The 115,343-nt window shown below is 66.2% G+C and carries 92 protein-coding genes and 1 pseudogene (1 of these 93 only partly in view); 65 read left to right on the top strand and 28 right to left on the bottom strand.

The genetic code is table 11. From position 1 onward, the window contains the following. Nucleotides 1-71: 71 nt before the first annotated feature. Nucleotides 72-1,178: a glycoside hydrolase family 5 protein gene (locus BW991_RS00740; RefSeq protein ID WP_076600186.1), complete on the top strand. Its 1,107-nt coding sequence runs from the start codon at nucleotides 72-74 to the stop codon at nucleotides 1,176-1,178. On the opposite strand, the gene BW991_RS00735 is transcribed toward BW991_RS00740, so the two are convergent. Continuing rightward, nucleotides 1,158-2,984, bottom strand: coding sequence for an ABC transporter ATP-binding protein/permease (locus BW991_RS00735; RefSeq protein WP_076600185.1), 1,827 nt, complete (start codon nucleotides 2,982-2,984; stop codon nucleotides 1,158-1,160). The two genes, BW991_RS00740 and BW991_RS00735, sit on opposite strands and share 21 nt — an antisense overlap. A 272-nt stretch (nucleotides 2,985-3,256) precedes the next feature. Between BW991_RS00735 and BW991_RS00730 the strand changes: the two genes are divergently transcribed. Then, on the top strand, nucleotides 3,257-4,057 hold the full coding sequence (locus BW991_RS00730; RefSeq protein WP_076600184.1) for an endonuclease/exonuclease/phosphatase family protein: 801 nt from the start codon (nucleotides 3,257-3,259) through the stop codon (nucleotides 4,055-4,057). Here BW991_RS00730 and BW991_RS00725 read toward each other — a convergent pair. Then, nucleotides 4,044-4,718 carry a carbonic anhydrase family protein gene (locus tag BW991_RS00725; protein ID WP_076600183.1) on the bottom strand — a complete coding sequence of 225 codons (675 nt, stop codon included), beginning with the start codon at nucleotides 4,716-4,718 and terminating at the stop codon, nucleotides 4,044-4,046. The two genes, BW991_RS00730 and BW991_RS00725, sit on opposite strands and share 14 nt — an antisense overlap. A 107-nt stretch (nucleotides 4,719-4,825) precedes the next feature. Between BW991_RS00725 and BW991_RS00720 the strand changes: the two genes are divergently transcribed. The 4 genes from BW991_RS00720 to BW991_RS00705 all read left to right on the top strand — a co-directional run bounded on the left by BW991_RS00720 (nucleotide 4,826) and on the right by BW991_RS00705 (nucleotide 8,440). Next, on the top strand, nucleotides 4,826-5,749 hold the full coding sequence (locus BW991_RS00720; RefSeq protein ID WP_076600182.1) for a LysR family transcriptional regulator: 924 nt from the start codon (nucleotides 4,826-4,828) through the stop codon (nucleotides 5,747-5,749). Between the two features lie 371 nt (nucleotides 5,750-6,120). Beyond that, entirely contained in the window at nucleotides 6,121-6,369 is a 249-nt protein-coding gene (locus BW991_RS00715; protein ID WP_076600181.1) for a type II toxin-antitoxin system Phd/YefM family antitoxin, read from the top strand. 349 nt (nucleotides 6,370-6,718) lie between these two features. Next, entirely contained in the window at nucleotides 6,719-7,336 is a 618-nt protein-coding gene (locus BW991_RS00710) for a hypothetical protein (RefSeq protein ID WP_076600180.1), read from the top strand. Between the two features lie 408 nt (nucleotides 7,337-7,744). Beyond that, nucleotides 7,745-8,440 carry a hypothetical protein gene (locus BW991_RS00705; protein WP_212566842.1) on the top strand — a complete coding sequence of 232 codons (696 nt, stop codon included), beginning with the start codon at nucleotides 7,745-7,747 and terminating at the stop codon, nucleotides 8,438-8,440. 189 nt (nucleotides 8,441-8,629) lie between these two features. On the opposite strand, the gene BW991_RS00700 is transcribed toward BW991_RS00705, so the two are convergent. From BW991_RS00700 to BW991_RS00680, 6 genes and pseudogenes are all read right to left on the bottom strand, one after another. After that, the gene (locus BW991_RS00700) at nucleotides 8,630-9,646 is read right to left on the bottom strand and encodes a transposase (RefSeq protein WP_076600179.1); all 1,017 of its coding nucleotides are present in this window, start codon (nucleotides 9,644-9,646) and stop codon (nucleotides 8,630-8,632) included. Between the two features lie 60 nt (nucleotides 9,647-9,706). Then, on the bottom strand, nucleotides 9,707-9,967 hold the full coding sequence (locus BW991_RS24050; protein WP_244551569.1) for a hypothetical protein: 261 nt from the start codon (nucleotides 9,965-9,967) through the stop codon (nucleotides 9,707-9,709). A 117-nt stretch (nucleotides 9,968-10,084) separates the two neighbouring features. Beyond that, nucleotides 10,085-10,516: pseudogene (locus BW991_RS24435) on the bottom strand (TniQ family protein); the annotation flags it as partial. A 2-nt stretch (nucleotides 10,517-10,518) separates the two neighbouring features. Continuing rightward, entirely contained in the window at nucleotides 10,519-12,123 is a 1,605-nt protein-coding gene (locus tag BW991_RS00690) for an ATP-binding protein (RefSeq protein ID WP_076600177.1), read from the bottom strand. Continuing rightward, nucleotides 12,113-14,281 (bottom strand): Mu transposase C-terminal domain-containing protein, encoded by a 2,169-nt coding sequence (locus BW991_RS00685; protein ID WP_076600176.1) that lies wholly within the window; start codon nucleotides 14,279-14,281, stop codon nucleotides 12,113-12,115. Before BW991_RS00685 ends, BW991_RS00690 begins: the two co-directional genes overlap by 11 nt. A 3-nt stretch (nucleotides 14,282-14,284) precedes the next feature. After that, complete coding sequence (locus BW991_RS00680; protein WP_170879028.1) at nucleotides 14,285-15,175, bottom strand: TnsA endonuclease N-terminal domain-containing protein; 891 nt, start codon at nucleotides 15,173-15,175, stop codon at nucleotides 14,285-14,287. A 127-nt stretch (nucleotides 15,176-15,302) separates the two neighbouring features. On the opposite strand from BW991_RS00680, the gene BW991_RS23455 reads away from it, so the two are divergent. The 8 genes from BW991_RS23455 to BW991_RS00640 all read left to right on the top strand — a co-directional run bounded on the left by BW991_RS23455 (nucleotide 15,303) and on the right by BW991_RS00640 (nucleotide 23,626). After that, entirely contained in the window at nucleotides 15,303-15,629 is a 327-nt protein-coding gene (locus tag BW991_RS23455; RefSeq protein ID WP_212566841.1) for a DUF6471 domain-containing protein, read from the top strand. Nucleotides 15,630-16,710: 1,081 nt separating this feature from the next. Continuing rightward, entirely contained in the window at nucleotides 16,711-17,295 is a 585-nt protein-coding gene (locus tag BW991_RS00670; protein WP_076600174.1) for a plasmid pRiA4b ORF-3 family protein, read from the top strand. Nucleotides 17,296-17,303: 8 nt separating this feature from the next. Continuing rightward, a complete protein-coding gene (locus BW991_RS00665) occupies nucleotides 17,304-18,245 on the top strand; it encodes an LOTUS domain-containing protein (RefSeq protein WP_139335877.1) in 942 nt (313 codons plus the stop codon). Nucleotides 18,246-18,253: 8 nt separating this feature from the next. Beyond that, on the top strand, nucleotides 18,254-18,601 hold the full coding sequence (locus tag BW991_RS00660) for a hypothetical protein (protein WP_076600172.1): 348 nt from the start codon (nucleotides 18,254-18,256) through the stop codon (nucleotides 18,599-18,601). A gap of 229 nt (nucleotides 18,602-18,830) precedes the next feature. Beyond that, entirely contained in the window at nucleotides 18,831-20,378 is a 1,548-nt protein-coding gene (locus tag BW991_RS00655; RefSeq protein ID WP_076600171.1) for a hypothetical protein, read from the top strand. A gap of 249 nt (nucleotides 20,379-20,627) precedes the next feature. Further along, a complete protein-coding gene (locus BW991_RS00650; RefSeq protein ID WP_076600170.1) occupies nucleotides 20,628-20,816 on the top strand; it encodes a hypothetical protein in 189 nt (62 codons plus the stop codon). Then, nucleotides 20,809-21,879: a plasmid replication initiator TrfA gene (gene trfA / locus BW991_RS00645; protein ID WP_139335876.1), complete on the top strand. Its 1,071-nt coding sequence runs from the start codon at nucleotides 20,809-20,811 to the stop codon at nucleotides 21,877-21,879. The genes BW991_RS00650 and trfA overlap by 8 nt, the downstream gene beginning before the upstream one ends. A 472-nt stretch (nucleotides 21,880-22,351) precedes the next feature. Further along, on the top strand, nucleotides 22,352-23,626 hold the full coding sequence (locus tag BW991_RS00640; RefSeq protein WP_139335875.1) for a hypothetical protein: 1,275 nt from the start codon (nucleotides 22,352-22,354) through the stop codon (nucleotides 23,624-23,626). Nucleotides 23,627-23,684: 58 nt separating this feature from the next. On the opposite strand, the gene BW991_RS00635 is transcribed toward BW991_RS00640, so the two are convergent. The 5 genes from BW991_RS00635 to BW991_RS00615 all read right to left on the bottom strand — a co-directional run bounded on the left by BW991_RS00635 (nucleotide 23,685) and on the right by BW991_RS00615 (nucleotide 32,906). Beyond that, the gene (locus tag BW991_RS00635) at nucleotides 23,685-26,795 is read right to left on the bottom strand and encodes a type I restriction endonuclease subunit R (RefSeq protein WP_076600167.1); all 3,111 of its coding nucleotides are present in this window, start codon (nucleotides 26,793-26,795) and stop codon (nucleotides 23,685-23,687) included. Beyond that, on the bottom strand, nucleotides 26,792-28,651 hold the full coding sequence (locus tag BW991_RS00630; RefSeq protein ID WP_076600166.1) for a GmrSD restriction endonuclease domain-containing protein: 1,860 nt from the start codon (nucleotides 28,649-28,651) through the stop codon (nucleotides 26,792-26,794). The genes BW991_RS00635 and BW991_RS00630 overlap by 4 nt, the downstream gene beginning before the upstream one ends. After that, on the bottom strand, nucleotides 28,648-30,018 hold the full coding sequence (locus BW991_RS00625) for a restriction endonuclease subunit S (protein ID WP_084204908.1): 1,371 nt from the start codon (nucleotides 30,016-30,018) through the stop codon (nucleotides 28,648-28,650). The genes BW991_RS00630 and BW991_RS00625 overlap by 4 nt, the downstream gene beginning before the upstream one ends. Further along, a complete protein-coding gene (locus BW991_RS00620; RefSeq protein ID WP_076600165.1) occupies nucleotides 30,015-30,926 on the bottom strand; it encodes an Abi family protein in 912 nt (303 codons plus the stop codon). Before BW991_RS00620 ends, BW991_RS00625 begins: the two co-directional genes overlap by 4 nt. A 138-nt stretch (nucleotides 30,927-31,064) precedes the next feature. Next, a complete protein-coding gene (locus tag BW991_RS00615; protein WP_076600164.1) occupies nucleotides 31,065-32,906 on the bottom strand; it encodes a type I restriction-modification system subunit M in 1,842 nt (613 codons plus the stop codon). 602 nt (nucleotides 32,907-33,508) lie between these two features. Here BW991_RS00615 and BW991_RS00610 point away from each other — a divergent pair. From BW991_RS00610 to BW991_RS00570, 9 genes are all read left to right on the top strand, one after another. Continuing rightward, a complete protein-coding gene (locus tag BW991_RS00610) occupies nucleotides 33,509-34,210 on the top strand; it encodes a TetR/AcrR family transcriptional regulator (protein WP_076600163.1) in 702 nt (233 codons plus the stop codon). A gap of 90 nt (nucleotides 34,211-34,300) precedes the next feature. Then, a complete protein-coding gene (locus BW991_RS00605; RefSeq protein WP_076600162.1) occupies nucleotides 34,301-36,790 on the top strand; it encodes an acyl-CoA dehydrogenase in 2,490 nt (829 codons plus the stop codon). 11 nt (nucleotides 36,791-36,801) lie between these two features. Then, the gene (locus tag BW991_RS00600) at nucleotides 36,802-38,082 is read left to right on the top strand and encodes an acetyl-CoA C-acetyltransferase (protein WP_076600161.1); all 1,281 of its coding nucleotides are present in this window, start codon (nucleotides 36,802-36,804) and stop codon (nucleotides 38,080-38,082) included. Next, the gene (locus tag BW991_RS00595; protein ID WP_076600160.1) at nucleotides 38,082-40,082 is read left to right on the top strand and encodes a 3-hydroxyacyl-CoA dehydrogenase NAD-binding domain-containing protein; all 2,001 of its coding nucleotides are present in this window, start codon (nucleotides 38,082-38,084) and stop codon (nucleotides 40,080-40,082) included. The genes BW991_RS00600 and BW991_RS00595 overlap by 1 nt, the downstream gene beginning before the upstream one ends. A 16-nt stretch (nucleotides 40,083-40,098) precedes the next feature. After that, complete coding sequence (locus BW991_RS00590) at nucleotides 40,099-40,503, top strand: acyl-CoA thioesterase (protein WP_076600159.1); 405 nt, start codon at nucleotides 40,099-40,101, stop codon at nucleotides 40,501-40,503. A 126-nt stretch (nucleotides 40,504-40,629) separates the two neighbouring features. Further along, nucleotides 40,630-41,913: an OmpP1/FadL family transporter gene (locus tag BW991_RS00585; RefSeq protein WP_076600158.1), complete on the top strand. Its 1,284-nt coding sequence runs from the start codon at nucleotides 40,630-40,632 to the stop codon at nucleotides 41,911-41,913. A 149-nt stretch (nucleotides 41,914-42,062) separates the two neighbouring features. Beyond that, a complete protein-coding gene (locus BW991_RS00580) occupies nucleotides 42,063-44,444 on the top strand; it encodes a 3-hydroxyacyl-CoA dehydrogenase/enoyl-CoA hydratase family protein (RefSeq protein WP_076600157.1) in 2,382 nt (793 codons plus the stop codon). A 26-nt stretch (nucleotides 44,445-44,470) separates the two neighbouring features. Further along, entirely contained in the window at nucleotides 44,471-45,670 is a 1,200-nt protein-coding gene (locus BW991_RS00575; RefSeq protein WP_076600156.1) for an acetyl-CoA C-acyltransferase, read from the top strand. A 322-nt stretch (nucleotides 45,671-45,992) separates the two neighbouring features. Then, the gene (locus BW991_RS00570) at nucleotides 45,993-46,793 is read left to right on the top strand and encodes an enoyl-CoA hydratase/isomerase family protein (protein WP_076600155.1); all 801 of its coding nucleotides are present in this window, start codon (nucleotides 45,993-45,995) and stop codon (nucleotides 46,791-46,793) included. A 64-nt stretch (nucleotides 46,794-46,857) separates the two neighbouring features. On the opposite strand, the gene BW991_RS00565 is transcribed toward BW991_RS00570, so the two are convergent. From BW991_RS00565 to BW991_RS00530, 8 genes are all read right to left on the bottom strand, one after another. Beyond that, nucleotides 46,858-47,751, bottom strand: a complete 894-nt coding sequence (locus BW991_RS00565) for a pirin family protein (RefSeq protein WP_076600154.1) — start codon at nucleotides 47,749-47,751, stop codon at nucleotides 46,858-46,860. A gap of 37 nt (nucleotides 47,752-47,788) precedes the next feature. Beyond that, nucleotides 47,789-49,405 (bottom strand): LCCL domain-containing protein, encoded by a 1,617-nt coding sequence (locus BW991_RS00560; RefSeq protein ID WP_076600153.1) that lies wholly within the window; start codon nucleotides 49,403-49,405, stop codon nucleotides 47,789-47,791. A gap of 33 nt (nucleotides 49,406-49,438) precedes the next feature. After that, the gene (locus BW991_RS00555; RefSeq protein WP_084204907.1) at nucleotides 49,439-50,947 is read right to left on the bottom strand and encodes a c-type cytochrome; all 1,509 of its coding nucleotides are present in this window, start codon (nucleotides 50,945-50,947) and stop codon (nucleotides 49,439-49,441) included. Between the two features lie 16 nt (nucleotides 50,948-50,963). Continuing rightward, nucleotides 50,964-52,496, bottom strand: a complete 1,533-nt coding sequence (locus BW991_RS00550; protein ID WP_076600152.1) for a c-type cytochrome — start codon at nucleotides 52,494-52,496, stop codon at nucleotides 50,964-50,966. Between the two features lie 11 nt (nucleotides 52,497-52,507). Then, nucleotides 52,508-54,283 (bottom strand): hypothetical protein, encoded by a 1,776-nt coding sequence (locus tag BW991_RS00545; RefSeq protein WP_076600151.1) that lies wholly within the window; start codon nucleotides 54,281-54,283, stop codon nucleotides 52,508-52,510. A 31-nt stretch (nucleotides 54,284-54,314) separates the two neighbouring features. Next, on the bottom strand, nucleotides 54,315-55,199 hold the full coding sequence (locus BW991_RS00540; protein WP_076600150.1) for a hypothetical protein: 885 nt from the start codon (nucleotides 55,197-55,199) through the stop codon (nucleotides 54,315-54,317). Nucleotides 55,200-55,217: 18 nt separating this feature from the next. Further along, nucleotides 55,218-57,818, bottom strand: coding sequence for a c-type cytochrome (locus BW991_RS00535; RefSeq protein ID WP_076600149.1), 2,601 nt, complete (start codon nucleotides 57,816-57,818; stop codon nucleotides 55,218-55,220). Between the two features lie 219 nt (nucleotides 57,819-58,037). Continuing rightward, a complete protein-coding gene (locus BW991_RS00530) occupies nucleotides 58,038-58,811 on the bottom strand; it encodes a YdcF family protein (protein ID WP_076600516.1) in 774 nt (257 codons plus the stop codon). A 118-nt stretch (nucleotides 58,812-58,929) separates the two neighbouring features. On the opposite strand from BW991_RS00530, the gene BW991_RS00525 reads away from it, so the two are divergent. From BW991_RS00525 to BW991_RS00475, 11 genes are all read left to right on the top strand, one after another. Continuing rightward, a complete protein-coding gene (locus BW991_RS00525; RefSeq protein WP_076600148.1) occupies nucleotides 58,930-59,490 on the top strand; it encodes a DUF2802 domain-containing protein in 561 nt (186 codons plus the stop codon). Continuing rightward, nucleotides 59,487-60,245 (top strand): SPOR domain-containing protein, encoded by a 759-nt coding sequence (locus BW991_RS00520; protein ID WP_076600147.1) that lies wholly within the window; start codon nucleotides 59,487-59,489, stop codon nucleotides 60,243-60,245. The genes BW991_RS00525 and BW991_RS00520 overlap by 4 nt, the downstream gene beginning before the upstream one ends. Nucleotides 60,246-60,325: 80 nt before the next feature. Further along, nucleotides 60,326-60,769, top strand: coding sequence for a flagellar assembly protein FliW (gene fliW / locus BW991_RS00515; protein ID WP_076600146.1), 444 nt, complete (start codon nucleotides 60,326-60,328; stop codon nucleotides 60,767-60,769). A 96-nt stretch (nucleotides 60,770-60,865) separates the two neighbouring features. Beyond that, entirely contained in the window at nucleotides 60,866-61,246 is a 381-nt protein-coding gene (locus BW991_RS00510; RefSeq protein WP_050417667.1) for a RidA family protein, read from the top strand. Next, complete coding sequence (gene recG, locus BW991_RS00505; protein WP_076600145.1) at nucleotides 61,239-63,287, top strand: ATP-dependent DNA helicase RecG; 2,049 nt, start codon at nucleotides 61,239-61,241, stop codon at nucleotides 63,285-63,287. The genes BW991_RS00510 and recG overlap by 8 nt, the downstream gene beginning before the upstream one ends. 72 nt (nucleotides 63,288-63,359) lie before the next feature. Beyond that, the gene (locus tag BW991_RS00500; RefSeq protein WP_076600144.1) at nucleotides 63,360-63,917 is read left to right on the top strand and encodes a chorismate--pyruvate lyase family protein; all 558 of its coding nucleotides are present in this window, start codon (nucleotides 63,360-63,362) and stop codon (nucleotides 63,915-63,917) included. Further along, nucleotides 63,914-64,801 carry a 4-hydroxybenzoate octaprenyltransferase gene (gene ubiA, locus BW991_RS00495; RefSeq protein WP_425290198.1) on the top strand — a complete coding sequence of 296 codons (888 nt, stop codon included), beginning with the start codon at nucleotides 63,914-63,916 and terminating at the stop codon, nucleotides 64,799-64,801. The genes BW991_RS00500 and ubiA overlap by 4 nt, the downstream gene beginning before the upstream one ends. An 80-nt stretch (nucleotides 64,802-64,881) precedes the next feature. Continuing rightward, nucleotides 64,882-65,130, top strand: coding sequence for a hypothetical protein (locus tag BW991_RS00490; RefSeq protein WP_076600143.1), 249 nt, complete (start codon nucleotides 64,882-64,884; stop codon nucleotides 65,128-65,130). A gap of 123 nt (nucleotides 65,131-65,253) precedes the next feature. Continuing rightward, on the top strand, nucleotides 65,254-66,069 hold the full coding sequence (pyrF, locus tag BW991_RS00485; RefSeq protein WP_076600142.1) for an orotidine-5'-phosphate decarboxylase: 816 nt from the start codon (nucleotides 65,254-65,256) through the stop codon (nucleotides 66,067-66,069). 31 nt (nucleotides 66,070-66,100) lie between these two features. Next, complete coding sequence (gene ubiD / locus BW991_RS00480; protein ID WP_076600141.1) at nucleotides 66,101-67,591, top strand: 4-hydroxy-3-polyprenylbenzoate decarboxylase; 1,491 nt, start codon at nucleotides 66,101-66,103, stop codon at nucleotides 67,589-67,591. A gap of 50 nt (nucleotides 67,592-67,641) precedes the next feature. Continuing rightward, nucleotides 67,642-68,058 (top strand): DUF4870 family protein, encoded by a 417-nt coding sequence (locus BW991_RS00475; protein ID WP_076600140.1) that lies wholly within the window; start codon nucleotides 67,642-67,644, stop codon nucleotides 68,056-68,058. A gap of 28 nt (nucleotides 68,059-68,086) precedes the next feature. Here BW991_RS00475 and dacB read toward each other — a convergent pair whose 3' ends face one another. Continuing rightward, entirely contained in the window at nucleotides 68,087-69,532 is a 1,446-nt protein-coding gene (gene dacB, locus BW991_RS00470) for a D-alanyl-D-alanine carboxypeptidase/D-alanyl-D-alanine endopeptidase (RefSeq protein ID WP_076600514.1), read from the bottom strand. 152 nt (nucleotides 69,533-69,684) lie between these two features. Between dacB and rfbB the strand changes: the two genes are divergently transcribed. Genes rfbB through BW991_RS00445 form a run of 5 tightly spaced genes read left to right on the top strand, consistent with a single transcriptional unit; the run spans nucleotide 69,685 to nucleotide 73,440 of the window. Then, nucleotides 69,685-70,749 (top strand): dTDP-glucose 4,6-dehydratase, encoded by a 1,065-nt coding sequence (gene rfbB, locus BW991_RS00465; RefSeq protein ID WP_076600139.1) that lies wholly within the window; start codon nucleotides 69,685-69,687, stop codon nucleotides 70,747-70,749. Next, nucleotides 70,746-71,630 (top strand): glucose-1-phosphate thymidylyltransferase RfbA, encoded by an 885-nt coding sequence (gene rfbA / locus BW991_RS00460; RefSeq protein WP_076600138.1) that lies wholly within the window; start codon nucleotides 70,746-70,748, stop codon nucleotides 71,628-71,630. Before rfbB ends, rfbA begins: the two co-directional genes overlap by 4 nt. Further along, nucleotides 71,630-72,187 carry a dTDP-4-dehydrorhamnose 3,5-epimerase gene (gene rfbC, locus BW991_RS00455; RefSeq protein ID WP_076600137.1) on the top strand — a complete coding sequence of 186 codons (558 nt, stop codon included), beginning with the start codon at nucleotides 71,630-71,632 and terminating at the stop codon, nucleotides 72,185-72,187. The genes rfbA and rfbC overlap by 1 nt, the downstream gene beginning before the upstream one ends. Continuing rightward, complete coding sequence (rfbD, locus tag BW991_RS00450) at nucleotides 72,184-73,077, top strand: dTDP-4-dehydrorhamnose reductase (protein WP_076600136.1); 894 nt, start codon at nucleotides 72,184-72,186, stop codon at nucleotides 73,075-73,077. Before rfbC ends, rfbD begins: the two co-directional genes overlap by 4 nt. A 3-nt stretch (nucleotides 73,078-73,080) precedes the next feature. Continuing rightward, nucleotides 73,081-73,440: a hypothetical protein gene (locus BW991_RS00445; RefSeq protein WP_076600135.1), complete on the top strand. Its 360-nt coding sequence runs from the start codon at nucleotides 73,081-73,083 to the stop codon at nucleotides 73,438-73,440. A gap of 133 nt (nucleotides 73,441-73,573) precedes the next feature. On the opposite strand, the gene lysA is transcribed toward BW991_RS00445, so the two are convergent. Together lysA and lptM are read right to left on the bottom strand one after the other, a co-directional pair. After that, entirely contained in the window at nucleotides 73,574-74,836 is a 1,263-nt protein-coding gene (lysA, locus tag BW991_RS00440) for a diaminopimelate decarboxylase (RefSeq protein ID WP_076600134.1), read from the bottom strand. After that, complete coding sequence (lptM, locus tag BW991_RS00435) at nucleotides 74,833-75,051, bottom strand: LPS translocon maturation chaperone LptM (RefSeq protein ID WP_232299281.1); 219 nt, start codon at nucleotides 75,049-75,051, stop codon at nucleotides 74,833-74,835. Before lptM ends, lysA begins: the two co-directional genes overlap by 4 nt. Here lptM and cyaY point away from each other — a divergent pair. Then, nucleotides 75,050-75,373, top strand: a complete 324-nt coding sequence (gene cyaY / locus BW991_RS00430) for an iron donor protein CyaY (protein WP_076600133.1) — start codon at nucleotides 75,050-75,052, stop codon at nucleotides 75,371-75,373. The two genes, lptM and cyaY, sit on opposite strands and share 2 nt — an antisense overlap. A 25-nt stretch (nucleotides 75,374-75,398) precedes the next feature. Here the strand turns inward: cyaY and BW991_RS00425 are convergent, their stop codons facing one another. Beyond that, entirely contained in the window at nucleotides 75,399-77,756 is a 2,358-nt protein-coding gene (locus BW991_RS00425; protein WP_076600132.1) for a penicillin-binding protein 1A, read from the bottom strand. A gap of 169 nt (nucleotides 77,757-77,925) precedes the next feature. Between BW991_RS00425 and BW991_RS00420 the strand changes: the two genes are divergently transcribed. The 10 genes from BW991_RS00420 (at nucleotide 77,926) to BW991_RS00375 (ending at nucleotide 92,111) form a co-directional block, all read left to right on the top strand. Continuing rightward, a complete protein-coding gene (locus BW991_RS00420) occupies nucleotides 77,926-78,999 on the top strand; it encodes a pilus assembly protein PilM (RefSeq protein ID WP_076600131.1) in 1,074 nt (357 codons plus the stop codon). Then, a complete protein-coding gene (locus BW991_RS00415) occupies nucleotides 78,996-79,568 on the top strand; it encodes a PilN domain-containing protein (protein WP_076600130.1) in 573 nt (190 codons plus the stop codon). Before BW991_RS00420 ends, BW991_RS00415 begins: the two co-directional genes overlap by 4 nt. Further along, entirely contained in the window at nucleotides 79,565-80,233 is a 669-nt protein-coding gene (locus tag BW991_RS00410) for a type IV pilus inner membrane component PilO (RefSeq protein WP_076600129.1), read from the top strand. Before BW991_RS00415 ends, BW991_RS00410 begins: the two co-directional genes overlap by 4 nt. Before the next feature lie 7 nt (nucleotides 80,234-80,240). Beyond that, nucleotides 80,241-80,756, top strand: a complete 516-nt coding sequence (locus BW991_RS00405) for a pilus assembly protein PilP (RefSeq protein ID WP_076600128.1) — start codon at nucleotides 80,241-80,243, stop codon at nucleotides 80,754-80,756. Next, nucleotides 80,753-82,924, top strand: coding sequence for a type IV pilus secretin PilQ (locus BW991_RS00400; RefSeq protein ID WP_076600127.1), 2,172 nt, complete (start codon nucleotides 80,753-80,755; stop codon nucleotides 82,922-82,924). Before BW991_RS00405 ends, BW991_RS00400 begins: the two co-directional genes overlap by 4 nt. 64 nt (nucleotides 82,925-82,988) lie before the next feature. After that, the gene (locus tag BW991_RS00395) at nucleotides 82,989-83,504 is read left to right on the top strand and encodes a shikimate kinase (RefSeq protein WP_088179555.1); all 516 of its coding nucleotides are present in this window, start codon (nucleotides 82,989-82,991) and stop codon (nucleotides 83,502-83,504) included. A gap of 1 nt (nucleotide 83,505) precedes the next feature. Continuing rightward, nucleotides 83,506-84,588: a 3-dehydroquinate synthase gene (gene aroB, locus BW991_RS00390; protein ID WP_076600125.1), complete on the top strand. Its 1,083-nt coding sequence runs from the start codon at nucleotides 83,506-83,508 to the stop codon at nucleotides 84,586-84,588. After that, entirely contained in the window at nucleotides 84,585-85,709 is a 1,125-nt protein-coding gene (locus BW991_RS00385) for a deoxyguanosinetriphosphate triphosphohydrolase (RefSeq protein ID WP_076600124.1), read from the top strand. Before aroB ends, BW991_RS00385 begins: the two co-directional genes overlap by 4 nt. Before the next feature lie 249 nt (nucleotides 85,710-85,958). Then, nucleotides 85,959-90,644 carry a glutamate synthase-related protein gene (locus BW991_RS00380; protein ID WP_076600123.1) on the top strand — a complete coding sequence of 1,562 codons (4,686 nt, stop codon included), beginning with the start codon at nucleotides 85,959-85,961 and terminating at the stop codon, nucleotides 90,642-90,644. Between the two features lie 3 nt (nucleotides 90,645-90,647). After that, on the top strand, nucleotides 90,648-92,111 hold the full coding sequence (locus BW991_RS00375; protein WP_076600122.1) for a glutamate synthase subunit beta: 1,464 nt from the start codon (nucleotides 90,648-90,650) through the stop codon (nucleotides 92,109-92,111). A gap of 66 nt (nucleotides 92,112-92,177) precedes the next feature. On the opposite strand, the gene BW991_RS00370 is transcribed toward BW991_RS00375, so the two are convergent. Further along, nucleotides 92,178-93,362: an acetate/propionate family kinase gene (locus BW991_RS00370; protein ID WP_076600121.1), complete on the bottom strand. Its 1,185-nt coding sequence runs from the start codon at nucleotides 93,360-93,362 to the stop codon at nucleotides 92,178-92,180. Next, nucleotides 93,359-94,771: a bifunctional enoyl-CoA hydratase/phosphate acetyltransferase gene (locus BW991_RS00365; protein ID WP_076600120.1), complete on the bottom strand. Its 1,413-nt coding sequence runs from the start codon at nucleotides 94,769-94,771 to the stop codon at nucleotides 93,359-93,361. The genes BW991_RS00370 and BW991_RS00365 overlap by 4 nt, the downstream gene beginning before the upstream one ends. A gap of 194 nt (nucleotides 94,772-94,965) precedes the next feature. On the opposite strand from BW991_RS00365, the gene glmU reads away from it, so the two are divergent. The 13 genes from glmU to BW991_RS00300 all read left to right on the top strand — a co-directional run bounded on the left by glmU (nucleotide 94,966) and on the right by BW991_RS00300 (nucleotide 112,772). Beyond that, on the top strand, nucleotides 94,966-96,324 hold the full coding sequence (gene glmU, locus BW991_RS00360; RefSeq protein ID WP_076600119.1) for a bifunctional UDP-N-acetylglucosamine diphosphorylase/glucosamine-1-phosphate N-acetyltransferase GlmU: 1,359 nt from the start codon (nucleotides 94,966-94,968) through the stop codon (nucleotides 96,322-96,324). Nucleotides 96,325-96,339: 15 nt separating this feature from the next. After that, nucleotides 96,340-98,166, top strand: a complete 1,827-nt coding sequence (gene glmS, locus BW991_RS00355) for a glutamine--fructose-6-phosphate transaminase (isomerizing) (protein ID WP_076600118.1) — start codon at nucleotides 96,340-96,342, stop codon at nucleotides 98,164-98,166. A gap of 469 nt (nucleotides 98,167-98,635) precedes the next feature. Then, a complete protein-coding gene (locus BW991_RS00350) occupies nucleotides 98,636-99,088 on the top strand; it encodes a chemotaxis protein CheW (protein ID WP_076600117.1) in 453 nt (150 codons plus the stop codon). Between the two features lie 13 nt (nucleotides 99,089-99,101). After that, nucleotides 99,102-100,511, top strand: a complete 1,410-nt coding sequence (locus BW991_RS00345; RefSeq protein ID WP_076600116.1) for a CheR family methyltransferase — start codon at nucleotides 99,102-99,104, stop codon at nucleotides 100,509-100,511. Next, nucleotides 100,508-101,128, top strand: coding sequence for a chemotaxis protein CheW (locus tag BW991_RS00340; RefSeq protein WP_076600115.1), 621 nt, complete (start codon nucleotides 100,508-100,510; stop codon nucleotides 101,126-101,128). The genes BW991_RS00345 and BW991_RS00340 overlap by 4 nt, the downstream gene beginning before the upstream one ends. Before the next feature lie 126 nt (nucleotides 101,129-101,254). Further along, nucleotides 101,255-103,129, top strand: a complete 1,875-nt coding sequence (locus BW991_RS00335) for a TOL_0244 family TonB-dependent receptor (protein ID WP_170879027.1) — start codon at nucleotides 101,255-101,257, stop codon at nucleotides 103,127-103,129. Next, complete coding sequence (locus tag BW991_RS00330; RefSeq protein ID WP_076600114.1) at nucleotides 103,117-103,701, top strand: TOL_0243 family YfiR-like periplasmic protein; 585 nt, start codon at nucleotides 103,117-103,119, stop codon at nucleotides 103,699-103,701. The genes BW991_RS00335 and BW991_RS00330 overlap by 13 nt, the downstream gene beginning before the upstream one ends. 12 nt (nucleotides 103,702-103,713) lie before the next feature. Next, the gene (locus BW991_RS00325) at nucleotides 103,714-105,255 is read left to right on the top strand and encodes a methyl-accepting chemotaxis protein (RefSeq protein WP_076600113.1); all 1,542 of its coding nucleotides are present in this window, start codon (nucleotides 103,714-103,716) and stop codon (nucleotides 105,253-105,255) included. A 48-nt stretch (nucleotides 105,256-105,303) separates the two neighbouring features. Then, nucleotides 105,304-107,544, top strand: coding sequence for a hybrid sensor histidine kinase/response regulator (locus BW991_RS00320; RefSeq protein WP_076600112.1), 2,241 nt, complete (start codon nucleotides 105,304-105,306; stop codon nucleotides 107,542-107,544). Beyond that, the gene (gene cheB / locus BW991_RS00315; RefSeq protein ID WP_076600111.1) at nucleotides 107,541-108,620 is read left to right on the top strand and encodes a chemotaxis-specific protein-glutamate methyltransferase CheB; all 1,080 of its coding nucleotides are present in this window, start codon (nucleotides 107,541-107,543) and stop codon (nucleotides 108,618-108,620) included. The genes BW991_RS00320 and cheB overlap by 4 nt, the downstream gene beginning before the upstream one ends. A 27-nt stretch (nucleotides 108,621-108,647) precedes the next feature. After that, nucleotides 108,648-111,671: an EAL domain-containing protein gene (locus BW991_RS00310; protein WP_076600110.1), complete on the top strand. Its 3,024-nt coding sequence runs from the start codon at nucleotides 108,648-108,650 to the stop codon at nucleotides 111,669-111,671. 128 nt (nucleotides 111,672-111,799) lie between these two features. Then, nucleotides 111,800-112,150 (top strand): DUF5710 domain-containing protein, encoded by a 351-nt coding sequence (locus BW991_RS24045; RefSeq protein ID WP_342066719.1) that lies wholly within the window; start codon nucleotides 111,800-111,802, stop codon nucleotides 112,148-112,150. Between the two features lie 10 nt (nucleotides 112,151-112,160). After that, nucleotides 112,161-112,772, top strand: a complete 612-nt coding sequence (locus BW991_RS00300) for a 3'-5' exonuclease (protein ID WP_076600109.1) — start codon at nucleotides 112,161-112,163, stop codon at nucleotides 112,770-112,772. 50 nt (nucleotides 112,773-112,822) lie between these two features. Here the strand turns inward: BW991_RS00300 and BW991_RS00295 are convergent, their stop codons facing one another. After that, on the bottom strand, nucleotides 112,823-113,710 hold the full coding sequence (locus tag BW991_RS00295; RefSeq protein ID WP_076600108.1) for a LysR family transcriptional regulator: 888 nt from the start codon (nucleotides 113,708-113,710) through the stop codon (nucleotides 112,823-112,825). A gap of 91 nt (nucleotides 113,711-113,801) precedes the next feature. Between BW991_RS00295 and BW991_RS00290 the strand changes: the two genes are divergently transcribed. Further along, nucleotides 113,802-114,548, top strand: a complete 747-nt coding sequence (locus tag BW991_RS00290) for a pirin family protein (RefSeq protein ID WP_076600107.1) — start codon at nucleotides 113,802-113,804, stop codon at nucleotides 114,546-114,548. Nucleotides 114,549-114,677: 129 nt separating this feature from the next. Next, on the top strand, nucleotides 114,678-115,343 hold the 5' portion of the coding sequence (locus BW991_RS00285; protein WP_076600106.1) for an SDR family oxidoreductase. 213 nt of this gene lie beyond the right edge of the window; the window shows 666 of its 879 coding nt (coding positions 1-666); it begins with the start codon at nucleotides 114,678-114,680; the stop codon falls past the right edge of the window.

Raw genomic sequence — 115,343 nt, 5'->3', positions numbered from 1 at the left:
GGCGGCAATGCCGTTTTCGGTGCAGCCGCGATCGAAGCGGGATGCGGACCACGACACAGGGAGGCGGGATCATGAATGCGACGAGTCCGAAACTGCGCGGCGTGAATCTCGGCAGCTGGCTGCTGCTGGAAAAATGGATGGTCCCGAGCCTGTTCGAGGGGCTGGAGGCGACCGACGAGACGACCTTCTGCGCCGAACTGGGTCCGGCCGCCGCAGAGCGCCTGCGCGGGCACTGGAACCGCTGGGTCACGCGCGAGGACTTCGCGTGGCTCGCCGAGCGCGGCCTCAACGCCGTGCGCATTCCCTACGGGCACTGGATCTTCGGTCCCGATTACCCCTGGCACCGCGCCTACGGCGAGCATCGCCATCCCTTCGTCGAGGGCGGCATCGACGTGCTCGACCGGGCGATGGACTGGGCGCAGGAGTTCGGCCTGCGCGTGATGCTGGACCTGCATGCGGCGCCCGGCTGCCAGAACGGCTTCGACAACGGCGGCATCATGGGCGTGTGCGAATGGCACACGCAGCCGGAGTACCTCGAGCACGCGCTGTCGGTGCTCGAACGCATCGCCGAGCGCTATCGCAACCACCCCGCGCTGCACGCGATCGAATGCCTCAACGAGCCGCGCTGGGACGTGCCCACCGATTACCTGAAGTCCTTCTATCTGGCCGCGTACGAACGCATCCGCAGGCACTGCCCGGCCGAGCGCGTCGCGGTGGTGTTCCATGACGGTTTCCGCTCCTTCCGCGAGTACGTCGGCTTCATGCAGGCGCCCGAGTACCGCAACGTGATCTTCGACCTGCACCGCTACCAGTGCTTCGACCGCCGCGACATCGACTCGGACATCTTCGCCCACATGGCGAAGGCCGGTGGCGAGTGGCGCGACGAGGCGGATGCGATCAACGCCGAACTGGGCCTGCCGGCGGTGTGCGGGGAATGGAGCCTGGGGCTGGACCTGCGCGTCGTCTCGTTGTGGGCCGAGGGGCCGTTCAATCATGCGCTCGAGCACATGGACGAGTTCCAGCAGCATGTCGCGAACCGCGGCTACGCGGCGTCGCAGCTGCTCGCGTTCGAGAAGTATCTCGGCTGGTTCTTCTGGAGCTACAAGACCGAGACGACGCCGGCGTGGTGCTTCCGCGACTGCGTCGAGCGCGGCTGGCTACCGTCCGATTTCCGCTGAACCGGCGAGGGGAGCGGGGCTCGCGGCCGGCGCGGTCGTGTCGGCCCGTTCCTCGCTGCCGGTCTTCACGCCGGGCGTGCCGATGCGGTGCAGTTCCAGCCTGCGGTGGAAGAGACGCTCCAGGCCGCCGTGGCGCATCACCGACAGCACCGTCATGTCGGGCATCTCGTGATGCAGCATCTCCATGATGCCGGCCTCGCCCTTGGAGTCGAAGGCGTCGGTCGTGTCCTCGAGGAACACCCACGCGGGCCGCTGCAGGAACAGTCGCGCCGTGCTCAGGCGCTGTTGCGCACGCAGCGGCAATACGTGGTTCCAGTCGTCGGATTCGTCGAGGCGCGGTGCGAGCCAGTCGATGCCCGCGCATTCGAGCGCGCGGTGCAGCTCCGGCGTTGCGTAGCGCTCGGGCGGGTGCGGGTAGCACAGCACTGCGCGCAGCGTGCCGGTCGGCAGGAAGGGACGCTGCGGCAGGAACACCATCTCCTGGCCTTCGGGCAGGCAGATTTCGCCGCTGCCCCACGGCCACAGGCCGGCCACGGCCTTGAACAGCGCGAGCGTCACGTGCGAGTCGCCGACGATCAGGATGCGCTCGCCGCGCCGCACGTGCAGGTCCAGTCCGCGGATCAGCGGCTCGCCGGCCGGGGTTTCCAGCGACAGGCCGCGCAGGTGCAGCTCGGGCCGCGTCGACCGGTCGATCTTGATGCGCGCGGGCTCGCCCTCGCTGTCGATGACGTCGAGCCGGAGCATGTCGTCGTGCAGGCTCACGACGCGGCCCGCCGATGTGCGCCACATGGCGATCTCGCCCAGCTTGTCGATCGGCCACGACAGTGCCGAGGCCAGCCGCTCGAAGGCCTGCGCGGCCTGCATCAGGCCGCCCAGCGTCAGCACGCCGGCGATGAACTGCGGTGCCGCGACGAGGATGGGGAAGATCGGCATGAGGTTGCCGTAGGCGGTCGAGAACGACACGATGCCGAGGTAGGCGAAGGTCTGCCGGTTCCAGCCGCGCGCGACGTCGCCGAAGAGCTGCACGGCGCTGCGCCGCTCCATGCGTTCGCCGTGCGTCAGTGCGATCGCCTCGGCGTTCTCGCGCGCCCGCGCGAGGCTGAAGCGCAGGTTGGCCTCCACGCTCTGCAGCCGGTTCGTCGCGCGCACGAGCGGGCGGCCCAGCAGGTAGCCGATCGCCGCGCCGCCGCCCGCATAGGCGAAGGCCAGCATCACCATGTAGCCGGGCACCTCCAGTTCGCTGCCGGGAATCGGCGTGCTGCCCGAGATTTCGGTGAGAATCGCGATGAAGCCCCAGCCGACGAGCAGCGAATAGGTCAGCGAATGTGCCAGGCTGATGGCCGCCTCGGTGGAGATACGGATGTCCTCGGCAATGCGCTGGTCGGGGTTGTCGTGCTCGCCTTTCAGGAACTGCAGGCGGTAATGGCGCGAGCGCGTCATCCACTGGTCGACCAGGTTCGCCGTGAGCCAGCGCCGCCAGTCAAGTTGCAGCCAGCGCTTGATCTGCATGTGCAGCGCAGTGATGGCCATCGTCAACACAAGTATCAGCGCAAAGACGAGGATCTGCTGCAGCAGCGCATCCAGCGAGCGCGCTTCCAGCGCGTCGAAGAAGGCGCGGTTCCAGTAGCTCGTCCACATCACCAGCGCGACCTGGCTCACCGTCAGCGCAAAGAGCAGCAGCGTGGCGGCGCCGATCTTCCAGCGGTGTTCGGACTTCCAGTAGGGCAGCGCGAGACGTGCGAACCGACGCACCGCGTGGCTCGGCGCGGTGGGCCGGGGTTCCGGCGGCAGCTCGGCGGGGACCATCAGCCGCCCCTCTCCGGACTCGGCGACGCCGGGCTTGATGCGCCGGCGACTTTGCCGCCGCGACGCGCGCCCAGGCCCGTGCACGGGCGGCGCCCTGCCGCTTCGCCGGCAAGCATCGCTGCAACGATCATCTGGCCGCCCCCGTCACGTGAAAATAGTGCTGCAATGCCTAGACTATCTCAATCGGGCGCAAGAGAACCGTGATCTAAGTAGCAGGCGCCCGGAGTGCCCGCCGCCACGGGGTCGCTCGCAGGTTCGTCGCGGAGGTGAACATGCAGCTCAGGGTGATGTCCTTCAATATCCGCTGTGCCTCGGCCCCCGACGCAGAGCACGCTTGGGCGCAGCGCAAGGGGCTCGTGATCGAGCGCATCCGTGCCTTCGACCCCGACCTGCTGGGGCTGCAGGAATGCCGTGACGACGAGCAGGCGGCCTTCGTGCGTGCGGCCTTGCCGGATTACGAATTCGTCGGCGTGCATCGTCTCGGCGAAGGCGATTCGGCGATCGAGATGGCGCCGCTGCTATACCGGCGCGCCGCTCTTGCGGAGATCGCGCGCGGCCATTTCTGGCTCGCCGACGAGCCGGACACGCCCGGGCGCCAGTCCTGGGGGGCGGCCTATCCGCGCACCGCGAGCTGGGTGAGGCTGCAGCCGGGAGAGCCCGGTGCCCCGCCTGTGGTTTTCCTGAACACCCATTTCGACTACCAGGGCACGGCGCGCGAAGAGTCGGCACGTCTGCTGCGACGCTGGGTGCAGGCGCTTCCGCGGGACGAGGGCGTCGTCGTCACGGGCGATTTCAACGCCGAGCGCGACTCGGAAACTTTCCGCGAACTCACCGCCAGTGGCGCCCTGCGCGAGGTGCTGCAGGAAGCGGGTGCGGCGATCGGCACCTATCACGACTACGGCCGTGCGCCCGTGCGCGAGGCGATCGACTGGATCCTCGCGTCGCCGCACCTTCGCACCGAAGCGGCCGGCGCCGACACCTGGGGCGCGGGCCGGCGCTATCCGTCCGACCACTTCCCGGTCACGGCGCGGCTCGCGTTCAGCCAGCCCGTGGGCGGAGCTAGCCGGCGATGATCTGCATCGACGCGCTGTCGTGCAACCAGGTGTCGTCGAAGAACGTCACCTCGCCGCTGGCCAGGTCGTGTTTGCCGCCGATGATGCCCACCTTGCCGGCGGCGATCATGTGCTCGAGGATGTAGCTGCGGTTGACGATCGCCCGCACCGAGCGGCGCACGTTGAGGTCGGCCACGTTCTCGACGAATGCGGCGTTCTTCGAGTTGCGCTTCGCCGGATCCGGGGTCTGGCGCTCTTCGTACACGGCCGGCTGGATCTTCGACAGCAGCTCGGTCAGGTTGCCAAGCTCCACGTGGTCGCACGCGCCCTTGATTGCGCCGCACGAGGAGTGCCCGAGCACCACGATCAGTTTCGATCCGGCCACGTGGCAGGCGAATTCGAGGCTGCCGATGATGTCGGTGTTGATCACGTTGCCGGCGATGCGCACGGAGAAGATGTCGCCGAGGCCCTGGTCGAAGATGAGCTCGGCCGACGTGCGGCTGTCGATGCAGCTGACGACGGTGGCGAACGGCCACTGGCCGTCGCGCGTCGCGTTGGCTTGCTGCAACAGGTCGCGGCTCATGCGCAGGTTGTTGACGAAGCGGGCGTTGCCTTCCCTGAGGAACTGCAGCGCAAGTGCGGGGGTGACTGTGGCCTGGGTTTCGGACGTATGCGTTTTCATCGAGGGGTGCGCCTCACCTTCAGACAATTGACGTTGGCCGCGATGTTACCGAGGGGTGAAAATAATAAATAATCGATATTCATGATGATGAGCATCGATAAAACTCTATGAACGCCACCTTCCGCCAGCTGCGCCTCTTCCTTGCCCTCGCCGACCACGGCAGCGTCACCGCCGCCGCCGAGGCCTGTCACGTCACGCAGCCCACCGTGTCGATGCAGCTGCGCGAGCTTGCCGATGCCGTCGGCCTGCCCCTCTACGAACAGATCGGCAAGCGCCTCTACCTCACCGCGGCGGGCGAGGCGCTCGCGGAAACCGCACGGGCGATGCTCAACGAATGGCTCGCGTTCGAGCAGGCGATCGACGCGATGAAAGGCCTGGAGCGCGGCCGGCTGCGCGTCGCGCTGGTGAGCACCGCGAAGTACTTCGTGCCGCGCCTGCTGGGCAGTTTCTGCGCCGAGCACCCCAACATCGACATCGCGCTCGAAGTGCTCAACCGCGACGGCGTCGTCGCCCGCCTGCGCGAAAACCGCGACGATCTCTACATCATGTCGATGCCGCCCGAGAACCTGGACCTCGAACGGCACGCCTTCCTGCCCAACCCGCTCGTCGTGATCGCCCCTGAAGGGCACCGCTTGGCGGGGCAGGTGCTCGAACTCGGGGACCTCGCCGCCGAGCGCTTCATCCTGCGCGAACGCGGCTCCGGCACGCGCCTCGCGTGCGATGCGCATTTCGCGCGCAACGCCTTCGTGCCGAAAGTTCGCCTCGAACTCGGCAGCAACGAGGCGATCAAGCAGGCGGTCGCGGGGGGCCTCGGCCTCGCGGTGATCTCGCGTCACGCCCTGGCGGCGCGGCCCGCGGACGACCAGCTCGCGATCCTCGATGTCGCGGGTTTCCCGCTGCAGTCCAGCTGGTTCACGCTGCATCCGCGCGGCAAGCGCCTCTCGCCGGTCGCGACGGTGTTCCTGCAGCACCTCGAACGCACGGCGCGCGAGTGGAGCGAGCGCCGCGGCATGCCCCGGCAGCCCGACTGAAGCGGGACTGCAGCGCCCTGCAACGGGCGCTCCCTGCCGCCACGGGATCGTTGGTAGCTATCAAATGAAACCTCATCCGACGCGGCTTGCGAACCCGCGTGGTTGTTGAGGGAGCCTGCGGGCAGGAGAATTTCCTGGTAAGTGAAAGTTGAGCTGTTGGGGAGGAGATGGACGTCGCCGGTGCGAATAAGAGCTGAGCTGGGCGCCCGTTCCACCTGTCTTCTCAACGGGCGCCCGGAGCCGGCCAGCTAGTGAACCTGGAGGTGATTTAAGGTGTGGTTCAGGGCGTCGCTCCCCGCGTTGGCCGGGAACGCGTAGCGTTGCCAAGTCGGACTTGCCCTGCGATATTTGCTCGATTCATGAGGAATGCCATGCACGTTGTCAGTATGTCCCAGGCCAAGTCCGAGCTTTCACGCTTGGTAAAGAGCATCGAGCGGGGGCGGGAACGCGAAATCGTGATTGCCCGAAATGGACGAGCGGTGGCGAAGTTGGTGCCCGTCGATGCGGCGCCGCCCGGAAGGCGTATCGGCGTGGCCAAGGGCGTGTTTGTCGTGCCAGACGAAATCGATGCGCACGGTGCGGAAGTGGCTCGCCAGTTTATGGACGCCGGGAAATCGTGAATCTGCTGCTCGATACCCTCGCACGGGCACATCCCTCAAGCCCATCCCCTCTCGTCAAGTGCCGGGGGCGACATTGGCTACGTCGCCGCATCGCCATCCACTGGCATCTGAAGTCCTGAAGCCGCACTGCAATGCTGGTCGGTTCCTCTGCATTGGTGACTTGCCGATGTTGCCTGAATTGCCTGTGTCGCCTATCTTGAATGCATTGATTTGTTGCTGAGGAGGCGCCTTGAAAGGAGGGAGTAGTCAGTCGTTCCGAGCAATTGCCGAAAGGCCATCTTCGGCATCCATCGAGTCGCGAGTTGTCGACTGTCTGCGACGAAGCCGTGTGTCCCTTCCGGATGATGTAATGCAGGCGGTCGCCAGCGCGTTTCGCAACGAGTTCGCGGTGGAGCTTGAACTTGTCGAGTGCGTTGAAAAGCTGGCGTGGCGGGGCGGAGCACAGGAAGTGCGGATTCTTGACCAGCCATTCGTGCTCGCGGTCAGGGGCGTTGTCGACGGTAGCAGGGCCGTGTTGAAGTCGGAAGGGAATGACGATGAAGGGATGGATGAGGACGTGTTGCGTCTTGAGCGCAAACTCCTCCGTCAAGGCCTTCGCGAGCAGCGAACTCGCCTGAAGTCGCCGGAGATGCTCACGCTTCAGCAAGCCGCCGAGCTCAGCGGGATTCCCGTCCGGACGCTTACCCATATGCGTATCTTGGGTCGCGTCTTGGCGCTCGCGGCAGCGGGCGCGCAGCGCGGTTTTCGGTACCCGGCATGGCAGTTCGATGCGGTGATACTGGAGGCGATGACCGGTGTGCTCGCGGCCTTTGGTCGGGATGGTGCTTGGCAGGCATTCGACTTTCTGACCCGCCCGGAGCCTCTACTGCGTGGTGAAGTTCCCCTCGACCTACTTCGGGCAGGCCGCAAAGGTGAGGTGGAGCGCATCGTGGGTGCCGTCGTGTCCCTGGAGCAGGGCTCCTACTGATTTCTGACCCGTCCGGAGCCCTTGCTTCACGAACAGTCGATTGCGCCCCCGGCATCTTGCCTGCTGAGTTGTACGGGTTTCTTCTTGGTGACCTCGTAGGTCGCGCACCCCTCTTCCTTCACCATCACCCCGGAACACGGAAGCACGACGAGTACGTCGAGTACATCGAGTACGCGAGCACCGCGTTGATGGCGCAAAGCTTTGTTTATTTGCGATAAATTTCATATAAATGCGCGGAATCGTGCAAATACATAAAGAGCAATTGGATGTTTATCGTGAATTTTGACGCTACGTCACTAGACGATTGGGGTACTGGAATCATGTTGATATCGTGCTCATCAAATCATTGTACGTGGATACGCGAAGGGCAATACTTGTCGCCGTAAACACATTGCAAGGAGAGGCATGATGGCTAACCAGAAGCAGGCCGCGACGAAGCGGCTCAAGATGTCGGAGCGGGCCCAGCAGCAACTGGACCTGCACTTTCCCGAGTTCCCTCCTCAATGGCTTTGGCGGCGCAAGACCAATGACGGCTTTACAACTCTGCCGCGGACCTTGCCCTTGGTGATGCAAGCGGTGGATGCCCAGAGTAAGGGGCAGCCGGCCGGCCACACCCTGTTTTGCCTCTGGGCGCGTTCACCTGACAACCCTCTGGTGACCATTGAGAACCCCGCGACCTTTGCGAGCGAAGCAGGGTTTGACGGTGAGCGGGCAGTTGATACTTGGCGTCGGCGCATGAAGCGGCTTCATACGTTGAAGCTCATCGCGCCGAAGCGTGGGCCGTCCGGCGACTTCCACTACGTCTTGTTGTTGAATCCGAACGTTGCGATGGAGGACATGCGTCGTAACGGGCTCATACAAGATGGTCTGTACGCGCGCTTTATCGACCGTCTTGCCGAGGTGGGCGGATATGGAGAACTGGATGCAATACGCGCCTTCTGGCAGGACCAGCAGCTTGCCCAAACTGCCGTGATGGCTACGGCGGAGGCTCAAGCTCAATCTGCGGTTGGGCAAGCAATCACGCTGAATGCCCCCCCTCCGCCCCCTGCGAGCGGTTCTGGGGCGTCGGATAGGTCTACGCCTGCGAGCGCCGCGAGGGGGTGACCATGGCTGGCATCAATCCGAGTCCGAAACTGGGTAAAGCTAGGGAGCGAAGCCCGTATTGGGCGTTTAGGAGCGACCGTGACCGCCTTTGGGCGCTTATCTCGCGGGACGTGCGAGTGGTGCTTATAGCTGTCCTCGTGGCTGTAGGTTCGCCGTCGGCGGCATCGTCTTTGTCGCAGGTATGGGCATTCAATGCGCAGCGCGCGCCGCGAGCAGCAACTCCTCAACTTCAGCCCATCGACCGTCCTTCTGCATGCGCTGATACGTTGCCTGAACAATGGGAAGATTCAATTCCTCATAATCAAGCTTGCGCCATGCCACGCCTGTCCCGAACTTAATCAGGATGAAGTCGACGATGCGTCGCAGGTCAAATCGTGCGCCACTCCGCGGCTTAAGCTTGGCAGTGAGACTTGCCCATTCGTCGTCGGACAGGGGCCATTCGGCCCCACGCGGCGGAATAGTATTCGCGGGTTTATGTGCCACCTTCCAGTCCACGGCGGCGCTGTCGTGGAAGGCAAGGTGCTTCGGGTGCCCCTCGGCGAAGGCAAACGGGGCGTCGTTCGCGGTGGCGGACATGACCACCAACTCGACGACGAGGTGTTTGCCGCGCCACGGTACGCTGTGGAGGGTCATGGTCAGTGAGGCCAAGGGCAGAAAAAGGTCGAGGTAGCCTGCATTCGCGAAGGCGTAGACGCTGTCCCACATCGCCCTGGCGCTCGGGAAGCAGTGCATCCAAGAGTAGCAGGCGAGGAGTCCCTCGGACGTGCGCTGGCGGGCGCCGAAAACGCGGTATTCGGGTAGATGCAGACCGACGCCGGGGCGGTCGCTGCCGAGCAAGGGCGTGGAGAACGACTCGAGACCCTGCGGCCGGAACAGGAACGCGTGAATATGCTGGATAGGCCGCGCGAGCGCAGCGATGAGCGTCGCCGCGGGAATGAGATATTGCTTGCCGTCGGCCTCAACCTCGAACACCGCATGACGGGAGTTCGGCTTGTGCTTCTCGATTCCGAGCCAGTCCCAGAACGGGGCGGCAGTCCCCCGGCCCCAAGTGGCGCAGTCCGTCGTTACCCGGGTGCGTTTCGTTCCGGCGGTTTTCGTCGCTAACGCAAGGTCGGCAAGGGGGCGGTGGGTGCGTGCGCCATCCGTGTAAACGGCTTCGAGCGCAAAGCCCGATTCGGTACGGGCAATTCCTTCAATCCAGAACATGGGTAGAACCAGCTACGCGGGTCTACGTATAGCGTTCCGGTACTCATTTTCGAGGTGCGTTCAGAAGAAAATTTCGAGCTGCGTGGCGCCACCGGCCTTGGCCAGGTGCCGTGCTGCGACAACGGAAAGAATCCGAAGGGTGGTGGGTGGCCATGTCGAGGTCAGGTCGCTGGTACATCCCACGTGGCGCAGGAGGACCGGCCCGAATACCCGGTGCAATTCGTCGGCCGGCAGGATGGCGGCGGGTAGTCCCCGGCGTTCTTTCAGCGCGCTAGCGGACCATCGGGCAATCTGATGTTCGAGACGCCAGGAGATAGGCATTCTGAGCGGCTGGCCGGTCAGTTCGTCGGGGAGCTCCCCCCGAATCCAGTAGCTGACTGCCCGGTGGATGGGGGCACGCACAAGCCTCCCGGGCGCCACATGAAGGAGTGCCGTCCCGTGGAGGTGGCACGTCGTCACGCCGGGCAGGAGATGACTCCGATGCCAATACGGTTCGCCATAGGCCGCCAGGTCGTGGCGCAAGCAGACCTCGCACCAGTGGCGTCCAATCTTCCCGAGTAGGGGCGATTCGTGTACTTCCCGCCCGAGGGTTAGGGCGTTGAGGACGCGGCGGGACACGGCCGGAGGCAATCCCGCGACGCCGTAAGGTACGAGCGAATGCGACCAGAGCAAATCGCGCGGCGACATTCCCGTGAGGGTTGAAGCCGGGAGCAGGAGGTTTCGGTAGCTGCCGAGCGCCGTGCCCCGCGGCGCCCCGAAGCAATGCTGCGCGATGCTCCATTGGGTTAGACCCAGTTGGCGGCCGGCCCGCGTCAGAATACTGCCGAGCTCTTCGTCAGGATAGGGTCGAACCGTATGGTAGCGCCGCACCGTTAGTCGCCCAGCACAGCCTCCACATTTGCGACCATATGCAGGGTTTGCAGCCGCTCGAACACGGATTGCCCGGCAACTGCCGGATTGAGGGCGTTGCGATAGTCGCCCGGCGGATAAGACGTTGGTTCAGCAACGTCCTTTCCCTTCGCTTTGGTCGGCTTCTTGCCGGACGTCGCATGCACGAGTGCCTTCTTCACGCCGTCCAACACGCTGGTCGAATCAGAGACCTTGTCGGCCAGGGCCTGCGCCTCGGGTACGTCGAAGCCTACGGTCGTTAGCGCCTGGGTGACCGTGGGAGCGAAGAGGGGATTCGAGCCGTTGATGGTCGCTCCTCGAATCCGGCGACCCGAGAATTTCGCACCGACGTCGGCCACAATGGAATCCAGTCCGATGGGCGCGATGTCCTTGCAGGCGAGCAACGCATGGACGTCGTCGCGGCGTATCGCATCAATCATCGGCATCGCGATAGCGAGCTCCTGCTTCGCAACGCGGTCTATCAGGGGCCCGTCCAGGGTTTCCGAGCCATCGTGGATGGCGCGGGCCTGCGCGACAGCAAGGAGCTTGATGGCGATGTCCACCACCCCTTGGCTGTGGTGGTACATCAAGTCCGACATGTGCGGGGTGAGGGGCGCCGGGTTCTTGACCCACTGGAAGCGCCACAGCACGCTCAGAAAATCCTCCCACTCGTCAGGTGCCTCGTCGGTGCCCTTTCGCAGCGTGTCCCAGTAGGTGGAGGCACTTCCGATGGAGCGCCGCGCCTGCCGGAAGTCCAGCGACAGCAGGTGTTGCGCCTTGTTCGTGCCGACGAAGAGGATGGGGACGCCGAGCTCGTTCGAGGCCGATACCAGAAGCGTCATCAGCGACTGGCGGTTCTTCGGCGAGTTTTCCAGGTTCTGTATTTCGTCGACCACGAGGAGTCCCACGGCGTGCATGTGGAGAATCCGGGCCGCGTGATTCATCAGCGTCTCCGCACCCGAGCGCGCGTTGCTGTACTGCTCTCCGTAGCGGGCGTCCGGCAGCAGCATGTCGACTTTGCGGAAAATGGACTCCGCCAAGCCCTTGACGCTCGAGCCGTCGTACGGGGTTTCGATGTGGAGATACGGAATCTGATACAGCTGCAGTCGCGGATGGTAGATGACCTCCGGGATGCGATTCAGGAGGCGGCGAATCGTGGTCGACTTGCCCATGCCGGGAATCCCAATCAGGGCGCCCGAGAGCTGCGCTGTCAGGTGGGCGGCCGACGACTGGAAGGACTTGCCCGCTTTCTGCAGGTGGTACAGGTTCGTGAAGACCCGCTGCGACTCGGCAGTGCGTGGCGCTCGGCCGACGTACCCTTGGCGCATGAGCGTGTCGAGGCTCTGCGCGAGGCGCAGGTGTCTGTCCATGGGCACCATGAAGCTCGAAAGCTGCGAAATCATCTGCAGTCGTTCGGACTTGCTCCATGTGCGCTGCTCAGCCGAAAACTCTGGCACGCAGAAGAGCGATTCCAGCAACTCGTCGTCGTCCTGGGCGGGCGGCAGGGCTTCAATCAACGGATTGTCGCGATACTGCGGGATGCGCTGGGGGGTGTAGATTGCTTCGGTGGCGAAAGAATCAGTTGCCATCCATCAACTCCTGGTAACGCTGTTGGCGGGACTTCGTTGCGGGTTGCGGCTGCGCTTCTGGCACTGGCCGCGCGGGTTCAGGGGATGTAGCACGAGGCAGCGGGATGACCGCGGCGGATTCCTCGTCGGGGCCGGGGTCGGGGCCGATGCGGGCTTCACTTTGGCGCTGACGCGTCAGGACGTCGGCGCGGGCTGCGACTGTGTCCCCCTTACGCGCCGAACGCGACTTGCCCTTGGCAGCAACCTTTGTCCTGCTGACGGCTTCCTTGACCATCGGGTCGACAATGGCGTGGAAATCCGATTGCAGCTGCCGTTTGGTATGTCGGCCTTCCTGTCGGAGCACTTCCCGCAGGAACTTGAGGCTCTCGACTTCGGCAGCGCTCCTGCCACGGTAGTGCGAACATTTGTCCAGCAAATGGGCGACGAAATAGCGCTCAGGGTCGTGGCGGTCGTGGACGTAGATGCTGTCGACGAGCCTGCGGTCGAAGGAGACGGTGACGTGGAAACTGCCGTTGCCAGCGGCGACAAACCACCCCTCCCGGACGGCTTGGTTGGCAGTGTAGAAGCAGTCTCCGAGGCGGATACCCTCTCGGGTGACGGTGGCCTCTGCGCGCGGAAGCAGCGCGAATCGGACCTCCTCCTCCGAGTGGTGGGAAAGCAAGCCGGCCCTGTCGCGAATCTCGGCGTTCCAGATGTTGATGGGCGTCGGTTGCATGCCGTCGAGCACATAGTTCGGCGTCAGGTTGTAGCCTGCCATCGGCGTACGATTGGTGCGGATTAGAGCGGCCAGGAATTCCCGGGTAAATTCTTCGAGCGTCAATGCTGCGCCTTGGCTATAGTCCCGCACCTGACGCTTACCGAAGGTTTCCGGCGGGACGTAGCCGGGCGTGGAGTCGGCCATTGACCGCTGGGTCTGTTTGAAGCCACATTCGACATGCGGCTTCCAGTCGCCACGCCCTTTCGGAAGATTCAGGATTGTCGACTCCAGACCATCTGCCAGCTGTGCGCTGGCTTTCGATACCATTTCCGGTCCTCGGTCGGCGGCAAACTCCTTCGGAAAGGCCCCATGGGCTGGCCAGTCGGAGGGCGAGTACGGCAAACCATAACGCTTGCACACCTCCGCCTTGTCCTCGGTAATGGACTTGATGGCGTGCATCGCCGCCAGCCAGGATGCGCTCTCTAGGCCGACGTACCACCCGACGCAAAGACCGCTCTTCCTGTCTCGGATGAGGTAGATGGCCGGCTTGCCCACGATTTTCGAGCGGTCATCGGGGTGCACCAGAAAGACATCGGCAACTGTCGAGTCGATTTCATAGACATCGCCAACGGTGTACGTTTGGTGGCGAAGGCTGCCCAGCTTGGCCCGGTGTGTAAGTTCGAAGGCGCTGTCACCCTTTCTCGCGCGAATGGTCAGTTCCTTCGGAAGGAATTTCCCCGCGGCGCGACGAAATTGCGCTTCGCTTGGGCGTTCGCCGTACGGCAGGATATGGCGAACTCCTTCACTATCCGCGTAGCTGAAGCTGTTTTCCAGGAGACGCTGAAACGTGGCATCCAGCGTCGCGGTCTCGTCGCCGCCCTTTTGATTGCCTGCCTGATGGTCGCTCTTCAGGTAGTAGCGCTTCAGCACGACCTCAACCGCCGTATGGTCAGTCTCGGTCATTTGATAGATGGGCCGGTCGAGATAGATGGGCGGGCGACCGCGATTTCCCGTCACTCCGCCGATGCTGCCGATGCGATGAAAGTTCGGGAGGAGGGCGTTTTTGCTTTGTCCTTCACGCCACCAGGTGCGCAGGTACTTGTAAATCGTCTGCTGTGAGCAATTGAGCTCTTCGGCGCGAGCTTTCACCAGCGCCGAGCGCTTGGCGGGGTCGAAAATCTCCGTGGTCCGAACCAGCGGCTCGATGCATGCGTAGGCGGCGTCGCGCCGCTGAATTGCCGCCGCGGAACGTTTCAGCAGGTTCTTGGACGGCTCTCCGGTCACGAGGGTGAAACCCGCGTCCGCGATTGCCGTGCGCAGGTCGTCAGCCGCGTAGGCGCGGGGTAGTGCTTTGGGTTCGCCCAGGTTGAATGTCCAGACCGTCTGTGTCGGTTGCTCCAGGTCGAGGATGCGAATTCGCTGACCCGACTCCACGTGCTCGTACACTTGATTCTTGAACATGGCTTACGCTCCAACCACCCGGAGCGTCGGCTGTTGCGCGACACGAAACATCGCCACTGGAGTGGCCGCAAGGTCTCTCTGGTGGAGGTCGGTCAGCAGGCGTCCCTCCCACAACAGGGCACGCGCGATGCGCAGCCCCGTTCCGACGGGCGCGCCGGTGCGCGCTTCGAAGTTGGCGCAGTATTCGGCGAAGCTGCCGGACCGGCCGGGCGTCCGGAGCTCCGCGACAAGGCGCTCGCTGAGCTCGCGGAACGAGTCGGGATACTCTTCGATGCCCTCGTTGTTGATGGTCGCCCCCCGGCACCAGACGAGGTTGCTGACCTTGTTGGTGGGTAGCTCCGAGTGGAAGACGAGGTGGTGCGCGATGCCGAGCCCGTCGAAGTAGGCGCGCTCGATTTCGAGGAGCTCCACTTTGCGCGCGTCTTCGGCGCCGTCCGAGCGCTTGCAGCTGAACGCCGCGAGGGACTTCTGGCCGTCGCGCTCGAAGGTGACCAGAAAGTCGCAGGTCATCACCGTGGCGACAGTGGTGCCCGGATAGATGGGATGCTTGATGTTCCGCTGCGCCGCGAGCGAGAGGGTCTCATCGCGGCGCAGCGGATACTGCTCGCGGATGTCGATGACGTTTCGCGAGAACTCGAGCAGCAGGAAGAGCTGCCATTCGACGTCCGAGAGCAGGTGATGCACTCGTCCTGTCTTCCGGCTGAAGATGCGCCGGCTCTTCCCTTGGGAGGAGAAATCAGTGACCTCGACCCAGGGCTTGTAACCGACCCCGGTCCCCTTCCCTCGCCCTTCGGCCTCCAACTGCTGAATCTTGTTTTCCGACCACTTGAACTTGCCCATTTCGGCTGCCTCCAGAACAACTCCGACGGCGTGTTCGCCGTCGGCCGAATTCACTTCCTGATTTCCTCGCTTGGGGCGTATAGGAAGTGCGAGGCTCGATGAAGGACTCGGTTTCTTGTGAAATCCCATAAATGGGATGTTATTCTCTGCCGCGGGTGTAATATTCGCGTGCAGGTGAGGAGTGGCTGATAGGTCAGATGAGGGGCAATCGGCGCCGTACTGGGCGCATGAAGCCAAGGGAATCCTGCGTGCGGAGCTGGACCGACGTGGGGTGACGTACGCGCGGCTGGCAAAGCTGATGCAGGTGCAGGGATTCGGCGAGACGACGCGTTCCTTGGCGAACAAGATTTCGCGGGGCTCGTTCTCGTTCGTGTTCTTCCTGCAGGTAATGCGGGTTCTGGGCGTGCGGACGGTCTCCGTTGAGCCGACCGAGAAGGCTGCTGGGGTCCGCTACTCCGGGCAACCGGACGTTCTCGACCGTGCGAGTGCCGGTTCGAAGAAAGCCTGAACACGGAACGGCGGGAACGCCATCCGAGCGGGGCGCTGACATCGCCTGTGGTTGCTGCCGCACGGAGGACTATCGCCCCCATCGGTGCCGTCATGTTCCATGTAAACAACATGCTTCCGCCCTCATAGTCCGTTCACTAAAAGGGCACCCTGCCGCGGTGCGGCATGGCGAGCATGCGTTCATTCAAGCGTCGGCTCCCCTGGAGCCACGCTGAAAATTATCCAATTTCCATGATGTTGGCAAGCGTCGACGCCCACCTTGTCCGGAAACCGCGCTATACCGTGCGTGGAACAGCACCCTCCCTGGTTCAATGAGTGTCCGAACATGTCCACGCCCTTGTCGTTTGCGAGGCGCAGGGGCAAAGGCTTAACCAGGGCCTTTGCGCGTGGCCACGGGGCGAGGGGTTAAGCCGCGCTACAAGGCGAGCATTCCCTTCCCGTACGAAACAGCGCCACTCGTGTCACTTCGGGCTGGAGGAAATCCGATGTCGCCTGCAGACGGTGACCCGGTGGACGCCCACCAACATCATGGGGCGTCGCGATGTGCAGGCAGCATCTGGCCTGCCAGGGAAGACGGGTAGGGCTCGGCAACCTCCGAAGGACAGGGCGCCGTCTTCCTACCGATTGCTGCAGGGGCTGACGGAGCGTGGACGACAACCTTCCCAAGCCTTGGTCCCCCATCCTCATGTATTGGCATCCAGCGTCGAGGCCGCTGCGGGGGAGGCGGGAGTGACAGTTACAGGATTACGGATTACCGCTGCGGGTACCCGCAGAAAAGTGCCCACCGGGCTTGGCGGTTCGGTTGGACGGGAGGTGAAAAGTGTGTATCGAGGTCAAGTGACATGTGCGGCGAAGTCAGGTATTTCGTGGGCCGAGGTCAAGCGAAGCGTGTGGCAAGGTCAAGTTGCGGCGGCGTCATCGCGGTGCGCGGAAGGCATGCAGGCGGTCCGTTGCCCGCAGACTCATGTCGAACAACGATACCGTGCGGATAGGAAGCGATTCGTCGCGAAGCATAGTTGGCCGTCGTGACGTTCGGTCGCAGCATAGAATAGGTACGCATCAATTCATTATGCGGATGGGTCATGTCCCCTCGAAACCTCACCCACACCTACACGCTGCGAATCGAGCTGGAGGGCGGGCGGCCGCTCATCTGGCGCCGCATCCTTGTCGATGGTTCAGTCACCCTCGGGAAGCTGCATCACTATCTTCAGGCTGCAATGGGGTGGACTGATGCCCACCTTCACGAATTCGAGATTGCCGGGCAGGTGTTCGCGGTTCCTCATCCCGAGGATGACCCGGAGCGCCCGGTGAACGACGAGCGACGGGTGAAGCTTTCGAAGTTGGTAAAAGCGGGCGACCATTTTCTCTATCGATACGATTTCGGCGACAGCTGGAGCCACCGCATCGTCGTCGAGGCCGTCGACCCGGAAGCCAGTGAGCCAGACGGTGTTGCCGAAGTCGCAGCAGGCGAGCGCGCGTGTCCGCCCGAGGATGTCGGTGGCGCTGAGTCGTACATGGAACTCGTGGAGGCCATCACCACCCGCAGAACGTCGGAGGAAGCGCAGGACTGGCTGGCATGGGCGGGAACGGACTTCGACCCCGAGCGGTTCGACCGCATTGCGGCAAACGCCGCACTCCTACGCATGGCGTGGAATAAATGGGCGTGAGGGCCGAGATGGCGGACAACGACTCCGGTATGACCTTTGTGGTTCAGCTCGCACCGTCCGACGTCGCGACGGAAGCCTCGCCCCCTCCTGTCGTTGGCGCGGAGCTCGAGGTAGTTCGCAACGAGGTCATGCGCAAGATGGGGCGGAATCTCCTGCTTTTTCAGCAAATCGAACGCATGCTCAAGTTCCTCATCGCCAACAACTCGCTGGCAGGCTACGTGCATGAGCTGCAGGCGAAAAAGAAGAGGCAGGAGGAAAGAGTCGAAAAGCAGACCATGGGGACCTTGGTCGGGGCCTTTCTCGAGGAAGCCCTTACTGACAAGGGGCGGCCGCGGGAAGCGCCGGAGGACCTCGCTGGTCTCTGGTTTTCCATCGGATTCGGGCTGGAGGTTGATAGCGCGTACTTCGAAGAACGGAAATCGGCCCTTGCGACTGCGGTGGCGGAACGCAATGAACTGGTCCACCACTTTCTCCCGCGATGGGACTTTATGTCGATGGACAGCATGCAAGCGGCGGATGAGTACCTCGACGGACAGCGAGAGAATGTTCTCCCCGAGTTTAAGCACTTGAAGGGACTTGTGAGTGCGTTGGAAGACGGCCGGCGTCAGACAGGAGAATTCCTAATGTCGGGCGAATGGGCGAAGCACCTTGCGCTCGCCGACCTGCGGCATAGCCGTCCCGTTCTGCTGCTAGGCGATATCGCACAGAAGATGGGTCGTGACGACGGCTGCGTTCTGCTCAACACCGCTGCGGACCTGTTACGACTGCATGCGCCGGAGGAAACGAAAGCGCTCAAGGAGCGCTCCGGCTACAAGACCCTGAAGGCCTTGATTGTCGCGACTGAACTGTTCGACCTCGTCGAGGAGTCGACCGACAAGGGAGGCGTCCGCGTGTTCTACCGGATGAAGCCCGGAATCTCGCTTGAATTCGGTGTGACCGGCGAGCAATAGGAGGAACCATGGCTATCATCACTCATGGCGTTGTTCGCGGGCTCGGAAACCAGTATGCGGACGGAACCGAGCGGATGGAAATCCATGTCCTTGTCATGGGCGCACAAGGGCTACCCCATCGCAATGGGGAGCGGACGCCCGTCGTGCTTCGTATCGGTCGCCGTCACTATCAGGGCGGGCTCCGGGCAACCGAAAACAACCCCTACGTCTGGATTTGCCCTGACGTCGTTGCGCCCGACGGGACCGAGGTAAGGCTCGCGCACCTCCTGACAGACGAGGGGTTGGGGAGCAACGACCGAGTGTTCCTCGTTGTCGATGGTTCGAATATTGCAGTCGTTCCGGCTCGCTGGGATTGATTCGCGCAGTTACGGTGCCGCGCAGACCTTCGGATGCTCCATAGTCAAGGCATTCGCGAGGTGGCTTCTCGGCTGTGGAAAGTTCGAGAGAGTCAGGTTCTTTGTACTCCCCTTTCTCAAACGGGCGCCGAAGGAGCGACCCTGCGCAGGCGGTGGGGCGACCGCGGAGGGGAGTCGCCGGTCGCTCCCGCGATTTTGATACCCGTGATGCAGTTGAGAACGCAGAACGTTGACGAATAACAAGACCGCGTGGGAGAGAGCCGCTGAGGTAGAGGGCGCGACCGACTCGGAACGTGCACTCGTGCGGCTCGCCCGCAAGGCGTTCCTGAGTCTGTGGAGCTACCCGAACGTTTACAGCGACGAAGGGAGGTCCGGCGATAAGGGCGACGGCAAGGAGTTGGTCGACCTGCTAGTGGTTTTTGGCTCCGACGTGCTGCTGTTCTCCGACAAGCACTGCGCGTTTCAACCGGACGTCGACATCAAGGTTGCTTGGCCGCGTTGGTATAAGCGTGCAATCGAGAAGTCCGCGAGGCAGCTTGCAGGGGCTGAAAGTTTCCTCCGTCGATTCCCGGACCGTGTGTTCATCGACAAGTCGTGTCAGACCGAGTTGCCCGTAGCACTCCCGGACCCAACCCAAGCCCGTTACTTCCTGATTGCCGTTACTCGCGGTGGCCATGAGGCAGCGATGCGGCACTTCGGCGGTGGGAGCAGCGGCAGCTTGATGCTCAACAGCATGCTTGAGGGAGATGCTCACTACGAACGTCCGTTCGAAGTAGGCTTCCCGCTGAAAGGCCGCCGCTTCGTCCACGTCGTCGATGAGGTGACAGTCGACGTGCTCTTGGAGGAGCTGGATACCGTCCCGGACCTTGTCGACTACCTGGTTTGCAAGGAGCGCTATTTCGGTGCGAACGGCGTCTTCATGCACGTGGCTGGTGAGGAAGATATGCTGGCGCGGTACATGTGCACGATGGAGAATGGCCGGCACGTCTTACCCAAGGTACCGCCTGGAGCCGAGGCTGTTATTCTCCAGGAGGGGGATTGGCGGTTCTATCGCTCAAGCCCTCAGCGAGAGGCCAAACGTGAAGCCGACCAAGGCAGCTACATGTGGGACGCACTCATTGAGTACCAAGCGTCTTTCGTTCGCGCAGGGACAGCGATTGGCCTACCCGAGACCCCACCGGAGACCATCGACCATGAGCGAATCCTCCGCGCCCTTGCCGCCGAACGCCGCCTGACAAGGCGTGAGCTCGCCGGCCATTTCCGTTTCGCACTCTCGAGGAGCGAACCTGGCAAGAAGTTCGCGCGTATGACCCTGAGCGGCGACGACATGTCCCGCGCGTACGTCTTCTTGACAGTTCCAAAGCCACAGGAGATGGACTACCAAGGTTACCGCGAGATGCGTACGGCCGCACTGCTCGCATACTGCCACGGCATCAAGGTGCGCTTTCCTAGTGCGGATGAGGCGATTGGTATCGCATCGGAACCCTTCTCTGAGAAGGTGGCCTCCCAAGACTTCCTGTATGTCGACCTCAGTTACGACATGAGTCCAGAGGAGGCCGCCGTCTTGCGGGGCGCGATGGAGGAGTTCGACGTATTGCAGGGACCGGCCAAGGATGTTCTGTACTACGGGAGCCACGAGTTTCCGATGCCTTTCAATTTCAGGGCACCGAATGCCTACACTTACAACTCTGGCGCTCCCATGAACCGAGCCGAGCGACGCAGAATGGCTCGAGAGGCGAGGAAAGAAGCCAAAAGGGCGAACAGGCAGAAGTTCTAGACGCACTCACCGATTCGCTGCTGGGGCTTGGCGTCGTTTCCGTGAAGATGAACTTGAGGACGAAGCTCGAACTCCTCCATAGGTGACTGCGGTGGGTGACGGGTCGCGGGCCTCCTGCCCTGCCGAAACCCTGCCACGGCCATTAAGCCATCGAATTCGCCCTCCTCACAGAGGCATTGTCCGTAGTCGCAGCCGATTCCTGAAATCGCGCCTATACGTCCTGGTGGTTCCCTTTCACCAGGAGTGGATATGAGCAGTACGAACAAGACCAGCCGCGACCGGCATCGCGACTTGGTTCAGATGAAAGCGTGGGTGCCGGCGGACCTCAAGGCCGAGTTCGTCACGCGGTGCAATCTGCAGGACGCTTCTGCATCTGACGTGATGCGAGGACTCATGGTGGCCTTCATCGCCCAAAAGACGGTGAAGGCTCATGCGTAGAACTTCAGTCGACGAGAAGGTTGCGGAAATTCGCGCTCAAGCGAGCGCAGCACGCCGCGCAGCCGAGACTGCCGAGGATGGGCTGACTCGACATCTGGTATCCGCCGGGGCTGATACGCTCGAAGCGATGGCTCGAAGTCAGCGACGGCGGGCGAAGGCAGCAGAGGCGGTACTGGTATTGGCGGCGAACGCGTCAGACGTCGAGTTGCGGCAGGCACGGCTTCGGCGTGCAGCCCGGCGGGGATGTGACGTCTTTCTGCCCTCGTGGCGCGAAGCGACTGTCGCAATGCCAAATGTCCTGCTTCGTTCGGCGCTGTTCGCCGCCCGCACCCCGACCGGAGAGGCACTCCTGGAGGAGCCGATAGCATCCCAAGGCGACACGGTCGTAACGCTGACTGGGCATCCCCTCTGTGACTACGACCGCCGCGTGTTCGGAGCGTGTCTCAACTACTATCGAGACGAGCGCCCTTTGTCGGATTCTGAGGACGCCGAGTGGGTCCGGGTCTCGTACTGGCAACTCGCGCAGGATTTGAAGGTAGCCTACGGCGCCAATGTTCACCGGGCAATACGGGAAAGCCTGATACGGCTGAACGCGGCGCATCTTCGTATTCGCGTCAGGCGCCAGGACATCCCAATGCCGCATCTGATTGAGGTCGCCTTCGACGACGGCTACCTTGGCAAGAACGCCTCGGCCGAGCATTTGCAGGGGAGTGACCTGGTCGCGTTCCGGGTTCTGGAGTCTATGGCTCGGCTGTTCGGCCCTGAAGACTGGAGCGCAGTCAGCGATTCGGCGCTCCACGATTACTCGGGGCTGACCTCATGGCTGACCAGTTTCTACAGTACCCATGCCGGCCCGTACGCACTGGCGATTGCGGACGTGTACCGGTACGGCGGAGCGGTCTGCGAATTGCGCGAATTCAGGCGGCGCCTGAAGGTGGCCCTCGAAAGATTGATGGGCGATGACGTGCCCGAAAGTCATCGCGTCGCCGAATTCGAACTCGACAAGACCAAGCTGACGGTCAGGCTGACAAGGTGGGCAGGGAACAGCGCATTGGCAACGTAGTGGCCTCGGCGCGTAATGCTCAGCTACACCTGTAGGCCCTGCTTTCGAAATCGAGCGCCTTCTCCGGCGCTCGAACGTATCCCGAAGTAATCGGTCGGTCCCCCTTTGTGCCTGTTGCCTTGAGGTAGGAAAATTATGATTGAATAGTAAAGCCCGATGACAATGAAAAGGGGTAGGTGTGCTCGAACGGGCACAATGCGAGCAGATGGCCGACGCTTTATCTACGGTTTCCTCCTGTGGGCCTGCATCTGACGGCCCCTTGGCCGGAATGCGCGTGCCGTTTGGGCTGTCGATTGAGAACGGGCGGCTCTATGCCCCCCGTGAAGTTCCTCTCGGTAAAGGGTGCCGTTGTATCTGCCCCGGCTGCAGACAGGCTCTTTTCGCAAAGCACGCGCCCAGTGGAAAGGTCGTCCCCCATTTTGCTCATGCGCCCGGAGCCGAATGCGCGAACGGACTTGAAACGGCAGTGCACTTGGCCGCCAAGCAGCTTATCGAAAGTGAGCGAGAACTCTTCTTTCCGAAGCTCGAAGCAATTCTCGAGCATCACGACGCCCTGGGACATACGCACAGCCGAAGACAGCTTCTGGCGGCGGGTGGCAAAGCGCCCCTTGGTGACGTCCGCCTCGAGGAATCATGCGGCGATTTCCGACCAGACCTCATCGTGGTTCCGGTTGGAGGTCTGGAAATCTATGTTGAAGTGGCGGTAACTCACTTCGTCGACGACGAAAAACTGGCACGCATCAAGGTCGCTGGAACCCCTGCCATGGAGTTCGACCTCCGGCAGCACCGCGACTTTACGTGGGACAGTCTTCGCAATGCCATGGTGGAGGGCGGCGCGAAGGTCCGATGGTTGTTTCATCCTTCCGTAGCTGAGCTACGGCGCGGATGGATGGAGGAACTGCGGCCTCTCCTGGAGGCGGCAAAGTTACAGCGCGCGCAGGACCTCGAACGGGAGCGACAGGAGCAGGAGGCGGAAAGGCTCCGACTTCGTGAGCAGCAGGCTGAGCGGTGGGCCCAAGAAAGGCTGCGCGAAGCGCAGGGGCGTGCGCGTCGCCGGGAATTCATGGAGCGGGCTGCCAGGTTCAAGGCGCATACCGAAGCCACCAAAGCTCACTTGGTGGCACGGGGGTTTATGCGAGATTCCTTGCCGACAGCTCTCCGCGCGCGGGTTCCAGGAGAGGGTAGTTTCGGGGTCAAGAACGCGCTCGTGTGGCAGGCGGCATTATTCGGGAAGATGATTCACAACGCCGTCTCGCGTGAAAACTGGAACGTGAGCAAGGAATACGCCGGAGGCTGGCTTGGGCTCCACTTCGAAATACGGCCGCAGTTCCCCGAAGCCGAGAAGATTGCACTGTGGAAGTACCTGATGCACCTCCACGAGGCAGGCGCCCTGCGTAAAGGTCGACGCGGGCGGTTCGAAATATTGGTCGCAAACCTTGCGGCGTTCGAGGCGCTCCAAGCTTTCCGCAATGGCCGGGTATCAGCGGAGCAGGGGTTACGGTGGGTCGCGGAGGAAGCGTGGCCGTCGAAGGATGTGGCGGAACCCGTTGCCCTCGCTCACTCGAATTGGGACAGCCTGATTGGCCCGTGGGCGATTGTATCCCGCATGTTTCCTGCGGTCTCCATGCACCCTCCGGTCGAGGTCGTTGAAAAGTTCGCTCGAAATATCGATGCGCGGCACCTCGTTGAATACTGGGTGTCAGCGGGATATCTGATTCTCGACGCGCCAGGCCCCATCCGAGAGTAACGCCGCTGAAGACGCTTCTTCCTCCGTCACTGCCTCAACTCCCCAATCGAACGTTCCGTTATCGAGAGAGCGGCTGAGGATTGCTGCGACCTCGCAGTGCCTCGTACAGCTGCCCCGGTCCGAGCAAGGTGTCCAGTAGGCCCTCGCGGACTCGCTCGGACCCCAGTGCCTGGGTGCTCATAGTCGTGTGCGCATCAAGTGCATCCATGATGGCGTGCAGCAATGCCTGCGACAGGTCGGGGGAGTTGGCGAACTGCTGCTTGCTGTTGTTGGCGGCCTGCTGGATGAGCGTTTCGTTCTCCAGCAGCTTGCCCTTCAGGACGCCATTGACGTAGACGAGCTGGTCGTCGTCCGAGAGCTCGCCTTCGAAGAGGCCATTCACCTTCGCGATGATTTCCTCCAGCAGCGCCTTTTCCTTCTCATTGAGGCTGCCGCTGCCGGTTTCGCTCATCGGTGGCAGCTTCGGGGTCTCGCCTTCATTCAGGTTCAGCGTCTGTCGCCCCTTGTCCCTGAGCGTGTGGTGCGTCAGGACCACCTTCGAGAGGTCCACCGTATCGCGTTCGCGGCCGAAGTCGAGCAACGGAATCAGGCGCTTGTAGAAGATGAAGCGCTTCTCGATGTCGGTGTTGCCGTAGTCGAATACCTGCGACAGGAAGGCGTAGAGCCGGTTGAAGGCGCCCATGTCGCCCTTAAACAGGACGAGCACGTCCATCGCATCCTTGGCGGCTTGGGCTGCCTCCTCATCGTGGTTTGCCAACGCGGCGGCGAACTCCGTCCGGAGGGCTTTGTAGCGCTTCAACAGGCGGTCTGCGACCGGGGCAATCGCGGCAGTGAGCTGCGCCTGCGTGCCCTTCGGGCCGGTCTCCACCTGCGCCACACGGTCGACCTCGAAACTGTCGTAATAGCCGCTCGCGTCGAGCTTCGCGCGCAGGTCGAAGACGAGGTTCGGGTCGGTGGCCGCCTCCAGCTGGGCGGTCTCGTAGTAGGTTTTGAAGGCCGCGAGAATGTCCGCCGGTTCGTTGACGAAATCGAGGATGTAGGTCGTGTCCTTGCTCGGGTAGGCACGGTTCAGGCGCGACAGCGTTTGCACGGCCTGGATGCCCGCGAGCCGCTTGTCGACGTACATGCCGCACAGCAGGGGCTGGTCGAAGCCGGTCTGGTACTTGTTCGCGACGAGCAGCAGGTGGTAGTTCGCCTCGGCAAACGCGTCACGAATGTCGCGTCCCTTGAGCCCGGGGTTTAGCGACTTGCTGTGTTCGGTGACCGGGTCGGGATAGCTGTCCGGGTCGTTGATTTCGCCCGAGAAGGCCACTAGGACCCCCAGTGCGTACTGCCGCTTCTCGATGTAGGCTGTGATGGCTTTCTGCCAGCGCACGGCCTCCTTGCGGCTGCTCACGACCACCATCGCCTTGGCCTTGCCATTCAAGAGCGGCTGCACGTTCTCGCGGAAGTGCTCGACAACGACCTGCACCTTCTGCGAGATGTTGTAGGGGTGCAGGCGCACCCACTGCATGATGCCCTTGAGCGCCTCGGACTTCTCGACTTGCTTCTCGTCGTATTCCTGCCCGTTGTTGGCGAGCTTGAAGGCGAGCTTGTAGGTCGTGTAGTTCTTCAGCACGTCGAGGATGAACTCCTCCTCGATGGCCTGGCGCATCGAATATACGTGGAAGGGCTCGGGAAGTCCGTCGGGCCCGGGTCTTCCGAACAGCTCCAGGGTCTTCTGCTTCGGTGTTGCCGTGAAGGCGATGTAGGTGAGGCCCTTGTCCTGCGCGGCCTTGGCGGACATCTGCGCCGCCAGCAGCGTCTCAGTGTCAATTTCGCCGCCGTCCTGCAGTTCCGCAAGCTCTTCCGCCGAGAGCACCTGTTTCAGCTTCGCCGCCGCCTCACCGGTCTGCGAGCTGTGCGCTTCGTCGGCAATCACCGCGAAGCGTTTCCCCTCGGTGGCCGACAGCTTCTGCACCGCTTCCAGTGCGAACGGGAAGGTCTGGATGGTGCAGACGATGATTTTCTTGCCGTCCTTCAGCGCCTGCGAGAGCTGGGCGCTCTTGCTGCCGTTATCGTCGGTGATGGTGGCGACTACACCCGTCGTGCGCTGGAAGTCGAAGATGGCCTCCTGCAACTGGGCGTCGAGAACCGTGCGGTCCGACACCACCAGCACGCTATCAAACACCTTGTTGTGTTGCGCGTCGTGCAGGTCGGCGAGGAAGTGGGCCGTCCAGGCAATTGAGTTCGTCTTGCCTGAGCCCGCCGAATGCTGAATCAGATAGCGCTGGCCGGCACCGTTTGCGAGCACGTCGGCCACCAGTTTGCGCGTGGCGTCGAGCTGGTGATAACGGGGAAAGATGACGGCGGTGAGCTGCTTCTTGTCGTTACGCTGGCCGATGAGGTAACGGCCGAGGATTTCCAGCCAGCTGTCGCGCTGCCAGACCTCCTGCCACAGGTACCGGGTGGCGAAGCCGAAGGGGTTGGGTGGGTTGCCGGCGCCACCCGCGTTACCTTGGTTAAAGGGCAGAAAACGGGTGGCCGTCCCGGCGAGCCGCGTCGTCATCATCACTTCGGACTGGCTGACCGCGAAGTGGACCAACGCGCCGCCGGGGAAGCTCAGCAGCGGTTCCGCCAGCCCGCCCTTCGGAGCCGGGTTGCGGTCGAAGCGGTACTGGTCGACCGCATCGCCAACGCTCTGGGTGAAATCCGATTTCAGCTCGGCGGTCGCGACCGGGATGCCGTTGACGAACAGCACCAGGTCGAGAGCGTCCTTCGGATTGTTCAGCGAGTGATGCACCTGCCGCACCACGCGCAGCCGGTTGGCGGCGTAGGCCTGCTGGATGGCCGGATTGATACTCAGGGCGGGCTTGAACTGCACCAGCGACAGGGGTTTCTTCAGACCGACCATTTCGACGCCGCGCCGCAGCACTTCCAGCGTGCCGTGGTCGTTGAGGCACTTGCGCACCCGCTCGGCCAGCACTCTGGCAAAGTTTGCGCCATGCGTCTTCGCAAGCTGCTGCCAGCTCTCTGGCTGGGTCGCCTCGAGCCACGCGAGCAGGTCGGGCAGGAAGAGGGCGTTCTGTCGGTCGTAGTGGGCGGCGTCGCCTTCCACGTAGAGCCAGCCGTGTCCGCCAAGGTGCTCGCAAATGGCGGACTCGAAGTGGATTTCCTGGTGCAGGTTCATGCCGCTTGAGCCTCGTCCTCATCCTCCTCGTAGGCTCCGACCTCCGAAGCTGCAAGGGCCTCGGCCTGCTGAACGTCCTTGCCCATGGCCTGGCCAATCAACATTAGCAAGGCTTGCTTGCGGTGCGCATAGAAGCCGTGGAAGTCGTCGCTGCGAAGCAGACTGGGGTCGATAGCATGCGTCCGCAGGATGGAATCCATGGCGGCATCGTCAATCTTGACCTGCTCATGCTTTTGCAGCTTGGCGAGGTAGGCCGAAGGCGCTACACCGCCAATCATGCGGTTGGCCTTGTAGGACAGTGGGGTCTTATTGACCACCGTGTTGTATTGCTTCCTGCTGATGCGCTCGTTCTCGCACCAGTTCTGCGGAAAGATGTGGTGGATGTCGAGCGCCACATCTTCTGAATCCAACTCGGAGATGGTGCCCTTCCAGAAGAAGTCGGCCGCCTTGCTACGCAGGAGCAGCACGTTAAGGCCCTTGTACGCCGCGCTCAGGCGCGAGGTCATACGGTCGAGGCGGTCGGGCCGGAAGGCTGCGTCATGAATCGTGCGCGGTTCGGCTGCTTCGTCGTCGCCTTCAATCCAGGTCAGCAGGTCCTCCATATCGTTGGCGATGCGAGTCTCGACCGCGCCGCCGTAAAGCTCGCCGAGCACGCCGCACCAGTACCAGCGCACCAGCTTGTCGTAGATGCGAGGCTCCTTCCACCGTTCCTCAAGCAGCGCCAGGACGGCGGCGAGCGGAGCCAGCTGTGTGCGATAAGGCAGGTCGCGCGCATCGCGCACGCACTCACGCTTCAGGAGCTTCGCCGCGCGTTTGAAGCCCTCTTCGGCGGCATCGGCCCACTCCTTGTAGGCTGCCAGCGGCATCTCCAGAATCGTGGCGCGCTTGGCGCTGACGGGCGTCATCTGCTTGCCAGTCTTGCCGGCGACCAGGTCGGCTTGCCTGCACTTCAGCGTATGCAGCATTGCAATCGCCTGCAGGAAATCGGTGGACTCCAACACCGTCAGCACCGGTTCCTTCGCCAGCCGTTTCTGGCGCGAGTCGACTTTGCGCGCCCCGCTACCGAACCAGTCGTCGCGCAGGTTGTAGCCGTCGGCTGCATAGGTGGCGGTGACCAATTCGAAGACATTCAGCGGCACGCCACCGGTGTTCACCTTCTCGAACACGAGGCACACCGCCTCCTTGCTCGTGGTCTTGTGTAGTTGGATGACCGGCAGCTGGTAGCCGCGGAAGGCCTGCAAGACCTGCTTGCGGAACTTCATGTACGTGGCGAACTGTTCGGGGCACGCCTCCTGCAGGCCCTCTTCCCAAGCATCGGAGTTGAGCGTCTGGCGGCAGGGAAAGTACAGCTGCTGGTATTCCTTCTCTGGCGTCGAGAGGTCCAGCTTGATGTCCCGACCGAAGTTCTCGCGAACGCACTTGTCGGCCTCTACGGCGATGATGGCCTCGTCCAGCGACTCCACGCCTTCTAGCGCCCTCTGGATGTCCCAGTAGTAGTGGCGCTCGATGGCGCGACCCTTCTCGTTGCGTGTGGCCACCGGCGCGTCGATGGCGAGCACCTGCGTCAGCGTGGTCAGGCGCTGCTGGCCATCCAGAATCAGCAGCTCGGCCGCCGAAGCGTTCGCCGGCAGCTTCACGCCTTCCACCGGTCGAATCTGGAAGCGCGTCTCGCCGCCGGTTTCCAGCAGCATCACGGCGCCCACCGGGAACGAGCGCGCGATGCTCACCAGCAGGCTGCGCACATGGCTGTCGTCCCATACCCAGCCGCGCTGAAAGTCCGGCAACTGAATCTTGCCGATGCTCACGTCCTTGAGGACGTCGTCCAGCGAGCGTTTGGTGCTGTCGAATTGGCTCATATGGTCAGTTCCTCCCGTATGTTCTTGGTTGGCGGTACAACACTGCGCACGTCGATTTGGCCGGTGACGGCAGCGGCGATGAGCGCGCTGCGGCGTTCTTTAAATAGAGTGACTGCGCGCTCGGCCTCTCGCCGAAGGGCTTCCAACTGGGCTGCCTGAGTCCTAACGAAGGATGCGATGTCCTGCTGTTCCCCGAGAGGAGGAACGGGCACATACAGGTCCTTAACGTTGCCGCAATTTAGATGAGGATGAAGTGCTCCGGTCTGAATGGACAAGAGACTGTGCAGCCCGAAGTTCGAATTCAGTACGAGTGCGAGCCAGTCGCCGGCTACCACGCTCGCAACGGGCGAGACAATGATGAGCGCGTGGCAGTTGCATCCTGCGAACTCATCGGATACGGCCGCCACTTGTCCAATGTCGCCTGTCTGCACAATGAGCACGTCACCAACAGCCAGTATTGACTTCTTGTGCTCGCGGCTCCATTCCTCACGGACGTAGTAAGGCACGTTGAAACTGATGCAGCCGCTCTTGATGTGGAGGGACTGAAGGTAGCGAACTCCGTCATCTACCAGGATGTCCCGAGTGGGGCCGACATAGCCGTTCGTAATCTTCGTGCTGAGCGACGAAATGCTGCGAAGCTCCCAATGCGCTGGCACCTCTCCCAGCCACGCCAGGCCGGAGTCCTTCATCGGGGCGTCGGGATTGAGGCCTTTCGTGACGGCGTGGGAAATGGTGGCCTGCCGCTTCTCACCCAGCAGGGCGATAAGCTTTTCCTGCTCGGCAATCAGCGAATCGATTTTGGCCGTTTCGCGGTCGAGGAAACTTACCACTGCGTCCTGCTCTTCTACTGGAGGCAGCGCGAATCGAAGCGCCGCGATGTCTGGCATGTAAATCGTGTTGTGCGTGGACCCCATCATGAGGCGTACAAACTCACCACGCATTGCACGGAAGACATGAAGCAGGAACCGTGGGCGCAACGAGGAGCTGCATACCCAGTTTGCGAAATCCTGCGTGGTGGCCATTTCGACCCCCATGATGGCAGAGAAGCCGACGGAGGCCGTTCGTGAGAGCATGACAGTGCCGGCGGGTAAACGACGTGCCGAAGAATTTTGGAGGCCGAGTTCGCTCACCTTCTCCTTCGTGTCGTAGATGACGTCCGCGCCGCCCCGACGGATTTGCGAAACGTCCGCCAAGGTGAACCACGGCACCGAGCAGTCTTCCCACCAGTCGGGCCTGTTCCGGCTTGGAGTGTGGCCGGACTCAAGACGAGCGGCGAGCCGAATTGGCATGACAGTCCAGTGTGTCGGCACGTCCCTCAGCCACTCCACCCTGCTGTCCTTGTACTCGGGATACCGTGGCAGGCTCATTCCACCTCCCTCCACAGCCGTGTTTCCCGCCAGTGGTCGGGAAAACCCATCGCCGCCGGGTCGATTTCGGGGTGGGCGGCGAGCAGTTGGTGAATCTCACGTCGCCAGTGGTGCGCCGGGCTGAGTAGGTCGAGCAGGTAGGCCAGCATGGTGAGGGTGTTGTAAATAAGCTGCGGCTCGCCGGGGTTGAAGTCGCTGGCGATGTGCCGGGGTTTCTTGGTGGGCAGCGTGAAGCGCAGCGCGAAGCGGCGGTTCCAGACTCGGCCGTGGTGGGCGCAGTGATTGCGCACCACAGTCAGGTGGTGGGCGAAGGAGATGAGCACGCGCTCATCGAGCCCGTATTGGTCGGCGATGTGCTGTCGGTCTTCCGGCTTGGCAAGGTTCTTGAGCCAGCGTGAAAGATGACCGAGGGTCATCAGCTCGCAGGCAACCCAGATGGGCGGGGAAGCCAGTTCCGGGTAGCGTTCGCGGTAGTGCTTGGCGAAAGTCTCGCGGCTGCGCTGATATTCCTTGCGCAGCTCTTCCTGGCTTCGTTGCCAGTCCCCGCGGTCCTTGAAGCGCGCAGCCTCGTCTTGGGCGAAGGGCCCGTAGCGCAGCGCCAGTGTCTGGGCCAGGGTGGTGCGCAGAGAGATTTCGATGCGCTCGATGGCGTCGAGTAGCAGCAGGCGCAACTCGCGGTCGAAGACGTAGATGGCGAGCACCGTCTCGAAATCGGTGCCGGCGACGAAGGCGTGGGCGTCGCCATTGTCCGGCGCGGTCTCAAAGGGCAGCCAGTAGGCGCGCAGCCGGTAGTAGTTGATGTGGGTGAGGTAGTGCCGGGCGCGCGGGCGGTCCGCGATGGCCACGCCGCGTTGGACCAGCAGGTCGATTTGTCCGTCGACAGTGAGGGCCGGCTTACTGAACGCCATTTCCGACCCCGTAAACGAGAAACCCGCCTGGTGCGCATCGTGGAGAGGCGTGGCGGGTGTTGTTGGCAATAGGATACGTAATGCGCGCGCGAATGTCCACCGCGCAGAATCCGCTTTGCATGAATCGCACGGCAGCCCTCATTCCGCCAGCCCCTCCAGCATCTTCATGATGCGGGCCGTGACCGCCTTCAGTTCCTCGTCGATGGCGTGCAGACTGCGCGGCGGCTCGAAGACGTAGAAGTGACGATTGAACGGAATCTCGTAGCCGACCTTGTTTTTCTCCTCGTCCACCCAGGCGTCCGGCGCGTGGGGCAGCACTTCGCGCTTGAAGTAGGCGCCGATGTCCTCGGTCAGCGGCACGTTCTCGGTGTCGCGCAATGCGCTGTCGGGCTGGGGTTTGCCCTTCTGCTTGCCCTTGAGCCCCAGCACCACGTTGCCGTGCTCGTCGCGCAGCGGGCGTTCGACGGTGATGGTGGTGTAGCCGAACTCCTCGTTACGGAAGATGCGTGCGATGGGCACGCGCTTGAGTCGTCCGCCCCCGGGGGCCGTGGGCGGTGTATCGGTATTGGTGACGAGTTGCGGCTCTCCCAGTTGCGCGCCTTCCGCATCAAATGCCGTGACCAGTTCGGCCTCGGTGAAGTCACCGAACAGGCGGGTGACGATGGCGATGTGGGCCTCGCTCATCTCCTTGCGTTTGCTGCCCAAGCTCTTGCGCATCCTCTGCCAGAAGCTGCTGGCGTCGATGAGCTGCACGTAGCCCTTACGGTCCTCCGGCTTGCGGTTGGACAGAATCCAGACGTAGGTGCTGATGCCCGTGTTGTAAAACATGTCGGTGGGCAGTCCGACGATGGCCTCCACCAGGTCGTTTTCCAGTACGTAGCGGCGAATTTCGCTCTCGCCACTGCCGGCGCCGCCGGTAAATAGCGGGGAGCCGTTGAGCACGATGCCGAAGCGGCTGCCGCCATCCTTCGCGGGGCGCATCTTAGACAGCAGGTGCATCAGGAATAGCATCGAGCCGTCGCTGACCCGCGGCAGGCCCGGGCCGAAGCGGCCGTCGAAGCCCTTCTGCTCGTGCTCCTGGCGGACGACCTTCTCGACCTTCTTCCACTCCACGCCGAAGGGCGGGTTGGAGAGCATGTAGTCGAACTTGCGGTTGGTGTGGCCGTCGTCGCTGAGTGTGTTGCCGGCGACGATGTTTTCCACCGGTTGGCCCTTGATGAGCATGTCTGCCTTGCAGATGGCGTAGGACTCGTCGTTGAGTTCCTGGCCATACATCGTCAGCCGTGCCTGCGGGTTGTGCTCCAGCAGGTACTCGCCCGCCACCGAGAGCATCCCGCCGGTGCCGGCGGTGGGGTCGTAGATGGTGCGCACCACGGCATTGCCCGGAGTGAGCACATCGCCGTCCTCGATGAGCAGTAGGTTCACCATCAGGCGGATGACTTCACGCGGGGTGAAGTGCTCACCCGCGGTTTCATTCGAGATTTCGGCGAACTTGCGAATCAGCTCCTCGAACACCAGCCCCATGGTGGCGTTGTCGACCGCCTCGGGATGCAGGTCGATATTGGCGAACTTCTCGGTGACGAGGTACAGCAGGTTCGCCTTCGCCAGGCGCTCGACCTGCGTGTAGAAGTCGAAGCGCTCGAAGATGTCGCGGGCTGCCGGAGAGAAGGCCTGAACGTAGGCGTAAAGGTTCTGGCGGATGTGGTCTTGGTCGCCCAGCAGCTTGACCAGGTCGAGCGGAGAGGTGTTGTAGAAGCTCTGTCCCGCCTTGCGGATGAGGAATGCGTCGGGGTTCAGCCCTGCCTTGGTCTTGGTTTCGAACTCGGCCAGGACGGCGAGCTTGGTCGCCTCCAGCACGCAGTCCAGGCGACGCAGTACGGTGAAGGGCAGGATGACCTTGCCGTATTCGGACTGCCTGTAGTCGCCGCGCAGCAGGTCGGCGACCGACCAGATGAAGGAAGAGAGGGCTTGGTGGTTCATGTGGGGTGTCGATGTGTTGGTTCCGTGCAAGGCCGAAGGCAGCCCTGCCGCCCGCCTTGTCAGCCCGAAGCGGTGGTTAGCCCGTGACTATATCGCGGCTTGATAACCGGTAGGCATCCCGCTGGCTGCCGGTGCAGTGTCGGTGCCCAGCCACAGGGTGCGTTGGCGCGGCCCGTCGGGCGGCACCGGGGCGCAACTCAGCTTTATTTTGAAATCCGAGTAGTGAGCTCAACTTTATTTTGTAAACGGGGTGAATCTGCCGACTTTTTGGGCGGCTAGCACCTTCGGCGGTGCCGTGTCACCGTCAGCAGCCGTCGGTGATGCGGTGGTCGGCCCATGGCGGATACGTGCGAATTGAAATCTGAGATGGAATGTAGTCCTTCACTGATGGGCGGTTCAGGGCAGCGTACATTCCAGATGACTGGGGCGGGCGCTGGCGCCTGCCGCTGCCACCTCAGATTTGTTTATCAGCTCAAGTTTGTTTCGCAGGGCTCAGGTTTCAATTTCTACTCACCATCGTGTCCGGTGGAAGCGATCAATATTTCTTGACTTCCCATCAATGAAACGTATGATTAAAACAATCGTTTGATTGATGATCTGTCATGCGCGCACCCACCGAACGCCAATCCGCCTCCGAAACCCGCGACCGCATCCTCGATGCGGCCGAGGCGCTGTTCGTCGAGCATGGCTTCGAGGCGACGACGATGCGCATGATCACGAGCCGCGCCGACGCCAATATCGCCGCGGTGAACTATCACTTCGGCAGCAAGGACGCGCTGATTCAGGAAGTCTTCAAGCGGCGGCTCACCGAGCTGAACCGGCGACGGCTCGCAGCGCTCGACCGGCAGGAGGCCGAGGCCGGCGGGGCGCCGTTGAAGCCCAGCCGCATCGTCGAGGCCTTCTTCGGCACCGCGCTGGAGATGGCGGCGGATACCGCGCACGGCGGCCACACTTTCATGCGCCTGCTCGGTCGAACCTATACCGAGCCCAATGGTTTCGTGCGCCAGTTCCTAGCCGAGGAATACGCCGAGGCGGTCGAGCGCTTCCTCGCTGCGCTGTACCGCGCACTGCCCGACGTGCCGCGCGAGGAAATCCTGTGGCGCTTCCATTTCATGATGGGGGCGATGTCCTACGCGATCGCCGGCACCGACGCGCTGCAGCTTTTCGCCGGCAAGTTCGACGACGCGGCGCCCGAGCGGCTGTTGCCGCGGCTGATGTCCTTCCTGCTCGGCGGCCTGCGCGCGCCGCTGCCGGGGCAGGGTGTGCCGGGGGAGAACGGCAGGGGCGCGCCGACGCGCCAATGAGTTGAATGCAGGCCCGTCCGGGGCGGCACAGCGCGGCGCAGACCGCGGCCGGCCGGGCGCAGGCGGTTCGAAAACGTTCAGGAGACGACAATGATCTGGTGGTTCATCGCTTTGCTCCCTCCCTTGGCAGTCGCGCTCGCCTACGGGCGAGCGCCCCTTTTTGCCTGGGCCGGGGTCGGGTTGGTCTGGCTGGCGGCGGCCGGCTGGGCCGGAGGCTGGGCGCCGGCGGCGATCGTCGCGGCGCTGGTGGTGTTCGCAGCCGTGATGGCGGTCTTCCTGTTGCGGCCCGTGCGCCGCGCGCTGGTGACGGCGCCGGTGTTCCGCGCCTTCCGCGCAGCGCTGCCGTCGATGTCGCAGACCGAGCGCGACGCGCTGGAGGCCGGCACGGTGTGGTGGGAGGGCGAACTCTTCCGCGGCGCGCCGGCGTGGTCGAAGCTGCTCGCCTATCCGTGGCCGAAGCTCACCGCCGAGGAGCGCGCCTTCCTCGACAACGAGACCGGCGAGCTGTGCCGGCTCACCAACGACTGGCAGGACAACCTGCGCCAGGACCTGTCGCCCGAGGTGTGGCAGTACATCAAGGACAAGGGCTTCCTCGGCATGATCATCCCGAAGGAGTACGGCGGGAAGGGCTTCTCGGCCTACGCGCACTCGCAGGTCGTGACCAAGCTGTCGACGCGCGCCTCGGCTCCGGCGATCACGGTGATGGTGCCGAACTCGCTCGGGCCGGCGGAACTGCTGCTGCACTACGGCACTCCGGAGCAGAAATCCCATTACCTGCCGCGCCTCGCGAAGGGGCTGGAGATCCCGGCCTTCGCGCTGACGAGCCCGTGGGCGGGCTCGGACGCGGCGTCGATTCCCGATGCGGGCGTGGTGTGCAAGGGGCAGTGGCAGGGGCGCGAGGTGCTGGGCATGCGCGTGTCCTTCGACAAGCGCTACATCACGCTCGCGCCGGTGTGCACGGTGTTCGGGCTGGCGTTCCGCCTGTACGACCCGGACGGCCTGCTCGGCAAGGAGCCGGACTTGGGCATCACCTGCGCGCTGGTGCCGGCCGAGCACCCGGGCGTCGATACCGGCCGTCGCCACTTCCCGCTCAACGGCATCTGGATGAACGGGCCGGTGCGCGGCAAGGACGTCTTCATGCCGCTGGAGTTCATCATCGGCGGGCCGAAGATGGCCGGGCAGGGCTGGCGCATGCTGATGGAGTGCCTCGCGGCGGGCCGTTCGATCTCGTTGCCGGGCTCCAACACCGGCATGCAGAAGATGACCGCGCGTGCGGTCGGCGCCTATGCGCGGGTGCGCTACCAGTTCAAGACCGCGATCGGTCGATTCGAGGGCGTCGAGGAGGCGCTCACCCGCATCGGCGCGAACACCTATCTAAGCGACGCGGCGCGCGTGATGACGGCCGGCGCGATCGACCTCGGCGAGAAGCCCTCGGTGGTGTCCGCGATCGTGAAGTACCACGTCACCGAGCGCGCGCGCCAGACCGTCAATGACGGCATGGACGTGGTCGGCGGCAAGGGCATCTGCCTCGGGCCGCAGAACATGCTGGGGCGCGCCTACCAGCAGATCCCGGTGGGCATCACCGTCGAGGGCGCGAACATCCTCACGCGCAGCCTGATCCTCTTCGGCCAGGGGGCGATCCGCTGCCATCCCTATGTGCTCGACGAGATGCACGCGGCGCAGGCGAAGGACCTCGCCGCCTTCGACGAGGCCTTGTGGGGCCACGTCGGCTACACGGTATCGAACGCCGCGCGCGCGCTGGTGATGGGGCTCACCGGCTCGCACTTCGTTGCCGCACCGGACAACATTGCCCCCGAGACGCGGCGCTACTATCAGCAGCTCACGCGTTTCTCGGCCGCCTTCGCCTTCCTCTCGGACATCTCGATGGGCACGATGGGCGGCGCGCTGAAGCGCAAGGAGAAGCTCTCGGCGCGCCTCGGCGACATCCTGTCGCTGATGTACCTCGCCTCGGCGGTGCTGCGCCGCTACGAGGCCGAAGGGCGGCAGGCCGCGGATGCGCCGCTGATGCACTGGGCGATCTGGGACTGCATGTTCAAGGCGCAGAACGCCTTCGAGGGCGTGATCGCGAACTTCCCCAACAAGCTCTTCGCGACGCTCCTGCGCCGCATCGTGGTGTTCCCGCTCGGGCGGCCCTACGTCGTGCCGTCCGACCAGTTGGGGCACGAGGTCGCGAAGCTGCTGATCGAGCCGTCGGCGACACGCGACCGCCTGACCTCCGACGTGTATCTCGCCAGCGATGTCGAGGAGCCGATCGGTGCGCTCGAAGCCGCGCTCGTCGCGACCATTGCCGCCGAGCCGATCGAGGCCAAGGTGCGCCACGCGCAGAAGGAAGGGCGTTTCGAGCCGGGTCTCATGATCGGCGGCGGCGTCGATGCGGTGTGGCAGCGCGCCCAGGAAGCCGGCGTGATCACCGCCGACGAGTTCGCGCTGCTGAAGCGCCGCGGCGAGCTGCGCGACAAGGTGATCAGGGTCGACGACTTCCCCTACGACTTCGGCCTGCGCGCCGCGCTCGCGCAGATCGAGCCGCAGGCGTCCGCCTCGGTCAAGGCCGCCGCATGAGCCGTAACAACATGAGTCGCGACATCTTCATCATCGACGGCGCGCGCACGCCTTTCCTGAAGTCGCGCAACACGCCGGGGCCGTTCGCGGCCGCCGATCTCGCGACCGCCGCGGGCGCGGCGCTGCTCGCGCGCCAGCGCTTCGCGCCGGACGAGCTGGACGAGGTGATCCTCGGCTGCGCGAGCCCGTCGCCCGATGAGGTCAACATCGGCCGCGTCGTCGCGCTGCGCATGGGCTGCGGGCAGAAGGTGCCAGGCTGGACGGTGATGCGGAACTGCGCCTCGGGCATGCAGGCGCTCGACTCGGCGATTGCCAACATCCACGCGGGGCGCTCGGAGCTCGTGCTCGCGGGCGGCGTCGATGCGCTGTCGCGCGCGCCGCTGCTGTTCTCCGATGCGATGGTGCGCTGGCTGTCGGGCTGGTACGCGACGAAGAGCGTCGGCGAGAAGCTCGCCGCGCTGCGCCGCTTCAGGCCGGGCTACCTCGCGCCGGTGATCGGCATCATGAAGGGCCTCACCGACCCCATCGTCGGCCAGCTGATGGGCCAGACCGCGGAGAACCTTGCGCACCGCTTCGGCATCTCGCGTGCCGACATGGACGCCTTCGCCGCGCGCAGCCACGCCCGCGTGCTCGGTGCGCGTGAGACTGGGCACTTTAGCGAGATCGTGCCGCTGATAAATCGCCACGGCACCGTGTACGCCGACGACGACGGCGTGCGCGCGGACTCGACCCCCGGGAACCTCGCGAAACTCAAACCCTTCTTCGACCGCAAGTACGGCCGCGTGACCGCCGGCAACAGCTCGCAGATCACCGACGGCGCCGCGTGGCTGGTGCTCGCGTCCGCAGAGGCGGTCGAGCGCCACGGCCTCACGCCGCTGGGGCGCATCGCCGACAGCCAGTGGGCGGGCCTCGACCCCGCGCAGATGGGCCTCGGGCCGGTGCATGCGGCGACACCGATGCTGCAGCGCCACGGTCTGGGGCTCACCGACATCGACGCGTGGGAGATCAACGAGGCCTTCGCCGCGCAGGTTATCGCCTGTTTGCGTGCGTGGGAAGACGCGGATTACTGCCGCGACGAGTTGGGTCTGGCCGACGCCTTCGGCCGCCTCGACGAAGCGAAGCTCAACGTAGACGGCGGCGCGATCGCGCTGGGCCATCCGGTCGGCGCGAGTGGCGCGCGCATCGTGCTGCACCTCTTGAACGTGCTGCGGCGGCAGGGCTGGAAGCGTGGCGTCGCGAGCATCTGCATCGGCGGCGGGCAGGGCGGCGCGATGCTGGTGGAGGCGCTGTGATGAGCGAATTCAGGCATCTGGTGCTTGCGCGCAAGGGCCTCAGTGGTGAAGAGGACGGCCTCGCGTGGCTGTATCTCGACCGTGCCGGGGCGAGCACGAACACGCTGTCGCGTGAACTGCTCGACGAGCTGGCCGCGGCCTTCGCGCAGCTCGAAGCCGATCCGCCCAAGGGGCTGATCATCGCGTCGGCGAAGCCGGCCGGATTCGTCGCCGGTGCCGACATCGAGGAGTTCACGCGCATCGACTCCGCGCAGGGCGCGCGCGATCTGGTGCAGCGCGGCTGGGAGCTCTTCAACTGGCTTGCGCGCCTGAAGTTTCCGACGCTGGCGCTGATCCGCGGCCATTGTCTGGGCGGCGGGCTGGAGCTCGCGCTCGCGTGCCGCTACCGTATCGTCGTCGACGAGCCCGCGACGAAGCTCGCGTTGCCCGAGGTGATGCTGGGCATCGTCCCCGGTTGGGGCGGCATGAAGCGCCTGCCCGAGCTGATCGGCCCGGCGGCGGCGCTCGACATGATGCTCACCGGCAAGAGCATGGACGCGCGCCGCGCGCACAAGCTGGGCCTTGCCGACGAATGCGTGCCGCCGCGCGTGATGGAGAACGCCGCGCGCATGTTGGTGCGCTCCGGCCAGGCGCGTCGCGCGCTGCCCTTCGGACAAAAGCTGCTGAACGGGCCGCTGAAGGCGATCGTCGCGAACAAGGCGCGCCGGCAGGTCGCCGCGAAGGCGCGGCGCGAGCACTACCCGGCGCCCTACGCGATCCTCGACATCTGGCAGAGGTACGGCGGCAACGCGCTCGCGGTGCCCGCCGACGATCCCGCTTCGCTGGAGGCGATCTTCCGCTCGCCGACCGCGAAGAACCTCGTGCGCGTGTTCTTCCTGCAGGAGCGGCTGAAGGGTTTCGGCAAGGACAATGATTTCGCCCCGCGCCACGTGCACGTCGTCGGCGCCGGTGTGATGGGCGGCGACATCGCCGCACTGTGCGCGTTCGCGGGCATGACGGTGACGCTGCAGGACCAGTCCGTCGAGCGCATCGCGCCGGCGGTCGCGCGCGCCGCCAAGTTCTTCGAGCGCAAGTTCCGCGGCGATGCGCGGCAGGTGCGTTTCGCGCTCGACCGCCTGATCCCCGACCCGCAGGGGCACGGCGCCGCGCGCGCGGACCTCGTGATCGAGGCGATCTTCGAGAACCTGGAGGCGAAGCGTGCGCTGTTCGCCGAGCTCGAACGGCGCGCGAAGCCCGACTCGGTGCTCGCGACCAACACCTCCAGCCTGCGCATCGAGGACATCGCATCGGCGCTCGCGGATCCGCACCGCCTCGTCGGCATCCACTTCTTCAACCCCGTCGCGCTGATGCCGCTCGTCGAGGTCGTGCGCGGCGAGGCGTCCGACGACGCGGCGCTGCGCCGTGCGGCGGCCTTCGTGCGGCGCATCGACAAGCTGCCGCTGCCGGTGAAGAGCGCGCCGGGCTTCCTGGTGAACGCGGTGCTGGGCCCCTACATGCTGGAGGCGCTGCGCTGCGTCGATGAGGGCTTGTCGCCCGAGACGGTCGACGCCGCCCTGGTCGCCTTCGGCATGCCGATGGGGCCGGTCGAACTGGTCGACACCGTCGGGCTGGACATCGCGGTCGCCGCCGGCAAGGCGCTCGCGGGCGACATTGCCGAGCCGCCGCGCCGGCTGATGGAGCTCGTCGCGGCCGGGCAGCTCGGCCGCAAGAGCGGCCAGGGCTACTACCGCTGGGTCGACGGCAAGGCGCAGAAAGGCGCCGTCGGGGCGATTCCGGCCGGGCTGGCAGAGCGCATCGTCGCGCCGCTCGTCGCGGCGGCACGGCGCTGTGTCGATCTCGGCGTGGTCGCCGATGCGGATCTCGCCGATGCCGGGGTGATATTCGGAACCGGCTTCGCCCCCTTTACGGGTGGGCCGCTGAATTATTCCCCTGAATCGGGGGAAACTTTGTCCGGCGCGGATTCCGGCGGCCGGGTTGGTGCTATCGTGCATGCTGGATGAGCATGAGGGGATTCTTATGAGCGACGACGCAGTCGAGCCGGTGAAGCTGCCCGACAAGCAGCCGGCCTTGCGCGTGATGCCGATGCCGGCCGACGTGAATCCGGCGGGCGACGTGTTCGGCGGCTGGATCATGGCGATGGTCGACATCGCCGGGGCGATTCCCGCGCATCGGCGTGCGCGCTGCCGCACCGCGACGGTCGCGGTGAACTCCTTCGTCTTCAAGCAGCCGGTCTCGGTCGGTGACCTTGTAAGTTTTTATGCCGAAGTGGTGTCCGTCGGCCGCACTTCCATCACTGTAGACGTCGAGGTGTATGCCGAGCGCGACCCCGAAAATCCGGTGGTCGTGAAGGTCACCGAGGCGACGTTGACGTACGTCGCGCTCGACGACAAGGGGCGCAAGCGGCCCGTTCCGCCCGCCTGATTAGCATCGACAGGTTTCGCGCGACCCCGCGGCGCCGGGTTCGCACGGATTTCCGGGGAGACCGCGCTGCGGGTCCGGAGTTGCAGCGCCGAAATTGCACAGACAATTCACGAGGAGATGTGAGAGATGAAGAAAACCACGATTGCCCGCCTGCTGCCCGCCGCCCTGCTCGCACTCGGTTCGGGGGCCGCGTCCGCTGCAGGCTTCCAGCTGCTGGAGCAGAACGCGAGCGGCATCGGCAATGCCTACGCGGGCTCGGCGGCGGTGGCCGAGAACGCCAGCACGATCTTCTTCAACCCGGCCGGCATGACGCAGCTGCAGGCGCGCGAGGTTTCGCTGGGGATCTCGGCGGTGCGGCCGAGCTTCGAATTCAAGAACAAGGGTTCGGTGGGCGGCGCGCTATCGGGCAATGGCGACGACGCGGGCGACTGGGGGGCGATTCCCAATGCCTACCTGTCGTGGGCGCTCAACAAGGACGTGTATGTGGGCCTGGGCATCAGCGGCCCCTTCGGCCTCGTCACCGACTATGACGGCCCCTGGGTGGGTGGGGCGCAGTCGGTCAGCTTCGAGATCAAGACGGTCAACGTCAATCCGTCGCTTGCGTGGCGCGTCAATGACAAGGTTTCCCTCGGCTTCGGTGTGAACTGGCAGCGCATGGAAGCCCAGTACGAGCGCTTCGTCGGCATCGCGCCGGGAGCCCTGTCGGCGTCGACGGCCGAGTTGGACGTCGACGGCGATGCGTGGGGCTGGAACGTCGGTGCGCTGTTCACGCTGTCGCCGTCGACGAAGGTCGGGGTTTCGTATCGTTCCAAGGTCGATCACAAGCTGAAGGGCGACATCAAGGTGTCGGGTCCCAGCGCACTGCTCAATGCCGCCGGCAGCAGCGACTCGGACGTCGATGTCGAACTGCCCGACACCTTCATCGTCAGCACGACGCAGAAGCTCAGCGACCGTTGGGAGATGCTCGGCGATCTGTCGTGGACGGGCTGGAGCAGCATCAAGAAGGTCGACATCGAGCGCACTTCGGGCCCCTTCAACGGCCAGATCGCCCAGACGCTGCACACCGAATTCAAGGATACCTGGCGCGTCGCACTGGGGGCGAACTACCTGCTCAACGATGCGTGGAAGCTCAAGTTCGGCATCGCCTACGACCAGACGCCGGTGAAGGACAAGGAGCGCCGCCTCGTCTCGCTGCCGGACAACGACCGCACCTGGTTCAGCGCCGGCGCGCAGTGGAAGGTGAGCAAGACGAACACGCTCGACGTCGGCGCGTCCTACCTCTACGTGCCGAAGACCAAGATCGACAACGATCAGCGCAGTCCCGACCCGCGCGTCAACCGCGGTCGCGTGACCGGCGAGTACGACTCCAGCGTGTGGATCCTCGGCGCGCAGTATTCGATGGCGTTCTGATCGCCCGACAGGTGGACGGCGGCCGCATCCGGCCGCCGTCCCTTTCCGCGGCATCCGCCGCAATCATCCGCTAAAAAGAAGAAAGCAGCATTCGCCGCCGGCAGCGGCTGTGCCGAATGCATGCCATTTGCATTTACCGGAGAGTTGGCATGAGCAATTTCATCATCCGCAAGGTTGCGGTGCTCGGCGCGGGCGTGATGGGGGCGCAGATCGCTGCCCACTGCGCGAACGCCGACGTGCCGGTGCTGCTGTTCGACCTGCCGGCGAAGGACGGCAAGCCCAACGCGATCGTCGACAAGGCGCTCGCCGGGCTGAAGAAGCTCGACCCCGCGCCGCTGGCGGCGAAAGACCGGGCAGCGTTCATCGACGCGGCGAACTACGGCAGCGACCTCGAAAAACTGCGCGAGTGCGACCTGATCATCGAGGCGATCGCCGAGAAGATGGAGTGGAAGCTGGACCTGTACGCGAAGGTCGCCCCCTTCATCCGCCCGGACGCGATCTTCGCGTCGAACACCTCGGGGCTGTCGATCAACGGCCTCGCCGAGGGCATGCCCGCCGCGCTACGCGGGCGCTTCTGCGGCATCCACTTCTTCAATCCGCCGCGCTACATGTCGCTCGTCGAGCTGATCGCGACGCGTGACACCGAGGCGGCGATGCTCGACCAGCTCGAGAGCTGGCTCACGACCCGGCTCGGGAAGTCCATCGTGCGCGCGAAGGACACACCGAACTTCGTCGCCAACCGCGTCGGCGTGTTCTCGATCCTCGCCGTGATGCACCACACCGCGCGCCTGGGACTGGGTTTCGACGAGGTGGACGGCCTGACCGGTCCGCTGATCGGCCGCCCCAAGAGCGCGACCTACCGCACCGCCGACGTGGTCGGCCTCGACACCCTCGCGCACGTCGTCGGCACGATGCAGGCGACGCTCCCCGACGACCCGTGGCACGTGCACTTCAGGTTGCCCGAGTGGCTGCAGGCGCTGATCGCGAAAGGGGCGCTGGGGCAGAAGACGCGCGCGGGCATCTATCGCAAGGAAGGCAAGCAGATCCAGGTGCTGGATCTGAAGACCGGCGACTACCGCCCGAGCGCGGGCGACGTGATCCCGGCGGTCGAGACGATGCTCAAGATCGACGATCCGGTCGAACGCTTCTCGCTGCTGGCCGCGAGCGAGCTGCTGGAGGCGCAGTTCCTGTGGGCCATCTTCCGCGACGTATTCCATTACTGCGCTGTGCATTTGGGCGACATCGCCGACAACGCGCGCGACATCGATCTGGCGATGCGCTGGGGCTTCGGCTGGGCGCAGGGGCCGTTCGAGACCTGGCAGGCGGCCGACTGGAGCGAGATCGCCAAGGCGATCCAGCTCGACATCGACCACGGCCGCGCGATGGCGAAGGTGCCGCTGCCGGCGTGGGTGTTCGAGCGCAAGGGCGTGCATGAGCCGGGCGGTTCGTATTCCGCCGCAACCGCCACGCTGAAGCCGCGTTCGACGCTGCCGGTCTATAAGCGCCAGCTCTATCCGGAGCAGGTGCTGGGCGAGGCACCGTCGGACCGCGGCGAGACGTTATGGGAGAACGAGGGCGTGCGCCTGTGGACGCGCCCCGACCAGGATGCGCGCATCGGCATCCTGTCCTTCAAATCGAAGCAGCATGCGATCGGCGACGAGGTGCTGGACGGGCTGCTGGAGGCCGTTGCACGTGCCGAGCGCGATCTCGACGGCGTCGTGCTGTGGCATCCGGCGCCGTTCGCGGTCGGCGCGAACCTGCATCAGGTCGTCGAGGCGTGCAAGGCCGGGCAGTTCGACATGCTGGAGCGCACCGTTGCGAAGTTTCAGCGCGCGTCGATGAGTCTCAAGCACGCGCAGGTGCCGGTCGTCGCGGCGATCCAGGGCATGGCGCTGGGCGGTGGCTGCGAGTTCGCGATGCATTCGGCGCACCGCGTGCTGGCGCTGGAGAGCTACGTCGGCCTCGTCGAGGCGGGCGTCGGCCTGATCCCGGCCGGGGGCGGCAGCAAGGAGTTCGCGCTGCAGGCGCACACCCTCGCGCAGAAGGCCGCCGGCGGCGACGTGTTCCCGTACATCCAGCAGAGTTTCCAGACGATCGCGATGGCGACCGTCGCGAAGAGCGCGCTCGAGGCGGTGCAGTTGGGCTTCGCCAAGCCTTCCGACGATGTCGTGTTCCATCCGCAGGAACTGCTCTACGTCGGCATCCGCCGGGCGCGGGCGCTCGCGGAATCGGGCTACCGGCCGCCGCTGGTGCAGCGCGCGGTGACGGTCGCGGGCAGGAACGGCATCGCGACCTGCGAGCTGATGCTGGTGAACATGGCCGAAGGGGGCTTCATCTCGTCCTACGACTACAAGGTCGCGAAGGCCGCGGCCACCGCGCTGTGCGGTGGCGAGGTGGAGACGAATTCGCGCGTGTCGGAGCAGTGGATCCTCGACGTCGAGCGGGCATTGTTCGTGGATCTGCTGCGGCAGGAGAAGACGCAGCAGCGTATCGCGCACACGCTCGAAACGGGCAAGCCCCTCAGGAATTAACCCTCGCAACGGATGGGGAAAACGACATGAGCAGACAGATTCAGGAAGCCTACATCGTCGCCGCGACTCGCACGCCGGTCGCCAAGCGGAACGGCTTGTTCCGCAGCGTGCGCCCGGACGACATGCTCGCGCACGTGCTGTCGTCGGTGGTCGCGAAGGTGCCGGGGCTCGACGCGCAGGAGATCGGCGACGTGATCGTCGGCTGCGCGATGCCGGAGGCGGAGCAGGGCATGAACGTCGCGCGCATCGGCCTGCTGCTGGCGGGCCTGCCCGACACGGTGCCGGGGGTCACGATCAACCGCTTCTGCGCCTCCGGCCTCCAGGCGGTCGCCGACGCCGCGGCGCGCATCCGCCTCGGCGAGGCTGACGTGATGATCGCGGCGGGCACCGAGTCGATGAGCGCGATGCCGCAGATCATGGGCAACAAGGTGAGCCTCAACCCGGCGATCTTCGCCAAGCACGAGAACATCGGCATCGCCTTCGGCATGGGGCTTACCGCCGAGATGGTCGCGCAGCAGTGGAAGGTGAGCCGCGAGGACCAGGACGCCTTCGCGTTGCAGTCGAACCAGCGCGCATGCGCGGCGATCGCGGCGGGCTATTTCCGCGACGAGATCACGCCCTATCACGTGCGCACCCATGTGCCCGGCGAGGGCGGTGCGGTGCGCGTCGTCGAGCGTCTCGCCGATACGGACGAGGGGCCGCGCGCGGACGCGTCGCTGGAAGGGCTCGCGAAGCTGAAGCCGGTGTTCGCGGCGCGCGGTTCCGTGACGGCCGGCAACAGCTCGCAGATGTCGGACGGTGCCGGCGCGGTGCTATTGATGAGCGAGGCGGCGCTGAAGCGCTACGGCGCGACGCCGATCGCGCGCTTTGTCAGCTACGCGGTCGCGGGGGTGCCGCCGCAGGTGATGGGCATCGGGCCGGTGGAGGCGATCCCGCGGGCGCTGAAGGCCGGTGGCGTGGCGCCGGAGGCGGTCGACTGGATCGAGCTCAACGAAGCGTTTGCCGCGCAGGCGCTGGCGGTGATGCGGCAGTTGTCGCTCGACCCGGCGAAGGTCAACCCGCTCGGCGGCGCGATCGCGCTGGGCCACCCGCTCGGCGCGACGGGCGCGATCCGCGCCGCGACGCTGATGAACGCGATGCGGCGGGATGCGAACCTGCGCTACGGGATGATCTCGATGTGCATCGGCACCGGCATGGGGGCTGCGGGGGTGTTCGAGCGCGTTTGAAGCGGTTCATCGCGGCATTTCACGGCCTTCCGAAAGCCCCGACGCGAGGTCGGAGCGGGGGCGGGGTGGGGGCCTGTCGGGTCGTGCCGAGGGCGGAGCGCCCGACGGGGAAACAAGGCGATGCATGTCTGAGCCCGCAGGGCGAGTTTGCATCGCCGCCCCGGCGGGTGATCCGACCGAGGGAAGCCGCAGGCCACGACCTTCAGGTCCGCACCTCGCCCCTGCTCCGACCGGATTACAGCCCACGCAGTCTCGCGGCATACTACGAGGATCAGGAGCCAACGCCGCGACGCGGCAGACATAATTGCAAGGAAGGAAGTTCATGGCCAACACCGTACTGCTCGACGTCGAAAACCGCGTAGCGACCCTCACGCTGAATCGTCCGGCGCAGCTCAATGCCTTGTCCATCGAGATGATGGAAGACCTGCTGGCCGCCGCACGCAGGCTGCGTGACCTGAAGGATGTCGACGTCGTGGTGGTCACCGGGGCCGGCGATCACTTCATGGCCGGTGGCGATCTCAAGGACTTCGCCACCCAGTTCCATCTGGGCCCGCAGGCGCGTATGGTGGCCTTCCGCGCGATCATCGAGAAGCACATCAACCCGGCGGTCGAGATCCTGCAGAACCTGCAGCAGCCGGTGATCGCCAAGGTGCGCGGCGCCTGCGCGGGCTTCGGCCTGTCGCTGATGCTGGGCTGCGACCTCGCGCTGTGCGCGGACAGCGCGAAATTCACGACCGCCTATTCGTCGATCGGCCTGTCCGCCGATGGCGGCATGTCGTGGTTCCTGCCGCGCATCGTGGGACGGCGCAAGGCCGCCGAACTGCTGTTGCTGGGCGACCGTTTCGATGCCGCCGAGGCCTTGCGCCTGAGCCTCGTCAATCGCGTCGTCGCTGCCGCGGAACTCGACGCCGAAACCGCGGCACTGGTCGCCCGCCTGCAGAACGGGGCGCGCCACGCCTACGGCGAAATCAAGCGCCTGCTGGCATCGTCGGCGGACGCCAAGATCGAGACCCAGCTGCAGAGCGAGGCCGAGGCCTTCGCGCGCTGCAGCGCGACCGGGGATTTCGTCGAAGGCATCAACGCCTTCCTCGAGAAGCGCAAGCCGGGGTTCGGCGGCGTCTGACAAGCGGCGAGGCCGGCATTCCGGCCGGTCTCGCCATGTTCGGCCGGATGCGGGCGCTCGCCCCCTATGGCAGCGGGATGCGTTCCGTTTCCCCGGGCACCGGTGTGAAGCGCTCGGTACGCCAGTCTTCCTTGGCCTGTTCGATGCGTTCGCGCGTGCTGGCGACGAAGTTCCACCACACGAAGCGCGGGCCGTCGAGCGGCTCGCCGCCGAGCAGCATCAGGCGCGTCGGCCCCAGCGCGGCGAGCGTCACGTCGGCGCCGCGGCCGAACACCAGCAGCTGGCCGGGCGGATAGGCCTGGCCGTCGATGCGCACGGCCCCTTCGACGATGTAGGCCGCGCGTTCCTCGTGCTCGGCCGGGATGTGCAGCCGCTGCTGCGCGACGAGGGTGACGTCGGCGTAGAACAGCGGCGAGCGCGTTTCGGCGGGCGAGCGCACGCCGAAGATTTCGCCGGCGATCACGCGGATGCGCAGGCCGGGCGCAGTGACGACGGGCAGCTCGGCAGCGCCGTGGTGGGCGAACGCGGGCGCGATCTCTTCGTCTCGCACCGGCAGTCCGACCCACGCCTGCAGGCCGGAAAGCCGCGGTCCGGCGGGGCGCAGTTCGGGCGGCGTGCGCTCGGAATGGACGATTCCGCGGCCGGCGGTCATCCAGTTGAGCTCGCCGGGGCGGATCGGCTGCACGCTGCCGAGGCTGTCGCGGTGCAGGATCTCGCCGTCGAACAGGTAGGTCACCGTCGCCAGCCCGATGTGCGGGTGCGGGCGCACGTCGAGGCCGGTGCCGGCGTCGAGCCGCACGGGCCCCATCTGGTCGAGGAACACGAAGGGTCCGACCATGCGCCGCTGCGCCGAGGGCAGCACGCGCAGGACCTTGAAGCCGCCGCCGAGGTCGCTCGCGCGGGGCACGACGATCGTTTCGACGAGGGGCGGGGTTGCGGTCGTGCGGTCGGTCGTCATGGGGAGATCCTCGGTCTGATGGATCCGGTGCCTGAATTCACCGGAAGCGGATACTTGAAGCGTAGGTGCCGTAGTCGTGGCTCGCCACGCCATTGCGACGCGTACCGACGTAGGCCTCGAGGCCTGGCTGGTATTCGACGGTGACGGTGCCGCCGCTGCGGGCGACCGCCCCCGCATGCAGCGCGGCGCGGCAGAGACTCGAGTCGGCGGCGTAAAGGTCCGTGCCCCAGACGGTGCCTTCGTTGACCCGGTCGGCGCTGCAAACACAGGTGAAGGGGGTGGGGAGGTTGGCATTGATCGACAGCCGGCCGGGGCATGGGCCGGGCTCCGCAGGGTCGGGCGTGCCGGCGAAGCGGATGCTGGTGCCGAAGGTGCCGTAGTCGTGCGAGACGACGCCATTGCGCGGCGTACCCACGTACAGCAGGCGTCCCGGCCGACGTTCGATGGTGACGGTGCCGCCACTGCGGGCGATCGCGCCCGCATGCACGGCGGCCTGGCACAGACTGGAATCCGCGGTGTAGAGGTCCGAGCCCCAGACGGTGCCGTCGTCGACACGGTCGGCGCTGCAGGTGCAGGTGAACGGGGTAGGGAGGTTGAGGTTCACGGACAGGCGCGTCGGACATGGGCCGGGTTCCGCCGGCAAGGGGGTTCCGGCGAAGTGCATGCTGGTGCCGAAGGCGCCGTAGTCGTGCGAGACGACACCGTTGCGGGGCGAGCCCACGTACAACAGGCGTCCCGGCTGACGTTCGACGGTGACGGTGCCGCCACTGCGGACGATCGCTCCCGCATGGACGGCAGCATCGCAAAGACTCGAATCGGTGGTGTACAGGTCCGAGCCCCACACGGTGCCGTCGCCGATGCGGTCGGCGCTGCAGTGACAGGTGAGCGGCGTCGGACGCTTGGGGCCGGACGCGATGGTCTGCGGGCAGGGGGCGACGGCCTCGGGGGCGCCTGCGGTCCGTGCGGCCGGCTGTTCGGCCGCCGGCTGCGGGGAGGCCCTCGGGAGCGTTTCGTCGGGGGCTGCCGGTGCGACGCGGGCGGGCGTGACGCTGCCTTCTGCCGTCCCGGCGGGGGCCGCGGGCCGAGGTCCGGAATCGGCAGGCGGCGCGTCGGGCGCGCGTTCGCCACGCATGATCCAGCTGCCGGCGAGGATCGCCACGACGACGACGCCCACTGCGGCGGCGAAGCGCAGGGTGCGCTCGCGATTGGCGGGCGGGGTGTGGCGCCGCAGCGCGGCGGGCGTGGCGGTCGGGCGCACGCCCCGGATCGCCTGTGCAAGCCGCTCCCATTGGTCGCTTTGCGGCGCCTCCCAGGCATCGATCCAGTGCGCCGAGGAGATGAAGAGTTCGAGCTCGCGGTCGGGCAGCACGTTCTCGATGCGCACCGGGAAGATCGCCTTGCCCTTGCTCGTCGCGCGTTCGACTTCGCGGTGCACGAAGTGGGATTCGTTGCTGTGGCCGGAAAGCAGCAGCACGAAGGCATTGCAGGATTCGATTCCCGACAGGATCTCGGCGGCGTAGTCGCGCCCCGGCGTGACGTCGCGCGGGGCGATCCAGCAGCGGATGCCGCGCGATTCGAGGTGGCGGCACAGCTCGGCGGCGGTCGCGGCGTCGTCGGCGGCGTGGCTGATGAAGGCGGTCGGTGCGGGAGTCATGCGTCGGATGCCGTGTCCGCGAGGTAGAAAGGGTCAGAGGGACTTGAGGTATTCGACCAGCGCATCCTTGTCGGCGTCCGGCAACTCGGTGCCGTACAGGTGGCCGCCGTTGCCGTTGCCGCGCAGGCGGGTGTCGTGCAGGGTGCCGACGCGCGCGGCGTCGCTGCCGGCGGTGACGAAGCCGCCCTTCACCTGATCATAGACGTCATAGCCGCGCAGGAATTCGACCGGGCGCCGCGACGGCGGTTCGAGCAGGTCGCGCAGCGTCGGCACCGAGCCGTTGTGCAGGTAGGGCGCGCGCAGCCAGATGCCGTCGAGGAAGGGGATGACGTAGCCGGTTAGCGTTTCCTCGACGAGGCCCTTGCGGGTGATGCCCATCGCGCGCACGACGCGGTTGGCCTCGATCGCCGCTTCCTTGTTCCAGCTGTCCAGCCGCCCGCGGTCGGTGCCGAGCTCGGCGAGCGGCAGGCGCGTGCCGGTGCGGTCGGAGGCGTGGCAGGCGGCGCAGTGCGCATCGAACACGGCCTTGCCGGCGGCGGCGCGCTCGGCGTCGAGCGCGAACGGGTATTTCGGCGCCGGCAGCTTGCCGAGGAAGGCGTGCAGCCAGTCGACGTGGCCGAGGAAGGCCTGGCGGTCCTTGGGCGGCGCGCCGAGGACGCCGAGCGCGGAGTCGATGATCACCGAGCGCGCGTCGTGGCTGTCGCCGGCGAGATTCATGAAATGGCCCTTCTCCGGCCTGTACTTGTCGAGGTTCCACAGCGCGGGCATGTCGGTGGGCCCGAAGCTGTCGTCCATCGGCGCCTCGATCATGAAGTACTTCGTCAGGTTCATCGCGTCGTCGCGTCCGCGCCCCCAGTCGGGGAAGTCCGTGCGGTAGATCCACGCGAACTGCGCCTCGCGCTCGAGGAGGCGCTTCTTCGTGATCGGGATGATCAGGAAGCGGTACGCGAGGCGGTCGAGCCAGTCGAGTTCGGTGACGAGCGCGATCTCGCGCATCAGCACATCGGGGGTGAAGCGCGGGTCCTTGGCGCAGTCGATGAGGTAGCGGAAGAAGGCTTCGAGGTTGAGCGTGTGGCCCGGCCCGGCGGCGACGTAGGTCGGGTTCTCGTCGTGGCGGCTGCGGTAGCTGGCGGTGTGGCAGGCGGCGCAGGTGTTGGCGACGCGCGGGAAGCCGATGGTCTTCTTGGTGAAGCCGATCGGCAGTTCCATGCCCTGTTCCCACGCGACGCCGAGCGACGCGTAGCCGCCCGCGCCGGGGAGCTTCTCGGGGAAGACGCGCGGCAGCACGTAGAAGATCCAGTACGGGATGCCGGCGTCGTTCTCCGCGCCGATCGAGCCGTACTTCCAGCGCATCTCGGGGGTGGCTGTGACCCACGCCGGTTGCGCCTCCTCGCGCAGGAAGCGGTACCAGCCGAGGTAGGCGAGCGCGGCGCCGGCGGCGAGCAGCACGGTCAGCGCGATCCACAGCCAGCGGTGCCTGTGCGGGGGCGCGAGGGGATCGGTGCCCGGGGCGCCCGTGTCGTTCTCGTTCGTGGCTTGCATCACGCCGCCTCCGGCATCAGAAGGTCTTGAGGTATTCGAGCAGCGCGGCCTTGTCGTCGGCGGCCAGCGCGGTGCCGTAGGGCGCGCCCTCGTGGCCGCCGTTGCCGTTGCCGGGGATCGTCGTGTCGTAGCGGAAGTACGTGCGCGCGCCTTCCTCGCACACGTCGCTGACGAAGCCGAGCTTGTCGCGGTCGATGACGTCGTAGCCGCGGCAGAAGCTCGCCGGGCGCCGCGACGCCGGTTCGAGGAGGTCGCGCACCGTCGGTACCGAGCCGTTGTGCAGGTAGGGGCCGCGCAGCCACAGGCCGTCGAGCGGCATGTTGGCGTAGCCGAAGGTCTTGCGGAAACCGGTGAAGCGCCACGGGTAGCCGGCATAGACCGAGCCGAGGTTCTGCGCGAGCTCGGGGGTGAAGGAGTCGAGGCGATGGCGGTCGGTGCCGATGTCGGCGAGCGGCGTGACGTGGCCGACCTGCGCGCCGCGGAAGTCCTGGCCGCTGGCGCCGTGGCAGCCGGCGCAGTATTCGGCATAGAGCGGCGCGCCGCGTGCGGCGAGCGCCGCGTCGATGGCGTAGGGATACTTCGGCGGTGCGGCGTCGAGCAGCCATTCCTCGAGGCGCCCGATCGCGACGAGGTCGATCGTCGGCGGCGTCGTGCCGGTGCCGAAGGCGGCGTTCTTGTTGCGTTCCTCGGCCTTGGTGTTGTTGCCGTCCCAGTGCAGCTGCATCGGCTGGCCGTCGTCGCGCGTCTTGCGTTTGCGTTGTTCCCAGATCGACGGGAAGTCGGTGGTGCCGATCCGTTCTTCGGGCGACAGGCGCGCGGACGGGAAGTTGAACAGCGCCTTCGACGGGTTGAAGGTGTCGACGCGCCCCGGCCCCCATGGCGGCTGCGACAGCGACCACGCGAAGCGCTCGCGCAGCATCAGCAGGCGCTCGCGCATCAAGGCGATCGCGACCGGATACACGACGTAGCGGTCGAAGGGGCCGAGCCTGCCGGCGCGCGCGTCGATCTCGGGGATGATGGTGTCGGGGCTGAAGCGCGCGTCGGCGGCGCAGTTGAAGAAGAAGTTCTCGAAGCCCATCAGGTTCAGCTGGTGGGCCGGCATGCCCAGGTACACGCGCGGCGCGGCGTCGGGCGTGTCGCGCACGGTGCCGGCGTGGCAGGCCGCACAGTTGAGGAAGACGCGGTCGAGGCCGAGGTTGCGGCGCATCGACACGCCGACCGGCAGCGTGCGCCCGTCCTCGAAGATCATGCCGAGCGAGGCGTAGCCGTCGCCGGGCAGGTACTTCGCGCACACCTTGGGCAGCACCTGCCAGATCCAGTATGGGAAGCCCGATGCGCGTTCGCCGCCGGTCGAGCCGTACTTGAAGTGGCGCTCGATGTCCGGGTAGCTCACCGGCTCGTCGGCGGAAAAGCGCACGTACAGGCCGACGGCGATCGTCGCTGGGACCAGCATCAGCGCGGCGACGACGAGCAAGACGCCGCAGCACCAGCGTTTTGCGGGCGGCGCGGGCGGGGGGGGGTTGGGTGAGGATCGGCGCAGGATAGCCATCGTCGCGCTCCTTAGCCCGAGGCGGGCAGGCAGGGAGGCAGGGCCTCGTAGTTGTCCGGCTGCGGCATCGGTGCGCCGCCCGCGAGTTCGGTGGCGTAGGCGGCGAGCGTCGCGAGCTCGGCGCTCGCCGCCCAGCTCGACGGGTCGGCGCCGAGCGGGCGCAGCGCCTGCAGCGGGGGCATGGGCGTCTTCGCGCGCGCCGCGGGCTGCTGCTGCCACATCGCGAGGCGATAGCGGATGCGCGCGGCGCAGTGCCTCAGGCGGTCGCGCACGGTCGCCTCGTCGCCGTGCAGGAAATTCGGCGGCGTGCTCGATGGCGTCTGGTGGCAGGGGGTGCAGTAGCGCTGGAACAGGCCGGCGGAGGTCGCGGGCGGAAAGTGCGGCACGTCGCGCTCCGGCGTCGCCGTGGCGGGGGGGGCGGATTCGCGCTCCGGACTGCCGAGCCGGGTGAGGAGCGCCGTCATCAGCGGCTCGAGCCGGAACGGCCCCGCAGCGAACGGTCCGCCGCCCGGCGCAGCGGCGAGGGTGGCGATCGCGTCGCCGACGCGGGCGAAGTCGGTCGTCTGGGACGGATGGCCGCGCACGGCGGCACGCAGGCGGGCGAGATCGTGTTCGCCCAGCAGTTCGGCCAGCCCCGCGACGGTTTCGTTGAGGCGCCCGGTGTCCGGCAGCTGCCAGATTTCGAGCGGCGGCCGTGGTGCGAGCGGTTCAAACGGGGCGGGAATGTTCGCGAGCATCACGCCGTCCGCGCGGGCCAGCCCTTCCGGCAGCGGATCGCGGTTGGGGATGTTGGCGTCGGACAGCGCGAGTCCGCCCGGCCAGCGAGTCTGCCAAGCGGCGGCGAAGGCGGGCAGGATCGCGTCATGCAGCGCGGCGTGTTCGTGACGTCCCGTCGCGCGGTAGCGCAGCGCTGCCTCGAACAGCGCGGCGCGGCAGCGTGCCCCGCGCTCGCCGTCGCCGCAACCCGTGCGCCACAGCGTCTGCCACAGCGCGAAGCGATTGGCGCGCTGGACGGCGGCGTCGATCGCGCCGGGGAGATCGATACCGCGCCGCACCGGCACGCCCTCTACGCTCGTTTGCCACGTCGCGAGCCGCGCCGCGACCGCCGGATTGGCGTTGGTCTCCTGCCACAGCGGGCGCGAGAAGATCGGCGCGTGGTTCTGGTGGCAGGCGAGGCACAGCGCGCGCGACGCATACACGATGCGCGGCCGGGCGCCGCTGCGATAGTCGAGCACGAGCTGGAATTCGAAGCGGGCGGCCGCCTCGTTGTAGCTGATGACCTCGATGACCTCGCTGTTGCCGACGTGGCCGAGATACAGGCGGTCGCGCTGCGGCGGACCCGGGCCGTGGGCGGCCGGTTCGCCGGCCATTGCGGCGACGACGCGCGGGTGGCGGAAGAACTCCGGGGCCGCGGCGAGGCGTTGCAGCGAGCGGCCGATCGGGATCAGCACGCGCACGAGGCAGCGCCCCTCGGGCAGGTCCGCGCACTGTCCGCCGCCATCCAGGCGCTGCAGCAGATTTTCGAACGGATAGGGCAGGGCCGCCGCGCCGCCGAGCGCCGCGACGCGCTGGTCGAACAGCGACGCGCCGGCAGGCGGCAGGTCCTCGCCGTAGGCGTCCGGCGCAAGCACCAGGCGGGCAGGCAGAGATGGTGTCGTGCGGGGTTCGCTGCGCACCGCGGAGGCGGGCTCGGCCGCCCTGGGCGGGGCCTGGCGGCCGTAGTCCCACAACGCGACCGCGACCGCCGCCGCGAGCATCGCCACACTGGCCCGGTTCGCGGCGCGCATCGCCGGCATCTCCTCGCCGCCCGTGGCCGGCCTACTTCGCGGCGACGACGACCCGCTTCTGCGTGCCGCCCCAGCAGTCTTCCTGCACCGTGCCGGCCTTCTGGAAGGCCGGTCCGTCGCGCTCGGCGATCTCCTTGTTGTAGAGGACGAAGTTCAGTACGAACACGCGGTCCATGTAGGCGCGGCCGAGGTAGAGGCCGGGCCGTACCATGCGGATCTCGTCGCGCACCTTGAGCCCGCGCCGGCCGGCGAGGAAATCCGGCTTCTCCTGATAGCCGGGCAGCTCGTCGGTGAACGCGTAGTCGATGATCACCGACTCGCGCCGCGAATCGACGAGGCTCTGGCCGCAGTAGAGCTTGGCGGGGAACAGCAGCCACGCGTCCTTGCGCCCGACGGTGATCTTCTGCGGCTCGCCTTCGACGAGGCCGGCCTTGCGGAAGATCTCCAGGTCCTCGATGCGGTTCCGCAGCACGCGCTCGTTGCGGTAGAACACCTTGCCCTTCCACAGCGTCTCGCCGATCTTGTCGACGGCGATGCCCTTCAGGTGCAGCGCGAAGCCGGCGAGCCCGCCGACGATCTCGCCCGCGCGCAGCTTGCCGCTCTCGCCCTCGGGCAGGATGATGCTGCCGTCGAACGGGCCGTCGGGGATCGGCCCCGCGGTGAGGCGCGCGTAGATCTGATCGAGCTGCTCCTGGTTCAGCAGCGCGAGGTTCTCCGGCGTGATCTTCGCGAGGTCCGCCGGCGTCAGCGGGAACTGGTGCTCGAGCTGGGCGAAGTCGGGTTTGCTCGCGTAATCCGTCGCGTACGGCGCGAACGCGATTGCCGGGGGCTCGGTCTTGCCGCAGGCCGCCAGCAGCGCCAGCGCGGCGCCGAGGAGGCCCAGGGTGCGCAGGGAGCGAAAGGTCTTGCGGGTCATGGCGCGGTCTCCTTTCGCTCACAGGGTCGCGAGGAAGGCGATCAGCGCCTTCTTGTCCGCGTCCGACAGGTCCTCGCCGAAGCGGTGGCCGCCGTTCTCGATCTCGTCGGTGCAGTTGCTGTAGTGCTGGCGCAGCAGCTCGCGCTGGCCGCGCAGCAGGCCGGCGAATTCTCCCGGCGAGGCGAGGATGTCGTCCGCGAGCTTCTGCATCTGCCCGGTGGTCTCCTTGCCCAGGCGCGCCTCCAGCTTCGCGGGGTCGCGCTTCGCGAGGAAGAGATCCACGACCAGGTCCTTGTGCCGCAGGCTGGTCATCGAGTTGGCCGGAATGCCTGCCGGGATGCGCACCTGCCCGCTGCCGACGAGCGGCTTCTCGCTCGCGCCGTCCCACACGCGCGGGCCGAGGTCGAGGACCACGTCCTGGTCGGTGAGCGTCGCCTTGGGCTTGCGCGCGGACGGATACAGCAGCTCGTGCATCGATGCGAGGTACAGCCGGTAGCGTCCCTCCACGCTCGGGTCGGTCCGGAAGCACTCGCTTTGCGTCGTCGCGAGCTTGCCGTCGGCGTCGAGTTCGCGCGCGCGGAAGAAGTCGTTCGCCGCGTTCGCCGGCTTGCCGCACAGTTCCGGCCCGATCGCGTTGTTGTGCATGAAGGGCGCATGCGCCCACAGGTTCAGCAGCGAGATGTTGCGGTAGTAGCCGCGCCCGCCGTCGTTCGGTTCCTTGACGTTGATGTCCGGCGCGCGCGCGTGCAGCGTCTCCGAGCCGTATTCCTGCCACACGTGGCCCGCCATGTGGTTGGAATGGAGTGCGCGGCAGCGGTTCGTGCCGACCTCGGTCGCGGGCGTGGCGACGTCGCTGCCCAGCCAGTCGGCGCGCAGGCCGTTGTCCGCGAGCGCGTAGAAGTCGCGGTTCGCGAACGGCCCGCCGACACTTTCCGGGATGCTCGAGTGGCAGCGCGCGCAGTTCGTCGCGAACACCGCCTTGCCGCGCGCGACGGCTCCCGTTCCGTGCTCCTTCTCCAGGTCGGCGACGAGGCTGTCGCGGCCGTATTCGGGCGCTGCCGCGTCGGCTGCCTTGCGCGCCGCATTGCGTGCGACGGCGAGATCGGTCGCGTTCGATTCGGGCGACAGGAAGAACGCCAGGATGTCCGGCAGCCGGTCCTCGATCGCGCGGAAGTTCGGGCAGTCGCGCCGGCACTGGCCGATGTTGAACGGCGTCTGGCCGAAGTAGCGCGCCTGCGGGTCGACCTGGCGCAGGTCGGTTAGGTGGTTCAGCCAGCACTGCTCGGAGCACGAGCCGATGTTGAAATACACGCGCTGGATCGCCTCGAGCGCGCCGATCGAGTCCTCGCCGCCCTTCAGGATGTGATGCACGCCGGGTTTGCCGAGCGTCGTGTCGTCGCTGCGCGTGCTCTTTTCCCAGCACTTCGTCTCGCGCCCGGGCTCGCACCAGCACTTCGTCTCGTCCTTCTCCGCGCCGCAGGTGGCGACCTTGCGCCATTTCGCGATCGATTCGGCGGGGAAGATCGGGCGCTGCGCGACATTGATCAGCGCGTTGATCGTGCCCGGGTTGTTCACGCCGTCATGCGGGATCGCCGACGTGTCGGTCACCCCCGGCCGCGCGTGCGCGAACATCTGCCACTCCAGGCTGCTCTTCGGCATGCCCGAGCCGAGGATCTCCGACTTGCGGATGTATTGGTTGCCGACCAGCCCCTTGATGTTCTCCCAGCGCGGGTGCGCCGGATCCACGGGCGGGTTGAGCGGGTCGAAGGCGATGTGGCAGGCGCCGCAGCTCGTGCCGATCAGGAAGGGCGGCTCCACCGACGCGTCCGCGAGGCGGCTGAAACGCTCGTCCGACGGCACCTTCGTCTGCTCGATCATGCGCCGGCCGAAGCCTTCCCAAGTGCCGAGGCTGCCGTTCAGCTTCTTCCACTGCTCCGGGTCGAAGCGCGGGTTCGGGAACTTGCGGAAGCCCAGCGCTCCGGTCGAGGTACCGAAGCGCAGGTCGCAGGCCGAGTGGCGCTGGTCGCGCCCGTCCTTCGCGTGCGGGTCGGCCGGGTCGAGCGCCGCGTCCTTCAGTCCGCAGGCGGGATCGACGTAGCCCGACTTGCCGACGTGCTTCAGCAACACGTCGTCGCCCGGACACCAGTCGAAGCCGTAGGTCTCGTCGCGGCTCTTCGCCGGGCAGTTCGCCTCGCCCGGCACGCAGCACGACGGGTCGTTGATCAGGCCCCACGCGCGGAAGCGGTCGTCGCGCTGGTCGGCTCGCAGCACGCGATACCAGTCCGGCAGCACGCCGATGCGCTGCTGGAACACATAGGTGTGGAAGCGCTCGTTGCCCGCGGTCGCCTTGAACCAGATCAGGCGCCCGACGCAGGCCGATTCCGACAGGCCCTCGCGTGCGCAGGCCTCGAAGTAGGGCGCGTCCTGGTCGACGGACGTGCTCTCGGGCATCGGCCCGTCCGGTGCCACCACGGGCGGCAGGGGCGCGGGCTGCTGGGCGGTGGCAGCGGAGACCAGCGGGGAGGGGGAGGGGGAGATGCCCGTATCGCGATCGACCGAAACGAACACCATGGCGAGCAGAGCGCCGACGGCCACGCCGGCGGTGACGAGCACTTTCATGGTCCGCTCCTGTTGGGTTCCGGGCCGCCGCCCCGATGACGAGGCAATGCCCGAGGCGCATATGCAGTGCTGGTCCGGCGAAGTGCCGCAAGCGAATCGCCGCCGCAGCTTTTTATGGCGCCTAAGTTTCTATAGGCAAGCGGTCGGCGAAACGCAAACACGGATACATGTCACGCGACCGGGCTGCGCCCCGCTTCCGGCCGGGCCGGTCGCGCCCGCTCAGCGCGTCAGGCGGTATGTCAGCAGCCCCAGCCACTCGTGCACGGCATACCAGCCGGCATAGGCGGTGGTCGGCCCGGGAAGCTCCCCGAGCACCTGGTCGCCCGTCCCGGTGCCGCCCAGCCATGCAGTCGGTGCCGGTATGACCTGCAGCCCGGCGTCCTCGAAGGCCGCCTGCGCGCGTGGCATGTGTGCGGCATGGGTCACGAGCAGGATGCGCCTGACGCCCGCCGCATGCAGCTGCGGCGCCGAGAACTCGGCGTTCTGGCGCGTGTCGAGCGAGGCCGTCTCCATCCAGCGCACCGGCACGCGGAAATCCTCTTCCATCGCCGTCTTCATCAGGAACGCCTCGGCCGTGGCTCCGGTCGGCGTGCCGCCGCTGACCAGCACCGGCAGTCCGGTCGTCCGCGCCAGCCGTGCCGCGTAGCGCAGCCGTTCCAGCGCGAGGCGGTTCACCGTTTCGCCGCCGTATTCCGGCGCGTTGCGCCGCTTGCCGGCTCCCAGCACGACGATGGCCTGTGCCTGCCGCAGTCCGGCCGCATCGACGACCGGCGCCGTCTCGAGGCCGCGCAGCAGCCAGCCGACGCTCGCCGGCGTGGAGAGCAGCAGCGTGGCCGCGACGCCGAGCCAGGCCAGCGCGAGACCGCCACGTCGCCGGCGTCCCGCGAGCAGCAATCCGACGACGATCAGCAGCAGCGGGGCGAGCGGCGGCTGCACCATGATCGATACGGTCTTCTTGAGCCAGAACAGGACGAGCGCGGAGTCGAAGGCCATCTGCATTGTCGGGAGGGTGGGGCGCCAGTATTATCCCCGACTTATCCGCCATTGCGCCCGTTCCGGCCTGCCTTCCCGATGCATGATCCTTGTTGTCCTGCCCCCCGCGTGAGGTCGAATGGGACTGCGTGAACTCATCCTCGCCGCCATCGCGCTGCTCGCGGTCTATGTCGGCTACCAGCTTTACCGTGCATCGCGCGCGCCGCGCGCGTCGGCGTCCGAGCCGGCTGCGCCGCCGGCCGCGGTGCCCGCCGATGCGCCCGAGAGCGTCGATGTCGTCGTCGCCGACAGCGACGACGAGGACGAGCCTGGTCCGCTCTACGATGCCGGCCGCCCCGTGCCAGTACCCACCGGCGCAGATACCGCGCCTGACGCGTTCCAGCACGAGCTGGAGGTGCGTCAGCTGCGGCGCGAGCTCGAGCAGCAGGGGAGCGCGCTGGCCGAATTGCGGCGCGAACTCGACGCAGTCCGCGAGCAGCTGCGTGCGCGCACGGACCAGGCCGAGGTGGGCGTCATGCCTCACGGTGCGTCGCCCGAATACAACGAGGCGCTGGTGTTCGCGCGCCGCGGGCTGGATGCCGAAACGATCGCCGAGCGCTGCGGCATCACCGTCGCCGAGGCCGAACTCGTGCAATCGCTGGCGCGCAGCCAGGCCGGCGAGCCCGGGAAGGCGCCATGAGTCGCTCGCTCACCGCGGGAGACCACGCGGTCGCGGATGCCGAAACCCTGCGCAAGGCCAGCCTGAAGCGCGCGCTGATGGCGATCGTCGCCCTCATGGCGCTGACGGCGTCGCTCTGGCTGGTCGAGGGCAGCGAGACGGCCGCGCCGCCGGCGCCGTCCGCCGCTCCCGTGCCTGCCGCACCGCCTGCCGCCGAACCGGCCGTCGATCCGGCTGCCGCGCCTGCGGCCCCGGTCACGACGGAAGCGGCGCCGGTGGTGGCGGAGCAGGCGGCACCCGCCGAAGCCGGGCAGGCCCGCACCGGCGAGACGCAATCCGCGCCCCTGGCGACCGCGCCCGACGGCGCGCTGGCCGCTCCGGCGGCGCCGCCGCCGGGATGGACCGCTTCAGCCGTCCCCGCCGCGCCTGCGACTCCCCCCGCGCCAGTGCAGGCAGCCGAGGCTCCGGCCGCTGCGACCGCCGCGTCGGCAGTCGCCCCGGCGGAAACGCCCGATGCGTCGCCCCGTGCCGATGCGCCGCGCCTGCATGCCGGGCCGCCGCCGGGGCCCGGATACCTCATCCAGCTGGGCGTGTTTCTCGATACGGCCAATGCCGAAAGCATGCGCCGTGAGCTCGAGCGAAAGGGCTACCCTGCGCATCTGCAGGCGCGCGTCGTGCTCGGTCCCTATCCGGATCGCGAATCCGCGATCACGGCGCAGGAAAAAATTCGCCGCGAACGCAAGCTGGATGGCATGATCTTGGCTCCGCGCAAATAGTGTCCCGGACCGGGAAGGGCAGGCCCGCCTTGCGCGCTCATGCCAGGATGTCACGAGCAGATCAATCAGAGGAGAGCTCCATGAAAATCGAAAGTCAGGTGTTCGGTACCGTCGATATTCCCGATGACAAGGTGATCGAGTTCCCGGCCGGGCTCCCCGGTTTCGAAGACTGCAAGCAGTTCGCTCTGGTGCATGAAGATGGATCGACCTCTTCCCTGTTCCTGCTGCAGAGCCTCGACAATCCCGCGGCCGTCTTCTCGATCACCGGACCCGATCGACTGGGCGTCAACTACGAATTCGGTCTCACGGACGACGAAGCGGAGCAGCTCAAGCTCACGAACCCTGCCGATGCCTTCGTCGCCGTGATCGTGCGCAAGGACGAAGGCGACGCGGGCAACCCGGTGACGGCCGGGATGCGCGCGAACTTCATGGCGCCGCTGGTGATCAACGTGTCCTCGCGCCGCGGCATCCAGAAGATCATCACGCGCCTGGGCTGCGACGTGACCCTGCGCGCCGAAAGCTGATCGACGCACCATCCCGCGCCCCGGTGCCGGATGCGCCGGGGCGTTGTTTCATCCGATCCCAGTCCGGATCGTTCGTACAAATAAAGGAATCCGACCATGAGTCGCAGCATCATCTCGACCCCCAACGCTCCCGCCGCGATCGGCACCTACTCGCAGGCCGTCAAGGTCGGCGACACCGTCTACTGCTCCGGCCAGATCGGCCTCGATCCCGCCACGATGCAGATGGTCGAAGGCTTCGAGGCGCAGACCGTGCGCGTGTTCGAGAACCTCAAGGCGGTCGCCGAAGCCGCCGGCGGTTCGCTCGCCGACGCCGTGCGCGTGACGATCTACCTCACCGACCTCGCCAACTTCGCCAAGGTCAACGAGATCATGGCGCGCTACTTCGCCGAGCCCTTCCCCGCGCGCGCCGCGGTCGGCGTCAAGGAGCTGCCCAAGGGCGGCGTGGTCGAGGCCGACGCCATCCTGGTGCTTGGCTAACGATCAGCAAGCCTGGGCCGGCCTCGGCCCGCAACTCGCAGGCCGGCTGGCGAAGCTCGACATCCGCCGGCCGCAGGACCTCGTCCTGCACCTGCCGCTGCGCTATGAAGACGAAACCCGCCTGACACCGATCGCCGCGGCGCGCGCCGGCGCGCCGGTACAGGTCGAAGGCGAGGTGGTGTCCTGCGAGGTCACGCTGCGGCCGCGCCGCCAGCTCGTCGCGCAGATCCGCGACGCGAGCGGCACGCTCACCGCGCGCTGGCTCAACTTCTACCCCTCGCAGCAGAAACAGCTCGCCCCCGGCCGGCGCGTGCGCGTGTTCGGCGAGGTGCGCGGCGGCTTTTTCGGCAACGAGATGGTGCACCCGCGCGTGCACCCGATCGAGGCCGGCGAGGCGCTGCCGCAGGCGCTCACGCCCGTCTATCCGACCACCGCGGGGCTCGCGCAGTCGGCGCTGCGCAAGCTCATCGGGCGCGAACTGCAGCGCCCGCCGATGACCGAACTGCTGCCCGCGCCCCTGCCCGGCGGCCTGCAGCTGCCCCCCTTCGCCGAAGCGCTGCGCACGCTGCACCAGCCGCCGCCCGACATCGATCCGTACGCGCTGGAAGACCGCGCCCATCCCGCGTGGCAGCGCATCAAGTTCGAGGAACTGCTCGTCCAGCAGCTGTCGCTGCGCCGCGCCTACAATGCCCGCCGCACACGCCGCGCGCCCATCCTGCGCGACAACGGCAAGCTCACCGGGGCGCTGCTCGCGCAACTGCCGTTCAGGCTCACCGGCGCCCAGGCGCGCGCGGTCGCGCAGATCGGCCGCGACCTCGCCACCCCCCACCCGATGCAGCGCCTGCTGCAGGGCGACGTCGGCAGCGGCAAGACCATCGTCGCCGCGATGGCGATGCTGCAGGCGGCGGAGAATGGCTTCCAGGCCGTGCTCATGGCCCCCACCGAGATCCTTGCAGAACAGCACTGGAAGAAACTCGCTGCGTGGCTCGAGCCGCTCGGCGTCGGCATCGCGTGGCTGTCGGGCAGCCGCAGGAAGAAGGAGCGCGAGGCCGAACTCGCCCGCCTCGCGAGCGGCGAGGTGCTGCTCGCGGTCGGCACGCACGCGCTGATCGAGGACCCCGTGGCCTTGCCGCGCCTCGGCCTCGCGATCGTCGACGAGCAGCACCGCTTCGGCGTGCGCCAGCGCCTCGCGCTGCGCGAGAAGGGCGCCGACGCGCTGCACCCGCACATGCTGATGATGTCGGCGACGCCCATCCCGCGCACGCTGGCGATGAGCTACTACGCCGACCTCGACGTCACCGTGCTCGACGAGCTGCCGCCGGGGCGCACGCCGATCCTCACAAAGCTCGTTGCCGAATCGCGCCGCGACCAGGTCATCGCGCGCGTGCGCGACGCCTGCCTCGGCGGGGCGCAGGCCTATTGGGTGTGTCCGCTGATCGAGGAGTCCGAGGCGCTGCAATTGAAGACCGCCGTCGAGACCTTCGAGACGCTCGGCGCAGCGCTGCCCGAATTGAAGATCGGCCTCGTGCACGGGCGCATGAAGTCCGACGAGAAGTCCGCGACGATGGCGGCGTTCTCGGCCGGCGAACTGCACCTGCTGGTCGCGACGACGGTGATCGAGGTCGGCGTCGACGTGCCCAATGCGAGCCTGATGGTGATCGAGCACGCCGAGCGCTTCGGCCTCGCGCAGCTGCACCAGCTGCGCGGGCGCGTCGGGCGCGGCACCGCCGAATCCGCGTGCATCCTGATCTACGCCCACCCGCTGTCGGAAAACGGCCGTGCGCGCCTGAAGGTCATCTACGAGCACAGCGACGGCTTCGCCATCGCGCGCGAGGACCTGCGCATCCGCGGCCCCGGCGAATTCGTCGGCGCGCGCCAGAGCGGCGTGCCGCTGCTGCGCTATGCCGACCTCGAAGGCGACGCCGATCTCGTCGAGCCCGCGCGCGCGCTCGCCGAGCGCCTGCTGCGCGAGGCGCCCGAGGTCGCGACGCAGCTGATGGAACGCTGGCTGGGCGGGCGCGAGGGCCTGCTGCGTGCCTGAGCGGCCGACGCCCCGGTTTGGGGCCGGGGCTCGCGGCCGGTATCATGCGCGTCGTCCCGACGTCGTCCTCCCATGCGCACCCGTCCCCACACAGAAACCTGGCTGAAGCGCCCGCCGCGCGCGACCGTTTCCCGCGCGCTCCGCCCCTGGCTCACCGATCCCGCCTCGCTCACCGCGCGCATCCGCGCCCGCTGCGGCAGCTTCTCGGTGCGCGTGCTGCGGCAGTGCCTCGCCGTGCCGCACCGCGACGAGGCGACGCTGCTGGGCCTGCGCCGCGGCGAACTCGCATGGCTGCGCGAAGTGCTGCTGATCGCCGACGGCGTGCCGGTGGTCTTCGCGCGTTCGCTGCTGCCGCGCGCCAACGTGCGCGGCGCGTGGAACCTCTTTCACGGCATGGGGGCCCGGCCGCTGGGGGCGGCGCTGTTCGCCGACCCCGCCATCAGCCGCCGTGCGCTGACCTGCACCTGTCTCGACCGCCGCGACGCGCGCTATCATCTCGCCTCTGCCGCGGTCGCGCCGATGGCGATGCCGCCGCGCGTCTGGGCGCGGCGTTCGCTGTTCCGCCTGCGCGGCCGCGCGCTGCTCGTCAGCGAGGCCTTCCTGCCCACGATCCTGGAGCTGCCCGAATGATGTCTGCCCCGCTTCCCCTGTCGGCCCGCCTGCCGGTCTACATGCGGCTGATGCGCCTCGACAAGCCGATCGGCATCCTGCTGCTGCTGTGGCCGACGATGTGGGCATTGTGGCTGGCGGCCGATGGCGTTCCGCCGCTTCACCTCATCGCGATCTTCGCGCTCGGTACCGTGCTCATGCGCTCGGCCGGCTGCGTCATCAACGACTTCGCCGACCGCGAATTCGACGGCCACGTCGAGCGCACCAAGAATCGCCCGTTCGCGACCGGCGCCGTGAGCGTGCGCGAGGCGCTGCTGCTCGCCGCCGGCCTCGCGCTGGTCGCCTTCGTGCTGATCCTGCCGCTCAATGCGCTCGTGCTGCAGCTCTCCGTCGTCGCGCTGTTCCTCGCCGGCACCTATCCCTTCATGAAGCGCTTCTTCGCCGTGCCGCAGGCCTACCTCGGCATCGCCTACGGCTTCGGCATCCCGATGGGCTTCGCGGCGGTGCTCGGCGAGGTGCCCGCGATCGCCTGGATCCTGCTCGTCGCGAACAGCATCTGGACGGTCGCCTACGACACCGAATACGCGATGGTCGACCGCCCCGACGACCTCCGGATCGGCATCAAGACCTCCGCGATCACCTTCGGCCGTTTCGACGTCGCGATCGTCATGCTGTGCTACGCGACCGCGTTCGCGATGATTGCCGCGATCGGCGCGGCGGCGGGGCGCGGTCCGGTGTTCTTCGCCGGCCTGCTCGGCGCCTGCGGCATCGCCGGCTACCATTACACGCTGATCCGCGAGCGCGACCGCGCACGCTGCTTCAAGGCCTTCCTGCACAACAACTGGGTGGGCGCCACCATCTTCGCCGGGCTGGTCATCGACTACATTGCGTTTCCTGCTGCCTGAACTAGGGTGAACCGACCGGATCGAATGCGGTCGAAGCAAGGTGCGGGATTGTCGCCCGCGCTTTCCCCAAGGAGACCAAGATGAAGAAGAGCCTGCTATTGGGCCTGTTCGCGATGGCGCTGTCGTCCAGCGCCCTGGCGTTTCATTGTCCCGCGGACATGAAGAAGATCGATGACGCGATGGCCAAGAATCCCGCGCTCACGGCCGAGCAGATGACGGAAGTGAAGAAGCTGCGTGCCGACGGCGAGGCACTGCACAAGGCCGGCAAGCACCAGGAGTCGGTCGATACCCTCGCGAAGGCCATGAAGATTCTCAAGATCGACATGTAGCCGCGCCGATCTCCAGCCCCGGGGCCGCCATAGCGCGGCCCCGTCTTTTTGGGCGACAGCTTTGTACGCGCGCGCTGGCGTCATCCGGCTTATCATTCGCCCCGGACCAATCAGGACGCCTCCATGCACTTCATGACCGCCCTCCGGGCCGCCTGGCAGAGCCGCAACAGCCTCCTCTGCGTCGGCCTCGACCCCTATCCCGCGCGCTTCCCGGCCCACCTGCAGGGTCGCCCCGATGCCATCCTCGAATTCTGCAAGGGCATCGTCGACGCCACTGCCGACCTCGTGTGCTGCTTCAAGCCGCAGATCGCCTACTTCGCCGCGCAGCGCGCCGAGGATCAGCTCGAAGACCTGATCGCCCACATCCACGAGCGCCACCCCGATACGCCGGTGATCCTCGACGCCAAGCGCGGCGACATCGGCAGCACCGCCGCGCAATATGCCGTCGAGGCCTTCGAACGCTTCCGCGCCGACGCGATCACCGTGAATCCCTACATGGGCCGCGACTCGGTCGAGCCTTACCTCGAATACGCCGACAAGGGCGTGATCCTGCTGTGCCGCACGTCGAACCCCGGCGGCAGCGACCTGCAGTTCCTCGATGTCGGCGGCGGCGAGCGGCTGTACGAGCGCGTCGCCCGCCTCGTCGCGAACGACTGGAATGCGAGCGGCAACTGCGGGCTCGTCGTCGGCGCGACCTTCCCCAACGAGATCGCGCGCGTGCGCCACATCGTCGGCGACATGCCGCTGCTGGTGCCCGGCATCGGCGCCCAGGGCGGCGACATCGCCGAGACCATGCAGGCCGGCGGCACCGCCGACGGTACCGGCCTGATGATCAACTCCTCGCGCGCGATCCTGTTCGCCGGCAGTGGCGAAGACTATGCCCAGGCGGCCCGCCGCGTCGCCCTCGAGACGCGCGACGCGATCAACGCCAAGCGCTGAACCGCAATACCGCCGTACCCGAAAGGATTTCATGCGTTACCACGATCTTCGCGACTTCATCGCCCAGCTCGAACAGCGCGGCGAACTGAAGCGCATTACCGTTCCCGTCGACACCCACCTCGAGATGACCGAGATCGCCGACCGTGTGCTGCGCGCCGGCGGCCCGGCGCTGCTGTTCGAAAAGCCCGTCACGCGCGGCGTGCCACAGGCGATGCCGGTGCTCGCTAACCTCTTCGGCACGCCCGAACGCGTCGCGCTCGGCATGGGCGAGGAACTGCCCGACGGCAACTGGCAGACCCCGCTGCGCGAAGTCGGCAAGCTCCTCGCCTTCCTCAAGGAACCCGAGCCGCCCAAGGGCCTCAAGGACGCGTGGGAGAAGTTCCCGGCCTTCCGCCAGGTGCTCAACATGTCGCCCAAGGAAGTGCGCTCCGCGCCGTGCCAGGAGGTCGTGTGGGAAGGCGCCGACGTCGATCTCGCGAAACTGCCGATCCAGCACTGCTGGCCCGGCGACGTCGCGCCGCTGATCACCTGGGGCCTCGTCGTCACGCGCGGCCCTGGCAAGAAGCGCCAGAACCTCGGTATCTACCGCCAGCAGGTGCTGGGGCCCAACCGCGTCATCATGCGCTGGCTCGCGCATCGCGGCGGTGCGCTGGACTTCCGCGAGCATCAGCTCGCGCATCCGGGCGAACCGTTCAAGGTCGCGGTGGTCCTCGGCTGCGACCCCGCGACCATCCTCGGCGCCGTCACGCCGGTGCCGGACAGCCTGTCGGAATACCAGTTCGCCGGCCTCCTGCGTGGCGCGAAGACCGAACTCGTGCAATGCCTCGGTTCCGACCTGCAGGTGCCGGCCTCGGCCGAGATCGTGCTCGAAGGCGTGATCCATCCCGAAGACACGGCGCCCGAAGGCCCCTACGGCGACCACACCGGCTATTACAACGAGGTCTCCGAGTTCCCGGTGTTCACGATCGAGCGCATCACGATGCGCAAGAACCCGATCTACCACTCGACCTACACCGGCAAGCCGCCCGACGAACCGGCGATGCTCGGCGTCGCGCTCAACGAAGTGTTCGTGCCGCTGCTGCAGAAGCAGTTCCCCGAGATCACCGACTTCTACCTGCCGCCCGAAGGCTGCTCCTACCGCCTTGCGGTGGTCAGCATCCGCAAGCAGTACCCGGGGCATGCCAAGCGCGTGATGTTCGGCATCTGGAGCTTCCTGCGCCAGTTCATGTACACGAAATTCATCATCGTCGTCGATGATGACGTGAACATCCGCGACTGGAAGGAAGTGATCTGGGCGATGACGACCCGCGTCGATGCGTCGCGCGACACCGTGATGGTCGACAACACCCCGATCGACTACCTCGACTTCGCCAGCCCCGTCGCAAGTCTCGGCAGCAAGATGGGCATCGACGCCACCAACAAGTGGCCGGGCGAGACGAACCGCGAATGGGGGCGGCCGATCGTGATGGACGCCGCAGTCAAGCAGCGCGTCGACGCGATGTGGGCCGAGTTGGGCCTGTAAAAGCGGGCCTGTAAGATTCCACCGGAATCCCCATCACCACGGAGCCAGCCATGCCCGACTACCGCACCGGAAGCGCTCCCGCCGACCTCGGCGGGCTCGTCACGCTCGCACACGTCATCTACGCGCTGCATGCGTTCGCGGTGGTCACCGGCGTCGTCGGCTCCGCGACCATCATCGGCAGCTTCGTCGCGAGCCTGCCGTCCATCCTCGCCGTGGTGCTCAACTACATGAAGCGCGACGCGGTGCGCGGCACCTGGCTGGAAAGCCATTTCCGCTGGCAGATCCGCACCTTCTGGTTCGCGCTGCTGTGGATCCTGGTCGCGGCGGCCATGATCGTCACCCTGATCGGAATCCCGTTCGCGTTCGTGCTGCTGGTCGGTGCCGGCCTGTGGATCGTCTACCGCGTCATCCGCGGCTGGCTGAACCTGCTCGACCGCAGCACCATGCCGATGCCGACGGACGCCTGAGGCTCCCCGCGGTCGCGCTGGCGCCCCGCTATTGCGCCGGCGCCGCGCTGCCCGCCCACACCCATTCCAGCAGCGCGTCCTGCGCGGCCTGGCTGGACCCGGCCTCGGCGTGGTTCACCATCATCACGACCGCGTGGCGCCGGCCGTTGCGGTCGAGCACGTAGCCGGCCAGGGATTTCACGCCGTTGATCGAGCCGGTCTTGATGTGCGCGTAGCCGCGCGCCGGGCTGTCGTATAGCCGTCCGCGCGCCGTGCCGTCCTCGCCGGCGATCGGCAGCGCCGCGATGAACTCCGGCATGAAGGGCCGCCGCCACGCCGCGAGCAGGATTTCCGCGAGCGTGCGCGCACTCACGCGCTCGACGCGCGAAAGACCCGAGCCGTTCTCGATCACCAGGCCCGCGGTTGCGATGCCGTCGGCGGCGAGCAGGGCGCGCACGGCCTCGGCGCCGCCCGCGACCATGTCCAGGCTCGCTCCGCTTTCCCGTCCCAGCGTCGCGAGCAGCTGGCGCGCGATCACGTTGCTCGACCACTTGTTCATCTCGCGCACCACCTCCGCAAGCGGCGGCGAGGTCTCCGTGATCAGCGTCGCCGCATCGCCCGGCGTCACGCCGCTACGTACCGCGCCCTCGACCTTGCCGCCCAGCTCGCTCCACAGCGCTGCGACGAGCGCGCGCCCGAAGGCCTCGGGCGACAAAGGCGCCGTCGCCCAGTCGCGCTGCCCGCAGCTCGCCGGCATGCTTCCCGACAGTACCAGCCGCGGCCCCTGCGGCCCCGCCTCGAGCGCCGCGTCGAGATTGCCGTACCACACGCCGCACGGGCCGGGAGCCGTGGCGATGCGATTGTCGATGTCGACCCCCGTGAGCGCCGGGTAGGGCGCAAGGCCCACCGGCTGCCCCGGTTCGGCCGCCGGAACCAGACGCAGCTGCAGCGTGTTGAAGTGCATCAGCAGCCCGTAGGCGCCACTGTTGTAGGGCCGCAGCGCGCGCCCGTCGAAGGCCGCCGGGTCGTGCGGCGGCAACGCCAGCGCCGAACCGTCGAGCACGATGTCGCCGCGCACGGTCGTGACGCCCAGCGCGCGCACCTGGCGCAGCAGCTTCCCGAGCCGCTCGTAGTTCAGCATCGGGTCGGCGCCGCCGGTCAGATACAGGTTGCCGTCCAGGACGCCCGCGGCCACCGGTCCGCCGGTCGCCACCCGTGTCGTCCAGGTGAAGGCCGGCCCCAGCCGGTCGAGCGCCGCAAAGGCGGTCACCACCTTCATGACCGAAGCCGGATTCATCGGCCGCTCACCGCCGGCCTCCAGCTGCGGGGCCGGCGCGTCGACGGCCTGCACCCACACCGCCACGCTGCCCGGCGGAATGCGGGCGGCGTCGAGCGCCTGCCGCACCGTTGGCGGCAGCGAAGTCGCATGCGCCGAGGCCATCATTCCGCAAAATAACAGGGCAGCCAGAAACCGGAACACGGGTCGCGTTGTCATGAGATGGTCGTCGATATCCTGCAACATACTGGCGAAGTCCGCGAGGGTACGGCAGCTATGCGGTCGCGATACAATCACGGATTCCGTTTTGCCCGCGGCCCGGCATTTTACGCCGTAGCACGCGGGACAACTCCGGCTGAAGAGGTGGAACCATGATTCTCGTGACAGGCGGCGCAGGCTTCATCGGCGCCAATTTCGTGCTCGACTGGCTGCGCACGAACGACGAGCCGGTGGTGAATCTCGACGCGTTGACCTACGCCGGCAACCTCGAAAATCTCGCCGCGCTGCAAGGCGATCGTCGTCACATCTTTGTCCAGGGCGACATCTGCGACCGCGCGCTCATCGACCGCCTGTTCGCCGAACACCGCCCGCGCGCGATCGTGCATTTCGCCGCCGAAAGCCACGTCGACCGCTCCATCCACGGCCCCGCGGCCTTCGTGCGCACCAACGTCGAAGGCACGTTCACCCTGCTCGAAGCGGCGCGCGCCTACTGGTCCGCGCTCGACGGCGCAGAGCAGGCCGCCTTCCGCTTCCTGCACGTGTCGACCGACGAGGTCTACGGCTCGCTCGGCCCGAACGACCCGCCCTTCGCCGAGACCAAGGCCTACGAACCCAACAGCCCGTACTCCGCCAGCAAGGCCGCGTCCGACCACCTCGTGCGCGCCTGGCACCACACCTACGGCCTGCCGGTGCTGACGACCAACTGCTCGAACAACTACGGCCCCTACCAGTTCCCCGAAAAGCTCATCCCGCTGATGATCGCCAACGCGCTCGCGGGCAAGGCCCTGCCGGTCTACGGCGACGGCCGCAACGTGCGTGACTGGCTGTATGTCGGCGACCACTGCGCCGCGATCCGCGAAGTGCTCGCGCGCGGCCGCCTCGGCGAGACCTACAACGTCGGCGGCTGGAACGAGAAGCCCAACCTCGAGATCGTGCATACGGTGTGCGCGCTGCTCGACGAACTGCGCCCCGACCCGGCCGGTCCGCACGCACGCCTGATCACCTACGTCGCCGACCGTCCCGGTCACGATCGCCGCTACGCGATCGACGCGCACAAGATCGAGCGCGAGCTCGGCTGGCGCCCGGCCGAGACCTTCGAAACCGGCATCCGCAAGACCATCGCGTGGTACCTCGCGAACCAGGACTGGGTGGCCGACGTGCAGAGCGGCGCCTATCGCGAATGGGTCGCGCGCAACTATGGAGATCGACCGGCATGAGCACACGCAAGGGCATCATCCTCGCCGGCGGATCCGGCACCCGCCTGCACCCGGCCACCCTGGCCGTGTCGAAGCAGCTGCTGCCGGTGTACGACAAGCCGATGATCTACTACCCGCTGAGCACGCTGATGCTGGCGGGGATCCGCGACATCCTCATCATCTCCACGCCGCAGGACACCCCGCGCTTCGAGCAGCTCCTCGACGACGGCAGCCGCTGGGGCCTGCGCCTGCAGTATGCCGTGCAGCCGAGCCCGGACGGCCTCGCGCAGGCCTTCCTGATCGGCGAGGAGTTCATCGCCGGCTCGCCGTCGGCCCTCGTGCTCGGCGACAACCTCTTCTACGGCCACGAACTCGCGGACGACCTCCGGCAGGCCGGCCAGCGCGCGCATGGTGCGACCGTCTTCGCCTATCCGGTGAATGACCCCGAGCGCTACGGCGTCGTCGAGTTCGATGCCGCAGGCCACGCGATCAGCATCGAGGAAAAACCGGCGAAGCCGAAGAGCCGCTACGCCGTCACCGGTCTCTACTTCTACGACGAACGCGTCGTCGACATCGCGCGCGGCCTCAAGCCCAGTCCGCGTGGCGAGCTCGAGATCACCGACGTCAACCGCCACTACCTCGAAGCCGGCGCGCTCGACGTGCAGGTCATGGGCCGTGGCCACGCGTGGCTCGACACCGGCACGCATGAAAGCCTGCTCGAGGCCGGCCTCTTCATCCAGACGATCGAAAAGCGCCAGGGCCTCAAGATCGCCTGTCCGGAAGAGATCGCCTGGCGCTCGGGCTGGATCGACGCCGCGCGGCTCACGGAGCTCGCCAAGCCGCTCGCGAAGAACGGCTACGGCCAGTATCTGCTGCGCGTGCTCGAAGAAAAGGTGTTCTGATGAAAGCGATTCTGCCCACAACGCCGACGGCGATTCCCGACGTGCTGATCATCGAACCCAGGGTGTTCGGCGACGCCCGCGGCTTCTTCTTCGAAAGCTTCAACGCACGCGCCTTCCGCGACGCCACCGGCCTCGACGAGCAGTTCGTGCAGGACAACCACTCCCGCTCCGCGCGCGGCGTGCTGCGCGGGCTCCATTACCAGATCCGCCAGCCGCAGGGGAAGCTCGTGCGTGTCGTGCGCGGCGCGGTGTTCGACGTCGCCGTCGACCTGCGCCGCCGCTCGCCGACCTTCGGGCGCTGGACGGGGGCCGAGCTCAGCGAGGACAACCACCGTCAGCTGTGGATCCCGCCCGGCTTTGCGCACGGCTTCGTCGTGCTGTCCGAGTCCGCGGACTTCCTCTACAAGACCACCGACTACTACGCGCCCGAACACGAGCGCTGCTTGGCGTGGAACGACCCGACCGTCGGCGTCGAATGGCCGCTCGCCGGCGAGCCGCAACTGTCGGCCAAAGACCGCGAGGGCAAGCCCCTCGCACAATGCGAGGTATTCGAATGAAATTGCTTGTCACCGGTGCGAACGGCCAGGTCGGTTGGGAACTCGCGCGCAGCCTGATGCCGCTTGGCGAAGTCGTCGCGCTCGACCGCAGCCGCTGCGACCTGTCGCGCCCCGAGACCCTGGCGGCACTCGTCGCCGACCTCGCCCCCGATGTCATCGTCAATGCCGCCGCTTACACGGCGGTGGATAAGGCCGAGTCCGACGAAGCGCTCGCGACCACGATCAACGGCCTCGCACCCGGGGAGCTCGCCCGCGCCGCGAAGGCGGCCGGCGCACTGCTGGTCCATTACTCGACGGACTACGTGTTCGACGGCAGCAAGACCGGCCCCTACACCGAGGACGATCCCGTCGCGCCGGTCAATGCCTACGGCCGCAGCAAGCTCGCCGGCGAAGTGGCGATCCGCGAGTCCGGCTGCGACCACCTGATCCTGCGCACCACCTGGGTGTTCGCCGCCCGCGGCGGCAACTTCGTGCGCACGATGCTGCGTCTGGGCGCCGAACGCGAACAGCTGCGTATCGTCGCCGACCAGCACGGCGCGCCGACCTGGGCGCGCAATATCGCCGACGCCACCGCGCAAATCGTCGCGCGGGCGCAGCGCGAACGGCGCGACGGTGTCTTCGCGCCGGGGATCTTCAATCTGACGTCGGCCGGCGACACGAGCTGGCACGGATTTGCCGAGGCGATCTTCGCCACGGCCCGGACCGCCTTGCCGGAGTTGGCGCTGAAGGTCGCGAGCGTCGAACCGATCCCCGCCTCGGCCTATCCCGTGCCGGCCGCGCGCCCGGCCAACTCGCGCCTCGCCGCCGACCGGCTCGCGGCGCGTTTCGGCATCGCCATGCCGCACTGGCAGGAGGCCCTGCGCCGCTGCCTCGAAGACCTTGCACGCTGAGCCATGAGCGGATTCGAACACTTCGAGCGCGACGCCTTCCAGCTCGAGCGCGAAATCCTCAAGCGCGGCATCGTGCTCGAACTCGACTGGGACGACGCGGCCGGCATGCGCAAGCTTGCGCGCGAAGCCCTGCAAGGTGGAGCCGACCACACTCAGGCGCTGCTCGCCGACCCGGACGCCCGCCTGCGCGCGCGCGGCGAACTCTTCGCGCTGGGCGTACTGATGCTACGCGTGATGGAGGAGAGTGCCGACACCGGCGTGCATACGCACGGCGGCCCGGCCTGGAAGGCCTTCGGCCGCGCCCTCATCCAGGAGGCGCAGGCCGAGGGGAAGCAGGTCGACCCGAGGGCGCGGAACGTGTGAAGAAATCGTCGCGAGCAGGTTGGGGGCAAGGCGCGCGGCGCACAGCGACCGAGACATATCACGCAGATAGGCGAGGGAGCGAGCACCGCGCAACGCCGCCCCCGGCCTGCGCAGCAGATTCATTCACGCATTCTCAGGTTAACGGCGACTCCAGCGCGTAGAGCGACTCGACGGTCTCGCGCCTGCGGATCAGGTGCATGCGGTCGCCATCGACCATTACCTCGGCGACGCGCGGACGGGTGTTGTAGTTCGAACTCATCGCCATGCCGTAGGCACCCGCCGACAGCAGCGCAACCAGATCGCCCTCCGCGACGGCCAGCTCGCGGTCATGTGCGAGGAAGTCGCCGCTCTCGCAGATCGGTCCCACGACCTCGTAGGTCTTCGCCGCACCCGTGCGCGGCTGCACCGCGACGACCTCATGGTAGGCGTCGTACAGGGCCGGGCGCGCCAAGTCGTTCATCGCCGCATCGACGATCGCGAAGCTCTTCTCCTCGCCCGGCTTCAGGTACTCGATGCGCGTCAGCAACAGGCCCGCGTTGCCGACCAGCGAGCGGCCGGGCTCGAAGCACAGCTCCTCCTTGCGCCCCTCGAACAGCTTGAGCAGCGGTGCAAGGTACTCGGCGACCGTCGGCGGCTGCTCGTCGCGATAACGGATGCCGAGTCCGCCGCCGAGGTCGATGTGGTCCAGCGTGATCCCCTCGGCCGCCAGGCGGTCGACAAGGTCGAGGATCTTCCCCGCCGCTTCGGCGATCGGCGCGGGGTCGAGCAACTGCGAGCCGATGTGGCATGCCACGCCGCTCACGCGCAGGTTCGGCAGGCCCGCCGCGCGGCGATACAGGTCCGCCGCCGCATCGATCGCAACGCCGAACTTGTTGCTCTTGAGGCCTGTCGAGATATACGGATGGGTCTTCGGATCCACATCCGGATTCACGCGGAAGGCGATCGGCGCGACCTTGCCGAGTTCGCCCGCGACCTCGTTCAGGCGGTCGATCTCCGCTTCCGACTCGACGTTGAAGCAGCGGATTCCGGCCTTCAGCGCCTGGCGCATCTCGTCGCGGCTCTTGCCCACGCCCGAGAACACCACCTTGCCCGCGTCCCCGCCGGCGGCCAGCACCCGCGCGAGCTCGCCGCCCGAGACGATGTCGAATCCCGCGCCCAGCTGCGCGAACACCGACAGCACGCCGAGGTTCGAATTCGCCTTCACCGCGTAGCACACCAGCCCGCGGCGGCCCGCAAGGGCCTCGCGGTAGGCCGAGAAGGCCTCGGTCAGCGCGCGGCGCGAATAGACATAAACCGGCGTGCCATGCTGCGTGGCGATGGCGGTCAGCGCCACGTCTTCGAGCTGAAGGCCGTCGCTGCCCTCGGTCAGGGTCGGAATCGGAAATCGGGAAGTCATCGGGAGTCGTCGGTCGCTTTGGGGGCTTTGCTATGATCGACGCCGGCGGCCGGAGCAGCCTTGGCCGGTGCGGGCGGAACCTGGGGCAGGTAGAGCGGCCCCTTGATCCCGCAACCGCTCAGGGCAAGGGCACAGCACAGCGCGGCAGCGGTCGGAATGGCTCGCATGGTGTCGTCGGTCGAAAAAACGGAAATGCTAACAGAAGGAGCGAACATGGAAGAATCGGCATTCAACGCGCTGGCCGAAGCCGAACTCGTGCGGATCGAAGCCGCGCTCGAAGCCTGCGGTGCCGAACTGGACATCGAGACCATGCCCGGCGGCGTGCTCGAGATCGAGTTCGAGAACGGCAGCAAGATGGTGATCAACCGTCACTCGGCCGCCCGCGAGATCTGGGTTGCCGCCAAGGCCGGCGGCTTCCACTTTCGCCACGACGCCGGCCGCTGGATCGCCACGCGCGACGGCGCCGAACTCTACGCCCTGCTGTCGCAACTCGTCAGCCAGCAATCCGGAGCGCCCGCCGAAGTCAAGGCAGGCTGAACGACGGCCGCTCCGGGGGATTTCCCTACGGTCGCCGCACCGGTGTCGGACTGCGCTCCACCACCGGCGCCGGTGCTGCGGTCGGGCGCGTCTGGGGTAGCGCCTCGTCCGGAGCCTCGGCCGGCAGCGGCAGCCCCTCCGTGCCCGCCGGGAGCAAGATCGGTTCCGTCGGCACGTTCTCGCTATAGAGGAATTCCTCGCGCCCCGAACCCGTATGGACGGCGACCAGCCCGTCCGGGCGGGGCGGGAATTTCTCCGGCAGGCTCTTCAGGGCCGTGCGCATGAAATTGACCCACATCGGCAGGGCGGCCGAACCGCCGGTCTCGCCGCGCCCCAGGTTGCGCGGCTGGTCGTGCCCCAGCCAGCTCACGGCGACCAGATCCGGGTGGTAGCCGGCGAACCAGGCGTCCACGTAGTCGTTGGTCGTCCCCGTCTTGCCGGCGAGTTCGCCGCGCTTGAGGGTCAGCGCCCGCGTCGCGGTGCCGCGCCGGACCACGTCCTGCATCATCGAGTTCATCAGCCACGCGTTGCGCGGATCGATCACGCGTGGCGCGCTTTCGCCCGCGACGGGAGGATCGACCTTGGCGACGACGTGCCCCTGTCCGTCGATCATCTCCTTCACGACATAGGGTTCGATGCGGTAACCGCCGTTCGCGAACACCGCGTAGCCGGTCGCCATCTGCCACGGCGTCGCCATGCCGGCGCCGAGCGCCATTGTCAGATAGGGCGGATGCTGGGCCGCATCGAAACCGAAGCGCGTGATGTAGTCCTGCGCGTACTCGGGTGTGATCGAGCGCAGCAGCCGGATCGAGATCATGTTCTTCGAGCGTGCCAGCCCCTCGCGCAGCGTCATCGGCCCTTCGTACTTGCCGTCGTAGTTCTTCGGCTCCCAGTCCTTGCTGCCGGTGATTCCGGCCGGGAAGAACAACGGTCCGTCCTCTTCGACGCTGCTCGGCGAGAAACCGCGTTCGAGCGCCGCCGAATAGATGAAGGGCTTGAAGCTCGAACCCGGCTGGCGCAGCGCCTGGGTCACGTGGTTGAACTTGCTGCGGTTGAAATCGAAGCCGCCGATGAGTGCCCGGACTGCGCCCGTGTTCGAGTCGACCGCGACCAGCGCCGCCTCCACGTCCGGCAGCTGCGCGATCTCCCAGCCCTTCTCGCCGAGATCGCGGATGCGCACGATCGCCCCGCGTCGCACCCGGCGTGCCTGCGGGGCGCGCTCGTTGAGCATCGGGGCCGCAAAGGTCAGTCCGGCGCCGGTGATCTTCAGGGTTTCGCCGTGGCGATAGACCGTGACCGATTTGGGTGACGCCTCGAGAACCAGCGCAGCGAGCAGGTCATCGTAATCGGTGGCCTCGGAGAGCAGTTCGTCGAGCCGCTCCTCGTCGTCGCTCTTCACGCCGCTCAGGTCGACGAAGCTCTCGGGGCCGCGGTAGCCGTGCCGCCGGTCGTAATCCATCACGCCCTGACGGACCGCCTTGTAGGCGGCCTGCTGTTCGTCGCGCGTCACGGTCGTGATCACGCGGATGCCCGAATCGTACGCCTGATCGCCAAACTGCTCGACGGCCAGCTGGCGCGCCATTTCCGCAACGAAATCGCCGCGCAGCGGACTCGCTGCCGACCGCCCGTTCGCGAGTACGAGCGGCTCCGCGCGGGCCGTCTCGAAGGTCTTTTCGTCGATGAAACCGGCTTCCACCATGCGACGCAGCACGTAATGCTGGCGCTGGATCGCGCGGCGCTGGTTGGCGATCGGATTGTAGGCCGAAGGCGCTTTCGGCAGCCCCGCGAGCATGGCCGCCTCGGCCACCGTGATGTCCTTCAGCGGCTTGTCGAAGTAGGCGCGTGCCGCAGCCGAAAATCCGTACGACCGCTGGCCGAGGTAAATCTGGTTGATGTAGAGCTCGAAGATCTGATCCTTGCTCAGGCTGCGTTCGATGCGCAATGCAAGGAGGATTTCGTAGAGCTTGCGGTTGAAGGTCTTCTCGCGCGTCAGGAAGAAATTGCGCGCCACCTGCATCGTGATTGTCGACGCGCCCTGGCCGCGCCCGCCCGACACGACGTTTGCGAGCGCGGCGCGCGCGATACCGATCACGTCGATACCCGGGTGTTCGTAGAAGCGCTCGTCCTCGGCCGCGAGGATCGCCTGCTTGAGAATTGCCGGGACTTCGTCCATCGTCACGACGACCCGGCGTTCCTCGCCGAATTCCCCGAGTAAATACCCATCTGACGTGTATACTCGCAGCGGAATCTTCGGACGGTAGTCGGTCAGAACGTCCAGCGAAGGCAGGTTCGGCCATGCGAATGCAGATACTGCTGCGATGGTTGCCGTGCCGAGGATGACAAGAGCGATGAGTGCCGCGAGGGGATAAAAGACCCAGCGCATCGGGAATCCAGAAAGGGAGTGCGGAGCGCGATTATACGATTGCGCGCCCGGCGCCTCCAAAGCATCTGCCGCCGTCTCTGTTTGCACTCGCAACACTTTGTTGCTAGCATCTCAGAAGCTTATTCAGTTTCGGCGCCTAACATAAAGAAATTTAAGGATTTTCTTTGTGATGGACTTCTCCCTATTTCGCCCCAAGGCGCGTCAGCTGGTCGGTCTCGATATCTCATCTTCATCGGTGAAGATGGTCGAGCTGTCAGAGGGCGAAAAGGGTGCGTACCGCATGGAGCGGTACGCCATCGAATCCCTGCCACGTGACGCGGTCGTCGACGGCAATATCGCCAACCTCGAAGGTGTGAGCGACGCCGTGATGCGTGCCGTGCGCCGCATGGGCGGCGGTATAAAGCAGGTTGCCGTCGCGCTTCCTGCTTCGGCGGTGATCACCAAGAAGATGATCCTGCCCGGCGGCCTGCGCGACCAGGAAATGGAACTCCAGGTCGAGTCGGAGGCAAGTCAGTACATTCCCTTTGCCCTGGATGAAGTCAATCTCGACTTCCAGGTGGTCGGCCCCTCGCCGGGCAGTCCCGAAGAGGTCGAGGTCCTGATCGCCGCATCGCGCAAGGAAAAGGTCGAGGACCGCGTCGCCGTGGTCGAATCCGCCGGCCTCAAGGCCGCCGTGATGGACGTCGAGTCCTTCGCGGCGGAGGCGGCGTTCGAACTCGTCGCCAGGCAACTCCCCGGCGGCGGTGCCGACAAGATCGTCGCGGTGATCGACATCGGTGCAAACGTCATGAACGTCAGCGTCCTGCGCAACGGCCAGCAACTCTATGCCCGCGAACAGGCGTTCGGCGGCATGCAGCTCACGCAGGAAATCGCGCGCCAGTACGGCATGAGTGTAGAGGACGCCGAGGCCGCGAAACGTACCGGCGGGTTGCCCGAGGATTACGAGCGCGACCTGATGCGCCCCTTCATGGACAGCCTGGCTCTCGAAGTGTCGCGCGCGCTGCAGTTCTTCTTCACCTCCACGCAATACAACCAGGTCGATCACATCGTCCTTGCGGGCGGCTGCTCGGTGATGCCCGGCCTTTCCGACGTGGTTGCCGGCCGTACGCAGGTCCCGACCATCGTCGCGAATCCCTTCGTCGGAATGTCGATGTCGTCGCGCGTGCGACCCAAGAACCTGCTGGCCGATGCACCGTCGCTGATGGTTGCCTGCGGTCTGGCGCTCCGGAGATTCGATTCATGATTCGAATCAACCTGCTGCCCCATCGTGAACTCAAGCGCCGCGAACGACGCCAGCAGTTCTATGTCGTGTCCGCTGCGATGGTCGTCGCCGGCCTGCTGGCCGCGCTGGTCGTGCATACCGTCATCGCCGGCTATGTCGAGCGTCAGGAACGCCGCAACGATATCTTCAAGGCTGAGATCACCAAGCTCGACACGCAGATCGACGAAATCAAGCGCCTGCGCGAGCAGATCGACGCCCTGCTGGCGCGCAAGCAGGTCATCGAGTCCCTGCAGACCACGCGTGCCCAGGCCGTGAATGTCATGAACGAGTTCGCGCGCCGCGTGCCGGACGGCGTGTATCTGCGGTCGATCAAGCAGACCGGGCCGAAGATCGCCCTGCTCGGCTATTCGCAGTCCAATTCGCGCGTGTCGGCGCTGATGCGCAGCCTCGACGAGTCGCCCTTCCTCGCCAACCCGGGGCTGGTCGAGATCAAGGCGGCATCCGTGAATAAGCGGCGGGTCAGCGACTTCGCCCTCAACATCGGCACGGAAGGGCCCAAGGCCGAAGGCGATCAAGGGGCCAGGAAATGAAGCTCGGCAAACTCCAAGGCATCGATTTCGAGCGTCTCTCGCAGGATTTCAAGGGCCTCGATCCCAACGACCCCGGCGCGTGGCCGCTGGCGCCGCGCATCGCGGTGTTCGTCGCGTTGCTGGCTGCGGTCCTCGCTCTCGCATGGTGGTTCGACTGGCGCGATCAGGTGGCGCTCCTCGAACAGCGCGAGGCCGAAGAAGTGCAGCTGCGCAACGACTGGGTGACGAAGAAGAAGCTTGCCGTGAATCTCGATGCGTACAAGCTCCAGCTCGAAGAGATCGACCGTCAGTTCGGCGCGCTGCTGAAGCAGTTGCCGAATCGTGCGGAAATGGACTCGCTGCTCTCCGACATCAACCAGGCCGGCGTGGGCCGCGGATTGCAGTTCGAACTCTTCAAGCCGGGTGCTGAAGTGGTCAAGGACTTCTATGCCGAGATGCCGATCGATGTGCGCATCATCGGCGCCTACAACGACCTCGGCGCGTTCGCAGAAGACGTTGCGCGCATGTCCCGGATCGTGACCCTGGACAACGTCGCGATCGAAGCCCAGAAGGAAGGCGGGCTCAAGCTGGAGGCGAAGGCGATCACGTATCGCTACCTCGACGAAGAGGAGCTCGCGCAGAAGCGCCAGCAGGAGAAGGCCGCAAAGGCAAAGGGAGGCAAGTGAGAAAGCCATGAAACGCCTTCTGATACTTGCAAGCGCCCTTGTCCTCACCGCCTGTGCCGGCGACCAGGAGGACATCCAGGGGTGGATGGCCGAGCAGGAAAAGGGGATGACCGGAACGATCAAGCCCCTGCCCGAGATGAAGCCGGTCCCGGTCGTGAAGTACGAAGCCGAAGGCGCCGCCGACCCCTTTGTCCTCAGTCGCATCGAGCCCGAAACGAAGACCTCCCGTCGCGGGGGGCCCGACCTCGATCGCAGGCGCGAGCCGCTCGAATCCTATCCGCTCGAGTCCCTGCAACTCGTCGGTGTGATCACCCAGAACCGGAAGGTGCATGCACTGGTACGCGCCGACCAGAACCTGCACCAGGTCAGGGTGGGCAACTACATGGGCCAGAATTTCGGGTTGGTGACGGAGATCTCGGAATCGGAAGTCACTCTGAAAGAGCTGGTTGAAGACATGAACGGCGATTGGGTCGAGCGCATCAGCAAATTGCTGCTGCAGGAGCAGCAGGAGGCACGGAAATGAATAACAAACGCATGATTGCGCTGCTGGTTGCGGCGTTTACCCTGGCCGTTCCCGCGCCCGCCGTCCTTGCACAGGCTGCGCCGCAAAGCCAGTCCGCGACAAACAGCATCGACGACCTCGAGGTTTCCCGGCAGGGTGGATCCGTCGTGCTGAAGCTGACGCTCAAGGAACCGCTTGCCGCGCCGCCGGCGAGCTTCAGCGTTGCCAACCCCGCGCGGATCGCATTCGATTTCCCCGGCACGACCAACGGTCTGGGCCGCAGCGTGCAGGAAATCGATCAGGGCGATCTGCGCAGCGCGAACATCGTCCAGTCCGGCGACCGCACGCGCCTCGTGCTGAACGTCACCAAAGTCACCCCCTTCGAATCGCGCATCGAGGGACGTAGCGTCATCATTTCCCTCGGCGCCGCGGCTCCGGTCGGCGCCACGACGACGCAGGTTTCGCAGGCGATAGCCAATTTCGCCGCGCCGAAACGCGACGCCGTCGCCGAGGGCAGCAGCATCCGCGACATCAACTTCCGCCGCGGCAAGGATGGCGAGGGGCGGGTGGTCGTGCAGCTTTCCAGTCCCGACGCAGGCATCGACATCCGTCAGCAGGGTGGCGGCCTGGTCGTCGAATTCCTGAAGACCTCCTTGCCCGAGCACCTGCGTCGCCGCTCGGACGTCACCGATTTCGCCACGCCGGTGACATCGATGACCGCACAGCAGCAGGGCGACAACGTCCGCCTGCAGGTAACGCCCAACGGCAAGTGGGAGCACAACGCCTACCAGAGCGACAACCAGTTCGTGCTCGAGGTGCGGCGAGTCGTCGAGGATCCGAACAAGCTGGTCCAGGGGGCTGCGCGCGGCCAGTACAAGGGCGACAAGCTCTCGCTGAATTTCCAGAACATCGACGTCCGTTCGGTGCTGCAGGTCATCGCGGACTTCACCAACTTCAACATCATCACCAGCGACTCGGTGCAGGGCAACCTGACGCTGCGCCTCAAGGACGTGCCGTGGGACCAGGCCCTCGACATCATCCTGCAGGCCAAGGGCCTGGACATGCGCAAGTCGGGTAACGTCATCTGGATCGCTCCGGGCGAGGAGCTCGCGACGCGCGAGAAGCTGCAGCTCGAAGCGAAGGCACAGATCGGCGATCTGGAGCCGCTGCAAACCGAGAGCTTCCAGATCAACTACCACAAGTCCAAGGAAATCTTCGATTTTCTGAAGAGCAAGGACCAGACGATGCTGTCGAAGCGCGGCAGCGTCGTTGTCGACGAGCGGAGCAACCGGCTGTTCGTCACCGATGTCGCGAGCCGCTTGGCGGCCCTTGCGAGCCTCATCAAGGATATCGACGTCGCGCCGCGCCAGGTCATGATCGAGGCGCGGGTCGTCGAGGCGAACAAGGATTTCGCGCGTGATCTCGGTGTGCGTCTCGGCTACGGCGATCGCCGTGCGAAGAACCTCGGCGATGGTGCGAAGATCGGTTTCGGTTCGTCCGAGTTCGGTAATTTCAACTCTTCGACGGGCGAAATCAGCACCGATCCGGACACGCCGATCAACACGATCATTCATCGTGTCGGCGAAAACGCGGTGAGTGGCAATGGCTTCCTGCCCACAAACCCGTTCGGTGCCTTGAACCTGACGTTGTTCAACCGCTCGCTGACGCGTTTCCTGAACCTGGAGCTGGCGGCCCTCGAATCGGACGGCCGCGGCCGCGTCGTGTCGAGCCCGCGTATCCTCACGGCCAACCAGGTCGAAGCGACGATCAAGCAGGGTCAGGAAATTCTCTATGTCACCCCCTCGAGCGGTACGGAGCCGCCGACCGTCAGCTTCAAGGACGCCGTCCTGATGCTCAAGGTGCGTCCGCAGATCACGCCGGACGGCCGTATTCAGCTAAAGGTTGAAGTGAGCAAGGACAGGGCCGACTTCTCGCGCAGCATTCTCGGCAATCCGCCGATCGACAAGAAGAGCGTGACGACCGAAGTGATGGTCGAGAACGGCGGGACGGTGGTCATCGGCGGCGTGTTCGAGGAAGAGGAAACCACTACCGTCAACCGAGTGCCGCTGCTCGGCGAAATCCCGTACCTTGGCGCGCTGTTCCGCTCCACGAATACGCAGTCGTCGCGACGCGAGCTGCTGGTCTTCCTGACGCCGCGCATCGTCTCGGATGCCCTGACGCTCAAGTGATCGGCACGCGCGCAGGCTCGTTCGCCTGCTGTATAGTTGCCGGCATTACGTATCGGATGCCGGTTTGGTGTTAGTGATTCTGATTGGCATGATGGGCGCCGGGAAGACCACGGTAGGTCGTGAGTATGCCCGGCGTCATCACATGCGCTTCATCGATTGCGATCATGAAATCGAGGCTCGCACGGGGGTCAAGGTCTCCACGATCTTCGAGATCGAAGGCGAGGAAGGTTTCAGGCGGCGCGAAACTCAGCTCGTCGACGAGTTGACGCGCGAATCCGACCTGGTGCTGGCGACCGGCGGCGGGGTCGTGCTCAATTCCGACAATCGCGCGATGATGTCGGAGCGGGGTATCGTCGTGTACCTCAACGTGCCGACCCCGGTCCTGTGGGAGCGGACCCGCCACGACCGCAACCGTCCGCTGCTGCAGGTGCCGAATCCGCGCGAACGCATCGAGAACCTCTACCGCGAACGCGATCCGCTGTACCGGTCCGTCGCGGACATCATCGTCGATGGCGGTCGCGGCAATCCCGGGGGGATGGTGCGCGTGATCGAGAAGGCCATCGAAAACTTCAAGAAGTGATATGCGCACCCTGAATGTGGCTCTAGGCGACCGCGGCTATCCGATCCATATCGGGCGCGGCCTGCTCGGCGATCCGTCGCTGATCCTCCCTTTCCTCAGGACGCCGCGCGTTGCGATCGTCACCAACGACGTCGTCGGTCCGCTCTACCTCGATCGGCTGCAGGCCGGGCTGCGCGACCTCGGCGTGCAGGTGCATGCCGTGACGCTGCCCGATGGCGAGGCGCACAAGGATTGGCCGACGCTGAACCTGATCTTCGACATGCTGCTGGCCGAGCGCTGCGAGCGCTCGACGACCCTGCTTGCCCTGGGAGGCGGCGTCGTCGGCGACATGACCGGTTTTGCGGCCGCGACCTACCAGCGCGGGGTGCCATTCATCCAGATCCCGACGACGCTGCTGTCGCAGGTCGATTCGTCGGTGGGCGGAAAAACGGCAATCAATCACCCACTCGGCAAGAACATGATCGGCGCGTTCTACCAGCCGAAACTGGTGTTGGCCGACACCGGAACGCTGGACACGCTGCCGGCGCGCGAACTGGCGGCAGGACTCGCGGAAGTCATCAAGTACGGCCTGATCCGCGATCCGGTATTCTTCGAGTGGCTGGAGTCGAACATCGAGCGCCTGGTCGCACGCGAGCCCGAGGCGCTGGCCTTTGCGATCGAGCGTTCGTGTGCGAACAAGGCGGAAGTGGTTGCCGCCGACGAAACGGAGCAGGGCGAACGGGCGCTCCTGAATCTCGGCCATACCTTCGGGCATGCAATCGAAACCGGCATGGGCTACGGGGCCTGGCTGCATGGCGAGGCGGTTGCCGCGGGGACGATGATGGCGGCGGAACTGTCCTGTCGCCTCGGGTGGATCGGTACCGACGACGTCGCGCGCATCGAGGCTTTGCACCGGCGTGCCGGGCTGCCGGTGCATGGCCCCCGGCTTGGCGCCGCGCGCTACCTGGAGCTGATGGCGCACGACAAGAAGGTGGAGGCCGGACGGCTGCGGCTGATCCTGCTGCGCGGCATCGGCAGGGCGGTGATCCACGCTGATGCGACGCACACGGCGATCGCCGCCGCCATCGAAGCGCGCTGCGCATGATGGCACTCGCACCCTGGGCGGTCACCGAAGCAAATTCGCGCGGAAGGGTTCATCCCGAACCGTCGCCGGGCATACGCAGCGAGTTCCAGCGCGACCGCGACCGCATCGTGCATTCGAATTCCTTCCGGCGGCTCGAATACAAGACGCAGGTCTTCGTCAATCACGAGGGCGACCTGTTCCGCACGCGCCTCACGCACAGCATCGAGGTCGCCCAGATCTCGCGCGGCGTGGCGCGGGCGCTGCAGCTCAACGAGGATCTGGTCGAAGCGATCGCGCTCGCCCATGACCTCGGCCACACGCCATTCGGACATGCAGGTCAGGACGCCCTCAACGCCTGCATGAAGGCGTATGGCGGCTTCGAACACAATCTGCAGTCGCTGCGAACCGTCGATGTTCTCGAGGAGCACTACGCCGCCTTCGACGGCCTCAACCTATGCTACGAGACGCGCGAGGGGATCCTGAAGCACTGTTCGCGCGAGCGGGCGAGGGAGCTGGGGGAGCTGGGGCAGCGCTTCCTCGACGGCCATCAGCCTTCGCTGGAGGCGCAGCTCACCAACCTGGCCGACGAAATCGCATACAACAACCACGACGTCGACGACGGCCTGCGTTCGGGGTTGATAATGCTCGAGCAGCTCGACGAAGTCGCGGTGTTCATGGATGCCCGCCGCGACGCGGAGGCCCGCTGGCCGGGACTGGCCGGGCGTCGGCTGATCCACGAGACGATCCGGCGCATGATCAACGAGATGGCGCTTGATCTCATCGCCACGACGCGGGCGAACATCGACGCTGCAGGCGTGCAGTCGCTTGCGGATGTGCGCCATGCGAGGCGTCTGGCGGCGTATTCCGAGGAGCTCGCGCCGCGCCTGCGCGAGCTGAAGGCGTTCCTGCGCGAAAACCTCTACGCGCATTACCAGGTGTTGCGCATGACGGACAAGGCGCGGCGCATCATCCAGGATCTGTTCGGCGCCTTCATGAGCGATCCGCGTCTCCTTCCGCCGCAATATCAGGTGCGCGCGCGCACCGACACGCCGCGTGCAATCGCCGACTACATCGCCGGAATGACCGACCGCTACGCGATGAAAGAGCATCGCCGGCTCTTCGCCGTCGGCGAAATTCATTGAGGCATCATAGGCTTACCGCGCCGCAAAAAAATCTTGAAACACGGGTTTCGCGGGGGTATATTCCCAAGTCCGCCTGAAAGGTAAGCAGTGGCCGTGTGTCAAGCACTGGCCGAACGGAGCCGGTGTGCGCGTGCACCCGGCTCTTTTTGACGCCTGCACAATTTTGGTGCGTTATTTGCATGCGGCGCTGCCGTCGCCCGATCAACGCCGGTCCATGCCGGCAAACGTGTTGTGTCGAGGAAGAACGTGATGGATCTCCCCCAGAAGCAGGGTCTGTACGACCCGACCAATGAACATGACGCCTGTGGTGTGGGTTTCGTCGCCCATATCAAGGGCGTCAAGAGTCATGCAATCATCAGCCAGGGGCTTGAGATTCTGAAGAATCTCGACCACCGGGGCGCAGTCGGCGCCGATGAGTTGCAGGGCGACGGGGCGGGGATCCTGATCCAGATTCCGGATGCGCTGTACCGCGAAGAGATGGCGAAGCAGGGCATCGACCTGCCGCCCGTCGGCGAGTATGGCGTCGGCATGGTCTTCCTGCCCAAGGAGCAGGCGTCGCGTCTCGCATGCGAGGAAGAGATCGGCCGTGCGGTGCGCGCGGAAGGCCAGGTGGTGCTCGGCTGGCGCGACGTCCCGGTGAACCGTGAGATGCCGATGTCGCCGGCGGTGAAGGCCAAGGAGCCGGTGATGCGCCAGGTCTTCATCGGTCGCGGCCCCACCGTGACCGTGACCGACGCGCTCGAGCGCAAGCTGTACGTGATCCGTCGCCGCGCGGCGAACGCGATCAACGCGCTGGAGCTCAAGCACGGCAAGGAATTCTACATGGTGTCGATGTCCGCTCGCACCGTGAACTACAAGGGGCTGCTACTCGCGACGCAGGTCGGCGAGTACTACTGCGATCTGGCCGATACCCGCACGGTGTCGGCGCTCGCGCTCGTCCATCAGCGCTTTTCCACCAACACCTTCCCGAAATGGGACCTGGCCCATCCGTTCCGCTATATCGCCCACAACGGCGAGATCAACACGTTGCGCGGCAACTACAACTGGATGCGCGCGCGCGAAAAGGGCACGCATTCGCCGCTGCTCGGTGATGACCTGCAGAAGATCTGGCCGCTGATCTACCCGGGCCAGTCCGATTCGGCCTCGTTCGACAACGCGCTCGAGCTGCTCGTGATGAGCGGCTACTCGCTCGCCCACGCGGTGATGATGATGATCCCCGAGGCGTGGGAGTCGCACACGCTGATGGACGAGAAGCGCCGCGCCTTCTACGAATACCACGCGGCGATGATGGAGCCGTGGGACGGCCCCGCAGCGGTGGCCTTCACCGACGGCCGCCAGATCGGCGCGACGCTCGACCGCAACGGCCTGCGTCCGGCGCGCTACCTCGTGACCGACGACGACCTCGTGGTGATGGCGTCGGAATCGGGCGTGCTGCCGATCCCCGACAGCAAGATCGTCAAGAAGTGGCGCCTGCAGCCGGGCAAGATGTTCATGATCGACCTGGAGCAGGGACGCATCATCGACGACCGCGAGCTGAAGGAATCGCTCGCCCAGGCGAAGCCCTATCGCGAGTGGATCCGTCGCATCAACATCAAGTTCGACGACCTGCCGGTGCCTGAAGGTGTCGAGGTGGCGCAGCCCGGCGCTTCGCTGCTGGATCGCCAGCAGGCCTTCGGCTACACGCAGGAAGACATCAAGTTCATCCTCGAGCCGATGGGCAAGACGGGCGAGGAAGCGACCGGCTCGATGGGCAACGATTCGCCGCTGGCCGTGCTGTCGGCGAAGGAGAAGCCGCTCTACAACTACTTCCGTCAGCTGTTCGCGCAGGTGACGAACCCGCCGATCGACCCGATCCGCGAGCAGCTGGTGATGTCGCTGGTGTCCTTCATCGGCCCGCGTCCGAACCTGCTCGAGATCAACGAGATCAACCCGCCGTACCGCCTCGAAGTGACGCAGCCGGTGCTCGACTTCGACGACATGGCGAAGATCCGCAACATCGCGCGTTACGCCGACAGCCGCTTCCGCTCGGCCGAGCTGGATGCGTGCTATCCGGTCGCCTGGGGCAAGGAAGGGGTCGAGGCGCGTCTGGCGACGCTGTGTGCCGAGGCCGAGGATGCCGTGCTGCAGGGGTACAACATCCTGATCGTGTCGGATCGCAAGATCGACGCCGACAAGGTCGCGATCCCCGCGCTGCTGGCGACCTCCGCCGTGCATCAGCACCTGGTGGCCAAGGGTCTGCGCACGCGCGCCGGTCTGGTCGTCGAGACCGGCACCGCACGTGAAGTGCATCACTTCGCCGTGCTGGCGGGTTACGGCGCCGAGGCGGTCCATCCCTACGTCGCGATGGAGACGCTGCAGCAGATCGCAGCTCAGTTGCCAAACCCGGCCGAGGCCGGTGCGAAGGCGATCAAGCATTTCGTCAAGGCAGTCGGCAAGGGCCTCATGAAGGTCATGTCCAAGATGGGCATCTCGACCTACATGTCCTACACCGGCGCGCAGATCTTCGAGGCGGTCGGCCTGAAGCAGTCGCTGTGCGACCGCTATTTCACCGGCACGACCAGCCAGGTCGAGGGCATGGGCGTGTTCGAGGTGATGGAGGAAACCATCCGCCTGCATCGCAAGGCCTTCAGCAACGACCCGGTGCTGGTGGACATGCTCGACGCGGGTGGCGACTACGCCTACCGCGTGCGCGGCGACGATCACATGTGGACGCCCGAATCGATCGCCAAGCTGCAGCATGCGACGCGCTCGGGCAAGTCCGACACCTACAAGGAATACGCAAAGCTGATCAACGACCAGAGCAAGCGCCACATGACGCTGCGCGGCCTGTTCGAGATCAAGCCCGCCGGTCCCCCGGTGTCGCTCGACGAGGTCGAGCCGGCGAAGGAGATCGTCAAGCGTTTCGCCACCGGCGCGATGTCGCTCGGTTCGATTTCGACCGAGGCGCACACGACGCTGGCCGTGGCGATGAACCGCATCGGCGGCAAGTCGAACACCGGCGAGGGCGGCGAGGATCCGATGCGCTTCAAGCCGATCACGCAGGCGATGCGCCTGTCGCAGATCGTCGGCGAGAACCGCATTGCGCGCGACCTCGAGTTGAAGGCGGGCGACAGCCTGCGTTCGGCGATCAAGCAGGTCGCATCGGGTCGTTTCGGCGTCACGGCGGAGTACCTGGTCAATGCCGACCAGATCCAGATCAAGATGGCGCAGGGCGCCAAGCCCGGCGAGGGCGGCCAGCTGCCCGGCCACAAGGTGAGCGAATACATCGGCTTCCTGCGCCATTCGGTGCCGGGGGTCGGCCTGATCTCGCCGCCGCCGCACCATGACATCTACTCGATCGAGGACCTCGCCCAGCTCATCCACGACCTGAAGAACGCCCAGCCGGCCGCTTCGATCTCGGTCAAGCTGGTGTCCGAGATCGGCGTCGGCACGGTCGCGGCGGGTGTCGCCAAGGCCAAGGCGGATCACGTCGTGATCGCCGGCCATGACGGCGGCACGGGCGCTTCGCCGTGGTCGTCGATCAAGCACGCCGGCAGCCCGTGGGAGCTGGGTCTCGCCGAGACGCAGCAGACCCTGGTGCTCAACAGCCTGCGCAGCCGCATCCGCGTGCAGGTCGACGGTCAGATGAAGACCGGCCGCGACGTCGTGATCGGCGCGCTGCTGGGCGCGGACGAGTTCGGTTTCGCGACCGCGCCGCTGGTTGTCGAAGGCTGCATCATGATGCGCAAGTGCCACCTGAACACCTGCCCGGTCGGCGTCGCGACGCAGGATCCGGAGCTCAGGAAGCGCTTCACCGGCCAGCCCGAGCACGTCGTGAACTACTTCTTCTTCGTTGCCGAGGAAGTGCGCGAGCTGATGGCGCAGATCGGCATCCGCAAGTTCGACGACCTGATCGGCCGCCCGGAACTGCTGGACATGAAGAAGGGCATCGAGCACTGGAAGGCGCGCGGCCTCGACTACAGCCGCATCTTCCATCGCCCGAAGGTCGCGGCGAACGCGGCGAAGCGTCATGTGGAGGTGCAGGAGCACGGCCTCGAGAAGGCGCTCGACAACCAGCTCATCGATCTGGCGAAGCCCGCGCTCGAGCGCGGCGAGCCGGTTCGCATCGATGTGCCGGTGCGCAACATCAACCGCACCGTCGGTGCGATGCTGTCCGGGCGTGTCGCCGAGAAGTACGGCCATGCCGGTCTGCCCGACGACACGATCCACGTGACCCTGAACGGCACCGCGGGCCAGAGCTTCGGCGCCTTCACGGCGCGCGGGGTGACGCTGGAGCTCGTGGGCGAAGGCAACGACTACGTCGGCAAGGGCCTGTCGGGCGGTCGCGTGATCGTGCGTCCGCAGGCGTCGTTCCGCGGCGCGTCGCCCGAGAACATCATCATCGGCAACACCGTGCTGTACGGCGCGATCGAGGGTGAGGCCTACTTCTCGGGTGTCGCCGGCGAGCGTTTCGCGGTGCGCAACTCCGGCGCCACTGCGGTCGTCGAGGGCGTGGGCGACCATGGCTGCGAGTACATGACGGGCGGAACGGTGGTGGTGCTCGGCCAGACCGGCCGCAACTTCGCCGCCGGCATGTCGGGTGGCGTGGCCTACGTGCTGGACGAGGATGGTACGTTCGGCCAGCGCTGCAACATGGCGCAGGTCGCGCTCGAGCCGGTGCCCGAGGAGATCGAGGCGCGCAAGGGCTCGGAGTCCGGCGACGATCTCGAGTCGCACGGCCGGGTGGACATCAACCACCTCGAGATGGGCGACGAGCTGATCCTGAAGGGGTTGATCGAGCGTCACGCCCGCTACACGGGCAGCACGCGTGCCCGCGAAATCATCGAAAACTGGACCGCCTGGCGCTGCAAGTTCGTCAAGGTGATGCCGCATGAATATCGTCGTGCGCTGGCCGAGATGGCCGCGCAGAAGCAGAAGCAACTGGAGGCCGCGTAAAAAATGGGCAAGCCCACCGGATTTCTGGAGTATCAGCGTCTGTCGGAGGCCTACGAGCCGGTTGCCGAGCGCGTGAAGAAGTACAAGGAGTTCGTGCTGCGACTCACCGACGAGCAGGCGGCGATACAGGGTGCGCGCTGCATGGACTGCGGCATCCCGTTCTGCAACAACGGCTGTCCCGTCAACAACATCATTCCGGACTGGAATGACCTGGTGTATCGCGGCCAGTGGAAGGAGGCGATCGAGGTTCTGCACTCGACCAACAACTTCCCCGAGTTCACCGGCCGTATCTGCCCCGCTCCGTGCGAGGCCGCGTGCACGCTGAACATCAACGCCGACGCGGTCGGCATCAAGTCGATCGAGCACGCGATCATCGACAAGGCGTGGGAGGAGGGCTGGGTCCAGCCGCGTCCGCCCGCTGCGAAGACCGGCAAGAAGGTTGCGGTCGTCGGCTCGGGCCCGGCGGGCCTCGCCGCCGCACAGCAGCTCGCGCGTGCCGGTCACGACGTGACCGTGTTCGAGAAGAACAGCCGCGTCGGCGGCCTGCTGCGCTATGGCATCCCCGACTTCAAGATGGAGAAGGGGCTGATCGACCGCCGCATGGCGCAGATGGAAGCCGAGGGAGTGCGCTTCCGTACCGGCGTGATCGTCGGTGCCGATGCGACGGTGCCCGGCATCGTCAACGACGCGAAGGAGTTCGTCAGCGCTGAGGCGCTGCAGAAGGAGTTCGACGCGGTGATCCTCGCGGCGGGTTCCGAAGTGCCGCGCGATCTGCCGGTGCCGGGCCGCGACCTGGCCGGGGTGCATTTCGCACTGGAGTTCCTGATTCCGCAGAACAAGGCGGTGGCGGGTGACGGCCCGAATCCGATGTCGGCCGAAGGCAAGCATGTCGTCGTGATCGGCGGCGGCGATACCGGTTCCGACTGTGTCGGCACCTCGAATCGCCACGGCGCGGCCAGCGTGACCCAGTTCGAGCTGATGCCGATGCCGCCGGAGGAAGAGAACAAGGCGCTGACGTGGCCGTACTGGCCGATCAAGCTGCGTACCTCCTCGTCCCATGAGGAAGGTTGCGAGCGCGACTTCGCCGTTGCGACGAAGGAGTTCTTCGGCAAGGACGGCAAGGTTACCGGCCTGAAGGCGGTGCGCCTCGAGTGGAAGGATGGCCGCATGTCGGAGGTCGCGGGTTCGGAATTCGAGGTGAAGGCCGATCTCGTCTTCTTCGCGATGGGCTTCACGAATCCGCTGGGCAAGCTGCTCGAAGCCTTCGGGGTCGAGAAGGATGCGCGCGGCAACGCGAAGGCGACCACCGACGGTGCCGGCTGCTACGCGACCAGCGCGCCCAGGGTGTTCGCTGCCGGCGACGTGCGCCGCGGTCAGTCGCTCGTGGTCTGGGCGATCCGCGAGGGGCGTCAGTGTGCTCGCGAGGTGGATCAGTTCCTCATGGGTGAATCGGTCCTGCCGCGCTGAATCGTTTGTGCCAGACGGAATGAAAAAGGGCGACCCGCGGGTCGCCCTTTTTGTTGCCGTGCTGCCTCAGTGTGCGAGGCGCTCCAGCGTGTAGTGCGCAATCATGCCTTCCTCGTTGGTCGGCACGACCGCCACCGCGACGCGGCTGTCGGGTGCGTCGATACGCAGGGCGTGTGCGTCGTTCGCATCCGGATCGATGGCGACGCCCAGCCAGGCGGACAGTTTGGCGACCCGGGCGCGCACCGGTGCGGCGTGCTCGCCGATCCCGCCCGTGAACACGAGTGCATCCAGACCGCCGGCCGCGGCCGCGAGCGAGCCGATTTCACGCGCGATGCGGTAGCAGAAGAGATCGACCGCTTCCCGCGCCTCGCGGGCGTCGGATGCGAGCAGGGTGCGCATGTCCTGGCTGATGCCGGAGACCCCGAGGAGGCCGGACTCCTTGTACAGCAGGTTGGTCAGGGCCTTGGCGTCCATGCCCTTCTGTTCCATCAGGTAGAGCATCACGCCCGGATCGAGGCTGCCGGTGCGCGTGCCCATCATCAGGCCTTCCACGGCGGTGAAGCCCATCGTCGTGGCGACGCTCCTGCCCTCGCGCAGCGCGCACATCGAAGCGCCGTTGCCCAGGTGGGCGATCAGCACTGCGCCGTTCGCGCGTTCGCCGATGACGTCGGGGAGTTGGCGTGCCACGTAGTCGTAGGACAGTCCGTGGAAGCCGTAGCGCTTGACGCCTTCGGCACTGATCGCCCGCGGCAGGGCGAAGGCCTGGGCGAGCGGGGACTGGGTGCGATGGAAGGCGGTGTCGAAGCAGCCGACCTGCGGAATCTCCGGGATCAGCGCCGCCACCGCGCGCACGGCGCGCAGGTTGTGCGGCTGGTGCAGCGGGGCGAGCGGGATGAAGCCTTCGAGGTCGCGCAGGACCGACTCGTTGAGCGTCACCGGCGCGCTGTAGAGTTCGCCGCCGTGCACGATGCGGTGACCGGCGGCGACGACGTCGAGATCGGGGTTGTGCGCACTGAGCCAGCGGAACAGGTGGTTGAGCGCGTCGCGATGCTGCTCCGTCTGGGTGCCCGAGGTCAGAACCGGTTCGTGGTAGTGCGCGCCGTCGGCGTCCTTTGCCGACAGCACGGGCGTTGCGCCGATGCCTTCGATCTGGCCGGACAGTGCCGGCGACTGCGCAAGCGCGGGTTCGATCGCAAAGAGCGCGAACTTCAGGCTGCTCGAGCCGGCGTTGATGACGAGCACGGCCTTCATGCGAGACGCGCCTCGCGCTTCTTGTGCGCCATCAGCTGCGCGATCGCACACGAGGCGGCGCGCGTTTCGGCGGTGTCGGCACGGCTGGTCAGCACGATGGGCACGCGCGCGCCGAGCACCACGCCGGCCATCAGCGCGTTGGCAAGGTATTCGAGCTGCTTGGCGACCATGTTGCCCGACTCGAGGTCGGGCACGACGAGGATGTCGGCGTTGCCGGCGACCAGCGAGCGGATGCCCTTGGTCTTGGCGGCGACGAGCGACACGGCGTTGTCGAAGGCTAGGGGGCCGTCGAGGAGGCCGCCCTTGATCTGGCCGCGGTCGGCCATCTTGCACAGCGCGGCGGCGTCGATGGTCGAGCGGATCTTCGACGTGACGGTCTCGACCGCGGACAGGATCGCGACCTTGGGTTCGGGCAGGCCCATGACGTGGGCGAGGTCGATCGCGTTCTGGATGATGTCGACCTTGTCTTCGAGGGTGGGCTCGATGTTGATCGCGGCGTCGGTGATCAGCAGCGGGTGCGGGTAGGTCGGCACGTCGGCCATGAACACGTGGCTGATGCGGCGCGAAGTGCGCAGCCCGCCAGCCTTGGAGATGACCGCGCTCATCAGTTCGTCGGTGTGCAGCGAGCCCTTCATCAGGGCCTCGACCTGGCCCTCGCGCGCCAGCGTGACGGCGGTTTCGGCCGCCTCGTGGCTGTGCGCCACGTCGATGATGCGCACGCCGTGCAGGTCGATGCCTTCCTGCTCGGCGACGGCGCGAATCTTCGTCTCCGGGCCGACCAGCACCGGGATGACGAGGCCTGCCTGGGCGGCCTGGATCGGGCCGCGCAGCGATTCGGCATCGCACGGGTGGACGACGGCGATCGGGATCGGCGCCTTGCCTGCCGTGATCGACAACAGGTGACCATAGCGCAGTTCGCGGTCCGAGATCGTCACTTCGGGGAGGTGGATGCGGGCGCGCTTGATCTTCTCGGTAGGGGCCTGCACCTCGGCGATGCCGTCGATGACCTTCAGGCCGTCCTGGTTCAGGGCGACGCAGTCGAAGAGGATGTGATGGTTGTGCTCGAACTTCTCGCGGCAGGTGACGCTGATGGTCAGCGTGTCGCCGATCGTGATCGGGCGGTGGAAGTTCAGGCCCTGCGAGACGTAGACGGTGCCCGGGCCGGGAAACTCGGTGCCGAGGATCGTCGAGATCAGGGTGCTGCCCCACATGCTGTGGCCGACGACTTCGCGGAACTGGCTGGAGCGCGCGAACTCGGGATCGACGTGGGTCGGATTGACGTCGCCGGACATGACCGCGAAGAGGTGGATGTCGTCCGGCCGCAGCGTGCGCACCAGCTGGGCGCGGTCGCCCACCTGGATCTCGTCGAATACGCGGTTCTGGATGAATTGATTGGCGTCGTGATCCATGGTCGGTGTGTTCCGGTTGCGATGCAAAAACCGCATTTTAGTCGCGTTATCAGGGTCTTGCCTGTCGTGCTGTAAAAACGTGTGTGCGCTGCGGTATTCCTGTGTGATTCGCGCGACAGGCGACCCAGGGCCGCCGGGGGGCCTTCGGCGCACATGCTAGAATCGGCGGCGGTTCCGAACGAAACGGGGTTTTCATGGAAGTCGTGATTCTTGCCGCCGGGCAGGGCAAACGCATGCGTTCGGTATTGCCGAAGGTGCTGCAGCCGATCGCCGGGCGTCCGATGCTGGCGCACGTGATCGGTGCCGCCAGGGCGCTGGACGCAGCGCGCATCTGCGTCGTGTATGGCCACGGTGGCGAGGTGGTGCGCGAGCGGCTGCAGGATGCCGCGCTGCGCTGGGCGCGGCAGGAGCCGCAGCTGGGTACGGGGCATGCGGTGCAGCAGGCGCTGCCGGAGCTTTCCGACGGCGAGATGGCGCTGGTGCTGTACGGCGACGTGCCGCTGATCGGCGCCCCCACGCTGCGCCGTCTGCAGGCCGCAGCGGGCGGCGGCAAGCTCGCGCTGCTGACCGTCGAACTGCCGGATCCGACGGGTTATGGTCGCATCCTGCGCGACGCCGGCGGCAAGGTGACGCGGATCGTCGAGGAAAAGGACGCGAGCGCCGAGCAGCGCCGGGTGCGCGAAGTCAATACCGGCATCCTCGTGGCGCCGGTCGCACGCCTGCGCGACTGGCTCGGGCGCATCGGCAACGACAACGCACAGGGCGAGTACTACCTCACCGACATCATCGGCCTGGCGGTCGCCGAGGGCGTAGAGATCGTCACGGTGCAGCCGGACGCGGTGTGGGAGACGCTGGGCGTGAACAGCAAGCCGCAGCTCGCCGAACTGGAGCGCATCCACCAGCGCAACATCGCGCAGCGCCTGATGGACGCCGGCGTGACGGTGCTCGACCCGGCACGCATCGACGTGCGCGGCGAACTCGAATGCGGCCGCGACGTCGAGATCGACGTCGGCTGCGTGTTCGAGGGCAACGTGGAGCTCGGCGACGACGTGCGCGTCGGCGCGAACTGCGTGATCCGCAACGCGCGCATCGGCGCAGGCACCCGGATTGCGCCCTTTTCGCACATCGAGGACACGGTGACGGGGCGCGAATGCGTGATCGGCCCGTACGCGCGCACGCGCCCCGGCACGACGCTGGGCGACGACGTGCACCTGGGCAACTTCGTCGAGGTCAAGAACAGCGCGATCGCCGACCATTCGAAGGCCAACCACCTCGCCTACGTCGGCGATGCGGACGTCGGCCAGCGCGTGAACATCGGCGCGGGCACGATCACCTGCAACTACGACGGCGCCAACAAGTTCCGCACGATCATCGAGGACGACGTGTTCATCGGCTCCGATACCCAGCTCGTCGCGCCGGTGCGCGTCGGCCGCGGGGCGACGCTGGGCGCGGGCACGACCCTCACCAAGGACGCCCCGCCGGAGCAGCTCACCGTGTCGCGGGCCAAGCAGATCACCATCGCCGGCTGGAAGCGGCCGGTGAAGAAGAAGTAAGCCGGAGAAAACATCATGTGCGGCATCGTCACTGCCATCGCGACGCAGAACGTCGTCCCCGTCCTCCTCGAAGGCCTGCGCAAGCTGGAATATCGCGGCTACGACTCCGCCGGCCTGGCCGTGCTCAATGGCGGGCTGCAGCGCGTGCGCGCGGCCGGCCGCGTCGCCGAACTCGCGGCGCGTGCCGAGGAGAAGAAGCTCGACGCCGGCATCGGCATCGCGCACACGCGCTGGGCGACGCACGGCGTGCCGTCCGAGCGCAATGCGCATCCGCATGTGTCGGCGGGGCTGGCCGTCGTGCATAACGGCATCATCGAGAACTTCGAGGCGATCAAGCAGCGCCTGATGGCCCAGGGCTACGAGTTCGTCTCGGAAACCGACACCGAGGCGATCGCCCACCTGATCCACAGCAAGCTCGCGGTGCACCCGGACCTCTTCGAGGCGGTGCGCCTGGCAACCAACGAGCTCGTCGGCGCCTACGCGATCGGCGTGATCTGCGAAGCCGATACCGCGCGCGCGATCGTTTCGCGCCACGGTGCGCCGCTGCTGCTGGGCGTGGGCGAGGACGGGATGTATGCGGCCTCCGACACGGCGGCGCTGCTGCAGGTCACGCGCAAGGTGATCTATCTCGAGGATGGCGACATTGCCGAACTGCGCCGCGACGGCTACCGCATCGCGCGCCCCGACGGCACGCCGGTCGAGCGCGCCACGCATGTGTCCAGCCTGTCCGCCGACGCGGTCGAACTGGGCCAGTACCGTCACTACATGCAGAAGGAGATCTTCGAGCAGCCGCAGGCGCTTGCGAACACGCTCGAGATCATCGCCGGCGGCGGCTCGGTGACGCCGCAGCTGTTTGGCACCCAGGCGCCCGAACTCCTGGGCGGGGTCGGGCGCGTGCTGGTGCTCGCGTGCGGCACGAGCTACCACGCCGGTCTGGTCGCGCGTTACTGGATCGAGGCGATCGCGAAGGTGCCGTGCAGCGTCGAGATCGCGAGCGAATACCGCTACCGCGAATCGGTCGCGAATCCGGACACGCTGGTGGTCGTGATCTCGCAGTCGGGCGAGACCGCCGACACGCTCGCCGCGCTCAAGCACGCGAAGGCGTTGGGCATGGAGCGGACGCTGGCGATCTGCAACGTGCCCGAATCGGCGATCGTGCGCGAGGCGGCGCTGCGTTTCATCACGCGCGCGGGTCCCGAGATCGGCGTCGCCTCGACCAAGGCCTTCACGACGCAGCTCGCGGCGCTGTCGCTGCTCACGCTGTCGCTCGCCAAGCTCGCCGGGCGCCTGCCCGAAGCGGAGGAGGTGCGCCACCTGACGGCGCTGCGGCATCTGCCCGTTGCGGTGCAGAAGGTGCTCGAACTCGAGCCGGAGATCGAACGCTGGGCGCAGCGCTTCGCCGCCAAACAGCACGCGCTTTTCCTCGGCCGCGGCCAGCATTGGCCGATCGCCATGGAAGGGGCGCTGAAACTCAAGGAAATCTCCTACATCCACGCCGAGGCCTATGCGGCCGGCGAGCTGAAGCACGGCCCGCTGGCGCTGGTCGACAAGGACATGCCGGTGATCGCGGTCGCCCCCGCCGACGAGCTGCTGGAAAAACTGAAATCGAACCTGCAGGAAGTCCGCGCGCGCGGTGGCGAGCTGTACGTGTTTGCCGATGCCGGCAGCGAGATCCCCGAGTCGGAGGGTGTGCACATCCTGCAGATGCCCGAGAACTACGGCATGCTGTCGCCGGTGCTGCACGTCGTTCCGCTGCAGTTGCTGTCCTACCATGCGGCCCTGGTGAAGGGCACCGATGTGGACAAGCCGCGCAACCTGGCGAAATCGGTTACGGTGGAATGAGGGGGTGGCAGCAATAAGGTGATTGTTCCCGACAAATAAAGTCGAAAACTCGATCTCGCAACGAAAACGCCCGGCTTGCCGGGCGTTTTCGTTAGTCAGTTTATCGACCTGGCGGAGGAGTCCGGCCTCGTCGACGCCCTGACGCATGCAGTGCTCAATTGCGCTTTGGATCAGGCCGTTCGCTGGCACGCCGACGAGATGTCACTGCCATTGGCGGTTAACGTCTCGATAGAGAACTTCACGCGGCTCGAATTTCCCCGCAGTGGCCTACGCGGGCATTCTGCCGGTCAGTCTCGCGGCGCCGGGCTCGCGTGCGCCGCAAATATTGCCACAGCCGAATTTCCGCTATCCGCACATCGTGCAAAGCTGCAAAAGGCATATGCAACAAATTGTTGCTTTGGCCGGTCTGGTAACTCAACTTGCTTGATTCTATGCTCCTTAGGTGACCTTACCGAAAGGGCCGGCAGCCATGCAGCAGGTAGCGGTATTCACGTTGGGCGACCGCCGCTTCGGGTTGCCGCTGGGCAGCGTCGAGCGCGTGATCCGCGCGGTTGCCGTGACGCCGCTGCCCAAGGCGCCGAGCATCGTTTGCGGCGTCGTGAACATGCGGGGCCAGGTCGTCCCGGTAATCGATATCCGCCGACGCCTGGGGGTGCAGGGCAGGGAGATCGCGCTGAGCGATCAGTTGCTGGTCGCCCATACCCCCCGCCGGACCCTGGCGATGATGGTCGACGCCGTGACAGGTGTCGCCGAATGCGATGAACGCGACTGGGTCGCGGCGGAGACGATCGTTCCGGGAACCGGTTACCTGCGGGGCATCGTCAAGCTCGCGGACGAAATGGTCCTGATCCACGACCTCGACAGCTTCCTTTCCCTGGACGAGGAGCAATCCCTCGAGCAGGCCTTGAGCAGCATCGCGTAGAGCGACCCGACCGATGAACGCGACGATTCCCGACGCCTTGCTGCGCGAGTTCAGCGACTTTCTCGCGCGCCGGATGGGAGTGTATTTTCCCCCGCCGCGCTGGGCGGACATGCTCCGCGGCATCGAGAAGGCGGCACCGGCGCTGGGTTTTCGCGGCGTCGAAGCATGCCTGCGCGGGCTCATGGTTTCCGCCCTCAGCCGCGGCCAGGTGGAAATTCTTGCCGGCCATCTCTGCATCGGCGAGACGTACTTCTTCCGCGAGCCGGCGGTTTTCGCGGCGCTGGAAAACGACATCCTGCCACCGCTGATCGCGTCCCGCCGTGCCTCGGAGCGCCGCCTGCGTATCTGGAGCGCGGGGTGCTGCACGGGCGAGGAGCCGTATTCGATGGCGATCCTGCTCACCCGGCTGATCCCGGATCTGGCCGACTGGAACCTCAGCCTCCTCGGCACCGACATCAATCCCCACTTTCTGGCCGCGGCGGCGCATGGCGCCTATCGCGACTGGTCGTTCCGCGGCGTTCCCGGACGGTTTCGGGAGGATTATTTCGATGCCGTCGATGGCGGCCGCTACCGGTTGGCCACGCGCTACAGGAGATTGGTGACGTTCGACCATCTCAACCTGGTCGATGACGTCTACCCGTCGGTGCTGAACAACACCAATGCCATGGACATCGTGTTGTGCCGCAACGTGCTGATGTACTTCGATGCCAGGACGATCGAAACGGTGGTGCGCAGGCTCGGTCGCGTCGTGGTGGAGGGCGGCTGGCTGATCGTCGGCCCGGCCGAACTGAATGCGTCACTGTTCGCCGACTTCGAGATGGTCCGGCTCGGCGACGCCATCCTCTACCGCAAGGGGCATGCGCCGCCGGCGACGGTTTACTCGGCCGGCGTGCCGCCGCGGCCCATGCGCACCACCTTGCCGGAAGCGCCTGCAGCCCGAACCGCGCCTTACCAAAGCGCGCTGGCCTGTTATGAGCGCGGCGACTACGAGCGGGTGAAGGCCTTGCTGGCCACTGCAGGGGGGGGAAGCCCGCCAGCGCTCGCGCTGATGGCCCGCGCCTGCGCCAACCTGGGCGAGCTTGCCGAAGCATGCCGCTGGTGCGAAGCGGCGGTGGCCGCCGACAAGTTCAATCCCGGCCTGCGCTATCTGCTCGCCTCGGTGCTGGAGGAGGCCGGCCGTCCCGAAGCGGCGGTCGCGACGCTCAGACAGGCGCTCTATCTCGACCAGGACTACGTCCTCGCCCATTTTGCGCTCGGTACGCTGCACCGGCGCATGGGCGATGCCGGGCGCGCCGCCAGGCACTACGGCAACGCCCGCGATCTCCTGCAGGCGTATCCGGCCGATGCGCCGCTGGCCGACGCGGAAGGACTCACCGCCGGCCGCCTGCGGGAAATCATCGACGCGACCGAGTGCATCGCATGACACGGCCGGCGGGGCGCGGCGGCGCCGCAATCGACTGGAGCGAAATCCGGCGCCGGATGGCCGATGCGGAGCGCGCGCTGGAGGAGCAGTTTGTCCCGGCGCCCGGGCAGCGCCGTGCGATTCTCGAAGCCCGGGCGCGCGCGCTCGCGGCCGGTGCGCCGGCAGAACCGGGCGCGAGTATCGAGGTGCTCGAATTCACGCTCGCCAACGAGCGTTATGCGATCGAGTCGAGCTGGGTGAGCGAGGTCGTTCCCTTGCGCGAACTGACCCCGCTGCCCGGCACCCCGGCCTTCGTGCTGGGCATCATCCATCTGCGCGGCGAGGTGATTTCGGTGCTCGACCTGAAGAAGTTCTTCGAGCTTCCCGACAGGGGACTCTCCGACCTCGACAAGGCGATCGTCCTCGACGACGGCGCGATGCAGTTCGCGATCCTCGCGGACGCGATCGTCGGCGTCCGCCGCCTCCTGCTCGACGACGTGCAGCCGCCGCTGCCCACGCTCACCGACGTCCGTGCCGACTATTTGCTGGGTATCACCCGGCAGAGCGAAGTGGTCCTCGATGGGCGCAAGTTGCTGGCGGACCCCGCAATTGTCGTGGCGGACGAGACTGGCGGATGAGTCGCCCATTCGATGCGTTGATGCGATCCGCATGGGCTGGTGGCGGAACTTGACAATGCAATAAGGTTTTTTTCTCCCGCGCGTTGATCCACTATGGAAACAAGCATGCAGTCTGGGATAAGAACGATGAAGATTGCGTCAGCGGTCAAGGCGTGCCTCGCCTGCCTCGCTTTCCCCGCAGTGGCGATTGCGGCGGAGGACTTGTCGCGCTATTCGATCGAGGAACTCGCCGAAATCGAGATTTCCTCGGTGTCGCGGCGGCCCGAGTCGTTGCGCGAAGCCGCCGCCACCATCTATGTCATCAGCCGCGAGGATGTCCGCCGCTCGGGTGCCAGGAGCCTGGCGGAAGTCCTGCGCCTGGCGCCCAATCTCCAGGTGGCGCGGCTGAGTTCGAGCGGCTACGCGATCAGCGCCAGGGGCTTCAATTCCACGACCGCCAACAAGCTGCAGGTCTTGATCGACGGCCGCAGCGTCTACACGCCGCTCTTTTCCGGGGTCTTCTGGGATGCCCAGGACACCTTTCTCGAGGATATCGAACGCATCGAGGTGGTGAGCGGCCCCGGCGGGGCTTTGTGGGGCTCGAATGCGGTGAACGGCGTGATCAACATCACCACCCGACAGGCTCAGGACACCGCCGGCACCGTTCTGCGCGTGGGAGCCGGCAACAGCGAGCGGAATGTTGCCGCGCGCCACGGGCTCAGGCTCGGGGACGATGCGGGCGTGCGCGTCTATGCCAAGGGCTTCGCCCGGGAGGATACCTTCACGCGCAGTGGCGCCGATGCCCGCGACGGCTGGCACAGCCGCCAGGCAGGCTTCCGCTACGACTGGGGACGGAGCGGGGATGCGCTGACCCTGCAGGGGGATACCTACGACGGTGCCATCGAGCAAGGCGCTAGCCGCGATACCCACATTGGCGGCGTCAACCTGCTCGGGCGCTGGAACCGCAAGCTGGCCGACGACGGCGAGGTCCAGATCAAGGCCTATTACGACCGTACGCGACGCCGGATTCCCGGCACCTTCGCCGAGGTGCTGGAAACCTGGGACCTGGACCTGCTGCATCGCCTGCACTGGGGCGAGCGCCATGACATCGTCTGGGGAGGCGGCTACCGCCTGATGCGCGACGACGTGAGCAACTCCTCCCGCTTGGCCTTCCTGCCGGCCCGGCGGGACATGCACCTGAGCAACATCTTCGTGCAGGACAGCATCGCCCTCGACAATGCGTGGCGGCTGACCCTCGGCGTCAAACTCGAACACAACAGCTACACCGGCACGGAATTCCTGCCCGACGCCCGGCTGGCCTGGCAGCTGAGCCCCACCGCCCTGGTCTGGGCGGCCGTTTCGCGGCCGGTGCGCACGCCGTCGCGGATCGACCGGGAGTTCTTCGTTCCCGCCACGGCCCCCTTCCTGCTCGCCGGCGGGACGTTCCGGTCCGAGAAGCTGATGGCCTACGAGCTCGGCTACCGGGCTCAGCCGACCGCGAGCCTGTCCTATTCGATCACCGCCTTCCATCATGACTACGACCGGCTGCGCAGCCTGGAGCCCGCTTCCGGCGCCGGGTCTCCCCTCGTCATCGCCAACGGGATGAGGGGGAATATCAATGGCGTGGAAGCCTGGGGCAGCTATCAGGTCACGCCGGACTGGCGCCTTTCGGCGGGTTACACCCACCTGTGGAAACACCTGAGCTTCGCGGACGACAGTCGCGACACCAATCTGGCCGCAGCGGGCAACGATCCCACCCGCCAGTTCTTCCTGCACACCGCCCATAACCTGCCCCACGGTGTGGAGCTGGACTTCTTCCTGCGCGCCATCAGCCGTCTTCCCGACCCGAGGATACCCGGCTATGTCGCGGTCGACGGGCGGATCGGCTGGACCATCGCCCGTGGCGTCGACCTCTCGCTGATCGGCAACAATCTCTTGGACCGCCGTCACCGGGAATTCGCCAACACGACCGGCGGCGAACTGGGGCGCAGCATTCAGGCGAGGGTGCGATGGAACTTCTGAGCCCCCGGCCGCTGGTGGCTGCCCTTTCGTTCCTCGGCCGGGTGGCGCGTCTGGCCATCCTCGTCCTGTTGCCGTGCCCGGCGATGGCGGGGGAGGCCGATTCCCTGGAATACGCCGTCAAGGCGACGTATCTCTACAAGTTCGCCGGTTATGTGGATTGGCCGGCCACCGCCTTCGCGTCGCCGAACAGTCCGCTCACCGTGTGCGTCGCCGGCGACGACCCTTTTGGCGCGACCCTCGACACGGCGGCGCGGGGGCAGCGCATCGCCGACCGGCAGGTGGTGGTGCGCCGGCTGAAGAACATCGAGCGCGATTCGGGCTGCCAGATCCTGTTTGTCGGCGGAGCCGAAGCCCAGCGCGCCCAGATGCTTGCGGCGGTGCGCGGCAGCCAGGTGCTGACGGTGACCGACAGCCCGGAGCCGGGCGGGGCGGTGGGCATCATCAATTTCGTGATCAGGGATAACCGCGTCCGATTCAACATCGACGAGGAGGGTGCGGCCCAAAGCGGGCTCAGCATCAGTTCCAAGCTCCTCAAACTGGCCCTGAATCTCAGACCGTCGGGCCGGCCTTAGGAGAACCGCCGCATGCGCCTACTTCGCGACCTTCCGATCGCCCGCAAACTGATGGTGGTCTCGGTGCTGCCGGCCGCCGTCGCCCTGATCCTGGCCGGCGCCACGATCATCATCTACGAGAATGTGAGCTACCGGCAGCAAAAACTGCGGGATGTCTCCGTGCAGGCCGAAATCCTCGCGGCCAGCGTGATGGCCGCCGTGGAGTTCGACGACGCCAAGACGGCACAGGAATACCTGAATGCGCTTGCCGCCAATCCGGAAATCGCTGCCGCCGGCGTATATCGCAACAGTGGCGAACGCCTCGCCGTCTATTCTCGCCCCGGCAGCGAGTCGCGCATGCCGCCAAGCCGCAGCGTTGCCCAGGGCCAGCACTTCGACGGCGACGAATTGCTGGTCTCCTGGCCGGTCAGGCAGGGCCAGCGGGCGTTGGGGGCGGTGTTTCTGCATGCCGTCCCGGAGGCGCTGGCCGTCCGGGTATTGCGCTACGGCGGCGTCCTGCTCTTGCTGATGTTGGGGGCGCTCGCACTCGCCCTGCCGGTGGCGCGACGAATGCATGGCGTCATTGCCGGTCCGATCCGGGACATGGCCGCCGCCGCCCGTCGGGTCGCCGACGGCGATCTGACGGTGACGCTGGCGACCGAAGCGGGCCGGGCCGACGAGATCGGCGTGTTGGTCGACAGCTTCGTCCGGATGCTGTCCAGCCTGCAGGGGATGACGCGCCAGATCGGCGAGGTGGCAGAGGTGTTGGCGAGGTCGACGGCCGACATCCTGGCCTCGGCCAGCCAGGTGACGGCGGCTTCGGAAGAGACCGCGGCGGCCGTGGGACAGACCGGGGTGACGGTGGAAGAGGTGAAACAGACCGCGCAGATGGCATCGCGGAAAGCTGCCGAAGTATCGGAAGGCACCCAGCGCACGGCGCAGGTATCCGAGACGGGGCGGAACGCCGTGGACCTCTCGATCGAGGCGATGGAACGCATTCAGCAGCAGATGGAACTGGTGGCCGAGAGCATCGTGCGCCTGTCCGAGCAGGGGCTGGCCATCGGGGAAATCATCGCGACCACGAACGATCTGGCGGAGCAGTCGAACATGCTGGCCGTGAACGCAGCCATCGAGGCAGCCAAGGTGGGCGAGCAGGGCAAGGGCTTCGCGGTGGTGGCGCAAGAAGTGAAGAGCCTGGCGGAGCAGTCGCGCCAGGCGACGGCGCAGGTGCGGACCATTCTGGGCGATATCCAGCGCGCAACCGCCAAGGCGGTTCTCGCCACCGAGCAGGGCAGCAAGGCGGTGGAAACGGGCGTGAAGCTGTCGACCGAGGCCGGGTCGGCGATCCGGGCGCTGGCCCAGAGCATCGAGCAAGCGGTGCAGGCGGCGGCGCAGATTGCCGTCTCGGCGCAGCAGCAACAGGCGGGGACCGACCAGGTGGCGCAGGCGATGCGGAACATCCACGACGCGACCGCGCAGAACGTCGCGAGCGCCCGCCAGAGCGAGATCGTCGCCAATGATCTGCACCAACTGGGGCTGAAGCTCAAGCAGCTGCTGGGAAAGTATCAGGACTAGCTGACCCGGTGGGCCGGTAACGAACGCTGAGGCGGGGTAGGTGACGCAATGCCGTTGGACAATGAAGCCTTCCTCAAGCATTTGTTGGCGACCTTCCGGGTCGAGGCCGACGAGCACCTGCGGGCGATGGTTTCGCTGGTGCTCGAACTCGAGCAGCCGGCACCGGCGGAGCGCCTGCCGCAGCTGGTCGAAACCCTGTTCCGTGAAGCGCATAGCCTGAAGGGCGCGGCCCGCGCGGTGGGACTAAGCGAGGTCGAAGCGGCATGCACCGCGCTGGAGAGTCCGCTGGCGGCGCTGAAGCGGCAGGAAATCGCGCTCTCGCCGGCGCTGCTGGAAACGCTCGATCGCCGCATCGACACGCTCGGACGCCTGCTGGCCGGCGAAGAGGCGGCGGTGCCGCGGCCGCCGCCTGCCGAAATGGCGCCGCCGATCGAAGCGCCCGCGCCCGTCGGCGTGCCGGCGCCGGCGGTGGAGCGATCCGAACGTCCATCTTCGCCGGTGCCCGACGCAGCCGGCACGGTGCGCATTTCGACCGCCCGGCTGACGGCGCTACTCGTTCAGGCCGAAGATCTGCTCGCCTTCAAGTTCAGCGCCGGCCATCTGGCGGGCGAATTGCGCACCCTCCACGCCGAGGTCAGCGAGTGGAAGAAGGCCTGCGGCACGAGCGCGCGTGAAGTCGGCATTTTGCGGCGGATGCGCGAGCGGGCCGTCAATGGTGCGCGGGGCGAGCGCTTGCCGTCGGGCGTCGACAAGCTGTGCGACGCCGTCGAACGCGACGAGCGGGTCGCCAGATCGCTGCACGAGCGCCTGGGTCGCCTGCTCCGTACGGCCGAACAGGAACGGCGAACGTTCGGTGGCATCGTCAATAGCCTGCAGGAGGACATGAAGCAGGCCTTGATGCAGCCCTTCGCCGGATTGCTCGAATTGCTGCCGAAACTCGTGCGGGATCTCGCCCGCGACAGTGGCAAGCAGGTCGAATTGTGCGTCGACGGTGCGGCGATCGAAATCGACCGGCGCATCCTGGAGCAGATGAAGGATCCGCTGATCCACCTGGTGCGCAACGCGATCGACCACGGCGTCGAGGTGCCGGCCGAGCGCGCCCGTCGCGGCAAGCCGCCGCGGGGCCGGCTCGCAATCGCCGTGACGCCGAAGGATGGCAACCAGATCGAGGTGCTGATCGCCGATGACGGCGCCGGCATCGATGTCGAGAAGGTGACCGCGGCGGCCCGCAAGCTCGGCCTCGTCGTGCCGCAGGATGCCGGCGGCTTGTCGCGGGACGACGCGCTGGCGCTGATCTACGAATCGGGACTGTCCACGAGTGCGATCCTGACCGACATTTCAGGGCGCGGCCTCGGCCTTGCAATCGTCCGCGAAAAGGTCGAAAAGCTCGGCGGCCGCATCGCGATCGAGTTGCCCGAGAGCGGCGGCACGCAATTCCGGATCGTGCTGCCGACGACGCTCGCGAACTTTCGCGGCCTGCTGGTGGCGGTCGGGGATAGTCAGTTCGTGCTCCCGGCGCGCAGCGTCGAACGCGTGGCGCGGGTCGAGTCCGGCGCGATCAGGACCGTCGAGAACCGCGAAGCAATCGAACTCGAAGGCCAGGCCGTCGCGCTGGTCAGACTGTCCGAAGTGCTGGGCGTGCCGATCGCAGCTCCGGCCGGAGAGGATGACCGTCATGTGCAGCTGGCCGTGCTGGCAAGCGGCGGAAAGCGCATCGCCTTCGTCGTCGACGCGGTGCTCGGCGATCAGGAGGTGCTGGTGAAGGGTCTGGGGCCGCAACTCAAGCGCGTGCGCAACATCGCCGGCGCGACCGTTCTCGGCCCGGGCCGGCTGGTGCCTATCCTCAGCGTTCCCGATCTGATGAAGTCGGCGCTGCGCGCGCGACCGGCCGCTGCGATCCCCGCGCCGGAGTCGGCTAGGGCGCCGCGCCGCGCCGTGCTGGTCGTGGAAGACTCGATAACGTCGCGTTCGCTGCTCAAGAACATCCTCGAATCGTCCGGCTACGACGTGGCGACCGCGGTGGACGGCATCGACGCGCTGACGCTCCTGCACGACCGGCAATTCGATGTCGTTGTTTCCGACGTCGAAATGCCGCGCATGGACGGCTTCGACCTGACGGCCCACATCCGCCAGGACCGGAAGTTCGCCGCGCTGCCGGTGGTGCTGGTGACGGCGCTCGAGTCGCGCGCGCACAAGGAACGGGGCATCGACGTCGGTGCCAATGCCTACATCGTCAAGAGCAGCTTCGACCAGAGCAATCTGATCGAGGCGATCCGGAGGCTGACATGAATATCGTGGCGACGGGAGCGAAGATCCGTGTGCTCGTCGTCGACGATTCGCCGGTGGCGCGCGAGCTGCTGGCGCATATCCTGAATGGCGCCCCGGAGACCGAGGTGATCGGGGTCGCAAACGACGGCGAGGCGGCTGTGCGCGAAGCCGGGCGCCTGCGGCCCGATGTCATCGTGATGGACATCCACTTGCCGGGGCTGGACGGCTTCGCCGCGACCCGCAAGATCATGGAGACCTGGCCGACGCGCATCGTGATGGCGACGGCGACGACCGATCCGAAGGAGGTTGCGGCGAACTTCCATGCGATGGAGGCCGGCGCGCTGTCCGTGCTCGCCAAGCCCCGCGGCGTGGGGCATCCGGATTTCGCCGCCGATGCGGAGGAACTGGTCCGCACCGTGAGGCTGATGTCGGAAGTCCCGGTGGTCAAGCGCTGGCCGCGCGGGGGGCGCGCGAGCCACGCCCCGGCCGGGGTGGGGGCGGGGGCCGTCAACGCGCTTCGCATCGTGGCGATCGGCGCATCGACCGGCGGCCCGATCGCGCTGCAGCGATTGCTCTCCGAGTTGCCGAAGGACTTTCCGGTGCCGATCGTGATCGTCCAGCATATTAGCGACAGCTTCGTCGACGGCCTCACCGAGTGGCTGGCGGACACCACCGGCTACCGGGTGCGCATCGCGGCGGGCGGGGAGCCGGCCCGGCCGGGGGTGGCTTACGTGGCGCCGAGCGGAAGGCATATGCAGGTGCAGGCGAACGGGACGATCGCGCTGGTCGACGGGCCGAAGGAACACGGCGTGCGACCCTCCGTGTCGGTGCTGTTCCGCTCGGTCGTGGCGAGTTTCGGCGCGGCCCATGCCGGCGTATTGCTCACCGGCATGGGCCGCGACGGCGCGTGCGAACTGAAAGCCATGCGGGAGGCGGGCGGAATCACCTTTGCCCAGGATCGCGAATCGTCGGTGGTTTTCGGCATGCCCGGCGAAGCTGTGACGCTCGATGCGGCAAGGTATGTCCTTTCGCCCGAGCAGATCGCCGCCGTGCTCGTCAATCTGGTGGCAGGCCAGGAAATGCCGCTTCGCAAGTAGCCTGAAGTGACGCAAGAGGGAATGCTCATGGCAAACGAAACCAATCAGATCCATGGCGTCGACATCCTCGTCGTCGAGGACAGTGCCACCCAGGCGGCGCAGCTGCGCTTCCTGCTCGAACAGCAGGGGCACACGGTCCGCGTCGCCGCCAACGGCAAGCTGGCACTGGTGGCCGTGCGCGAGCGCAAGCCGGCGCTGGTCATCACCGACGTCGTGATGCCCGAGATGGACGGCTACGAATTGTGTGCCACGCTCAAATCCGATCCGGCGCTCAACGGCCTTCCCGTGGTCATCGTGACTTCGCTGTCCGGACTCCAGGACATCGCCAAGAGCCTCGAATGCGGGGCCGACAATTTCATCCGCAAGCCGTACGAGCCGAAAGCGCTGCTCGCGCGAATCGAATACATCCTGCTCAACCTCGACCTGCGCAAGAGCAGCGAGGTCAAGATGGGCATGGAAATCTACATGGGGGGCAAGAAGCACTACATCGCATCGGGGCGGGAGCAGATCATCGACCTGCTGATCTCGACCTATGAGGAAGCGGTGCACATGAACGAGGAACTGCAGGCGCAGCAGCGCGAGATTGCGCTGTCGAACCGGACCCTGCGTGTGCTCTATCGCATCGCCGCGCAGTTCAACCGCGTGACCACCGAGGCCGAGGTTTGCGACCAGGCCCTGCAGGGCGTGCTCGAACTGCCCGATTTTCGCGCCGGCTGGGTATGGCTCGACGATGGCGACGGCCACATGCGCACCATCGCGACGAGTGCGCTGCCGCCGGCGATGCAGCAGCCCGCGGCATTCGAAGGCGACTGTCGCTGCCTGCGCATGTTGCGCGCGGGGGACCTCGGGCATGGGGGCGCGGTTGTAGACTGCGATCGCCTGTCGAATTCCGGGGTCGCCGAGGCCGGCGGCGCGCGGGCCCACGCCAGCATCCCGCTGACGGTCGGCGAACAGCGCCTGGGCATCATGAACGTCGTCGGCAATGACAAGAGCGTCTTCAGCGGCGAAGATCTGCGTCTGCTCGAAGCGGTCGGCAGCCAGGCGGCGCTGGCGGTCCAGCGTGCGCAGCTGTACCAGCACCTGGAGGATCTGGTCGCGCAGCGTACCGCGGCGCTGCAGGCAGAAGTCGTCGAGCGGACGCGCGCCGAGCAGAAGGTTGCCAACCTCAATCGGATTTACGCCGTGCTTTCGGGCATCAACACGACGATCGTGCGCGTGCATGACCGTCATGAATTGTTCAGGGAGGCCTGCCGCATCGCCGTCGAACTCGGGCGATTCCGGCTGGCCTGGATCGGTCTGCTCGAGTCCGACGGGCGGAGACTCCGGCCCGTCGCATGGATCGCCGAGGACAGCGGACCGCTGCCTCCGGCCGACGCGGAATCCACCGTTGCGGCAAGCGTGGTCGACGCCGACACGGGATTGCTGGGACGCGCAATCCGCCAGCGCAGTTTCGTTTCCTGCAACGACATCGAAGCTTCGGAGGAAGAGGTGTTTCCATGCGACGTCCTGGCGCACGGCTGTCGCTCGGCCGCCGTTTTCCCGCTGTTCGAGGATCGACGCCTGACCGGCGTGCTGGCTCTTTATGCCGCGGATGTCGGCGTGTTCGAGGACGAAATGGAACTTGCCCTGCTCGAGGAGATGGCCGGCGATATCTCCTTCGCCCTCGAGTACATCGGCAAGGGCGAGCAACTCGATCATCTGGCCTATTACGACGCGCTGACCGATCTGCCCAACCGCACGCTGATCCACGACCGCCTCAGCCAGCTGCTGCAAGCGCGCCGCGAGGGCGGCGAGGGTGCGCTGGTGGCGCTCGCACTGATCAACATCGAGCGCTTCAAGAGCATCAACGACACTTTCGGCCGCCACACCGGCGACACGCTGCTCAAGCTCGTGGCCGAGCGGCTCGGCGTGGCGTTCGGCGGTACCGACCGCCTCGCGCGAATCGGCAGCGACCACTTCGCCGTCATCATGGCCGGGCTCGACGACGCGGCGGATGTCGCCCACCTGCTCGACAGGGCGATGCTCCGCGGCCTCGGCCAGCCCTTTGCGATCGAGGGCAAGGATCTGCATCTCACGTTCCGGTTCGGCATTGCGCTCTATCCGAGCGACGGCAGGGATGCCGAGACCTTGTTCGTCAATGCGGAGACCGCGTTGCGCAAGGCCGGCGTCAACGAGGACCGTTACCTGTTCTACGCACCGCAGATGAATGCGCAGGTGTCCGAGCAACTCTCGCTCGAGAACCGCTTGCACCGGGCCCTCGAAAAGGACGAGTTCGTACTGCATTACCAACCGAAGGTGAGCCTGAAGGACGGCACGGTGGTCGGGCTCGAAGCGCTGATCCGCTGGCGCGATCCGGACAAGGGATTGATCTCTCCGGCGGCATTCATTCCCACGCTCGAGGAAACCGGAATGATTGTCGAGGTCGGCCGCTGGGCGCTCGAAAGAGCCCTGGCCGATGCGGCGTCGTGGCGCGCCGCGGGCTTGCCGGTTCCGCGGGTGGCTGTGAATGTGTCGGCGGTGCAGATGCGCCGCAAGGACTTCCTCAACACGCTGGAGCAGGCCCTCGCGTCACATCCGGGCGAGAGTAATTATGTGGATCTCGAACTCACCGAGAGTCTGCTGATGGAGGATATCGAGGTGAACATCCGCAAGCTCGGCGCGATCCGCGAAATGGGCATCAAGGTCGCGATTGACGATTTCGGCACGGGTTACTCGTCGCTCAGCTACTTGAAACGCTTCCCGATCGACCAGCTCAAGATCGATCAGAGTTTCGTGCGCGACATCACCGCCGATCCGGACGCCGCCTCGATCTGCGTCGCGATCATCGGCCTGGCGCACAACCTGCGGCTCAGCGTCATCGCCGAAGGCGTCGAGACGGGCGACCAGATGACTTACCTGCGCCGTCATGATTGTGACGAGATGCAGGGCTACCTGTTCAGCCGGCCAGTGCCCGCGGCCGATTGCACGCAGATGCTCACGGCACGGAGGACGCTGGTACTCCCGAGCATCGGTGCAATCGAGCGTCGTCGCGTGTTTTCAGCGCCGCATTGAGTTCCGCATCCGGCCGGCGTTGCCGGTGAGTCTTCAGCCGCCGACCCGCGCTATCGAGTTCGCGGCGGATTTCGTTTGCCAAGGGGCGCTTGACTGCAGCGGGCTGATCAGCCGGGACGCAACATATAATGGCGGCCCGTAACCCGAGGCTTGGGAGCAAGATGAGGCTGAACCTGAAGGTCCCCTTCGCGGAAAAGGACCAAGCCAAGAAGCTTGGTGCGCGGTGGGATGCTGGGCGAAAGATCTGGTACGTCGAGGGCAAGGATGACCTGGCCCCGTTTTCCAGATGGTCGCCAACGCCTCACGATGCATCTGCTGACGACGGGCGGGCGCAGAAGAGCGTTTCAGCCAAGAATCAGGACTCGTCCGGCAAGGTCCAGGTCGGCAGTCGCTACGTTGAGCATCCTCGGGTGTGTGATTGCCCGCCGTGGGAGGTGTGCGACAAGTGTCGGGCCACGGCCCTGTCCAGCCGGGTTTAGGGGGCGAGGCATGGAAGTCGTCGCGGTAATCGACTTTGAAACGACCGGTCTGTCGCCAGGACAAGGTGACCGTGCAACGGAGGTTGCGGCAGTGATTCTGGAGGACGGCAAGATTGTCGGCCGCTACCAGAGCCTGATGAACGGAGGCGTCCGGATTCCGTCCTTCATCGAATCGCTGACCGGAATCTCCAACGAGATGATTCGGCGCGCGCCGCCGGCGGCACAGGTGATGCAGGAGGTGGCGGACTTTGTCGGCGACCGTCCGTTGGTGGCCCACAACGCTTCGTTCGACTGCAAATTCTGGGATGCCGAGCTGGCGCGCATCGAGCGAAGCAGGCGGCAGGAGTTCGTCTGCTCGTTGCTGCTGTCGCGCCGGATTTTCCCGCTGGCGCCGAGCCACAAGCTGGGTGCCCTGGTCGAATATGCGAATCTGCCGGTGGCGGGCCGCTACCACCGGGCTTTGGCCGATGCGGAAATGGCGGCCAGCCTTCTGCTGCGCCTGGAAGATGAGCTGCGTGAACGTCACGCGGTGAATGACGTGTCCGTCGAGCTGCTGCGCACGATTCAACGCGTGCCCAAGGCGCAGCTGACGAGGTGCCTCGCGCGCGAGCGGAGTCGCTGACCCCGTGTGGTTTGCGGCGCACGGCCGGCCCCGCGGTGTGCGGGCGCCTGTCAGTCGCCGAAAGCCTCGCTCAGGTATTCGATGAACAGCCGCACACGGGCGGGGATCAGGCGGCTGGACTGCCGCACGGCGTAGAGACCGAAGGGGGCGGGGCTGTAGTCCGGCAGCAGCTGGCGCAGCCGCCCGTCGGCGAGCGCGTCCTCCACCACGAAGGCTGGCAGCAGGGCCACGCCCATGCCCTGGATGACGCATTCCTTGAGCACTTCGCCGTTGTTGGCGGTCAGGTTGCCACGAATCTCCAGCGTGTCCGGGGCGCCGAGGATGGCGCTCCAGTCTTCGCGGGGGCCGCGCTGGGCGTACTGCAGGCAGTCGTGATCCGCCAGGTCTGCGGGTTTTTCCGGCACGCCGCGGGCGTCCAGGTAGGCCGGTGCGGCGCAGAAGATGCGGTCGACGGAGCCGAGCCGCCGCGCGACCAGTGTGGAGTCCGCCAGCGTGCCGATGCGCACCGCGACGTCGATGCCTTCCGCGACGAGGTCGGTGTACCGGTCCTCCAGCAACAGCTGGACCTTCAGGTCCGGATGGCGCTGCATGAAGGGCGGGAGCACGGGGGCCAGTTTCTGGATGCCGAAACTCATCGGCGCGGCAACACGCATGAGCCCGGATACGCGCTCGGTGCCGGCCCGCACGCGCTCCTCGGCTTCCCCCAGGAGGAGAAAGACGTTGACCACATCCCCATAGAATTGCTGGCCGGCCTCGGTGAGATCGATGCGTCGGGTGGTGCGGCGCAGCAGTTGTAGGCCGAGCTGTTGCTCGAGGCCGGAGACGCGCCGGCTGATCGCCGCGGTGCTGGCGCCGAGCTGTTCCGCGGCCTTGCTGAAACTGCCGGACTCGACGACGGCGACGAAGCTCTGCAGGGCGAGAAAGTCGTATTGTTGCATTGAGCGTAAATATATTTTGTATTGCGGTCGATTTATTGTGTGACTCTACATAATTAAAGTGGCTCCAACAAACGAGGCAGGAGCCCACACGATGTCCCCGCAGTTCCGCAAGATCGACGCCGCCACGCTGCATTACCTGCCGGCCAGTGACCGGCATCCGGCCGACACCTACTTCCACTTCTCGTTTGCGGCTTATCACAACCCGGACAACATCCAGTTCGGCGCACTGCGGGTCCTCAACGACGACAACGTCAATCCGCACGACGGCTTCGGCCGTCATCCGCACCGCGACATGGAAATCGTCAGCTACGTGGTCAGCGGCAAGCTGACCCACTGGGACAACGCGACCAAGGTCGAGGCGACGCTCGGTCGCGGCGACGTGCAGGTCGTCACCGCCGGTACCGGCGTCTGGCACTCGGAACTCAACCGCGACGACGAGTGGTGCCGTTTCCTGCAGATCTGGATCCTGCCGCCGGCCGCCAATCTGCCGGTGCGTTATGCCCAGCGCCGCTTCGATCCCGAGGCCCGCCTGAACCGGCTGCTGCACATCGTCGGCAATACCGACAACCGGCACGAAGTCCCGCTGTACCTCAACCAGGACGTGAATCTGTACGTGAGCGAGCTGCAGGATCCCGAGGCCCGCGTGACTTTCACGGTGCAGGCGGGGCGGCAGGCGTACGTGAACAACATCGAGGGGCGCGTCGCGGTCAAGGGCGTGGCCGAGCTCGACGAGCGCGACGCCCTGGAGGTTGTCGGCCCGGCAGAGCTCGAATTCTCCCTCGCAGGCCCCACGGCGCACTTCATCGTCATCGAGATGGCGGAATCCGCGGAGCGCTGAGACGCGCTCCGGAACTGGAATGGAGGACGCACGCATGGGGGCGTGCGCCCGTCCGATTCACCCATAACCCCCAACCCCAACCGTTCGAACCCATCAATTCGCGATCAAATTCGCCATCGGAGTCCAGTCATGAGCAAACCCGTTCTTCTCATCATCGGCGCAGCCGGCAACAACGGCGTCGCCACCATCGACGCGCTGGTGCGCAAGCATCAGGACCAGTACGTCATCCGCGCCGGCGTGCGTTCCGAAGACAAGGCGGCCGCGCTGCGGCAGCGCTTTCCCGGCGTCGAGACGGTGCTCCTCGACCTCGATCGGCCGGCGACCCTGGCCCCGGCGTTCACGGGTGTGAACAAGCTGTTCCTGATCATCGGCAACGTCCCCAACCGCGAGGAGCATGCGAAGAATGCGATCGACGCCGCCGTCGCCGCGGGCTCGGTCGAGCATGTGCTGTTCTTCTCGGTCGTCGGCGCCGAGTACGAGGCGATCCTCTTCGCCCGCCAGTTCCGCTTCGGCGAGAAGTACCTCGAGGCGTCGGGCCTGAAGTGGACCCACCTGCGCACCATCTTCTTCCAGGACAACTTTGTCGGCTGGGCCGACGGCATCAAGCAGGGCGCGTTCTACTTCGGCATCCGCGACGGGCGCTTCGCTCCGCTCAATGTGGCGGACATCGGCGAAATCGCTGCGAACATCCTGTGCAGCGGCGGGCATGCAGGCAAGGCCTACAACATTACCGGGCCGGAGCTTCTCGGCGGAGAGGATTTCGCGCGCATCTTCTCCTCCGTCACCGGCAAGCCG

This window comes from Aromatoleum tolulyticum, from assembly GCF_900156155.1.
GTDB classification, from domain to species: Bacteria; Pseudomonadota; Gammaproteobacteria; order Burkholderiales; family Rhodocyclaceae; genus Aromatoleum; species Aromatoleum tolulyticum.
Note: the sequence above shows the minus strand (reverse complement) of the source record. Positions and strands in the feature narration are given on the sequence as shown.

Bases quoted from the DNA above. Each gene is read 5' to 3' on its own strand.
- BW991_RS00570 (WP_076600155.1), top strand. From the start codon at position 45,993: ATGGCCAACACCGTACTGCTCGACGTCGAAAACCGCGTAGCGACCCTC.
- glmS (WP_076600118.1), top strand. From the start codon at position 96,340: ATGTGCGGCATCGTCACTGCCATCGCGACGCAGAACGTCGTCCCCGTC.
- BW991_RS00605 (WP_076600162.1), top strand. From the start codon at position 34,301: ATGATCTGGTGGTTCATCGCTTTGCTCCCTCCCTTGGCAGTCGCGCTC.
- BW991_RS00325 (WP_076600113.1), top strand. From the start codon at position 103,714: ATGCGCCTACTTCGCGACCTTCCGATCGCCCGCAAACTGATGGTGGTC.
- BW991_RS00660 (WP_076600172.1), top strand. From the start codon at position 18,254: ATGGCTATCATCACTCATGGCGTTGTTCGCGGGCTCGGAAACCAGTAT.
- BW991_RS00310 (WP_076600110.1), top strand. From the start codon at position 108,648: ATGGCAAACGAAACCAATCAGATCCATGGCGTCGACATCCTCGTCGTC.
- rfbC (WP_076600137.1), top strand. From the start codon at position 71,630: ATGAAAGCGATTCTGCCCACAACGCCGACGGCGATTCCCGACGTGCTG.
- fliW (WP_076600146.1), top strand. From the start codon at position 60,326: ATGAAAATCGAAAGTCAGGTGTTCGGTACCGTCGATATTCCCGATGAC.
- BW991_RS00705 (WP_212566842.1), top strand. From the start codon at position 7,745: ATGGCTAACCAGAAGCAGGCCGCGACGAAGCGGCTCAAGATGTCGGAG.
- BW991_RS00600 (WP_076600161.1), top strand. From the start codon at position 36,802: ATGAGTCGCGACATCTTCATCATCGACGGCGCGCGCACGCCTTTCCTG.
- BW991_RS00510 (WP_050417667.1), top strand. From the start codon at position 60,866: ATGAGTCGCAGCATCATCTCGACCCCCAACGCTCCCGCCGCGATCGGC.
- BW991_RS00500 (WP_076600144.1), top strand. From the start codon at position 63,360: ATGCGCACCCGTCCCCACACAGAAACCTGGCTGAAGCGCCCGCCGCGC.
- BW991_RS00610 (WP_076600163.1), top strand. From the start codon at position 33,509: ATGCGCGCACCCACCGAACGCCAATCCGCCTCCGAAACCCGCGACCGC.
- BW991_RS24045 (WP_342066719.1), top strand. From the start codon at position 111,800: ATGGCGGCCCGTAACCCGAGGCTTGGGAGCAAGATGAGGCTGAACCTG.
- BW991_RS00295 (WP_076600108.1), bottom strand. From the start codon at position 113,710: ATGCAACAATACGACTTTCTCGCCCTGCAGAGCTTCGTCGCCGTCGTC.
- BW991_RS00540 (WP_076600150.1), bottom strand. From the start codon at position 55,199: ATGACCCGCAAGACCTTTCGCTCCCTGCGCACCCTGGGCCTCCTCGGC.
- cheB (WP_076600111.1), top strand. From the start codon at position 107,541: ATGAATATCGTGGCGACGGGAGCGAAGATCCGTGTGCTCGTCGTCGAC.
- BW991_RS00565 (WP_076600154.1), bottom strand. From the start codon at position 47,751: ATGACGACCGACCGCACGACCGCAACCCCGCCCCTCGTCGAAACGATC.
- BW991_RS00370 (WP_076600121.1), bottom strand. From the start codon at position 93,362: ATGAAGGCCGTGCTCGTCATCAACGCCGGCTCGAGCAGCCTGAAGTTC.
- pyrF (WP_076600142.1), top strand. From the start codon at position 65,254: ATGCACTTCATGACCGCCCTCCGGGCCGCCTGGCAGAGCCGCAACAGC.
- BW991_RS00335 (WP_170879027.1), top strand. From the start codon at position 101,255: ATGAAGATTGCGTCAGCGGTCAAGGCGTGCCTCGCCTGCCTCGCTTTC.
- BW991_RS00700 (WP_076600179.1), bottom strand. From the start codon at position 9,646: ATGTTCTGGATTGAAGGAATTGCCCGTACCGAATCGGGCTTTGCGCTC.
- BW991_RS00550 (WP_076600152.1), bottom strand. From the start codon at position 52,496: ATGGCTATCCTGCGCCGATCCTCACCCAACCCCCCCCCGCCCGCGCCG.
- ubiA (WP_425290198.1), top strand. From the start codon at position 63,914: ATGATGTCTGCCCCGCTTCCCCTGTCGGCCCGCCTGCCGGTCTACATG.
- BW991_RS00490 (WP_076600143.1), top strand. From the start codon at position 64,882: ATGAAGAAGAGCCTGCTATTGGGCCTGTTCGCGATGGCGCTGTCGTCC.
- BW991_RS00535 (WP_076600149.1), bottom strand. From the start codon at position 57,818: ATGAAAGTGCTCGTCACCGCCGGCGTGGCCGTCGGCGCTCTGCTCGCC.
- BW991_RS00345 (WP_076600116.1), top strand. From the start codon at position 99,102: ATGAACGCGACGATTCCCGACGCCTTGCTGCGCGAGTTCAGCGACTTT.
- BW991_RS00340 (WP_076600115.1), top strand. From the start codon at position 100,508: ATGACACGGCCGGCGGGGCGCGGCGGCGCCGCAATCGACTGGAGCGAA.
- BW991_RS00545 (WP_076600151.1), bottom strand. From the start codon at position 54,283: ATGCGCGCCGCGAACCGGGCCAGTGTGGCGATGCTCGCGGCGGCGGTC.
- BW991_RS00670 (WP_076600174.1), top strand. From the start codon at position 16,711: ATGTCCCCTCGAAACCTCACCCACACCTACACGCTGCGAATCGAGCTG.
- BW991_RS00720 (WP_076600182.1), top strand. From the start codon at position 4,826: ATGAACGCCACCTTCCGCCAGCTGCGCCTCTTCCTTGCCCTCGCCGAC.
- BW991_RS00410 (WP_076600129.1), top strand. From the start codon at position 79,565: ATGAAGCTCGGCAAACTCCAAGGCATCGATTTCGAGCGTCTCTCGCAG.
- BW991_RS00445 (WP_076600135.1), top strand. From the start codon at position 73,081: ATGAGCGGATTCGAACACTTCGAGCGCGACGCCTTCCAGCTCGAGCGC.
- BW991_RS00560 (WP_076600153.1), bottom strand. From the start codon at position 49,405: ATGACTCCCGCACCGACCGCCTTCATCAGCCACGCCGCCGACGACGCC.
- BW991_RS00735 (WP_076600185.1), bottom strand. From the start codon at position 2,984: ATGGTCCCCGCCGAGCTGCCGCCGGAACCCCGGCCCACCGCGCCGAGC.
- BW991_RS00650 (WP_076600170.1), top strand. From the start codon at position 20,628: ATGAGCAGTACGAACAAGACCAGCCGCGACCGGCATCGCGACTTGGTT.
- BW991_RS00520 (WP_076600147.1), top strand. From the start codon at position 59,487: ATGAGTCGCTCGCTCACCGCGGGAGACCACGCGGTCGCGGATGCCGAA.
- BW991_RS00380 (WP_076600123.1), top strand. From the start codon at position 85,959: ATGGATCTCCCCCAGAAGCAGGGTCTGTACGACCCGACCAATGAACAT.
- BW991_RS00405 (WP_076600128.1), top strand. From the start codon at position 80,241: ATGAAACGCCTTCTGATACTTGCAAGCGCCCTTGTCCTCACCGCCTGT.
- BW991_RS24050 (WP_244551569.1), bottom strand. From the start codon at position 9,967: ATGCCTATCTCCTGGCGTCTCGAACATCAGATTGCCCGATGGTCCGCT.
- BW991_RS00330 (WP_076600114.1), top strand. From the start codon at position 103,117: ATGGAACTTCTGAGCCCCCGGCCGCTGGTGGCTGCCCTTTCGTTCCTC.
- BW991_RS00350 (WP_076600117.1), top strand. From the start codon at position 98,636: ATGCAGCAGGTAGCGGTATTCACGTTGGGCGACCGCCGCTTCGGGTTG.
- BW991_RS00740 (WP_076600186.1), top strand. From the start codon at position 72: ATGAATGCGACGAGTCCGAAACTGCGCGGCGTGAATCTCGGCAGCTGG.
- BW991_RS00725 (WP_076600183.1), bottom strand. From the start codon at position 4,718: ATGAAAACGCATACGTCCGAAACCCAGGCCACAGTCACCCCCGCACTT.
- BW991_RS00625 (WP_084204908.1), bottom strand. From the start codon at position 30,018: ATGAGCCTGCCACGGTATCCCGAGTACAAGGACAGCAGGGTGGAGTGG.
- BW991_RS00575 (WP_076600156.1), top strand. From the start codon at position 44,471: ATGAGCAGACAGATTCAGGAAGCCTACATCGTCGCCGCGACTCGCACG.
- BW991_RS00415 (WP_076600130.1), top strand. From the start codon at position 78,996: ATGATTCGAATCAACCTGCTGCCCCATCGTGAACTCAAGCGCCGCGAA.
- trfA (WP_139335876.1), top strand. From the start codon at position 20,809: ATGCGTAGAACTTCAGTCGACGAGAAGGTTGCGGAAATTCGCGCTCAA.
- BW991_RS00555 (WP_084204907.1), bottom strand. From the start codon at position 50,947: ATGCAAGCCACGAACGAGAACGACACGGGCGCCCCGGGCACCGATCCC.
- BW991_RS00615 (WP_076600164.1), bottom strand. From the start codon at position 32,906: ATGAACCACCAAGCCCTCTCTTCCTTCATCTGGTCGGTCGCCGACCTG.
- BW991_RS00595 (WP_076600160.1), top strand. From the start codon at position 38,082: ATGAGCGAATTCAGGCATCTGGTGCTTGCGCGCAAGGGCCTCAGTGGT.
- BW991_RS00715 (WP_076600181.1), top strand. From the start codon at position 6,121: ATGCACGTTGTCAGTATGTCCCAGGCCAAGTCCGAGCTTTCACGCTTG.
- dacB (WP_076600514.1), bottom strand. From the start codon at position 69,532: ATGACAACGCGACCCGTGTTCCGGTTTCTGGCTGCCCTGTTATTTTGC.
- BW991_RS00665 (WP_139335877.1), top strand. From the start codon at position 17,304: ATGGCGGACAACGACTCCGGTATGACCTTTGTGGTTCAGCTCGCACCG.
- BW991_RS00365 (WP_076600120.1), bottom strand. From the start codon at position 94,771: ATGGATCACGACGCCAATCAATTCATCCAGAACCGCGTATTCGACGAG.
- cyaY (WP_076600133.1), top strand. From the start codon at position 75,050: ATGGAAGAATCGGCATTCAACGCGCTGGCCGAAGCCGAACTCGTGCGG.
- rfbB (WP_076600139.1), top strand. From the start codon at position 69,685: ATGATTCTCGTGACAGGCGGCGCAGGCTTCATCGGCGCCAATTTCGTG.
- rfbD (WP_076600136.1), top strand. From the start codon at position 72,184: ATGAAATTGCTTGTCACCGGTGCGAACGGCCAGGTCGGTTGGGAACTC.
- BW991_RS00300 (WP_076600109.1), top strand. From the start codon at position 112,161: ATGGAAGTCGTCGCGGTAATCGACTTTGAAACGACCGGTCTGTCGCCA.
- BW991_RS00685 (WP_076600176.1), bottom strand. From the start codon at position 14,281: ATGTTCAAGAATCAAGTGTACGAGCACGTGGAGTCGGGTCAGCGAATT.
- BW991_RS00525 (WP_076600148.1), top strand. From the start codon at position 58,930: ATGGGACTGCGTGAACTCATCCTCGCCGCCATCGCGCTGCTCGCGGTC.
- BW991_RS00710 (WP_076600180.1), top strand. From the start codon at position 6,719: ATGCAGGCGGTCGCCAGCGCGTTTCGCAACGAGTTCGCGGTGGAGCTT.
- BW991_RS00375 (WP_076600122.1), top strand. From the start codon at position 90,648: ATGGGCAAGCCCACCGGATTTCTGGAGTATCAGCGTCTGTCGGAGGCC.
- BW991_RS00290 (WP_076600107.1), top strand. From the start codon at position 113,802: ATGTCCCCGCAGTTCCGCAAGATCGACGCCGCCACGCTGCATTACCTG.
- BW991_RS00730 (WP_076600184.1), top strand. From the start codon at position 3,257: ATGCAGCTCAGGGTGATGTCCTTCAATATCCGCTGTGCCTCGGCCCCC.
- BW991_RS00630 (WP_076600166.1), bottom strand. From the start codon at position 28,651: ATGAGCCAATTCGACAGCACCAAACGCTCGCTGGACGACGTCCTCAAG.
- BW991_RS00385 (WP_076600124.1), top strand. From the start codon at position 84,585: ATGATGGCACTCGCACCCTGGGCGGTCACCGAAGCAAATTCGCGCGGA.
- lysA (WP_076600134.1), bottom strand. From the start codon at position 74,836: ATGACTTCCCGATTTCCGATTCCGACCCTGACCGAGGGCAGCGACGGC.
- BW991_RS00590 (WP_076600159.1), top strand. From the start codon at position 40,099: ATGAGCGACGACGCAGTCGAGCCGGTGAAGCTGCCCGACAAGCAGCCG.
- aroB (WP_076600125.1), top strand. From the start codon at position 83,506: ATGCGCACCCTGAATGTGGCTCTAGGCGACCGCGGCTATCCGATCCAT.
- BW991_RS00420 (WP_076600131.1), top strand. From the start codon at position 77,926: ATGGACTTCTCCCTATTTCGCCCCAAGGCGCGTCAGCTGGTCGGTCTC.
- BW991_RS00320 (WP_076600112.1), top strand. From the start codon at position 105,304: ATGCCGTTGGACAATGAAGCCTTCCTCAAGCATTTGTTGGCGACCTTC.
- BW991_RS00635 (WP_076600167.1), bottom strand. From the start codon at position 26,795: ATGAACCTGCACCAGGAAATCCACTTCGAGTCCGCCATTTGCGAGCAC.
- lptM (WP_232299281.1), bottom strand. From the start codon at position 75,051: ATGTTCGCTCCTTCTGTTAGCATTTCCGTTTTTTCGACCGACGACACC.
- BW991_RS00690 (WP_076600177.1), bottom strand. From the start codon at position 12,123: ATGGCAACTGATTCTTTCGCCACCGAAGCAATCTACACCCCCCAGCGC.
- ubiD (WP_076600141.1), top strand. From the start codon at position 66,101: ATGCGTTACCACGATCTTCGCGACTTCATCGCCCAGCTCGAACAGCGC.
- BW991_RS00400 (WP_076600127.1), top strand. From the start codon at position 80,753: ATGAATAACAAACGCATGATTGCGCTGCTGGTTGCGGCGTTTACCCTG.
- BW991_RS00475 (WP_076600140.1), top strand. From the start codon at position 67,642: ATGCCCGACTACCGCACCGGAAGCGCTCCCGCCGACCTCGGCGGGCTC.
- BW991_RS00425 (WP_076600132.1), bottom strand. From the start codon at position 77,756: ATGCGCTGGGTCTTTTATCCCCTCGCGGCACTCATCGCTCTTGTCATC.
- rfbA (WP_076600138.1), top strand. From the start codon at position 70,746: ATGAGCACACGCAAGGGCATCATCCTCGCCGGCGGATCCGGCACCCGC.
- glmU (WP_076600119.1), top strand. From the start codon at position 94,966: ATGGAAGTCGTGATTCTTGCCGCCGGGCAGGGCAAACGCATGCGTTCG.
- BW991_RS00585 (WP_076600158.1), top strand. From the start codon at position 40,630: ATGAAGAAAACCACGATTGCCCGCCTGCTGCCCGCCGCCCTGCTCGCA.
- BW991_RS00620 (WP_076600165.1), bottom strand. From the start codon at position 30,926: ATGGCGTTCAGTAAGCCGGCCCTCACTGTCGACGGACAAATCGACCTG.
- BW991_RS00580 (WP_076600157.1), top strand. From the start codon at position 42,063: ATGAGCAATTTCATCATCCGCAAGGTTGCGGTGCTCGGCGCGGGCGTG.
- BW991_RS00530 (WP_076600516.1), bottom strand. From the start codon at position 58,811: ATGGCCTTCGACTCCGCGCTCGTCCTGTTCTGGCTCAAGAAGACCGTA.